This is a genomic window from Rheinheimera sp. UJ63 (genome assembly GCF_021568285.1).
In the GTDB taxonomy this organism is placed as follows: Bacteria; Pseudomonadota; Gammaproteobacteria; order Enterobacterales; family Alteromonadaceae; genus Alishewanella; species Alishewanella maricola.
The window spans coordinates 922,747-1,038,089 of sequence record NZ_JAKGTQ010000001.1; the positions used below are offsets into that span (position 1 = coordinate 922,747).

General features: G+C 47.7%; 103 protein-coding genes, 1 tRNA gene and 2 pseudogenes (2 of these 106 only partly in view). 61 read left to right on the plus strand and 45 right to left on the minus strand.

Annotation, left to right across the window (positions count from 1 at the left end):
• The 4 genes in view from L1N97_RS04335 to L1N97_RS04350 are tightly spaced (at most 10 nt apart) and all read left to right on the plus strand, a layout consistent with a single transcriptional unit that may run on beyond the window.
• Positions 1-1,115, plus strand: partial view of a tyrosine-type recombinase/integrase gene (locus L1N97_RS04335; RefSeq protein WP_236128927.1) — the 3' portion only. The gene continues 97 nt to the left of window position 1, outside the view; 1,115 of the gene's 1,212 nt are visible here — the last part of the coding sequence; its start codon lies beyond the left edge, outside the window; it ends in the stop codon at positions 1,113-1,115.
• Positions 1,108-2,811, plus strand: a complete 1,704-nt coding sequence (locus L1N97_RS04340; protein WP_236128928.1) for a hypothetical protein — start codon at positions 1,108-1,110, stop codon at positions 2,809-2,811. Before L1N97_RS04335 ends, L1N97_RS04340 begins: the two co-directional genes overlap by 8 nt.
• 10 nt (positions 2,812-2,821) lie before the next feature.
• The gene (locus L1N97_RS04345) at positions 2,822-4,912 is read left to right on the plus strand and encodes a hypothetical protein (protein ID WP_236128929.1); all 2,091 of its coding nucleotides are present in this window, start codon (positions 2,822-2,824) and stop codon (positions 4,910-4,912) included.
• The gene (locus L1N97_RS04350; protein WP_065956653.1) at positions 4,899-5,348 is read left to right on the plus strand and encodes a hypothetical protein; all 450 of its coding nucleotides are present in this window, start codon (positions 4,899-4,901) and stop codon (positions 5,346-5,348) included. Before L1N97_RS04345 ends, L1N97_RS04350 begins: the two co-directional genes overlap by 14 nt.
• Before the next feature lie 316 nt (positions 5,349-5,664).
• Here the strand turns inward: L1N97_RS04350 and L1N97_RS04355 are convergent, their stop codons facing one another.
• From L1N97_RS04355 to L1N97_RS04375, 5 genes are read right to left on the minus strand one after another with little or no spacing between them, the layout of a single operon-like run.
• Positions 5,665-6,036 carry a hypothetical protein gene (locus L1N97_RS04355; RefSeq protein WP_236128930.1) on the minus strand — a complete coding sequence of 124 codons (372 nt, stop codon included), beginning with the start codon at positions 6,034-6,036 and terminating at the stop codon, positions 5,665-5,667.
• Between the two features lie 12 nt (positions 6,037-6,048).
• Positions 6,049-7,305, minus strand: coding sequence for a restriction endonuclease subunit S (locus tag L1N97_RS04360; RefSeq protein ID WP_236128931.1), 1,257 nt, complete (start codon positions 7,303-7,305; stop codon positions 6,049-6,051).
• A complete protein-coding gene (locus L1N97_RS04365) occupies positions 7,298-8,932 on the minus strand; it encodes an HsdM family class I SAM-dependent methyltransferase (RefSeq protein ID WP_236128932.1) in 1,635 nt (544 codons plus the stop codon). The genes L1N97_RS04360 and L1N97_RS04365 overlap by 8 nt, the downstream gene beginning before the upstream one ends.
• Before the next feature lie 24 nt (positions 8,933-8,956).
• On the minus strand, positions 8,957-12,085 hold the full coding sequence (locus L1N97_RS04370) for a type I restriction endonuclease subunit R (protein WP_236128933.1): 3,129 nt from the start codon (positions 12,083-12,085) through the stop codon (positions 8,957-8,959).
• A gap of 12 nt (positions 12,086-12,097) precedes the next feature.
• On the minus strand, positions 12,098-12,661 hold the full coding sequence (locus tag L1N97_RS04375; protein WP_236128934.1) for a recombinase family protein: 564 nt from the start codon (positions 12,659-12,661) through the stop codon (positions 12,098-12,100).
• Between the two features lie 214 nt (positions 12,662-12,875).
• Here L1N97_RS04375 and L1N97_RS04380 point away from each other — a divergent pair, with 214 nt between their 5' ends.
• From L1N97_RS04380 to L1N97_RS04395, 4 genes are all read left to right on the plus strand, one after another.
• Complete coding sequence (locus L1N97_RS04380; RefSeq protein ID WP_065955930.1) at positions 12,876-13,259, plus strand: hypothetical protein; 384 nt, start codon at positions 12,876-12,878, stop codon at positions 13,257-13,259.
• Between the two features lie 632 nt (positions 13,260-13,891).
• On the plus strand, positions 13,892-14,269 hold the full coding sequence (locus L1N97_RS04385; protein ID WP_008950466.1) for a MerR family transcriptional regulator: 378 nt from the start codon (positions 13,892-13,894) through the stop codon (positions 14,267-14,269).
• A gap of 65 nt (positions 14,270-14,334) precedes the next feature.
• Positions 14,335-14,724, plus strand: coding sequence for an organomercurial transporter MerC (gene merC, locus L1N97_RS04390; RefSeq protein WP_034823179.1), 390 nt, complete (start codon positions 14,335-14,337; stop codon positions 14,722-14,724).
• Entirely contained in the window at positions 14,712-14,927 is a 216-nt protein-coding gene (locus L1N97_RS04395) for a GDCCVxC domain-containing (seleno)protein (RefSeq protein ID WP_072243337.1), read from the plus strand. Before merC ends, L1N97_RS04395 begins: the two co-directional genes overlap by 13 nt.
• A 144-nt stretch (positions 14,928-15,071) precedes the next feature.
• Here L1N97_RS04395 and L1N97_RS04400 read toward each other — a convergent pair whose 3' ends face one another.
• Positions 15,072-15,284, minus strand: coding sequence for a tyrosine-type recombinase/integrase (locus L1N97_RS04400; protein WP_442967209.1), 213 nt, complete (start codon positions 15,282-15,284; stop codon positions 15,072-15,074).
• A 52-nt stretch (positions 15,285-15,336) separates the two neighbouring features.
• Between L1N97_RS04400 and L1N97_RS04405 the strand changes: the two genes are divergently transcribed.
• The 3 genes from L1N97_RS04405 (at position 15,337) to L1N97_RS04415 (ending at position 16,949) form a co-directional block, all read left to right on the plus strand.
• Positions 15,337-15,822: an endonuclease I family protein gene (locus tag L1N97_RS04405; RefSeq protein WP_218141421.1), complete on the plus strand. Its 486-nt coding sequence runs from the start codon at positions 15,337-15,339 to the stop codon at positions 15,820-15,822.
• Between the two features lie 163 nt (positions 15,823-15,985).
• Positions 15,986-16,150, plus strand: coding sequence for a hypothetical protein (locus L1N97_RS04410; protein ID WP_157999935.1), 165 nt, complete (start codon positions 15,986-15,988; stop codon positions 16,148-16,150).
• Between the two features lie 175 nt (positions 16,151-16,325).
• Entirely contained in the window at positions 16,326-16,949 is a 624-nt protein-coding gene (locus L1N97_RS04415; RefSeq protein ID WP_236128935.1) for a LysE family translocator, read from the plus strand.
• Between the two features lie 33 nt (positions 16,950-16,982).
• Here L1N97_RS04415 and L1N97_RS04420 read toward each other — a convergent pair whose 3' ends face one another.
• The gene (locus tag L1N97_RS04420) at positions 16,983-18,386 is read right to left on the minus strand and encodes a Cu(+)/Ag(+) sensor histidine kinase (RefSeq protein WP_236128936.1); all 1,404 of its coding nucleotides are present in this window, start codon (positions 18,384-18,386) and stop codon (positions 16,983-16,985) included.
• Positions 18,367-19,053 (minus strand): heavy metal response regulator transcription factor, encoded by a 687-nt coding sequence (locus L1N97_RS04425; protein ID WP_236128937.1) that lies wholly within the window; start codon positions 19,051-19,053, stop codon positions 18,367-18,369. Before L1N97_RS04425 ends, L1N97_RS04420 begins: the two co-directional genes overlap by 20 nt.
• 155 nt (positions 19,054-19,208) lie before the next feature.
• On the opposite strand from L1N97_RS04425, the gene L1N97_RS04430 reads away from it, so the two are divergent.
• The 7 genes from L1N97_RS04430 (at position 19,209) to L1N97_RS04460 (ending at position 25,524) form a co-directional block, all read left to right on the plus strand.
• A complete protein-coding gene (locus L1N97_RS04430; RefSeq protein ID WP_329605536.1) occupies positions 19,209-21,020 on the plus strand; it encodes a copper resistance system multicopper oxidase in 1,812 nt (603 codons plus the stop codon).
• Complete coding sequence (locus L1N97_RS04435) at positions 21,017-22,192, plus strand: copper resistance protein B (RefSeq protein ID WP_215768307.1); 1,176 nt, start codon at positions 21,017-21,019, stop codon at positions 22,190-22,192. The genes L1N97_RS04430 and L1N97_RS04435 overlap by 4 nt, the downstream gene beginning before the upstream one ends.
• A 33-nt stretch (positions 22,193-22,225) precedes the next feature.
• Positions 22,226-22,621, plus strand: coding sequence for a copper resistance CopC family protein (locus tag L1N97_RS04440; protein ID WP_008224208.1), 396 nt, complete (start codon positions 22,226-22,228; stop codon positions 22,619-22,621).
• 17 nt (positions 22,622-22,638) lie between these two features.
• Positions 22,639-23,532 (plus strand): CopD family protein, encoded by an 894-nt coding sequence (locus L1N97_RS04445; RefSeq protein ID WP_236128938.1) that lies wholly within the window; start codon positions 22,639-22,641, stop codon positions 23,530-23,532.
• A gap of 38 nt (positions 23,533-23,570) precedes the next feature.
• The gene (locus L1N97_RS04450) at positions 23,571-24,056 is read left to right on the plus strand and encodes a YybH family protein (protein ID WP_008985535.1); all 486 of its coding nucleotides are present in this window, start codon (positions 23,571-23,573) and stop codon (positions 24,054-24,056) included.
• A gap of 20 nt (positions 24,057-24,076) precedes the next feature.
• Complete coding sequence (locus tag L1N97_RS04455; protein WP_008985536.1) at positions 24,077-24,583, plus strand: DUF411 domain-containing protein; 507 nt, start codon at positions 24,077-24,079, stop codon at positions 24,581-24,583.
• Positions 24,584-25,113: 530 nt separating this feature from the next.
• Positions 25,114-25,524, plus strand: a complete 411-nt coding sequence (locus tag L1N97_RS04460; protein ID WP_008985542.1) for a DUF3703 domain-containing protein — start codon at positions 25,114-25,116, stop codon at positions 25,522-25,524.
• A gap of 65 nt (positions 25,525-25,589) precedes the next feature.
• On the opposite strand, the gene L1N97_RS04465 is transcribed toward L1N97_RS04460, so the two are convergent.
• The 8 genes and pseudogenes from L1N97_RS04465 to L1N97_RS04500 form a co-directional block, all read right to left on the minus strand.
• On the minus strand, positions 25,590-28,712 hold the full coding sequence (locus L1N97_RS04465; protein ID WP_236128939.1) for an efflux RND transporter permease subunit: 3,123 nt from the start codon (positions 28,710-28,712) through the stop codon (positions 25,590-25,592).
• A gap of 9 nt (positions 28,713-28,721) precedes the next feature.
• The gene (locus L1N97_RS04470) at positions 28,722-29,741 is read right to left on the minus strand and encodes an efflux RND transporter periplasmic adaptor subunit (RefSeq protein WP_008985544.1); all 1,020 of its coding nucleotides are present in this window, start codon (positions 29,739-29,741) and stop codon (positions 28,722-28,724) included.
• Between the two features lie 78 nt (positions 29,742-29,819).
• Positions 29,820-31,064, minus strand: coding sequence for a TolC family protein (locus L1N97_RS04475; RefSeq protein ID WP_008985545.1), 1,245 nt, complete (start codon positions 31,062-31,064; stop codon positions 29,820-29,822).
• Positions 31,065-31,115: 51 nt separating this feature from the next.
• Positions 31,116-31,481 carry a hypothetical protein gene (locus L1N97_RS04480; RefSeq protein ID WP_008985546.1) on the minus strand — a complete coding sequence of 122 codons (366 nt, stop codon included), beginning with the start codon at positions 31,479-31,481 and terminating at the stop codon, positions 31,116-31,118.
• Positions 31,482-31,523: 42 nt separating this feature from the next.
• Positions 31,524-31,712: pseudogene (locus L1N97_RS04485) on the minus strand (cation transporter); the annotation flags it as partial.
• Positions 31,701-31,829 (minus strand): annotated as a pseudogene (locus L1N97_RS04490) (ISL3 family transposase); the annotation flags it as partial. The pseudogenes L1N97_RS04490 and L1N97_RS04485, both read right to left, overlap by 12 nt.
• Before the next feature lie 21 nt (positions 31,830-31,850).
• Positions 31,851-32,363 (minus strand): signal peptidase II, encoded by a 513-nt coding sequence (lspA, locus tag L1N97_RS04495; protein ID WP_004813174.1) that lies wholly within the window; start codon positions 32,361-32,363, stop codon positions 31,851-31,853.
• Positions 32,364-32,366: 3 nt separating this feature from the next.
• Complete coding sequence (locus L1N97_RS04500; protein ID WP_236128940.1) at positions 32,367-33,263, minus strand: cation transporter; 897 nt, start codon at positions 33,261-33,263, stop codon at positions 32,367-32,369.
• A 95-nt stretch (positions 33,264-33,358) separates the two neighbouring features.
• On the opposite strand from L1N97_RS04500, the gene cadR reads away from it, so the two are divergent.
• Positions 33,359-33,766, plus strand: a complete 408-nt coding sequence (gene cadR / locus L1N97_RS04505) for a Cd(II)/Pb(II)-responsive transcriptional regulator (RefSeq protein WP_001219642.1) — start codon at positions 33,359-33,361, stop codon at positions 33,764-33,766.
• Between the two features lie 154 nt (positions 33,767-33,920).
• Here cadR and L1N97_RS04510 read toward each other — a convergent pair whose 3' ends face one another.
• The gene (locus L1N97_RS04510; protein WP_433915374.1) at positions 33,921-36,326 is read right to left on the minus strand and encodes a heavy metal translocating P-type ATPase; all 2,406 of its coding nucleotides are present in this window, start codon (positions 36,324-36,326) and stop codon (positions 33,921-33,923) included.
• 235 nt (positions 36,327-36,561) lie between these two features.
• Here L1N97_RS04510 and L1N97_RS04515 point away from each other — a divergent pair, with 235 nt between their 5' ends.
• Positions 36,562-36,966, plus strand: coding sequence for a response regulator (locus L1N97_RS04515; RefSeq protein WP_442967210.1), 405 nt, complete (start codon positions 36,562-36,564; stop codon positions 36,964-36,966).
• 107 nt (positions 36,967-37,073) lie between these two features.
• On the opposite strand, the gene L1N97_RS04520 is transcribed toward L1N97_RS04515, so the two are convergent.
• Positions 37,074-37,241 carry a hypothetical protein gene (locus tag L1N97_RS04520; RefSeq protein WP_176714621.1) on the minus strand — a complete coding sequence of 56 codons (168 nt, stop codon included), beginning with the start codon at positions 37,239-37,241 and terminating at the stop codon, positions 37,074-37,076.
• 448 nt (positions 37,242-37,689) lie between these two features.
• Positions 37,690-38,016 (minus strand): helix-turn-helix domain-containing protein, encoded by a 327-nt coding sequence (locus L1N97_RS04525; RefSeq protein ID WP_065955940.1) that lies wholly within the window; start codon positions 38,014-38,016, stop codon positions 37,690-37,692.
• A 75-nt stretch (positions 38,017-38,091) separates the two neighbouring features.
• Here L1N97_RS04525 and L1N97_RS04530 point away from each other — a divergent pair, with 75 nt between their 5' ends.
• From L1N97_RS04530 to L1N97_RS04540, 3 genes are all read left to right on the plus strand, one after another.
• The gene (locus tag L1N97_RS04530; protein ID WP_141686156.1) at positions 38,092-38,646 is read left to right on the plus strand and encodes a hypothetical protein; all 555 of its coding nucleotides are present in this window, start codon (positions 38,092-38,094) and stop codon (positions 38,644-38,646) included.
• Positions 38,643-40,007: a DEAD/DEAH box helicase gene (locus tag L1N97_RS04535; protein WP_236128941.1), complete on the plus strand. Its 1,365-nt coding sequence runs from the start codon at positions 38,643-38,645 to the stop codon at positions 40,005-40,007. The genes L1N97_RS04530 and L1N97_RS04535 overlap by 4 nt, the downstream gene beginning before the upstream one ends.
• Before the next feature lie 417 nt (positions 40,008-40,424).
• A complete protein-coding gene (locus L1N97_RS04540) occupies positions 40,425-42,386 on the plus strand; it encodes an alkaline phosphatase D family protein (protein ID WP_236128942.1) in 1,962 nt (653 codons plus the stop codon).
• 83 nt (positions 42,387-42,469) lie between these two features.
• Here the strand turns inward: L1N97_RS04540 and L1N97_RS04545 are convergent, their stop codons facing one another.
• From L1N97_RS04545 to bfr (L1N97_RS04560), 4 genes are all read right to left on the minus strand, one after another.
• A complete protein-coding gene (locus tag L1N97_RS04545) occupies positions 42,470-45,340 on the minus strand; it encodes an insulinase family protein (protein ID WP_236128943.1) in 2,871 nt (956 codons plus the stop codon).
• A gap of 265 nt (positions 45,341-45,605) precedes the next feature.
• Entirely contained in the window at positions 45,606-48,014 is a 2,409-nt protein-coding gene (locus L1N97_RS04550) for a TonB-dependent receptor (protein ID WP_236128944.1), read from the minus strand.
• A 320-nt stretch (positions 48,015-48,334) separates the two neighbouring features.
• The gene (gene bfr / locus L1N97_RS04555) at positions 48,335-48,802 is read right to left on the minus strand and encodes a bacterioferritin (RefSeq protein WP_226750401.1); all 468 of its coding nucleotides are present in this window, start codon (positions 48,800-48,802) and stop codon (positions 48,335-48,337) included.
• Positions 48,802-49,275: a bacterioferritin gene (bfr, locus tag L1N97_RS04560; RefSeq protein WP_226750402.1), complete on the minus strand. Its 474-nt coding sequence runs from the start codon at positions 49,273-49,275 to the stop codon at positions 48,802-48,804. The genes bfr (L1N97_RS04555) and bfr (L1N97_RS04560) overlap by 1 nt, the downstream gene beginning before the upstream one ends.
• Before the next feature lie 243 nt (positions 49,276-49,518).
• Between bfr (L1N97_RS04560) and L1N97_RS04565 the strand changes: the two genes are divergently transcribed.
• The gene (locus L1N97_RS04565; protein ID WP_236128945.1) at positions 49,519-51,033 is read left to right on the plus strand and encodes a S10 family peptidase; all 1,515 of its coding nucleotides are present in this window, start codon (positions 49,519-49,521) and stop codon (positions 51,031-51,033) included.
• Between the two features lie 93 nt (positions 51,034-51,126).
• On the opposite strand, the gene L1N97_RS04570 is transcribed toward L1N97_RS04565, so the two are convergent.
• Positions 51,127-52,497 (minus strand): peptidoglycan DD-metalloendopeptidase family protein, encoded by a 1,371-nt coding sequence (locus L1N97_RS04570; RefSeq protein ID WP_236128946.1) that lies wholly within the window; start codon positions 52,495-52,497, stop codon positions 51,127-51,129.
• 254 nt (positions 52,498-52,751) lie between these two features.
• Here L1N97_RS04570 and L1N97_RS04575 point away from each other — a divergent pair, with 254 nt between their 5' ends.
• The gene (locus L1N97_RS04575) at positions 52,752-54,404 is read left to right on the plus strand and encodes an amidohydrolase (protein ID WP_236128947.1); all 1,653 of its coding nucleotides are present in this window, start codon (positions 52,752-52,754) and stop codon (positions 54,402-54,404) included.
• A 78-nt stretch (positions 54,405-54,482) separates the two neighbouring features.
• Here the strand turns inward: L1N97_RS04575 and L1N97_RS04580 are convergent, their stop codons facing one another.
• Positions 54,483-54,854 (minus strand): HPF/RaiA family ribosome-associated protein, encoded by a 372-nt coding sequence (locus tag L1N97_RS04580; protein ID WP_226750406.1) that lies wholly within the window; start codon positions 54,852-54,854, stop codon positions 54,483-54,485.
• A gap of 190 nt (positions 54,855-55,044) precedes the next feature.
• Between L1N97_RS04580 and L1N97_RS04585 the strand changes: the two genes are divergently transcribed.
• The 4 genes from L1N97_RS04585 (at position 55,045) to L1N97_RS04600 (ending at position 58,171) form a co-directional block, all read left to right on the plus strand.
• Entirely contained in the window at positions 55,045-55,812 is a 768-nt protein-coding gene (locus L1N97_RS04585; protein ID WP_236128948.1) for a TrmH family RNA methyltransferase, read from the plus strand.
• On the plus strand, positions 55,809-56,693 hold the full coding sequence (gene cysM, locus L1N97_RS04590) for a cysteine synthase CysM (protein ID WP_236128949.1): 885 nt from the start codon (positions 55,809-55,811) through the stop codon (positions 56,691-56,693). Before L1N97_RS04585 ends, cysM begins: the two co-directional genes overlap by 4 nt.
• Before the next feature lie 12 nt (positions 56,694-56,705).
• Positions 56,706-57,596, plus strand: a complete 891-nt coding sequence (locus tag L1N97_RS04595; protein WP_229584709.1) for a DMT family transporter — start codon at positions 56,706-56,708, stop codon at positions 57,594-57,596.
• 119 nt (positions 57,597-57,715) lie between these two features.
• A complete protein-coding gene (locus tag L1N97_RS04600) occupies positions 57,716-58,171 on the plus strand; it encodes a GNAT family N-acetyltransferase (protein ID WP_226750410.1) in 456 nt (151 codons plus the stop codon).
• A gap of 139 nt (positions 58,172-58,310) precedes the next feature.
• On the opposite strand, the gene L1N97_RS04605 is transcribed toward L1N97_RS04600, so the two are convergent.
• Both L1N97_RS04605 and L1N97_RS04610 read right to left on the minus strand, forming a co-directional pair.
• Positions 58,311-60,389, minus strand: a complete 2,079-nt coding sequence (locus tag L1N97_RS04605; protein WP_229584708.1) for a TonB-dependent receptor family protein — start codon at positions 60,387-60,389, stop codon at positions 58,311-58,313.
• Between the two features lie 111 nt (positions 60,390-60,500).
• Positions 60,501-61,205 (minus strand): 2OG-Fe(II) oxygenase, encoded by a 705-nt coding sequence (locus L1N97_RS04610; protein ID WP_236128950.1) that lies wholly within the window; start codon positions 61,203-61,205, stop codon positions 60,501-60,503.
• A 16-nt stretch (positions 61,206-61,221) separates the two neighbouring features.
• Here L1N97_RS04610 and L1N97_RS04615 point away from each other — a divergent pair, with 16 nt between their 5' ends.
• Together L1N97_RS04615 and ggt are read left to right on the plus strand one after the other, a co-directional pair.
• A complete protein-coding gene (locus tag L1N97_RS04615; RefSeq protein ID WP_226750413.1) occupies positions 61,222-61,620 on the plus strand; it encodes an acyl-CoA thioesterase in 399 nt (132 codons plus the stop codon).
• Between the two features lie 92 nt (positions 61,621-61,712).
• Entirely contained in the window at positions 61,713-63,431 is a 1,719-nt protein-coding gene (gene ggt, locus L1N97_RS04620) for a gamma-glutamyltransferase (protein WP_236128951.1), read from the plus strand.
• A gap of 4 nt (positions 63,432-63,435) precedes the next feature.
• Here ggt and L1N97_RS04625 read toward each other — a convergent pair whose 3' ends face one another.
• The 9 genes from L1N97_RS04625 to L1N97_RS04665 form a co-directional block, all read right to left on the minus strand.
• Positions 63,436-64,008 carry an acyl-CoA thioesterase gene (locus L1N97_RS04625; RefSeq protein ID WP_229584705.1) on the minus strand — a complete coding sequence of 191 codons (573 nt, stop codon included), beginning with the start codon at positions 64,006-64,008 and terminating at the stop codon, positions 63,436-63,438.
• Positions 64,009-64,039: 31 nt separating this feature from the next.
• Complete coding sequence (locus L1N97_RS04630; protein ID WP_229584704.1) at positions 64,040-64,396, minus strand: DUF2288 domain-containing protein; 357 nt, start codon at positions 64,394-64,396, stop codon at positions 64,040-64,042.
• Between the two features lie 25 nt (positions 64,397-64,421).
• Positions 64,422-65,771 carry a sigma 54-interacting transcriptional regulator gene (locus L1N97_RS04635; protein ID WP_229584703.1) on the minus strand — a complete coding sequence of 450 codons (1,350 nt, stop codon included), beginning with the start codon at positions 65,769-65,771 and terminating at the stop codon, positions 64,422-64,424.
• Entirely contained in the window at positions 65,764-66,372 is a 609-nt protein-coding gene (locus L1N97_RS04640; protein WP_236128952.1) for a hypothetical protein, read from the minus strand. The genes L1N97_RS04635 and L1N97_RS04640 overlap by 8 nt, the downstream gene beginning before the upstream one ends.
• Complete coding sequence (locus L1N97_RS04645) at positions 66,369-67,790, minus strand: sensor histidine kinase (RefSeq protein WP_229584701.1); 1,422 nt, start codon at positions 67,788-67,790, stop codon at positions 66,369-66,371. The genes L1N97_RS04640 and L1N97_RS04645 overlap by 4 nt, the downstream gene beginning before the upstream one ends.
• A 133-nt stretch (positions 67,791-67,923) precedes the next feature.
• Positions 67,924-68,112, minus strand: a complete 189-nt coding sequence (locus L1N97_RS04650) for a hypothetical protein (RefSeq protein WP_229584700.1) — start codon at positions 68,110-68,112, stop codon at positions 67,924-67,926.
• Between the two features lie 313 nt (positions 68,113-68,425).
• Positions 68,426-69,652: an adenosine deaminase family protein gene (locus L1N97_RS04655; RefSeq protein WP_226750420.1), complete on the minus strand. Its 1,227-nt coding sequence runs from the start codon at positions 69,650-69,652 to the stop codon at positions 68,426-68,428.
• 260 nt (positions 69,653-69,912) lie between these two features.
• On the minus strand, positions 69,913-71,532 hold the full coding sequence (locus L1N97_RS04660; protein WP_236128953.1) for a methyl-accepting chemotaxis protein: 1,620 nt from the start codon (positions 71,530-71,532) through the stop codon (positions 69,913-69,915).
• 450 nt (positions 71,533-71,982) lie between these two features.
• Positions 71,983-72,069, minus strand: a tRNA-Leu gene (locus L1N97_RS04665).
• A 285-nt stretch (positions 72,070-72,354) separates the two neighbouring features.
• Here L1N97_RS04665 and L1N97_RS04670 point away from each other — a divergent pair.
• From L1N97_RS04670 to L1N97_RS04680, 3 genes are read left to right on the plus strand one after another with little or no spacing between them, the layout of a single operon-like run.
• Complete coding sequence (locus L1N97_RS04670) at positions 72,355-72,909, plus strand: GbsR/MarR family transcriptional regulator (RefSeq protein ID WP_229584697.1); 555 nt, start codon at positions 72,355-72,357, stop codon at positions 72,907-72,909.
• An 18-nt stretch (positions 72,910-72,927) separates the two neighbouring features.
• A complete protein-coding gene (locus L1N97_RS04675) occupies positions 72,928-74,304 on the plus strand; it encodes a cytochrome ubiquinol oxidase subunit I (RefSeq protein WP_229584696.1) in 1,377 nt (458 codons plus the stop codon).
• The gene (locus L1N97_RS04680) at positions 74,301-75,308 is read left to right on the plus strand and encodes a cytochrome d ubiquinol oxidase subunit II (RefSeq protein ID WP_236128954.1); all 1,008 of its coding nucleotides are present in this window, start codon (positions 74,301-74,303) and stop codon (positions 75,306-75,308) included. Before L1N97_RS04675 ends, L1N97_RS04680 begins: the two co-directional genes overlap by 4 nt.
• A gap of 44 nt (positions 75,309-75,352) precedes the next feature.
• Here L1N97_RS04680 and L1N97_RS04685 read toward each other — a convergent pair whose 3' ends face one another.
• Both L1N97_RS04685 and L1N97_RS04690 read right to left on the minus strand, forming a co-directional pair.
• Complete coding sequence (locus tag L1N97_RS04685; RefSeq protein ID WP_236128955.1) at positions 75,353-75,880, minus strand: TIGR00645 family protein; 528 nt, start codon at positions 75,878-75,880, stop codon at positions 75,353-75,355.
• Between the two features lie 72 nt (positions 75,881-75,952).
• A complete protein-coding gene (locus tag L1N97_RS04690; protein ID WP_236129174.1) occupies positions 75,953-77,248 on the minus strand; it encodes a hypothetical protein in 1,296 nt (431 codons plus the stop codon).
• Positions 77,249-77,650: 402 nt separating this feature from the next.
• On the opposite strand from L1N97_RS04690, the gene leuA reads away from it, so the two are divergent.
• Genes leuA through leuD form a run of 4 tightly spaced genes read left to right on the plus strand, consistent with a single transcriptional unit; the run spans position 77,651 to position 82,315 of the window.
• Positions 77,651-79,234 (plus strand): 2-isopropylmalate synthase, encoded by a 1,584-nt coding sequence (gene leuA / locus L1N97_RS04695; RefSeq protein ID WP_236128956.1) that lies wholly within the window; start codon positions 77,651-77,653, stop codon positions 79,232-79,234.
• Positions 79,234-80,310: a 3-isopropylmalate dehydrogenase gene (gene leuB / locus L1N97_RS04700; RefSeq protein ID WP_229584690.1), complete on the plus strand. Its 1,077-nt coding sequence runs from the start codon at positions 79,234-79,236 to the stop codon at positions 80,308-80,310. The genes leuA and leuB overlap by 1 nt, the downstream gene beginning before the upstream one ends.
• Positions 80,307-81,716: a 3-isopropylmalate dehydratase large subunit gene (gene leuC / locus L1N97_RS04705; protein ID WP_236129175.1), complete on the plus strand. Its 1,410-nt coding sequence runs from the start codon at positions 80,307-80,309 to the stop codon at positions 81,714-81,716. Before leuB ends, leuC begins: the two co-directional genes overlap by 4 nt.
• A complete protein-coding gene (gene leuD, locus L1N97_RS04710) occupies positions 81,713-82,315 on the plus strand; it encodes a 3-isopropylmalate dehydratase small subunit (RefSeq protein WP_236128957.1) in 603 nt (200 codons plus the stop codon). Before leuC ends, leuD begins: the two co-directional genes overlap by 4 nt.
• A gap of 45 nt (positions 82,316-82,360) precedes the next feature.
• Here the strand turns inward: leuD and L1N97_RS04715 are convergent, their stop codons facing one another.
• Entirely contained in the window at positions 82,361-83,326 is a 966-nt protein-coding gene (locus L1N97_RS04715; RefSeq protein ID WP_236128958.1) for a hypothetical protein, read from the minus strand.
• A 196-nt stretch (positions 83,327-83,522) separates the two neighbouring features.
• Between L1N97_RS04715 and L1N97_RS04720 the strand changes: the two genes are divergently transcribed.
• The 18 genes from L1N97_RS04720 to L1N97_RS04805 all read left to right on the plus strand — a co-directional run bounded on the left by L1N97_RS04720 (position 83,523) and on the right by L1N97_RS04805 (position 103,281).
• On the plus strand, positions 83,523-84,155 hold the full coding sequence (locus tag L1N97_RS04720; protein WP_229584687.1) for a trimeric intracellular cation channel family protein: 633 nt from the start codon (positions 83,523-83,525) through the stop codon (positions 84,153-84,155).
• 170 nt (positions 84,156-84,325) lie between these two features.
• Complete coding sequence (gene atpD, locus L1N97_RS04725) at positions 84,326-85,732, plus strand: F0F1 ATP synthase subunit beta (RefSeq protein WP_236128959.1); 1,407 nt, start codon at positions 84,326-84,328, stop codon at positions 85,730-85,732.
• Positions 85,722-86,120 carry a F0F1 ATP synthase subunit epsilon gene (locus L1N97_RS04730; RefSeq protein WP_236128960.1) on the plus strand — a complete coding sequence of 133 codons (399 nt, stop codon included), beginning with the start codon at positions 85,722-85,724 and terminating at the stop codon, positions 86,118-86,120. Before atpD ends, L1N97_RS04730 begins: the two co-directional genes overlap by 11 nt.
• The gene (locus L1N97_RS04735; RefSeq protein WP_236128961.1) at positions 86,117-86,452 is read left to right on the plus strand and encodes an AtpZ/AtpI family protein; all 336 of its coding nucleotides are present in this window, start codon (positions 86,117-86,119) and stop codon (positions 86,450-86,452) included. The genes L1N97_RS04730 and L1N97_RS04735 overlap by 4 nt, the downstream gene beginning before the upstream one ends.
• Entirely contained in the window at positions 86,442-86,783 is a 342-nt protein-coding gene (locus L1N97_RS04740; protein WP_236128962.1) for an N-ATPase subunit AtpR, read from the plus strand. The genes L1N97_RS04735 and L1N97_RS04740 overlap by 11 nt, the downstream gene beginning before the upstream one ends.
• Entirely contained in the window at positions 86,774-87,463 is a 690-nt protein-coding gene (locus L1N97_RS04745) for a F0F1 ATP synthase subunit A (protein WP_236128963.1), read from the plus strand. The genes L1N97_RS04740 and L1N97_RS04745 overlap by 10 nt, the downstream gene beginning before the upstream one ends.
• 9 nt (positions 87,464-87,472) lie before the next feature.
• On the plus strand, positions 87,473-87,754 hold the full coding sequence (locus L1N97_RS04750) for a F0F1 ATP synthase subunit C (RefSeq protein ID WP_236128964.1): 282 nt from the start codon (positions 87,473-87,475) through the stop codon (positions 87,752-87,754).
• A gap of 1 nt (position 87,755) precedes the next feature.
• On the plus strand, positions 87,756-88,622 hold the full coding sequence (locus L1N97_RS04755) for a F0F1 ATP synthase subunit B family protein (RefSeq protein WP_236128965.1): 867 nt from the start codon (positions 87,756-87,758) through the stop codon (positions 88,620-88,622).
• Positions 88,609-90,144 carry an alternate F1F0 ATPase, F1 subunit alpha gene (locus L1N97_RS04760; protein WP_329605537.1) on the plus strand — a complete coding sequence of 512 codons (1,536 nt, stop codon included), beginning with the start codon at positions 88,609-88,611 and terminating at the stop codon, positions 90,142-90,144. Before L1N97_RS04755 ends, L1N97_RS04760 begins: the two co-directional genes overlap by 14 nt.
• Complete coding sequence (locus tag L1N97_RS04765) at positions 90,144-91,031, plus strand: F0F1 ATP synthase subunit gamma (protein ID WP_236128966.1); 888 nt, start codon at positions 90,144-90,146, stop codon at positions 91,029-91,031. The genes L1N97_RS04760 and L1N97_RS04765 overlap by 1 nt, the downstream gene beginning before the upstream one ends.
• Positions 91,032-91,086: 55 nt before the next feature.
• Positions 91,087-92,457 (plus strand): class II fumarate hydratase, encoded by a 1,371-nt coding sequence (locus tag L1N97_RS04770; protein WP_236128967.1) that lies wholly within the window; start codon positions 91,087-91,089, stop codon positions 92,455-92,457.
• Positions 92,458-92,513: 56 nt separating this feature from the next.
• Positions 92,514-93,134 (plus strand): YigZ family protein, encoded by a 621-nt coding sequence (locus L1N97_RS04775; RefSeq protein ID WP_236128968.1) that lies wholly within the window; start codon positions 92,514-92,516, stop codon positions 93,132-93,134.
• Positions 93,135-93,363: 229 nt separating this feature from the next.
• On the plus strand, positions 93,364-95,550 hold the full coding sequence (locus tag L1N97_RS04780) for a S41 family peptidase (RefSeq protein WP_236128969.1): 2,187 nt from the start codon (positions 93,364-93,366) through the stop codon (positions 95,548-95,550).
• A 136-nt stretch (positions 95,551-95,686) separates the two neighbouring features.
• Positions 95,687-96,850, plus strand: coding sequence for a DUF418 domain-containing protein (locus tag L1N97_RS04785; RefSeq protein WP_236128970.1), 1,164 nt, complete (start codon positions 95,687-95,689; stop codon positions 96,848-96,850).
• Between the two features lie 44 nt (positions 96,851-96,894).
• The gene (locus L1N97_RS04790) at positions 96,895-100,560 is read left to right on the plus strand and encodes an ATP-binding protein (RefSeq protein ID WP_236128971.1); all 3,666 of its coding nucleotides are present in this window, start codon (positions 96,895-96,897) and stop codon (positions 100,558-100,560) included.
• Complete coding sequence (locus L1N97_RS04795) at positions 100,560-101,180, plus strand: hypothetical protein (protein WP_226750435.1); 621 nt, start codon at positions 100,560-100,562, stop codon at positions 101,178-101,180. The genes L1N97_RS04790 and L1N97_RS04795 overlap by 1 nt, the downstream gene beginning before the upstream one ends.
• Positions 101,180-102,421, plus strand: coding sequence for a hypothetical protein (locus tag L1N97_RS04800; RefSeq protein ID WP_236128972.1), 1,242 nt, complete (start codon positions 101,180-101,182; stop codon positions 102,419-102,421). Before L1N97_RS04795 ends, L1N97_RS04800 begins: the two co-directional genes overlap by 1 nt.
• Positions 102,421-103,281: a DUF7281 domain-containing protein gene (locus L1N97_RS04805; protein WP_236128973.1), complete on the plus strand. Its 861-nt coding sequence runs from the start codon at positions 102,421-102,423 to the stop codon at positions 103,279-103,281. Before L1N97_RS04800 ends, L1N97_RS04805 begins: the two co-directional genes overlap by 1 nt.
• Before the next feature lie 35 nt (positions 103,282-103,316).
• Here the strand turns inward: L1N97_RS04805 and L1N97_RS04810 are convergent, their stop codons facing one another.
• Complete coding sequence (locus L1N97_RS04810; RefSeq protein WP_229584680.1) at positions 103,317-103,595, minus strand: superinfection immunity protein; 279 nt, start codon at positions 103,593-103,595, stop codon at positions 103,317-103,319.
• Between the two features lie 11 nt (positions 103,596-103,606).
• Positions 103,607-105,058, minus strand: coding sequence for an amidohydrolase family protein (locus tag L1N97_RS04815; RefSeq protein ID WP_236128974.1), 1,452 nt, complete (start codon positions 105,056-105,058; stop codon positions 103,607-103,609).
• Between the two features lie 204 nt (positions 105,059-105,262).
• Between L1N97_RS04815 and L1N97_RS04820 the strand changes: the two genes are divergently transcribed.
• From L1N97_RS04820 to glpD, 4 genes are all read left to right on the plus strand, one after another.
• Positions 105,263-105,766, plus strand: coding sequence for an RNA polymerase sigma factor (locus L1N97_RS04820; RefSeq protein ID WP_236128975.1), 504 nt, complete (start codon positions 105,263-105,265; stop codon positions 105,764-105,766).
• The gene (locus tag L1N97_RS04825) at positions 105,750-106,331 is read left to right on the plus strand and encodes a hypothetical protein (protein ID WP_236128976.1); all 582 of its coding nucleotides are present in this window, start codon (positions 105,750-105,752) and stop codon (positions 106,329-106,331) included. Before L1N97_RS04820 ends, L1N97_RS04825 begins: the two co-directional genes overlap by 17 nt.
• A gap of 328 nt (positions 106,332-106,659) precedes the next feature.
• Positions 106,660-108,159, plus strand: coding sequence for a glycerol kinase GlpK (gene glpK / locus L1N97_RS04830; protein ID WP_236128977.1), 1,500 nt, complete (start codon positions 106,660-106,662; stop codon positions 108,157-108,159).
• A gap of 75 nt (positions 108,160-108,234) precedes the next feature.
• A complete protein-coding gene (gene glpD, locus L1N97_RS04835; RefSeq protein ID WP_236129177.1) occupies positions 108,235-109,725 on the plus strand; it encodes a glycerol-3-phosphate dehydrogenase in 1,491 nt (496 codons plus the stop codon).
• Positions 109,726-109,739: 14 nt separating this feature from the next.
• On the opposite strand, the gene L1N97_RS04840 is transcribed toward glpD, so the two are convergent.
• Positions 109,740-110,291 carry a histidine phosphatase family protein gene (locus L1N97_RS04840; protein ID WP_236128978.1) on the minus strand — a complete coding sequence of 184 codons (552 nt, stop codon included), beginning with the start codon at positions 110,289-110,291 and terminating at the stop codon, positions 109,740-109,742.
• 236 nt (positions 110,292-110,527) lie between these two features.
• Between L1N97_RS04840 and L1N97_RS04845 the strand changes: the two genes are divergently transcribed.
• The gene (locus L1N97_RS04845) at positions 110,528-113,191 is read left to right on the plus strand and encodes a M14 family zinc carboxypeptidase (protein ID WP_236128979.1); all 2,664 of its coding nucleotides are present in this window, start codon (positions 110,528-110,530) and stop codon (positions 113,189-113,191) included.
• Between the two features lie 67 nt (positions 113,192-113,258).
• Here L1N97_RS04845 and L1N97_RS04850 read toward each other — a convergent pair whose 3' ends face one another.
• From L1N97_RS04850 to L1N97_RS04860, 3 genes are all read right to left on the minus strand, one after another.
• Positions 113,259-113,954: a hypothetical protein gene (locus L1N97_RS04850; RefSeq protein ID WP_236128980.1), complete on the minus strand. Its 696-nt coding sequence runs from the start codon at positions 113,952-113,954 to the stop codon at positions 113,259-113,261.
• A 358-nt stretch (positions 113,955-114,312) separates the two neighbouring features.
• Entirely contained in the window at positions 114,313-114,903 is a 591-nt protein-coding gene (locus tag L1N97_RS04855; RefSeq protein ID WP_236128981.1) for a hypothetical protein, read from the minus strand.
• A gap of 348 nt (positions 114,904-115,251) precedes the next feature.
• Positions 115,252-115,343, minus strand: the final stretch of a protein-coding gene (locus L1N97_RS04860; protein ID WP_236128982.1) for a helix-turn-helix domain-containing protein. It continues 355 nt past the right edge of the window; 92 of the gene's 447 nt are visible here — the last part of the coding sequence; its start codon lies off the right edge, out of view; its stop codon occupies positions 115,252-115,254.

Here is a 115,343-nt window from a genome sequence, read left to right on the forward strand (position 1 = left end):
TTTATTCAGCTTCTGGCGAATATCTGCAACCAGTAAATCTTTGGCTCAACTTCTTGGTAAACGTAAGGAAAGCCAAAAACATCAATTCAAACGTAAGAGCACTAAAGCGATATTGGAACTTTCTAGAGAATTACGGCTTACCTTGGGATCACTTCCCTAAACAAAAAAGTTTGAAACCAACTTACAGGTTTAAAAATGATGATTTGTTGTTATCCGCAAGGAGTGGTGCGATTCAGCTGTCAACAGCTGCTACGTATATCAGCCATGTAGTTGGTTTTTATAAATGGGCTGGTCATGAAGGACTGATTCAGTTCTCGGAAGAAAACAAACCATTTGAAATGGAGTTGGTGCGAATTTCTAATTCCGGTCCCCTCAGATTCATTAATAGAAGTTTTGTCGTTAATTCCACAGATCTAAGAATACGTAATCCCCGCAAAAACCTTGAACAACAGCTATGCCCATTTACAGAAGATGAAGTCAGAACCTTTTTTAAAATCATTAGATCTTTCACTACCGAGTTTTTGTTACATCAATTATTGCAGTTCCAATGCGGTTTAAGAATGGAAGAGGCATGTTTTTTTCATCTGGATTTGGTCTTCAACCCATCGTCATCTGATACTCGTTTCGACATTGAAATAGGTCCACACGTCGGTGTTCCAACGAAGTACGGAAAAATAAGAACAATAGAAGTGCCTGCATCTTTGATGAGAGAGCTGTATCTATACTCCATTAGTTCTCGCAGGGCTGCTCGTCAAAAAAAACAGCCTAACTCAAAAACGCTCTTACTCAATCAAAACGGTTTACCGATGACTTCGGTAAATGTGGCTCAGCATTATTTCAAAGCCAAGAAAGCATATAAAGCAGTAACCGGAAGACCTTTAAATCATCGGCCTCATGATGCTCGTGCAACCTATGGAACTTATCGATTGGCGTCCCTACTTGAGCATCTTCCCCCATTGGATGCAATGACTCTAGTAATGGGTTGGATGGGACACCGACATGAATCAACAACCTGGCGTTATTTAAGATATCTAAACAAAGAAAAGCTTAATAGAAATGCAATTTCGATGATGGACATATTCCTTCATGAAGCACTAGGGGAAGACAATGACTAATCAGAATGGTGCGTTTAGGCCTTTACGGTTGAGCTTAAAAATCGGGATCACCAAATACGCCTTTTTTGATTTTGAGAGATTCCGTTACTATGGTGTTCCGAAACTGCAAGATATCCCACTAGCCCAATTTGCAAACAGAGACTGTTTAGCTGAGAAATGGTTTCAGGCTTTCAGTGATAACAACGAATATTCAGACCAAACCAAGAATGGATACATTCAGGATTTTGCAAAATATGTTAGATTTTGCGACTTGAATAATGTCGCTCCAGAATCTGCTATAGCGATAGAAATCTGGGAGCGGTACCTCATAAAGCAGGTTCAATCCCATTCAATAGCGGTGAACTCTGCGAGAAAACTTATAAGTGCAACGAAATGCATCTTAGAATTATTTGACTGCCCTGTGTTCGATTGGTTTTCGAAATACCCTATTTTCAGATCTGAAGCGAACCCCTCGAATTCCTATTCCGACACTGAGCTAATAAAGCTTGTCCGATGTTTAAAAATATTACACCAACAGCTTGGGAGACAGATAAGACAAAACCCACCATTACACGTTAACGCAGCACCAAGCACATACACAGCCAACTATTCAGATTCAAACCGTAGACTCGATGTATGTGGCGTAATTACAAAGTACTTTTGCGCCAGTTTCTTTTTGATGGCCTATTACACTTGGGCAAATACGACTTCTTTGTTGAGCATGAAAAAACCTAAACGACGCGAAGGCTCAGCTGGTATTTGGTATGAGCAATCAGTTTTAAAAAATAGAGCAAATAAATTTGTAACTATCGCAATAGGTGAAAATCACGCAACCCATATTCCTAAGCATGCATTAAGATTCATGGAAGATTTACTTGAAATCAGTAGTCTGATCAGGCCTGACGACGAGCATCTGTTATATCAATCAAGACAAGGTGTTATATCAACGTTAGAAACGGCCCACCTCCGAACTTTTAATAACTGGTTATTTAAATCATTTGGTTTAAAGGATGACTTTGGAAATCAATTAAGGCCTGAAGCAAAAAGATTTAGGGCAACCGGTAGCAGTAAGTACATTGCCTTAACAAACAATGTCACAGAGGCATCTTTAATCTTAGGAAATACTCCAAACACTGTCCACCGTCATTACACCAAGGGTAATGAGCCAGAAAACAATATGCAACTGCAGGCCGTAGCTCACACTTTGGAGAGCGCAATTCGCTGCGGCGAAATTCAGAACGCTAAAGAGCAAGCTAGAAGTATTTTAAAAGTTGAAGTACTTCCCTATGAAGCATTTATTCAAAAATATTCGATCGCACACCAAAAGCCTGATCGAGCACCCATTGGAACTGGATGCACAGACCCATTTGGAAGCAAAGCAGACAAGTATCGTCGGAAAGTCAACTTCAGCCCTAAGGCCTTGGATGTATCAAATCTCGCATGCGCAGACATACTTAACTGTTTCTTTTGTACAAATCAGGTTGTTATCGAGGAAGTTGACGACATTTGGTGCTTACTAAGTTTCAAATGTTCTCTCGAGGAATCTAGAGGGGATCATTTAAACCAATCACAGTTTAAGAACAACTTTGAAGAAATACTTCATCGGATAAATCAAATAATATTCCGAATCGACCCGAAAATTCGTCGTTTAGCCGAGCGAAAGCTAAAAGATGGTCGTCATCCATTATGGCCAGAAGAACTTAACTTGTTTATATAAGGGGCTACTAGTGAGAGCTTTACTTCATATACCTGAGAGCGTTCTCCAAGAGAACAAATTGGGCGTTCAGCATGTGATGGAACTATTCAAAACTGAAAACTGGAAAGAACTTAATGAAATTGTTGTCAGCCGAGACCATTTCGGAGCTCCTGCCAGTAGGTTCGGAGACGAATACTGGGATTTATCTTCCTACGTCGATACAAAAATCACCAACAAAAAGGGCATTTTTTTCTCTGAGATCGCATCAGAATATCTCGCTATGGAGATGAAACTTATCTGTTTTTACTGGATGTATGTAGCTGGCAAGCCCCGGACAGGCCCTGTGATTAAAACAACTACGTTAATAAGTCGACACAGTAAACTAAATCAAATATTTAAGTTTTTAGATAGTTACTCATTCAAATCGGTAGAGACGCTCTCACACCCCTTGGTATTTAGTGAATTTTGCTCATATATTCAAACCCAACAATACAGCATCGCAAACTGCCAACATATTTTTATTATTGTTGCAAACTTGAGGAGAACAACCGGCGTACTGCCTTTTGCGTTTTCATCTCCAACAGATCAAACACCAAAAGAATTAGCTAAAGAATATGCTGCATTGGACAAAGTAAAGACGGACCAGTTTTACGCAATACCGACTAGATTGATGGAGCTCATTTACGCAGAAGCACTAAGCATCGTTGAGTCATTGCATCCACACCGTGATTTAATTCACAACTTACTTACCGATCTTCATGATAACTACCTAATTGGCAAGAAAGAAATTGACCAAAAGATAGAATCTGGTCAGTGGCAATGGTTAAAGAAAAGCGAGCCTGCCTACCGAATTGAAGTGAGTAAATCTAAGCCTTCTAAAGACTTTGAAATAATTGAGTCTTACATTCAAGAAACGCCATTGGCCAAATTGGTGCCAACAAATGGCAGTAAATTTAAGGGATGGATTACAAATGTGCAGACAGCTTGCTACATTGTCTGTGCGGCATTTACAGGCATGAGAAGAAGCGAGTTATATGGCCTGACCGCGGACAGCTTTAAAACACGAGTGTTCAATAACCAAAAATATTATTTCCTGCAGTCCCAACACCACAAAATGGTTCAAGGCCGACCTCAGACATGTGAATGGCTCACTGTTCCGGTCGCATTAAAAGCGATTGAACTCGCAGAAGCATTGTCTCGTAATATGAGAAGTCAACTGCTTACAGATGGGGATCCAATCCGTGTTCACATATCGGACTGTTTGTGGCTCAACCAATCCAGCAAAGCAACATTCCCAAAGGTCCGCTTTGAAGGAAGTATGCGAACACATTTCAATGAGATTGCGAAAGCTGCAAATGCTTACATCACAGAAGCAGACCTTGAAGAGTTCAAATTAATTAACCCGAATTGTAACCCGCAACACGCCGATGCAAAAATTCAATTGGGCAAGCTATGGCCTCTGACATCTCATCAATTCAGACGCTCTTTTGCTGTGTTCGCAAAACGGCATGACCTTTGCTCTAGTGTTGCAATAAAACAACAATTCAAACACTTGGATGTCCCTACGTCAGACTGGTATGGCGAGGGCGGATTAGACAGTAAGTTGTCCTATTTTCAGTTAGACGTTGAACTAAAAGCCTTATTGCGCGAAGTTCAGCACGAAATGGTTACTGAAAAAATACATGGTTGGCTCAATTCGAAAGATGAACTCTATGGAAAAATGGGCAAGTCGATCATGAAAGAGCGCAAAACAACCGCCCAGATTTTCTCTTCCTGGGATCATGTGTATAGCTTGGTTAAGGCCGGCAAACTAAACTTGGTTGGTACACTTCACTCCTACTGCTTGGCAGGATACGATTGTCAGATGCAGAAGGTATCATCTCCAGCGGCCTGTTTTACTTGCGAAAATCAGCTCATCGATAAAGAAAAAGCAAAAAACTGGTTTCAACGGCATAAATGGGCATCGGAAAAGCTGCTTTATCTAGATAGCATAGGAGAACTAACAGCATCCGGTTATAGTCACTTCGTAACACAAATCAAAGCAGCTGAGAAAGTGATGCATCATTTTAGAATTCCATTTTCAAAGCTTAAAATGGATGGGGCAAAATATGAGCAAATCTGATTACACTCGTGTTCAGCTTATAAAAGCACTAGAGCGCATTCTTAGCCATAACACTGAACGTATCTCGCCTGAACAAAAGCTATCAGTGAGAGCGGTTGAGCAAGAAGCCGGATTAGGTAATGGTTCAGCTCATTACTATAAAGATATAGTTGCAAAGATTCATGACGAAGCGAACCAGCTACGTCTTAAAAGTCAATCTCAGCATTCGACTCAGGACGCGGCATTGGTTGCAAAGCTCAGAGATTCTTTGAAAACAGAAAAAAGATTGAAGGAAAAATACCGGATCGAAATCATCAACCTAAGAAAACAAATGAGCCAGCTGGCAGCTCAACATAATTCCATGACGTTACAAATTCAGAACTACGCTACAAAAGTTAATGAGCTAGAAAACAAAATACCCCAAATAACAACAAGCATAGAGCTAAAACAATCTTAGTCAGTTCTACCCAAGAATCTAGAATTCATCCTAATGCGTCATCTAAGCTCTTGAATACAGTTATCCAATATCCATTGGGATATGACGGCTGCACTTCCATTTTGATGGTTCACCTTGTCGATTATGGCTTGAACTGCTGTCTGAATGCGAACCTGAGTGAATTTTGATAAATCGACGTCCTGAATCGCATCCAAAAGTCTTGAGTCTTTTAATAGATCAGAGATGTTGGTCAGAATCTTTCCGTTTTGACCAAATTGGGCTTTAGCGTCAGCAGGTCTATATGAAAAGTCAGATCTAGGTGGAATTTTGCAGATCGTTATAGGTTTAACTTCAATAGTAGAAGACACCGCCCGCTGAAGTGTTTTTTTGCATTCGGGGTAAGGCCGCTATTGATAACTAACACATCAAACTGTTGTCGAATCTCGTTTTTGGTTTTGTCTGCGATTAACTTCTGTCCGTTAACCGTGATGCTAAGCTCAGGTGCCAGTTTATCGTTCTCTTTATGATGATCCTTTTCAGCGAGATCGATTCGCTTGGTGTTCATCGACGAAAATGCTATGGCGACCGAGCTCTTGCCAAAGCCATTGGGCGCAACTAAAAGATTGGGTTTGCAGGCTTTTAATTGCACGTTAAAGCATTCATGCGAAATGCCTTTGATGTTCCTTATCGCGATTTGGCTTATAGACATCGCCCAATTTCCTTATTTTACCGTTACCTGACCGTTCATTAGCATAGGGAGGAGCCAATCACGGAGCTTTGCCAGCTTTGTATTTTGTTGATTGTTAATAATTATCTTACTGAGCATCGGTGAGAGCTTTGCATCTATGGCTTGAATTAGCTCCTTCGGTGGTAGGCTAATTCGGCTTGCAATAAGATGATCTTTGGTTATATGCCCCATTGTAGTTTTTCGAAGTTCTGCGACCATTTTGAAATATTCCAAATATTTCAAAACTTCGAAGTAATAAAACGTTTTTGGATAACTATCCGATGTAACTTTGAAAATGTGTTGATTTAACGCTCCTTTCCCACCTGTCCATAGTTTCACATCTAAAGTTGCTGACCACGAGAAAAGAATATCACCATCATTTACCACAACCTTTTCAGGTACACCTTGATGAACGGATTCCGAACTATCATCGAAGCCAGAGCTAAATTCTCTTATTTTGATTACTTTGTAAGTCGGTTCAGAGCCAGTAGGATAATATTTCTGACAAGCGATACCGTTAGTAAATATAGCAATATCAACTAACGAACTATCATTCCATCCCTCAGGTATCTCTCGCTTTAGCGCCGTGTTGTAGACCAATTTGCCACCGGAAGTTTTGTAGGGCTTTCCGTTGGCATCTGGGAAGTCGAACTGTACAAACCAATAGTCGTACAAGGTTTTGGCCATAGCTTCCAGCTCGGCGTTGATGCGGTTGTTGAGTTCGATTTTCTCCTCAATGGCAGAAAGCACATTAGCAATTCTTTCCTGTTCTGCCTTCTCTGGGCCATGAAAAGGTATGCTAGACAATATTCCTGTATTTAAGTTTGGCATTGTCGCGCCAACGGCTTGGCTGACAATCCAATTTTGAATCTTCTGAGTACTGAGGTAGTGGGTTAAAAATCTAGCATCGAATTTTTTGCCAGGCCGAAGCAACAAGCAACCAGTACCACAAAAGTATCCTTCTTCGTGCTTGCGAATTAAGGCCTTTTGTGTGACGTCTCCTCTTCGACTGTAAACAATGTCATTTTCCTTAACGATATATTTAGAGAGGCGTTTAGCATCAAGCTCTGTTATAAATGCAATATTTGAAAGATCAACTCTGTTGTTCTTCATGTTCGCGGGCATTATGCAGGGTATGCCTTTCGGTACGTAGTCCGAGGCGTGAAGCTGGCTCCCAAACGGCCCCGTATGAATCTTCCCTCCACCTGCAGAAACTAAGTTGCCGAGTTTTCCATTGAGCGAATTACTCATACTTCAACCCCGCCAACTGCTTTTTGATCTCAGTTTCCAACTCGCGAGATTGAATAAACAGGCTATCAAGGTTGCTAGTAAACCCGTGCATTTTTTTTGCAAACTGCTCAGGGGTGATATCTACATACTCGATTTTGACATCGAAGTACTGGCCAGCACTTAGGGAGTAGTTCTTAGCCTCAATCTCGTCATAGCTAACAGCAACGGAAAAATCCTCCACTGCCTGTTTGGCATTAAAGGTGTCGATAACGCGCTGCTCTTCTTCAGCGCTAAGTACTGTTTTCTGGTTTTTGCCATCTTTGATCTTCTCGCCTAAGTTGGAAGCATCAATCAGCACAACTTTGCCTTTATTGCTGCCATCCATAAACAGGATAGATACATTGGTGCCTGTGGTGGCAAAGATATTCGACGGCATGGATATTACGCCTGCCAGCATTTTGTGTTTTACCAGGTATTCGCGAATGCCTTTGTCGATACCTGACTGCGCGGTGATAAAACCGGTAGGCACGACCACTGCAGCTTTGCCGCCAGGTTTGAGTGAGTGAATGATGTGCTGCAAGAACAACTGGTAAATTTCCATTTTGTCCTTGGCTTTGGGTTTGATTTTGGGAATGCCTGCAAAGAAGCGTTCTTTGTTTTCTTTGCTGTCCAGATCGTTCCTGAAGTCAGAGAAATCCATCTTGAACGGTGGATTGCTGACGATGTAGTCAAACTTCTTAAGATCTTTGCCATCTTTGTGATAGGGATGTAATACGGTATTACCCTGAATCACATTAGGGATGGAGTGCACAAGATTGTTCAGAATAAGGTTAAGGCGCAGCAAATTGGAGGACTTCTGCGAGATGTCCTGGGTGTAAATACTGCATCGATTTTCACCAATAGCATGGGCCACGTTCATTAACAAGGTGCCTGAGCCCGCTGAAGGGTCGTAGCAGCTAACGTTTTTCACTTTACCTTGTTGATCTGCAGGCACCAGAATGGCCGCCATAATGCGTGCCACCGCATGGGGAGTGTAGTACTCGGCGTATTTACCACCGGAGTTACTGTTGTAGTCTTTGATCAGGTATTCAAAGATGGTGGCGTAAAAGTCGAATTTTTGTGTGAAGATACGCTCGAAACTGAACTCTACCAGCTTGTTGATGATTGCTCTGCAGAAGGCATCGCGCTTGGACTCATCAGAAATATATTCGCTGACGCGATCAAACAGCACCACCTTGGTGCCGCCATCGGTCTTAACGGCGAACACATCGTTATTTGTCAAGGCAATGTCGCGCAGGGTGTCATCAAACAGCTTTGCGAAGTCAGGCGCGTTCTGTTGACCGAATAGGTAGCTGATAAAGTGATGAGGCTTTAAACGAGCCGTATCGCCACCCATTTGTAGTTGTAGCATTTCCAGTTCGTCTTCGCTCATGGCGACCAGGGCTTCTTCCCATTTTTCCGAGCTGGCGACCTTTTCATCGATTTGCTTCGCCTCATAGGCGAACTTGTCGTTGAGGAACTTGTAGAGGAAAGTCTGGGTAATGATTTTGAATTCATTACCATCGTTGCCCAAGCCATAGTGGGCACAAATGTTCTTAAGGCTGTCGATCAGTGCTTTAGTTTTTTGTTGAAACTCGAGTTCTACCATTTTACCGCTCTTTATGGTTTACGTTTACCAGGCTCTACTGCCGGTATGAAATTCTTTCAGATACTCTGCAACCACCAAGTGATTAATAAATTTTGAAGCGTTGGCGTTGAGTTGAATTTTTTGTTCATCTTTGAATCGCCTTATAACTAAAGGCATCATCTGGCGCTCAAAGTAGCCTTCGTTATCCAGTATTTGATTGTTGTTCAGTACCTGTTCGTCGGCGTCTTGTTTTACGCCGGTTAGGGCTTCAAAAATTTTACGCTCGCTCTCTGATATATCGCTGCGCTCTTGCAGACGCTTGTGAATACGGGTGTATTTAGCATCGCCAAGGTATTTCTGACGCAGCTGATTGTTTTGCCGGTTAAGCTCTTTAACACGGTCGTGAATTTTAGTGAGGGCGTCGATATTTGCCACCATTTCGTCCTGCGTGACCTCGCTGAGGTTCTTTTTCTTGAACAGCCTTTCCAATTCTTCTTTCAGGCTGACAAATATTGGGTCTTGCTGATCAAAGTTGCTGGCCAAGGCTTCGCGGGTTTGGCGCAAGGTATTCTTTAACTGATCCGCTAATACCAATTCCTCTTCGCCCACTTTTATAAAACGGAAGATCACGTCTTCAAGGGCGACATTGAGTAGGTTGGTTGTATCTGAGCCTTGTTCTATGCTCTCTTTCAGGTTAAGCATATCAAGGTGACTGCAGGTTTCCCTGTAGAGGATATTAAGCTTTGCAAAATCCAACTGGTCCAGTAACTCGTAGTCGCCTTGCAAGCGAATTAAGTTGTATAAGCTCTTTGCGTTTTCCAGCGCATTTTTCAGCGCCAGTACGGTTTCGCGGTCCTGAATCAGGCTGATTTGATCGGTAAAGATTTCGGCGTTGTCGGTATCAAAGCGGAACAGCACGTCTTTGATGTGCTCTATCTCTGCCGCGATCTCTTCCTGTGATTTGAACAGGTTGGAGTAGTGCTCCATTTCATCGCCTAGCTCCGACTGAAGCTCATCGAAGTAGGCTTTGTTGGTGGCGTCAAACTCTTTGCGAATGTCTGCAAAATCAACCACATAGCCGTAGCGGAAATCTTTATAAGTGCGGTTGACCCTTGTGAGTGCCTGGAGCAGGTTGTGCTTACGAATTACCCGGCCCAGATAGAGCTTTTTCAGGCGCTTGGCATCAAAGCCGGTGAGCAGCATGTTATAGACAAACAGGAAGTCGATCTTGCCTGCTTTGAAGTCCTCTACCCAATCTTTGCGTTCTTCTTTGGTGCCAACGTCGTGCAGGATCAACGCCGCGCTCTTGACCTTGTTATCCTGCTTCGCTTTTGCGGCATAACTGTCTGGTTTGGCTGCTGCAATCAAGGTTTGCGCGGAATCATTGATCTCATTAGGTGAGCTGGCTGCCTTTACGTAGACGCTATTGAAGATGTCGTACATCTGCTTGGCTTGATCCGAACTGTCACATATCACCATACCACCTATGCTGGAATCGTTAAGGGCACCGCGACTTTTCTCGAAATCGGTCACGATATAATCCAGCATAGGTTCTACAAAGCTCTGATGGGCGTATATCAGCTTACGATCGACATCGCCCATTTGGACTTCTACATCCTCTAAGGCTTGTTGCAACACCATCTTGTAGTTGGTGGCGATCTCTTCTCTGATTAAGCGAAGGGTGTAACCATCGGCGATGGAGGCGTTGTAGTAATACTTGTGGATATAGTCGCCAAAGATTTGTTTCGAGCTGATAGCTTTGGAGTCTGTTTTTTTGGCTTTTCCTTCGTCAACAATCAATGGCGTGCCGGTTAGCGCGATCTTAATGGCGTTGGGGTCGGACTGATACAGATTGGCCAGAAAGCTGCCTTTGGGATTGTAGCTTCGGTGAGCTTCGTCCAGAACGAAGATGCGCTGGATGTTGATGTCGTAGTCTTTGGTAGACAATACATCCGGGTCATCCTGAAATTTCTGGATATTTACCACAGTGATTTCCGGCTTGCCGGAATGGTTGTGAATCACCTGTGTGGCTTTAATGTCCTTGGCAAAGGCATCACGGGAGTTAATGGTGTGCACCGTTAACCCACGCGCTGTAAATTCTCGCTGGGATTGCTGTAGTAGATCTAGCCTGTCAACAATGAAGTAGAATTTGGGAATAACTTGCTGCTTTTGGAAATAATCTGTCAGAAAGCGCACGTTGTAATAGGTTAGCGCCGTTTTGCCGCTCCCCTGAGTGTGCCAGATAATACCTTTCTTTACGCCTTCACCAAGCTTGCGCTCAATGGCTTTGGTGGCAAACATCTGCGGGTAGCGCATGATGTGCTTTTGCAGGCCATCGGTTTCAGCGACATAGGCCAGTGCATAACGCAGGATGAACGCCAGACGGTCACGGCTAACCAAGGATGTGCAGATGCGATTGGTTGGACGTTCTGGCTGCTTATTGGTCTGAAACTCCGGGTTGCTGCGAATGACTTCCAGATTGTTATCTTTCAGTACCTTTAACTCTTGTTCATCCGATACTGGCTTCAGAAGCGCAGTCAGGTTCAGTATCTCTTCTTCTCGGAAGTAGTTGAATACTGGCTTGTGATAGGAACTGCTGGCGTAGAAAGCCCCTTGCACTGGTTCTGGGTCACCGTCGTCATACTCCATGTTGTTGGAGAAGATCATGAACTGGGTGATATTCGCGAAGCGCTTGAATTTCGGGTTCTGGAAACGTTTGTTGATGCGATCACGCTCGGCCAAAATGCCTTCGCGGTTATTGGGCTTTTTCACCTCAATAAAGACCAGCGGCATACCATTGATCAACAGGGTAATGTCTGGGCGGAATTCCTCATCACCGTTCTGGCAGGTCAGCTCGGTGACGACATGAAAGCTGTTGTTGTTGAAGTTTTCAAAGTCGAGCAGCTTGGTGTTCGAGCGATCTGTCAGGCGCTCGAAAAAGGCTCGGCCGAGGTCTTCGTTATCGATCTCGAGCTTAATATCTTCGAGCAGGCGGCTTACATCATCTGGCTCGATGCCTGGATTGATTTTGTGAATTGCTGCGTTGAAAAGCTCGGGGAAAATATTGGTATCCAGATCCCAGCTTTGTTCTTTTAATGACAGGTACTTATAGCCCAGCTTCATTAAATGAAGAATGGTGGGAATTTTTACGCGAGTATCTTCATTAAACTTCATAACATTCCCTGTTTATTGATTTTTACCGTATTCATTTAGCGCTTTGTTCAAAGTCGGTCGGCTAACGTTAAAATGTCTTGCAACTTCGGCTTTTGTTACATCCGGAGCAAGCAACATAGCGTGAGCTTTTTTTATATCTGAGCTACTCATTTTTGCTTTGCGCCCTCCCTTGCGTCCTCGAGCCCTCGCAGCCGCAAGGCCTGCCTTGGTTCGTTCAGATATCAGTTTCCGTTCAAACTGTGCTATGGCCCCGATTAGATGAAAAACAAGCTCCCCTGTAGCTGTGGTCGTATTTATCTGCTCATTTAAGCTAATGAAATGAACATTTCGTTGCTTGAAGGACTCCAGCAATTCGATTAGATCTACTAAAGAGCGGCCTAACCGATCAAGTCGCTGAACAACAACTATATCGCCCTCTCTCAACACATCCATCAATTTCAACAATTCAGGTCGCTGGATGCTTTTGCCGGAAATTCGTTCTTTATATATGCGATCACAACCATATGACTCTAATGCATCCAACTGAGCATCCTCCAACTGCTCCTCAGTACTAACTCGTGCATAGCCAATTTTCATGTATGCGCCTAAATATAATGTGGGTTTTATTTACATAGATTACTTTACGTATTGTTTTACGTGTTAACAAGCAAAACTCGTAACTATTTCAGGAAATTTCATGGTGTAAAATAAACGAGTGTTTTCTAATCGCCTATTTTAGGCCTAACCTTGCATGATTAAATTTCATACGCTACGTTAATCGTTATTAAAATAACGCTTAAAAGAGGCGTGTATGAGTCGAACACTTACAACAAAAATTAGCGTTGCTGACTTAGACTTCGTAATTCAGTATTTGATCTTACTTTCACAGTCCAAGCGTGCATTTCAGTTAGATATTCCACTCTATAAGAGTCGTAACAGGATAAAGCTCTATGAATCAGCCATCCTGTTAGAAACAGCATTAATGGAAAAAAAGGATCAGGATTTTATTGATGCCATAGACCGTATATGTGTCGATATTGAAGGTATAGTTAAAAGCACTATACCAACAGAGGAGATACAAAAACTTAAAACCGCAATCAGACAAAAGCGTTATAAAAATAACGATTTTAATAGGCTATTGAATGAGTACAATAGTACTCAGTCGTTTTTAGCTGAGAGGCGTTTAAACTCGTAGTGCTGGTAGAGAGGCAGTGCAGGATAAATGCAATGACGAATTTTTAATAACTGCGGTGGTGTTTCAAAATCACTACATTAATTTTTCAGATATACCATTTATTTACTACGCAATTTCAAGTTAAAGTAGTCAGGTCGCTTCTGACCGGGACCAGGCAACTGGGAAGTGATGCCGGAGCTTAGGTTCCCTTAGCCCGTGAGCAAGATAAAAAGGCGCCCCTGAAACCAATTGTTACATGATCAAGCTAAAAGTGCGTCGGATCTTAAACGTTCCGGCAAAAATCCGCCCTCAATCATAGATATTTAAGTGTGACATGTCACAGTAAACCAATGCCTTCCTGACCAACCTCTTGATAAATGTAACTCTTGGTGAAATGAGTTTGTTCTTTCACGTACTTTTGTAGCTAAATATCGTCAACTCTAGTTAGTTTTTTGGCGAAGTTTTAGCGTTCAGGATCAAGCTGGAGATCTTTGATGATCGTAAAAAAATTCACCAAAATAATATTTCAAAGAAGCGTCACAAGTAACACATCTCGACTGCAATGAGCGAGAAGCGGTCATTATTAGTTCGAGAAATTTTACATCGTATTGATATACTAATGTCATGAAGTAGGCTGATTTTGTGGTTATACGATGAAAACAATAGGAAAGTTGGCTAAAGAACTTGGTTTAGGCGTAGAAACTATACGCTTTTATGAGCGAGAAGGCTTGATAAAACAACCTCAAAAGCCTCAAAATGGTTATCGTGTGTATGACGACTCAATCACCAAGCAATTACAATTCATTTGTAAGGCTAAAGCACTTGGCTTTACTCTAAAGGAAGTAGCGTCTTTGATGTCAATGGATGGCGATTGTGCCAAAGTTGAATCTCTAGGTTTGCAGAAACTGAGCTTAATTCAAAGTAAGATAGCTGACCTTCAACGCTTAGAAGTCGTCATAAAAGAAATGACTAATTCATGCCGCAACAATAACGACCAATCTCACTGCCCAATAATCGATTCGCTAAAATAGCATTGACTCCGTACCTATCTACGGAGTTTACACTCAAGTCATTCAAATAATGTTAGACGTTAAAAATGATTAATAAGATTTTAGATAAAGTTGGCTCAGGTGGTGTTTGGCTTGCAGCCCTCAGTTGTACGGGGTGTTTCCCTGCTCTCGGTTCATTAGCATCAGCATTGGGATTAGGCTTTCTCTCTCACTTTGAGGGGATTGCTGTAAATACCTTGTTACCTATATTTGCAACTTTGGCGTTGTTGGTAAATTTGTATAACTGGTATAAAAACCAAAATCATACGAGAGGTACTCTTGGAGTTATTGGGCCTATAGCTGTTTTGTTAACCCTCTATCCACTATGGCAATATGACTGGAGCACTTATTTGTTCTATGTGGGTATTTGTTTGATGATTGTAATGTCCGTATTGGACATTGTTAAACCTTTGAAGGAGCAAACATGCGAGGTATAGAGTTAAATTCTACCATTACTTGCCCTGAGTGCGGTTTCAGTAAAACCGAAGAAATGTCAACCAACGCTTGCCAGTGGTATTATGAATGTGAATCTTGCAAAGTTCTCCTAAAGCCTTTGAAGGGCGATTGTTGTGTATACTGCTCTTATGGAACAGTGAAATGCCCACCAATTCAAGAAGGCCAAAGTTGTTGTAAGAGCTAAGTGAATGTCTCTTAATGGCACAAACACGATCTTCACTATGAGCGAAAAGCAGAGATTCAGCACCTCAACACAATCCGCATGCGAATGACCGCTTTTACCGCAAAACCGGACATGAAGCCCGGTTTATTTAAATTTAAAACGAAATTATCGGTCTATAGGGCTAATTGTCCCTGATGAATGTTGACCGATGACATGTGTATATATTTGAGTTGTCTTCAAATCCGTATGCCCTAACAGCTCTTGAACTGTACGAATGTCTGTTCCCGCTTTTAAAAGCTGCGTTGCTGCGCGAAAGAGTGCCTGAATGTGTGTGCGGTAACGTGTTTCTGAACACCTGACCGTATAATACCATTCCATCTTAAAGTTTGTTCAGTACAGCCCACTCTCTAGAGCACATCTTGATCACTCGATGGGTATCGCTGATAAAGCTGTTCCAGTCAATGCCGACCGCTCCAATTTCAACTTCACCATGCTTTCTAATGCCAAGCCGCAGCATGGTCAATGTCCGGTTAAAATCGATTTTAGTGCAAGAGCCGCAGAGCCGCGCGATGCGATTAAAGGGCAAATCGCTCGGATTTACTTTTACATGCACGACCGTTATGACCTCAACATGTCTCGCCAACAACAGCAGCTTTTAATGGCTTGGGATAAGCAGTTTCCCGTTACCGAGTGGGAGCGCGAGCGAGATAGACGCATTGCAAAACGTATGGGGCATTCAAATCCCTTTGTAACCGGAGAGCGCACCTGGTCTCTTGGGCATAAAAACCGCGCTGAGGGTGTGGTAACCCAGCTGCTATCAAGGCAAACACAGCAAACCCATGCACCCATTGAGATAAAAACATCTTTTAAAACAGATTGTTGCTCCATAGCACCGATTCCTTTTTGTGCAACGTAATTAAAAAGTTAAATTATAGTGATTAATTTATGCATTAAAAGAGGCGAAAGCAAGAAATGGTGTCAGGGTAACTATCTAATAACAAATGCGGGAAGGTAATGCTTACTAGATTCTGCAACCAGCAACGTTATACTTACTCTCAAATAAGGGCTTGGAGCTAGCTATGACTGAACCAACTACTTATCCCGGTAACGAGCAAGACTACAAAGGCTATCACGCCGACTGGCCGCAAACCGTACGTGAGTTGGCAGGATGCTGGCAGGAGTTACCGCAGCAGGAAGAACTGCGTGCAGGGCAAGGCAAAGATATACCGCGAGAGTCGCTTTGATTTTTGGGCTAAATCCTTTAAATAGCGTTCCTACTTTGCCTGCTTACCATTGCAATAAAACCTCTTTGTGAATAATTTTGCTACTGCGCCGGGTTGACTAAAAACCCCCGCTTAACGCCCTTGCTGGCGCTGCTGCAACCGGCCAGAATAGCGCCATCTTGCAGTTGAGGTGGTTATGGTTAATCTGGCGTTGCTGGGCGCGTTTATTCCGACGTTTTTGTTTGTTTCGGTTACCCCGGGCATGTGCATGACACTGGCGATGACGTTGGGCATGAGCCAGGGCGTGCGCCGTACGCTGTGGATGATGTGGGGCGAAATGCTCGGCGTGGCGTTGGTGGCAATACTGGCGGTGTGCGGTGTGGCGGCGATAATGCTGCAGTTTCCGGCTTTTTTTCAGGGTTTTAAAGTTGCCGGTGCGGTATATCTCACTTACATAGGCCTGCAAATGTGGCGTGCTAAAGGCAAACTGGCGTTGCCGCAACCAGGCGAGCTGCCTGCCAGGCTGGCGCGGCGTACTTTATTTAGCCAGGGTTTTATTACGGCAGTGTCTAACCCCAAAGGCTGGGCGTTTCATATGGCGCTGCTGCCGCCCTTTATCGATAGCCAGCTGGCATTCTGGCCGCAGTTGCTGGTGTTAGTGGCAATTATTCTGTTGCTGGAATTTGACTCTATGTTGCTGTACGCCAGTGGCGGCAAAGCTTTGGCGCTGTTTTTTAGTAAAACTAACCGGGTGCAGTATTTAAACCGCATCGGCGCCAGCCTGATGTTTGGCGTGGCGCTGTGGATGTTACTTGGCTAATACCGCATAGCACCGCGGTGAGTTTAACCGACGTCACGCCAGTTTAAGCCTGATGCTAAAGCGGGTAGAGCGCGCATCTGATTCGACGCTTAACTGGCCCTGATGAGCATCGACTATGGCTTTGGTAATGGCTAGGCCCAAACCCGAGCCTTCTATCTGGCGTTGGCGCGAGGCGTCAGCACGATAGAAGCGATCGAATAAAAACGGCAAATGCTGTGGCGGGATCGGCTGGCCCGGGTTTTCTACCGTGATGGTGGTGCTGTCGGCTGCTGCGGTGGTGCTGACGGTAATGGTTTCGCCGGGCGGGGTATACCTAAGCGCATTGGATAATAAATTGGTCAGGGCGTGGCGCAGCAAGGTGCGATCTGCCTGCACAATAATATTGGCACCGTGATAGCTAAGGCCAACCTGACTTTCTGCCGCCCAGGCTTCGAAAAAGTTGAAAATTGCGGCCACTTCCTGCTTTAGCTCCAGCGGCTGCTTTTGCAGTGTTAACAGGCCATTGTCACTTTTGGCCAGCCACAGCATATCGCTAATCATTTTATTCAGCCGCTCCAGCTCTTCCAGATTGGAGAACAGCAGATTCTGGTACTCGTCGGCGCTGCGCGCGCGCGATAAGCTGACCTGCGTTTGCGTGATCATATTGGTCAGCGGCGTGCGCAGCTCGTGGGCGATGTCGGCACTAAAGTGCGACAGCTTGGTAAACCCCTGCTCCAGCCGATCTAACATCAGATTAAAAGACTGCACCATGTGGCGCAGTTCGGTCGGGACCTCGCCCGGGGACAAGCGAATATCCAGTTTACTGGTTTGAATATCACGCATTTGTTCGCTAAGGCCTCTGAGTGGATTCAACCCCTGATGCACCGCCAGCCAGGCCGCCAGCAAGGTGAGCAGTGCAGAGCCGAGTAAAATCAGCCCCAGGCTGCGCTGTAACTGCGCCAAGAAATGGGTATGAAAACTGATATCAATAGCAGCAATTACCTTATAGTCCTGATCTGCCGTGGTCAGGCGGCTGAACACACCGCGATAGGCTTTGCCGTCCAGCTGCCAGTGGTGGATGGTTTTGGCATTGTAGTCGGCGCTGGCCGGGGTGTTGGCAGCCAGCAGGCTTAAGTCAACGTCGGCATTGCGGTACAGTAAGCGGTTTTGGCTATCCATCACCTGATAGTAAACACCGTGATGGCCCGATACCGCTTTGGCCAGCGTCTGTGCCGGCTGTTGCTGGCCGTCCTGAGCGGTAGTCAGCGTGTGCTCAACCGCGTGCAGGATCACGGCTAATTCGTCGGCGTCCTGCTCGATAAAGTGATGTTCGACTGAACTGAGCAGTAATTGCTGCACGAAGAACAGGCAAATCGAAATGGTTAGCGCGACAAAAAGTACCACGCGAACGGTGATCGAGAGAGGGCGTTTGCCAGCTTTATGCATCAGTTTGCTCATCGTCCAGTTTATAGCCCATACCGCGCACGGTGTGGATCAGTTTTGCCGCAAAGCCATCATCAATTTTGGCGCGCAAGCGGCGGATAGCTACATCGATAACATTGGTGTCGCTGTCAAAATTCATATCCCACACCTGCGAGGCGATAAGCGAGCGTGGCAGTACTTCGCCGCGGCGGCGCATCAGCAGCTCAAGCAAGCTAAATTCCTGATTACTCAATATTATTTTGACGCCGCTGCGGCTGGCTTTACGCTTGGCGATATCCAGTTGTAAATCGGCGACCTGCAATAATTCTGACTGCGGTACGGCCTGACCACGCCGTAGCAGGGTTCTGACCCGGGCCAGCACTTCAGAGAAAGCAAAGGGTTTGATCAGGTAGTCGTCGGCGCCAAGCTCCAGGCCTTTTACCCGGTCGTCGACACTGTCGCGGGCCGACAGAAACAGTACCGGCGTGTGGTTATGGTTTTCTCTTAGCGCCTGCACAATGCGTAAGCCGCTGACGTCCGGCAGCATCACATCCAGCATGATTAAATCGAAATCTTCTGTCATCGCCAGATGATGGCCATCCAGGCCATTTCTGACCAGTGACACCTGAAAACCGGCTTCGCTCAGGCCTTGCTTCAGATAGTCGCCGGTTTTTTGTTCATCTTCCACAATCAGCAAACGCATCTTGTCATCTCCAAACATAGCTTTGGCAGTATTAGGCCATAAACCGCCAAACAGCAACATGACAGCAAGATTACAACTTTGTCATGTTCATGTCATGCTGCTGACAGTTTCGTCCTCTACACTGCTACGCATATAGAGAGTATTGGAGGTTGCAGATGATAAAGGCTAACACCATGATGCCGGTATCGATTTCACGGCGCCGGTTTGTGCAGGGGCTGGCGGTGGGCGGCGTGCTGGCCACTTTTCCGCATATCGTCAGGGCGGGTAGCGCCTTTAAAGATAATGCCTTTACCGGCTATGCCACTGAGCTCAGCGGTAACGTGATTGATTTAACCATCGGCGAAGCGCTGGTAAATTTTACCGGCGTGGTCCGTAAAGCCACCACCATCAACGGTTCGATACCGGCACCGACCTTACGCTTGCGAGAAGGCGATGAGGTCACCATACGGGTAACCAATACCTTGTCGGTGCCCAGCTCAATTCACTGGCACGGTATTATTTTACCCTACCAGATGGACGGCGTACCCGGCATGAGCTTCAGAGGCATTATGCCCGGCGAAACCTTTGTCTATCGTTTTACGTTAAAGCAAAGCGGCACGTACTGGTATCACTCGCACAGTGGCTTTCAGGAAATGACCGGCATGTATGGCGCGCTGATCATTGAACCCAAAGCGCAGGATGTAATTGCCGCCGATCGCGAATATGTGGTGCAGCTGTCAGACTGGACCGATGAAGATCCACATACGGTGTTTCGCAAATTAAAAGTGCAAAGTGATTTGTACAATTTTAATCAGCCAACAGTGCAGGACATGCTGCGCGATATCACTGACAGAGGGCTGGACGCGGCGCTGGCAAAACGGCAGATGTGGCAGCAAATGCGCATGAACCCCACCGATCTGGCGGATATCTCCGCGGCCACTTTTACGTATTTAATGAATGGCAGTTCGCCGCTGGCAAACTGGCGCGGCCTATTTAAGCGCGGTGAGCGTGTGCGGCTGCGTTTTATCAATGGCTCCAGCAACAGCTTTTTTGATGTGCGTATTCCCGAGCTGAAAATGACTGTGGTGCAGGCTGACGGCCAGAATGTACACCCGGTAACGGTAGATGAGTTCCGCTTTGGCCCGGGCGAAACCTATGATGTTGTCGTCTCGCCGCAAAATGATGCCTACACCATTTTTGCCCAGAGCATGGACCGCAGTGGCTATGCCCGCGGTACCCTGGCCGTGGCCGAGAGCTTAAATGCACCGGTGCCGGCACTGGATCCGGTGGAGTGGCTGACGATGGCTGACATGATGGGTAATATGAACCATGGCGCAAGCGACAGCCACAGCCACGGCCACAGCGCGATGGCGCACGGCAATGGCGCGGAAGATCATAGCCAGCATGGTGCTATGGCTATCGATCACAGTCAGCATGGCCCGGCGGTGCCTTATGCCAAAGCCAGTTCAACTGTGCGTCATGCCAGCACCGAGTATGGCCCGTCGGTGGATATGCGGGTGGATATGCCAAGAACCAACCTGGACGATCCGGGCATTGGTTTGCGCAATACCGGGCGGCGCGCGCTGACCCTGGCCGATTTACATTCGCTGGACGGTATTATTGAGCCGGGCGGCCCGGAGGCGGAAATTGAGCTGCATCTGACCGGCAATATGGAGCGCTACACCTGGTCATTCGATGGCTTAGAGTTCAGTAAAAGCACACCGGTGCATATGAAGCACAATCAGCGTATCCGGGTGATCTTGCAAAACGACACCATGATGACCCACCCGATGCATTTGCACGGTATGTGGAGTGATCTGGAAAGTGACAACGGTGCCGTACAGGTACGCCGCCATACCATTCCGGTGCAACCGGCGCAGCGCATCAGCTTTTTAACCACACCGCATGATGTCGGGCGCTGGGCCTGGCATTGTCATTTATTGTTCCATATGGATGCGGGTATGTTCAGAGAAGTGGTGGTGTCATGAAAACAGCCAACGTAACGCTAACCTTGTCGCTGCTGGCGCTGGCCTGTACTGTGGCGCTCAGCCCTGGCGTGGCAGCGCAGAACGCCACTGAGAAACCGCCGGTACCAACGCACAGTGGCATGGACCACAGCAAAATGGACCACGGCAAAATGGATCATAGCAAGATGAACCACGCTGAGCAGGCGGTTGACCATAGCCAGACGAACCCTAGTGACATGGATCACAGTCAGATGGATCATAGCGGCATGGACCACAATAAAATGGGCCACGCTGAGCAGGCCGTAGACCATAGCCAGATGGACCACAGCGAAGTGGACCATAGCAAAATGGATCATACCGAGATGAACCATAATGAAATGACCCATGCTGAGCAGGCCGTGGATCACAGCAGTATGGATCACAGCACGATGAACCATGCCGATATGCAGATGCAAGGCGGTAAGGCGCCGGCTAATGCCCGCGATCCACATGCCTACTCCAACGGCTACACCCTGACTGACGGGCCCTATGGCATGGCCGATTCACGCCATTTAAAGCACGGCGTTGAACATCCACAGTGGTCCGTGCTGGGCGATCGGCTGGAATACAATGCCGACAGTGAAGCTGGCGAACTGGAGCTGCAAGCCTGGTATGGTACGACCTATGATCGGTTGGTGCTGAAAACCGAAGCTGAAGTCAGTGACGGCAAGCTGGAAGAGAGCAGCACCGAGCTGTTATGGAGCCACGCGATAGCAGCCTATTGGGATGGTCAGCTTGGGCTGCGCCTGGATCAGGTTGCCGATGGCACCAACCGGCAGTGGTTAGCATTGGGTGTGCAGGGTTTGGCGCCGTACTGGTTTGAAGTGGATGTCACGGCTTATCTGGGCACTGGTGGTCGCACCGCGTTAAGTGCCGAAGCGGAATATGAGCTGCTGTTAACGCAGCGCCTGATCCTGCAGGCCCGGGCGGAGCTGACAGCCTATGGCAAAGACGATGAGGTCAATCAGCTGGGTAAAGGCCTGTCTTCACTGGGGGCAGGGCTTCGGCTGCGCTATGAATTCTCCCGCCAGTTCGCACCCTATGTCGGGGTAGAGTGGCATAACAAATATGGTAACACGGCAGATTTTGCCCGCCTGCAGGATGCATCGACAGCAGAAACATCCTGGGTTGCCGGTGTGCGTTTCTGGTTTTAATAGATCAGGGTTTTAATAAATAAGGTGATCAACATGAAAAAATTAATCCCGCTACTTACTCTGCTCTGTTTGGCGTTTGCCGGGCCTGTGCTGGCGCATGTTAAACAAAGCGGCTCGGTGCCGGCGGATAACGCCATGCTAATGCAGGCACCGGATGTACTCAGTATCAGCTTTAGTGGCCCGATCCGGCTGACGAAAGTCACGCTGTTGCACGATAACGGTAACACTGTCGATTTTGGCTTTACGCCCACCGCTGTCGCCACGCAGTTTAGCTGGCCGTTGCCAGTGCTGGAGATCGGTAGTTATCAGGTTAACTGGGTAGGTTTGGGCGAAGACGGTCATAAAATGAAAGGTGATTTCAGTTTTATGCTCCACGCCGGCGCTGACGCCGGGGTGAAAGCTGATAGCGCGCACGCGCATCAGCACTAGATGGCTTGAGATTGGCGATGTTTAGCGATACCTGGGTATTAGCCTTATTCGCCCACAAGCTGCTGAGTTATTTAGCGGTTAGCGGCAGTATTGGTGCGGCGTTTTTGCTGCAGTTGCCGGCGCTGGCTCAGCCACCGTCTGATAGCCTTGCCTTTCGGCTGTGGTTAAAACGCCTTGTACTGGGGTGGTCGGCCGCAGGTATGGTGCTGGCGTTACTGTATCTGCCGCTGCAGGCTGGTGCGCTGGCCGAAACAGGCGTAGCTGGCATGGCCGACAGGCTGATGCTACAGATGGTTTGGCAATCGGCAATGCGCACCCAGCTGCTTTTATGGTTATGCGGTTATGCAGCGCTGTGGCTTTGGGCCTGGCGCGTTAAACACAGCGGCAAAGCGGTAGTGAGCATTGCGGTAGTTAGCCTGGCCGCGTTATTGCTGGCCGCCAGTTTCAGCCAAACCGGCCATGTGGCCAGTTTGGCAGGCCTGTGGCCACTGTTACTGACGCTGCATGTGCTGGCAATTTCGGCCTGGGTAGGTTCGTTGCTGCCGCTGTGGCAAAGCTGTTACCGCTTAGCCCCGGATAGGTTACTGGCACTGATGCAGCAGTTTGGCCGCGTAGCGGTAATTGTGGTGTTAGTGCTTATCAGCTGTGGCGTGCTGATCTTACTGCAGCTACTCGATTCGCCTGCAGCGCTGTTTGTCACCGACTATGGCCGCTTAATGTTGTTTAAGTTGATGTTGGTAGCGGCCATGTTACTGCTGGCTGCCTGGCACAAATTTAGTCTGGTCAAAGCGCTGGCGCAACATCAGAACAGCCGGTTGCTGGCACGGTCTATTTTTATCGAAATGCTGTTAGCGCTATTGGTACTGGCAACCAGTAGCAGCTTTACCACTGTGGTGGGCTTAGCCCATTAAGCCCGCTTTATTCTAATAATTACAACAGGATACCTAATATGTTTCGCAATAAAATTCAAACGCTGTCTGCCATCAGCCTGGGCCTGGCGTTACTCTCTCCCGTTAGTGCGCTGGCGCACGGCAATGAAAAACCTGCCGCCCCGGCCTTGTTCGTCGGCGAAAGCACCGCTGCCGCTCAGGCGGTAAAAGCGTTTCATCAGGCGTTACGCGCTGGCGATGCCAAAGCGGTGCGCGCCATGCTGGCAGATGACGTGCTGATTGTCGAAGGTAATGGCGTAGAGCGCTCGGCTGACGAGTATGCCAGCCACCATATGCTGGCTGATATGAAATTTATGGCGGCGGTACAGGTAGAAGCGCTGGAGCATCAGACCAAGGTGCTGGGCAAGGTGGCCTATTCGGTTAGCCGTAGCCAACTGACTGGCGACTATAAAGGCAAGCCGGTTGACGTTATCAGTAAAGAAACGCTGGTGCTGGTAGATACAGGCGCCGGTTGGAAGATCGTGCATGTGCACTGGTCGCACTAAGACAACAGCAGGAGATCACTATGAAGCTAACTCTGGCAGCGGTTGTGTTGGTAGCTACTGCGTTACTGGCCGGCTGTAAAGACGCCGGCCCGGCTAAACCGGAAACTACAGCTGTGCCCGACAGTGCAGCAGCACTAACCCTCACGGTATACAAAACGCCAAGCTGCGGTTGCTGTAAAAAGTGGGTATCGCACCTTGAACAGCAGGGAGTGGTTGCACAGACGAAAGACTATGATGATCTAAGCGGCATAAAAGAGCGCTATGGCATCACGCCACAGTATTATTCCTGTCACACCGCCGTATCGGAGCAGGGATATGCCTTTGAAGGCCATATCCCTGCTAAATACATCCGGAAATTTCTTGCTGAGTCGCACCCGGATGCAATTGGCCTGAGTGTACCGGCGATGCCGCTTGGATCACCGGGTATGGAAGTGGAAGGCCGCTTTATGCCGTACGACATTCTGCTGCTGCATAAAGATGGCAGCGCCAGCGTTTACGCTCACATCAGTGATGCTGCCATGCAGTAAGTAGTGTAGTGTCAATCCTTGCTGCTACGCGGTGCTGTAATGACAACTAAATCACTGTTTTAGCTAAATTAGTACTATGAGCAGTGCGGTCAGGCTTGCAACCTGCCGCACGGCTTACCGAGCCGAGCTGGGCACCTGTTCTCCTGAGATACCCTGAAATTCCCTCCTGAAAATACACTGCTATGTGCTTGAACTTACTTTAGTCACTATCTGCTGTTCAGCAGCGCTCAGAGCTTATCTGTGTTGCAGAAGTGTAAAGTTTAGCTAAAGTAGTGACAGTAGTATCGAAATTAACTATGTTAGTGACAAGGTATGCACTTTGTCGCAGATCCAGCTAAAAATCTGCACTTTAATGCACATTAAAGTGCAGAATAGAATCTATGTCTTATCATTATCTAATGTATGTAGTCTCTAAAGAGTACACTTAAGTTAAGCTTTAATTTAATAATCAGTGATATGCTTCGCGTCTCTTATTTAGCGATCGAGGATTGCTCTTTTCTTTCGCAGACTCATTATCTTAGTGATAGTAAATGAATAAAAAAATTAAACATGAGTACCAAATCAGTATGCGCTCAGCCATGGAGGCTGAACAAGTCAATGATTTAGACAATGCGTTTAAGTCTCTTGAAAGAGCGCATATTTTAGGGCAGAGATATTTTATACCGCACATAGCGACGCACTGGCAGATGTTACGAATTGGGCTTAAACGCAATGATAATCGCGAGGTTATTGGTCAGATCGTCCGTTTGATAGCAACGGTTCCGGGTTTTATATTTGGTTGGGTTCCAAGGGGAAATCCTGGAGGCGCGAATATCTCTGCTTTAAAGCCAGTGCCCTTGCCAGCTGACTTGCAACCCTTGCTAGCTGACAGCCCCATTTGGCGGGACGTCTTAATACGCCTGACTATTTACGCGGTTATCGTTTTAATCGTATTAGCATAAACACCCATACTATTGCCAAAACGTTCTTCGCTGCAGCCCAATGCTGCAGCGAAGCAGGTTAATGATTATTCCGTTTGCTGTTTGCGGTTATCGTTTTTGTGCACCCAATGATATAACACGGGCAATACCAACAATGTCAGCAAGGTTGACGAAATAATACCGCCAATCACCACTGTCGCCAGCGGGCGCTGCACTTCAGCACCGGTGCCAATATTAATCGCCATCGGCACAAAACCGAGGCTCGCGACCAAAGCGGTCATTAGCACAGGGCGCAACCGGGTAAGCGCGCCTTCCGTTATCGCTAACAGCAAGTCACCTTTCTCACGCCATAGATCGCGAATAAAGCTCAGCATCACCAGACCGTTCAACACCGCTACGCCTGATAAGGCGATAAAGCCAATGCCAGCAGAGATTGATAAAGGCATACCCCTCAAATACAAGGCCAACACACCACCGGTGAGCGCCAACGGCACACCGCTGAAGATAATCAACGCATCTTTAAATGACGCAAAAGCCATCACCAGAATACCTAAAATCAGCAGCAACGTAACAGGCACCACAATGCTAAGGCGCTGACTGGCGGACTCCAGCTGCTCAAAAGTACCACCATAGTCCAGCCAGTAACCGGCTGGTAATGTAACGTCACGGTTGATTTGGGCCTTTACCTCTTCTACAAAACTACCAAGGTCTCGCCCGCGCACATTCGCGGTTACCACTACCCGGCGTTTGCCATTTTCACGACTAATTTGCGCCGGCGCAGGCGACACATCTAAGGTAGCCACTTCCTGTAACGGTACAAAGTCCCCATTTGGTAATGACACCGGCAACACCGCCAGTTTGTCCAGATCGCGACGCAGGGTTTCCGGCAAGCGCACAATCAGCTCAAAGCGTCTGTCACCTTCATACAGAATACCGGCCGACGTACCTCCAATTGCCGCTGATACCCAGTCCTGTAGTTCAACCACATTTAAGCCGTAACGGGCAAGCGCAGTTCGGTTGGGGATCACCGACAAGGTTGGCAAACCAGTGACTTGTTCCACTTTAGTATCCGCAGCACCTTGCACCTTGTTGACGGCTTGCAGAATTTGATTAGCGCTTGTAACCAGCTGATCTAAATCATCACCAAATACCTTAATACCCAGATCTGCTCGTACACCGGAAATCAGTTCATTAAAACGCATCTGAATAGGTTGGGTAAATTCATAGTTATTGCCCGGCAATGTCGCCAAAGCAGCTTCCATTTCAGTGACCAATTGGGCTTTGGTTTTATCCGGATTGGGCCATTCACTGCGCGGTTTTAATATCACAAAGTTGTCAGCCACATTGGGTGGCATCGGATCGGTCGCCACTTCTGCGGTACCAATTCTGGCAAACACTTTATCAACCTCAGCAAAGGTTTTGATCTTCTGCTCCAGAATTTCCTGCATTGCAACGGCTTGTTCTAAGCCGGTGCCCGGAATACGCATGGCATGTAAAGCGATATCGCCCTCATCAAGCTGAGGCACAAACTCTGCCCCCAACGTGGTCGCCAACCACAGACACACACCAACCAGAGCACTGGCCAAACCAATCACCAGCCAGCGAAATTTGAGTGCCAGCGCTAATAGCGGTGCGTACAGGGTTTTAGCGCCTCTTATGACCGCACTTTCTTTTTCACTGATTTTACCATTTAAGAACACCGCCACAGCGGCAGGCACAATGGTCAGCGACAACACCATAGCGGATAACAGGGCCATCACCACAGTCGCTGCCATAGGATGAAACATTTTTCCTTCGACACCGGTCAGCGAAAAAATAGGAATATACACGATAGTAATAATGGCCACACCGAACAAACTGGGCCGGATAACCTCTGCAGTTGCCAGATACACCGTATTTAAGCGCTCTTTTAGCGGTTGGATACGGCCGTTGTGCTGTGCCTGCGCCAGGCGGCGAACCGCATTCTCGACAATAATCACCGTACCATCAACAATTAAGCCAAAATCCAGCGCACCCAGGCTCATCAGGTTGGCAGAAACGCCGGCTTGTACCATGCCGGTAATGGTCATCAGCATTGATAGCGGGATCACCGCCGCAGTGATTAACGCCGCCCGCAGGTTGCCCAGCAGGATAAACAACACTACGATCACCAGTAATGCGCCTTCCAGCAGGTTTTTACTGACGGTTGCAATGGCTTTATCCACTAAGGTGGTGCGATCATATACGGCTTCAGCAATAATACCCTCTGGCAGAGAGCTTTTGATCTGCTCCAGCTTTTGCGCGACATCGCGTGCCACTGTGCGTGAGTTTTCACCAATTAACATCATGGCTGTACCCAGCACAGCTTCTTTACCATCCTGGGTTGCCGCACCGGTTCGCAGCTCTTTGCCAATGGCAACATCGGCAACGTCACTCAGCTTTACCGGTATGGTGTCGTATTGCGTAATAATGACATTAGCAATGTCATCCAGAGAGGTTAACTGACCGGGCGAGCGTACCAGCAGTTGCATGCCCTCACGTTCAATATAACCGGCACCCCGGTTGTCATTGTTGGCTTGCAGGGCCAGTTCAACATCCTTAATACTCAGGCCATAATTAAGCAGTTTCAGTGGGTCGGGTAACACATGGTATTGCTTGTTGTAGCCACCAATGCTGTTTACTTCCACCACACCTTTAACCTGTGCCAGCTGAGGTTTTATTATCCAGTCCTGGATTTCCCGCAGTGCCATGGCATCGTAAGGTGAACCATTTTGTTGCAGCGCGCCCGGCTTGGCCTGCACCGTATACATAAAGATTTCACCAAGACCGGTTGAAATAGGGCCCATTTCAGGCTCTATGCCCTCGGGCAACATATCCTTGATAGCGCTTAACCGGGTGTTGATTAAATTGCGGGCAAAGTAGATGTCCGTGCCTTCTTCAAACACCACCGTTACCTGTGACAAGCCATAGCGTGACAATGAGCGGGTATAACTTAAATTGGGTAAGCCATACAGGGCAGTTTCTACCGGATAGGTAATACGCTGCTCTGCTTCAAGTGGCGAATAACCTGGCGCCGCCGTGTTTATTTGCACCTGAACGTTAGTAATATCCGGCACTGCATCAATCGGTAACTGTTGGTAGCTCCAGCTACCAATGGCAATAATCAACAGTGTCAGCGTTAAAAATAGATACCGCCTCGCAATAGCCAGGCGCAACATGGATTCAATCATAGTGCCCCCTTAATGATCATGCTCGGCTTCAGATTTTTCAATATCCGCTTTTAACAGATAGCTATTTGTCGTGACATACCACTGGCCGGGCTTTAAACCGGCAATCACTTCGACATAATCCATGTCGCTACGGCCAAGCTGCAATGGGGTAAAGACATATTCGCTATTGTTTTTTACGAAGACTCCGCTTTTATTGTCCAGTATTTGAATGGCCGATTTTTTAACGGCAAGCTCAACGTTGAATTCACCGCTTATCACAGCACCTTCGATCAATTGCCCGGACGACAGTTTACCGTCACGGTTATCCAGCTTAACTCTGGCCAGTTGATAGGGCTGGGTTAATGATGGGATGATATGCGCAATTACGCCGTTAATCTCAGTGTCAGCGGCCATAATGACCACTTTTTGTCCTGTCGCGACAGCATCTTGTTGTGACGGGTACAGGCGAAAATCTGCCCACAGGCCGCCAAAATCAGCAATGCTAAACAGCGTCTGCTGCTGTGCGACTTCACCAACATTGGCGCTGCGCTGAATAATAACGCCGTCAATTGGCGCTTTAATGGTATAGGTATTTAAGCTCTCATTTGACTCGACAACGGCCAGTACATCGCCTGCTTTTACGCTGTCACCCAGCGAGAATTTCACCGAGGTAAGAATACCGGGAAAACGGGCATTAACATGGCTGATGCGGTTTGGATCAGCGCTAAGCTTGCCATAAACAACCTGATGTTGGCGTAATCGCTGGCTGTCAGCACGGTCTGTGACAATATTAACTGCCGTAGCCATATCATCACTAATGCGGCTGCTTAGGGTTTCGTTGTGTTCATGCTCGTCGTTTTCGTCGTGCCCTTCATGCTCATTGTGTTCTTCATGTTTTTTGTGCTCTTCATTTTTCTTAGTGTCAGATTGCGGCTTTACCGCTTGTTCTTTGGCATGGACGTGAGCTTGTTCTTGCTCATTGGCGGCCATTACATGCATCGGCATCAGCCAGGCTGCAATAAACATTGCCAGTGTTACATGTGGTTTCATAATGCTATCTTCCTGTATGTTCTGTTTGCCACGTCGCACAGTTAATGAAGTGCGGCAGCGGGGCAATAATCTTGTCAGTTACTGCGTTACCGGCTCGGCGGTAAGCTGTTCAATCGTCGCCTGGCTCAATAGCACCGCAGTGGCGGTTTCCAGTAAGTGTCTTTTTGCCTGCAACAATTCTTGCTGGGCATTAAGCCAATCCTGATAATTTGAGCGCCCGCGCTGGTATGCATCACGCGTAAGATCCAGCGCTTGTTCCAGGTTGGGGATCACGTACTGCGCCAACTGTTGGTGACTGGTAATAAATTGCTGTCGTTGCGAGTACGCATCAAACAAGCGTTCATGCAGGATCAGTAAGCTATCCTGCTGTCGATACTCGACATTGTTTCGCTCTGCCAGCGCAGCTTCGATGGCTGCACTATTGCGACGTTCAGCAAATAACGGCACTGAGATACCAAAGGTAAGGCCTGTATCATCACTGGCCTGATAGCGTCTTACCCCTACCTGCCAACTCAGATCGGCGCGATTCTGGCTTTGTGCCAGTCGCACTTCAGCGTCTTTTAACCGACGTTCAGAGGCAAAAATGGTTAACGCCGGCGATTGTTGCAGCCGCTGATACAGCTCAGCAAAAGGGCGGCTTTGGCCAAAAGCAAACAAGTTACCTGCCACAACGTTAAAGTTGGCGCTGGTATCACCCCAAAAACGTGCTATGGCTATTTTTTGCCGCTCAATGCGCTGCAACAGGGCGTCCCGCCCGATCTGAACCTGCGCCAGTTGCGCCTTTGCCCGCATGATTTCAGCATCTGACAAGGCACCGCTGGCAGCACGTTTTTCAGCGCTTTGCAGCAGGGCTTCTGAGAGCGCTACGGCCTCTTCTGTCAGTGTCAATTCCTGCTGGCTGGCCAATAGATTAATATAATTGCGGGTAAGCTCTGCCAGCACATCCAGGGTTTGCGCCTGTTGCTGCCATTCAAGAGTATTGAGCCTGGCGTCTACTACCGCAGCGCGCCATTGAGCTTTATTATCCAGCTCTATCACGGAAGATAAGGCGATTGTCAGCTCAGCACCGGCCAGCCCTCTGGCCTCTCCGGTGCCCGCAACATTCTCAAGCTCTACACCGAGTTGATAACCGGGTTTAAGGCTTTGCAAATCACGCTCTGCAAACAGACGCTGTTGCGTAAATTTAAACTGATGCAGCTGAGGGTTGTGTTGCAGCGTTTTATCTATTGCCTGTTGTAATGTCAGTGCTTGCGGCTCTGCACGTAGCGGAAGCGCGCAAAATACCGCCGCCAGTATTGCTGGCAGCATTAGTGTCATACGCATGGGTATGCTCCTGAAAGTTAATCGTTAATAAAAAAAGATAAACAAGCAGGATCAGATATTTGGCGGCGGCACCGGTGGGCGATAGCTAATGAGGTTTAACCCTGGTTGGGTAGCGGCTATAACACTGTCACGGAAGTTAAGCAGTTCCATGCCCTGAAAAAAAGCGATATAGCAGGTCACATGAGCATGATTACTGTGTTCGTCGGCATCATGCTCAGAGTTATGTGCAACGTTATGTGCAGTGACTTGCTCACTGCTTACGTCGAAAAGGGTATCTGAGTGGCAGTGTTCATGTTGCAGGTCAGTGTAGGCATGGGCATGATCAGGCAAATGCATAACTAACGCATCACAGGCCATCACGGCATGATTCAGCATAATCAGCAACAGTAATAATAAGCCTGATGTACGACCTAACATAAATCCCTCAGTAAGTTAGCGCTATGGTAGCGCTATTGCGACTTACGCTTTTAGCTGTAAAATCCTGCGCGCACCATTGAGTACAACTAATCCAATGATGAACCCTATTACCAGATCCGGATAGCGTGACCCGGTCCAGGTGACTAATAATCCGGCCAAAATCACCCCAGCATTTACGATAACGTCATTTGCAGAGAAAATCCAACTGGCTTTCATATGCACGCCGCATTCCTCGCAGGCGATGGGATCGGGCACGTCCACCTGGAAGTGCATTTCGTCGTCGGTTGATTTGCAGCCCAGTACTTGGTATTGCGGCAGGTGAAGGATGTTGTCGGGAAGTTCGGTCATGGTGTTGTATAGGCGTAGGTGTCAGTCAGATCCATCCGACTCGGCATTGGTGTTTGCTTTTTTACCCAACAAGCTGCTGGAAACTAAAAGTAAGGCACCGAGGACAATTGCAATATCAGCCAGGTTGAAGGCCGGCCAATGCCAGTCTCGCCAATAGAAATCAAAGGAATCCACAACATAGCCGCGAAAGACCCGGTCAATCAGGTTGCCCATGGCGCCACCGAGGATAAGACTGTAAGCGATGGCTTCTCCTTTATGACGATTTTCAAGGATCAGCTTGATCAGAAAAATCGAGACCACTACCGCGATTCCGATAAAAAAGTAGCGCTGCCAGCCTCCACCATTCGCAAAAAGACTGAATGCGGCACCGGTATTCCATACGTGTACCCAGTTAAAGAATGAGGTCACTGAAATAGACTCGCCATATGCCATTGATTGTTGCACCAGCCATTTTACGGCCTGATCAGACGCTGCCAGCAGGCCGGAGATGGACAACAGAGCGTACGGTGACAGATGTTTGCCAAAAATGGACATTGCTTAATCCTTGAGCGCCAGAATGCGTCTAGCACCGTTAAGTACAATTACCCCCGCGATGGTGCCGATAATCAGATCCGGATAATTGGACCCGGTCCACGCGACCAGAGCGCCGGCGGTGATGACCCCCAGGTTGATCACCACGTCGTTGGCCGAGAATATCCAGCTTGCCTTCATGTGCGCCCCGCCCTCCCGATGTTTGGATATGAGCAGCAGACAACTGGTATTGGCAATCAATGCGACGAATGCGATAGCCATCATCACCAGCGATTCAGGCTCACTACCGAATACAAAGCGTCTCACCACCTCTATGAGTACGCCCACAGCCAAGATCAGTTGCAGTACACCAGCAAGATGCGCGGCACGTACCTGCATTTTCACGCTATGTCCAACCGCATAAAGGGCAAGCCCGTACACCGCCGCATCGGCAAAATTGTCCAGGGATTCTCCAATCAGGCCGGTGGACCGGGCGATCAGACCGGCAGTCATTTCCACCACGAACAGAAGTGCATTGATGCCGAGCAACCAGCGCAGGGTCCCGGATTCTTGCTTAGCAGAAGCTGCCGAAAACTCGGCGGCCTTGATGGTCTCCGGATTTGCAGCGACGGTTTCCTGAAGCGAGGCGCCTAGCCCCAAGGTCTTCAGTTTCGAGGTGACGGGCTCGACCTCACCGTCATGCACGACCTTCAGCCGGCGGTTCGACAAGTCGAAGGACAGCGCCCGAACCTCCTCAAAGCCGTTCAGGGCTAGGCGAATCATTCGCTCTTCTGATGGACAGTCCATCTTCGGCACGGCATAAACACTGACCCATTCCCCCGACGCATCGGAGGAGGCCTGCATATCGGTATCCGCCGCAGGCCTTGCATGGTCGCCACAGGGGCCTCCGCAGTTTTTACTCATGATATGACTCCACTTGAATGTGATCGGGTTTTCATTTAAAACTATATAGTAGCTATAATGTCAATAGCGTAGAGAATCCGTTGCGGAGGAACCCGATGCGTATTGGCCAGTTGGCACAGTCAGTAGGGGTAGATACACAGACGATCCGCTTCTACGAACGGCAGGGCTTGTTGCCGCCGCCTGGTCGGCAGGAGAACGGTTACCGTGTCTATACCGAGAAACACGTTGAGCGGCTGGCCTTTATTCGTCGCTGCCGCATCCTGGATCTGTCACTGGCAGAAATTCACGAACTAAAGCGCTATCAGGACGACCCTCATCAGTCCTGTACCGCTGTCAATGCCTTGCTCGATGATCACATCTCTCATGTGCGCTCGCAGATAACCGCTCTACAGGCGCTTGAGAAACAACTCGTTTCACTAAGAGCGCGTTGCAACGATGACCGGGAAGTTAAGGCGTGTGGGGTTCTTGCTGGAATTAGCGAGGGAAGCATGCATCAGCAGTAGGTTGGAGTGCCAACCAGATAATCCGATGAGATGCCGGTTTGCCTCACTCTCATGCAAAGGTAAGATCAACCATTTAATCCCCTTACCCGAAAAACCGAAGAAAAATGGCGAGTAGAGACTCGCCATTTTCCGCTACCCCCTCGACGTATCCAGCTTAAACCGAACCACGAAGCCGCAGCGAGTTGAATACAACGGACGCTGAACTCAGACTCATCGCCAGGGCTGCAAACATGGGTGATAGAAGCAACCCGGCAAACGGGTACAGGACGCCAGCAGCCAGTGGAACGCCTAACGCATTATAAATGAACGCAAAACCAAGGTTCTGCTTCATATTGAGAACAGTCTTGTTTGACAGGTCCCGGGCAATCGAGATACCCCGCAGGTCTCCTTTTACCAAGGTGATTTGCGCACTGTTCATCGCTACGTCCGTCCCGGTTCCCATAGCGATACCGACATTCGCCTTGGCCAGTGCCGGGGCATCGTTGATGCCGTCGCCCGCCATCGCAACGATGCAACCTTCTGATTGAAGCTTATCAACCAGATTCAGCTTGTCGGCCGGTTTCACTTCGCCATGAACTTCGTCTATGCCTAGTTGTTCGGCGACCGCTTTTGCCGTTGAAATACCGTCACCAGTAGCCATGATGACCCTGATTCCCGCGGCCTTGAGCGCCTGTACCGCTTCAGGGGTGCTCTGTTTGATGGGGTCGGAAACGGCGAGTAGGCCGACCAGTGTGCCGTCAACCGCCAGGTACATCACACTCGCACCCTTTATCCTCCATCCCTCAGCGGTGGCAGCCAGGCCATCAACATTGACGTTATCCTGCTGCATGAACGCAGTGTTGCCCAACAGCAGTATTTTGCCTTCAACCTTGCCCCGTACGCCTATGCCGCTACCCGAGTCAAAGTCGTCCACTGGGCTGAGCACCAAATTACGTTCGCGCGCAGCGCTGACAATAGCGTCAGCCAAAGGATGCTCGCTGCCTTGATCGAGGCTGGCAGCCAGGCGCAAGATTTCATCGGCGTCCAACTCGCCAGCGGAAACAGCCTGATCGAATGCGGGTCGGCCTTCTGTCAAGGTGCCGGTCTTGTCTACGATGAGCGTATCGACTTTGCGCAGATTTTCTATTGCTGCTGCATCACGAAACAGAACACCCTGGGTTGCGCCTCGTCCGGTAGCAACCATGACTGACATGGGCGTTGCGAGCCCCAACGCACAAGGGCAAGCGATGATCAGAACAGCGACCGCATTGATCAGGCCATAGACCCAGCTTGGCTGCGGGCCGAACATGCCCCACACGACCAAGGTGAGGATGGCGATGGCTACCACCGCCATGACAAAGTAACCCGCCACCAAATCAGCCATCCGTTGCATCGGCGCCCGAGAGCGTTGGGCCTGAGCCACCAACTGGACAATTTGTGACAACACAGTGGCCGAGCCGACTTTCTCCGCCCGGATCACAAGTGCACCAGAGGTGTTCATCGTTGCCCCTATGACCTTGTCACCCGGGCGCTTGCTGATGGGTAACGATTCACCAGTCAACATGGATTCATCGAGAGAACTTGCACCCTCTTCAACAATGCCATCGACAGGAACTTTCTCACCGGGACGTACGCGTAAACGATCACCTTCATGCACATGCGTCAGCGGTACATCTTCTTCTGTTCCGTCTGCATTGATACGGCGGGCCGTCTTGGGCGCCAGACCGAGCAATGACCGGACGGCAGCGGATGTCTGGGAACGCGCGCGAAGCTCCAGCACCTGACCAAACAGCGTAAGGGAAATGATCACCACTGCGGCTTCGAAATAAACCGCCACACGCCCCATGGACATGAATGTTTCCGGAAATATACCGGGAGCTACGGTTGCCAGCGAGCTGTAGACGAAGGCGGCACCGGTACCCAAGCCGATGAGCGTCCACATGTTGGGACTGCGGTTGACCACTGATTGCCAACCCCGTACGAAGAACGGCTGTCCGGCCCACAGCACCACGGGAAGCGACAGTACAAGCTCTATCCACGTTTGCGTCGCCATCTCGAACCAGCCAAGCTGTGGCCCAAACATGGCAAGCACCGTGACAATGACGGTAAAAGGCAATGTCCACCAGAATCGCCTGGAAAAATCGTCCAGCTCGGGATTGTCATCTTCCAGACTGGGCATCAGGGGTTCAAGTGCCATGCCGCATTTAGGGCAGGTTCCGGGGTTGTCCTGACGTATTTCCGGATGCATCGGGCACGTATAAATTGTGCCTTTGACCGCTTCCGAGGGAGGTGGCGGGGTTGGTGAAAGAAACTTCTCAGGGTCATGCTGGAATCTATTCATGCATTTGGTGCTGCAGAAGTAGTAAGTTTTACCCGCATGCTCAACATGCTGGGCAGAGTCTGCCGTTACACCCATGCCGCAGACCGGGTCTGTAAGCCCTGAGCCCGTGTGGGAGGGTGTATGGTGATGACAATGAGACTCAGAATTATCGTGACCCATGGATAAGCACCTTTTCAAATAAGCAGGCAGTTTGCGCCGCGTTTTTTGCGGCTTCTTAAAGGAGGAGATTACATGAATCATGATACCATAAACTTATTAGTTAAAGATGACCAGGCTGCTCCCGCAAGCATTACATTTTAGTCATGTTATGCGAACAACGCTTTTCTCACCGATATAACCTAGCTTCCGGCCACCAACATTACATATTTGTCATTTTCTGGTCATGTTGTGGGCAGATTTCAGACTATAAAATTGATATTGACGACAATGAAATGGACTGGCTTCCTTGGCCTGAACTGTAGAGCGGAGTGGAACGATGAAGATTCTCATCGTAGAAGATGAAGTAAAAACTGGGGATTATATCCGGCAGGGCTTCATGGAATCCGGCTTTGTGGTAGATCTCGCCCGGACCGGGCTCGATGGTCACCACCTGGCGATTACCGGCTCGTATAACTTGATTGTCCTTGATGTAATGCTGCCTGATGTGGATGGCTGGCGAATTATGCAGTCATTGAGAGAGGCCAGATCCATCACGCCTGTGTTATTTCTCATCGCAAGGGACAGTGTAGAAGACCGGGTCAAGGGTCTGGAATTGGGAGCGGACGACTATCTGGTCAAGCCTTGGCAATCTATGGGTACAAATATTTGTGCTTTGTGCCTGAGGGTAGTTAACCTGCAAATTCGACTTAACTTTAAATGCTCCAAAGTTCGTCTCGCTTAACTCGTGCCGAATGTCCGCTTTCAGTGAAAAGCTCCGATTTAATCGAATCTCAGTGAATTTCTGCTATTGGCACTTAGTGACGATTCAAAGAGCAACTTGGTACTGAATTACTCGTTTAGCTTGTGATGAATATCGTCATATTCTGCGATCATCTTTGCCAAGCTATCAAACTTATCACCTTCAGGCGTGCCAGGCACAGCCTCAAGAATTTGCTCAATGGCTTCTAATGCAGCTTCATATTCTTGGTCGTTTTTTATAGCTGTGTTGATTGTCATCTTGTTACCTAATAATGCTCTGAGGGAGCGTATTGCATCCGCAATCACTCGGCAGCTTCAATGCTTACCACACGAGTTAAATTTCCTGCAGCAGAAATCTGCTCGTCAGTTAATGTCTGGTCACTATGCTTTGCCATGCTGATTTCAGGGCGATCTTTATATACCCTGGCTCGCAATCTAGACTTTGCCGCCTGTTTTGGTATTGATGGTATCAATGACTGTCATCAGTGCTTTGCTCTGGTAAGTGGGAGGCTCAGGTTCGAACAAATCAACCTGGTGAATCACGCTACCTCGGATAAATCACACCTCAAAAGGCATTCATATCAGCGTCATCAGCATCGATAAGACAGCTGAGTACATATGAGTAGTCATTTCGCTGCTATCTTGACGTTCTTGATTGGCTGGTAGGTAAATCGAGGAAACTATTCAAGCGACTACCTACAGGATTTTAACCCTCTTGGGTTGTTCCCTGCAGTTCTAAAAAGTCAAGTAATAGGCGCTTTCGCTGCTCAGATGCCAACTTATGAAAAGCTAAAATCAGCTCAGCCATCTCATCGCATTCACAATATAAGTAAGCGACCGGAACGTCTAGTTGCTCGGCGATGTTTTTAGCCATATTAAAATCAGGCTGATGACGCCCTTTTTCATAGTTATTCATCCTTGCGCTGGCCGACTGTGAATCAAGACCAATACGACGTCCAAGCTCTGTCTGGCTGATAGCCTTTTTCTTCCTCGCAGCCTTAAGCCTAGAAGGAAAGCACGATTCGTATGCCAAGTGTGAAAATTCATATCAAAATTCGAATCCAAAGATTGTCTTAGGTTTTCATCCTCCCTTATACTAAGGAATCCTTTGGATTTATCTATTCCTCGATATCCAAAAAAAACCGGAGCAAGCGGTATGTCAGTTAAAAGCTTTATTATCGATACCATCAAAGCAAATGAGCTACATTCATTTACTTTGGACGAACTACGAAAACTCTATGCTACTCAAGGAGTAACAGAAACTTCAGTGAATATTGCTAAGGGGCTTTATAAAAATATTTGGAATCTGAAGAAGAGCGGCATGCTTGAGCTGGTGAAAGCAAAAGATCCAAAAGAAAATGTTTACGTCGTCACCCCATTAATGCAAAAACAGTATCTTCAAATGCCAGAGGAAAGTCATACAAGCTCCCTGCATCCCGAACCCATTGCTTTTCTTGAGTCATTAAATAAACGGCTAAACGCTTACAGCTCAGAATTGGCCACAACCAGCGCAGAAATCCAAGAGTATCAAGAACTATTAAATGCATTCCCAGAGCAAGGCGCAAAGTTAAATCGGAATTTTCAGGCAGCCAAAGAACGTGCATTTCAATTACGTGGTCGACTCCTTGCGGTTGAAAATATCATGAAGAGTCAGCATCAATGAGATTAAGACACTGGCAAGAAGAGTGCTCAACTCAGGCGTTTAAAGCCTTTAAAACCGGTCAAAAACATTTCATGGCATTAGCAACTCCTGCGGCCGGTAAAACGATTATGGCTGCTACACTTGCTAAATATCTGTTTTCTGAAAATATGATTGACTACGTAGTCTGCTTTGCCCCCTCCGTAGCCGTTCAAAAAAGCATAGAATCTACTTTTGCCAAAATCTTGGGCAGGCCAATGCATGGAAAGTTAGGCGCAGCCGGTGGCGTATTCACCTATCAATTTTTGACCACCAGTAAAAGTGCGGATTGGTCATTTTTACAAAGCAGCCGTGTGTTTGCCGTTTTCGATGAAATTCACCATTGTGGTGGTCATGATACCGAGTTATCAAATTCCTGGGGAAGGGAAATATTGACTAATATTAGCGATAACGTTAATTACATATTAGCTATGACAGGCACCCCATGGCGCACAGATCAAGCACCAATATCATTAGCGCGTTACATAAAGCCAGATTTCGCCATCCAGCTGGATTATGTCTATGGTTTGACTGAGGCGATTCAAGATAATGTCTGTCGTCTGCCTGAAATTACATTAATTGATAACGATAACCTGTCCGTAAATCAAAAAAACTACAGCTCACTTTGCATGGCGATGACTGAAGCGGATCTGCAATATAGCCGCATCCTTAACGACACGGAGGCGTTGCGTTATACGTTGTCCATCGCCGTAAAGAAATTGGCTGACGTCAGGCAGGAACACCCAGAAGCAGGTGGACTGGTGGTGGCGAGCTCTGTTGATGCAGCGATCCGTATCCAAGCACTATTAATCAGTGAGTTTGGTCAATCATCAGTATTAGTCTCTTATAAAGAAACTAACCCTCAAGAAATTATTGATAATTTTAGAACATCCAATACGCAGTGGATTGTCAGTGTTGCCATGGTGAGTGAAGGTACAGATATTCCCAGGCTGAGAGTATGCGCTCATTTAAGCACTGTTCGGACTGAGTTGTTCTATCGTCAAGTGCTTGGTCGCATTTTGAGGTTGATGGCCAATATCAAAAATCAGCAAGCCTATCTTATTACTTTTGCGGAGCCCGCCTTGACCGAGTTCACCAAACGATTGAAGGAAGATGTGCCTCAAATGATTGTAAAGTTTGATAAATTTGAGAGAAAATCTGCATCCGAAACACCATCAGCAGGAACGAAATCAGAAACTAAAGGCGATGCCAAAGCAGACAGTACAATCTCAGAAACGAACTGGCATTTTACAAAAACTGAACAAAATGAAAAAAGTCCTCCTGCGTCCTGGGTTCCATTTCAGTTAATTGGTCAATACCGGCAACAGGTCTTTTCTATATTCTGAGGTGCTCCTCTGAGTTTTAATTTCCCAGAATTTTGGGGTATTTGGTTAATTGCTCTTAATCACAAGATGTTATTCCACTGTTATAAAGTTTACGCCCTTCTTCGGTTAGACCCCAGCTAGGGCTTCTTAGTTTTCCTGCCTGAACAACCAGTCCCTTCATTACAAGCCATTTTAATGCCCTTTTAACTGAAACAGAACTTTGACCACTTTCTTGACCAAGCAACTGCATCAGACGCACTAGCGCCGCTTAAAATAAACTCTGGAAAATAATTTTTCCAGACAATGTATTTTTGTCGTTTTTCCACAATTTTTTTCTTTTTCTGAAAAAGCTCTGTTAGTCTTAATTACAAAGGCTTTCCAGAGTTTTTCCAGATATGATTCTAAATAGTAAAGCTTTACCCTGCGATAACACAAACCATGACCCGCGCAGCAGAGCCCAACGAACCGCCAACACTGCCATTAGTGTTGGCAGGGCCTATGCTACGCGCCTTAACACCAACAACGGTGACGTTCTGGCTCGCCACTCGTGAGCCGGTTCAGCTGCAACTCACACTGACCCCCACCGGCCAACAGCCGCTTAGCTTTGACGCTGCGGCCTTAAGTCAGTATTGCCGCAGTATTCGCTGCGCGGAAAAACTGCACTTACAATTATTGCAACTGCCGCTAACGGCAGCGTTACCGCAAGCGGTGTGGATCAGCTACGATTTACAAGTCGCGCCCCGTGCATCAGAGCCAGCCAAATGGCAAGGCTGGCAACAATGGGCGCCGGATCTTGTTTATGCTGGGCGCGATAACCCGGGCTTTATCATACAACCGAAACTACAACGCTTGTTACATGGCTCTTGCCGCAAACCGCATGCCGACTGTGAAGATGGTTTACTTGCCGCCGATTTGCTATTGCAGCAACAAGAGGTGACTGAGTGGCCGGCATTATTGTTGCTCAGTGGCGATCAAATTTATGCCGATGATGTGGCGGCACCGATGTTACAGGCGATACATCAGTTAATTAATCAATTAGGTTTTCACAATGAAAACCTGCCCTGTTCTCGGGTTAGCGATGCCGATACTCTGCACCAGCAAACACCGCATTATTATCAGCGACATACCTTACTCCCCAAAACCAAAGCCAGCGAAGCGATGCTCAGCCAGGTTTTTCGCGGTGTGAAAAAACCGGTGTTTACCACTGATACGGCGCGTAACCATTTAATTAGCGCCGCAGAAATGCTCGGCATGTATTTACTCGTTTGGTCGCCCGCCGGCTGGCAACCTGATTCACTGGCGTTATGCTCAACCTTAAAGTCGCAATTATCTCACGATGAACTTGAACGTTATCAGCAACAACAGCAGTTGATTGAAACTTTCGCAGCAGGGTTAGCCAAGGTAAGACGTGTACTGGCGCATTTACCAACAGCGATGATCTTTGATGATCACGATGTGAGCGATGACTGGAACCTCACGGCAGAGTGGGAAAAAATTGCTTATGAGCATGATTTTTCTAGGCGCATTATCGGTAATGCCCTACTGAGCTACTTGCTTTGTCAAGGTTGGGGCAACAAGCCGACCGATTTCTCCAGCGCATTACTCGATCGCGTTGAGCAAGCCTTAAGCCACAGCGGCGGCCCTGAACATGAAGCACTGATCAGTGAATTATTACAGTTTCAGCAGTGGCATTACCAATGGCCAACCGAGCCGCCGTTATTGGTGTTAGATACCCGTACTCGCCGTTGGCGTTCTGAAGTGAATATTAACCGCCCTTCGGGTTTATTGGATTGGGAAGCCATTACCGAGTTGCAGCAAAACCTGCTTGGGCACGATGCTGTGGTGCTGGTAGCGCCAGCGCCGATTTTTGGGGTAAAGCTGATTGAGAATATTCAAAAAATCTTTACTTTTTTTGGTCGGCCGCTGCTCGTTGATGCGGAGAACTGGATGGCCCATCGTGGAACTGCGCATGCCATGCTCAATTTATTTCGACACCCCAAAACGCCCAAACACTTTGTGATTTTATCAGGCGATGTGCATTATTCTTTTGTGTATGAAGTGCATTTACGCAGCAAAGCCGCTGGGCCGGATATTTGGCAAATTACCAGCAGTGGCTTAAAAAACCAGTTCCCTAGCCGTTTACTGGATATTTTAGACCGGTTAAATCGTTGGTTATATTCCCCCCGCTCGCCTTTAAACTGGCTGACAAAACGTCGGCGCATGCGCATAGTGCCGCATAAACCCGATAATGCGCAGCGCGGTGAGCGCTTATTAAATCAGGCGGGTATCGGCTTAGTCGACCTGCATGAAGATGGCTCACCAAAACGTATCGCGCAGTTAACCTGTGCCGGAAAAGCGATCGATTTTATTATCAAAAAAGAGGAAGCGCGCTGGGAGTAAGCCTTAGCTAGCACTGTGCAGATCCCGCATGATCAAAAAGGCAGCCTTAGCAGGCTGCCCTCTCTTTTTGTTGCTAAATAAGCTTATTGCTTCGGCATGGTTTTTTGGAACTCGGCTAAATCTTTCACCACTTGCTGATTAGGCAAGGTAGCAAAAGGTTGATCTTTAAAGCTGGTACCACGCATTTGCACCGAAATACGTGCGGCATCAGGGTTTAATAGCGTTTGCTGATAAAAGGCTTTGACGTCATCCAAATTCACCTGCTCTACTGCGGCAATCAGTTTCGCTTTGCTATCAAACTCAAAACGCTCACGATACCAATCACTGACAAGTGGCTGCATTTCTTCAAACAGATTCTTCGGCGGTTCATTCAAACTTAACAATAAGCTTTGCTTTAATTGCGCAAATTGCTCGGGCGTTACCTGTTGTAAGCTAAGCCAGTATTGCTGTTTAAACTCGTCAAAACGTTGCTGCATATCGGCCGGACCTTTTACCGGTGTTTGAATATACAAACCAAAACCGGTGTATTCATCTAGGTCAATTGCCGTGCCGCCCACCGCATAAGCCAGTTGCTCTTCGGTACGCAGCTTATCAAAGGCTTGATTACTAAAGTGCGATGCTAACACGCTGGCTGCAGCACGCTGTGCCATGCCTTTAGTGGGATGCACATGCATATCGATAAGCGCTACGTCGGTTACATCAATATCGCGCTGCAACACGATGCTTTTACCCGGCGTTGGCTGCCAAAATGGGCTTTGTGTGTAAGCGGTGGTTTGCCGTACTGCAGGTAAAGCCGCTTGCAACTTACTGACTAAAGCGACTACCTCTTGTTTATCATAGTTACCAAAGGCAAACACCCGTACTTCGTTGTTCAGCAGTGTGTTGCTGATCACCTGTTGTAAATCTGCTAACGTCATTTGCTTAGCGGCGGCTATCAGTTGCTCAGGGTTATAGTTACCGCCACGATAGAGACTGTTAAAAGCCCAAAACGCTTGGCGAAACGGCACTTGCCGAGTTTGGTTAGCAATACCTCGCACATAGCGATCAACCGCTTGGTCAAACCCTTCTTCGGTTATCGCCGGTGTTAACCCCGCTAACACTTGCTCTAATAACTCGGGTTGCTTATCGGTAAAACCATCTAAATTCAGTGTTAAGCCATTACCATCATTCAGCCACATGCTAATACCCGCAGCCTGCGCCTCAGTCGCTAAGGCACTTTGCGCTAAATTGTAGAGATCGCGCCATAAAGCAAAGGCGACTTTTGCCTGCACACTGTTTTGCGCCGCCGGGCTATTTAGCACAATATCTAAACGGCCTTTAGGTTGGTCGGCAAAGACTTTACTGGGGTATAACCACGCTTTAATGCCAGCTTGCTCGTGTACTAAGGTGGGTTTTTGCTGCTCGATGGGCGTTTTAATGGCAAAGCTTTCTGGCAACAAGCGGTTCACTTGCGGTAAGTTCAGCGCCACTATTGGTTGCTGCCACGCCGCTTGCTCTTCTGCACTAATATCAACAATTTTATATTTACCGACATGGCGCACCAGCTCGCTATCGTGTGGCTCTTGCTTACTGATATACCACAAACGCAAGTTTTCTGGGGTGAGTTGCGCTAATACCTCTTCTATCGCTGCGGCATCAAAGCGTTCATATAAATAGGGTGCGGCGACCACATCTTTGACTGGCAGTTTCAACATCGAGGCGGTTAACTGTGAAGCATAACCAAAACCATCGGTTTTTTCTAAAAATTGAAATTGGTTACTCAGGCTGGTTTTAATTTCATTAAAGTATTTACTATCAACTCCTTGCTCTTTAATTAAGGCTAAGTACTGCATCACTACCGCGGTAATCGCCTCGCGCTGCTGCATACCGGCATCGGTCAGGCTCAGATCAATCGTTAGGCTGCCGTAATTACCATAAAAATCTGGGTTCGCTGACACGTTCATGCTGGAAATAAGCCCAGCGGCTTTCAACTGTGCCGCTGCCGTACCCGGCATTTCTGAACCCAGCAAGTAACTGATATATTCATTGGGTTTTACCGCGTATTTTTCTAAATTGGCCCGAATGGTAAAGTCGAGGCGTAGCTGTTTAATATCCTGATTTGGCACATAATGAATGCGCTTAGCACCAAATAAACGGTTATCTATGGGTGTTGTCACGCTGGGAATGGCAATGTCTTTATTTTCAATGGCGGCAAAATGCTTTAACGCCAGCAGCTCCATTTCAGCTAACGGTAAATTGCTGATCATGGCTAACTTCATATTATTGGCCGAATAATAGCGCTGATAATATTGCAACATCTCATCATGCAATTTACTGTCCGGTTTATCGCTTAAACTCTCTAAGCTACCGGCCAAAAAACGATTTGAAGGGTGATCACCAAACATCCGGCGCATCAATTCAAATTGACCAAGGAAATCCATTTCACGACGCATCGACTGCTCCGCATTCACGGCATTGCGTTCTTTGTCTGAGTACTCAGGGTAAAACTTCGGAGATTTGAAGAAATCTGAAAAACGGTCTAAGGCTTCGTCATACACATTGTTATTAATTTCAAACATGTAGTTGGTAATATCTAACCAAGTATAAGCATTGTAAGCGCCGTTATGCAGGCTCATAAAACCGGCGTACTCGGCAGGATCAGGATAACGCTCGGTTCCCATAAACAGCATATGCTCTAAATAATGCGCTAAACCTTGCTGCGACATCGGATCTTGTAACATACCCGCACCGACACTGAGCGACACGGCAGATTTTTCGGACGCAGGATCAGAAACTAACACTACTGCCAACTTATTGGGCAAGGTCAGCGTTTTGTATTGCCGCTGATCGTTCGGACTCACCACTATTGCTGCTGCCGCTTGTTGCATGGTTGTCACATCTAAAGAGGTGCTTTGTTGGGCACAGCCTGTCATCACCGCCAGTGCTACCGCGCTAATTACTAAAAGTTTTTTCATCATTAATTCCCTCAGTGAAAAATGTAAAAATAATGTAGACCAACCATAACCAAATAGCAAACAAATAAACCAAACGTCTCTGAGTATGGTCTGACCTGTACCGGAGTGTGGTCAAACCTGTCTCAGAGACTGGTCTTACCGGTGTCTGAGTGTGGTCGGATCTGTCTCAGAGTGTGGTCGGAGGAGTGTGTGAGTGATGGGCGCTTACCCAATAAAAAATGGCAGCGCGATGCTGCCATTTTTTCTTAAAAGCCCTGCTGATGCTCTAGAAGCTGCCACGAAGGCCTAGAGCGAAATTACGACCGGGTAGCGGTGTAACATCTCTTAGAAACGAGGTGTGCACCAGTGCTAATTCGTCAGTGATATTTTGTGCTTTCACATAAGCTACTAAAGCTTGTTGCCCCCAGTTAAAGCGATAGCTAACACTGGCATCGACCATAGTGTATCCCGGTGTCGCCTCTTCTAAAGTGGCCGTGTTATCTTGCTTAAAATAACGGCTAATGCTGAAGTCGGCATCGAACTGTTCACCTTGATAAGCCAGTTCAGTCATTAAACGCAGCGGCGGCGTACGCGGTAATTCACCGCCACTACGTAAACGAGCGCGAATATAATCGGCTTGCACAGTTAAATGATAAAACTCATCTAACTGCCAATTTACCTGCCCTTCAAAACCATGCAATGTAACGGAATCGGTTGTATACAGATAAACCGGCAATTCATCGGCGTGATCATGCTCCGCCTCTGCCTCTTCACCTTCATGCGCAAACTCGGCATATAAACCCGTGTTGCCAGCATAGTAGTAATTATTAACGCGGTTATAAAAGGCGTTAAGCACCCACCCGACATTGCCATGGAACTTACGTAGCGTTAAATCTAAATTGCGCGAACGCTCTAGCCCTTGCGTGGCTTCATTTAATTCAAAGCCATCGCGATCTTCATTTAATTGGAACAAAGCGCCGACTTCGTAACTACGTGTGCCAAGGTGTGGCCCAAACGAAAGTAATTCTGCAGCGCTTGGTGCGCGCTCAGCATGCGAGAACGACAGGCCAACATTATAACCTTCTTGGAAATCCCACACTAAACCGGCCGACACGCTAAATGGATTATAGCGCTCAGCAAAAGCAAAATCGGCAATCTCAGCGCCATGCTCTTCACCTGCATGCTCGGCTTCATCGCCATGTAATTCTAAATCAACTAATTTAACTTCAGCGGCATCCAGTCTTACTTGTTCAACACGTGCACCCAACTGCAATAATACCGGGCCGAAATGCCGCTCAGTCATCCAACCTAAACCTAAGGTGCGGGTTTCTGATGGAGGAGAAAAAGCTTCTTCGCCGACCGCGCCGAAATCACTAAATTTATAATGCAGACTTAAGCCACCCTTCCAGTCAAACCATGGGCGGTGCAGTAACTCGAAACGGGCTTCTTGGCTTTTATTAGTAAAAACCGTGCCCACCTCACCGTCTTCAATTTCGGCATGCTGATAGTCGGTAAAGGCCAAACGACTATTAAACTGTCTTATCCAATGATCATTAAAATACAGCTCGCTTTGCAACTGAACGCGATCTTGGGTTTTCTCGGCTTGAGTTAACTCTTCTTCATCACCATGGCTGTGGCCTGGCATGCCAAAATCGCGCTCTAAGCGACCGTAAGCTATACCTACAAAACCATTTTCCAGCAATTTGCTGCCGCCTAAGGTAAAGCCTTTACTGGTACTAAAGGTATTGGCGATACGCTTAGTGCTATGCTCATCATGCTCTGCCTCATCGTGTTCGGCTTCATCATGGTCATGGTCAGAATGATCGTCTAATTCACCTTGCCAATCGCCTGGGGTACGGTAATTAATGCTATCACGCCAAAAACCATCCAAATACACGGCATAATCACTGTTGCCAGTAACCATATTACCCGCCACCAGCTTCGCAGAATCCACGCTTTGTAACTCGGTTATCCACTCTGCACGCGGCGTGCTGTTGCTTGGCACGCGTTCATCTACCACGTTAACCACACCACCAATAGCACCGCTGCCGTAAAATAAGGTTGCAGGCCCACGCAATACTTCAATTTGCTTAGCGGTACTCGCTTCAGTGGCGACACTGTGATCTGGGCCAACGCGAGAGGCATCACCCGCATCTAAACCGTTTTGCATAATTAAAACACGTGGACCATCTAAACCGCGAATAATCGGGCTACTGGCCACGCCACCTTGAAAAGTTGAATGCACACCCACTTGCTTACTGAGCGTATCGCCCAAGGTAGTGGCTTGCTGCATTTTTAATTTGTCACCTGCTAACACACTGATGGGTAATGAAGATTCAATAATAGAAGCGTGTAAAGGGCTGATGGTGACGTCGATAATTTCAATCGAGCTCGCTTGTAGCACTAAGGTCACATCGGTTAAACCGCTAGCAGGCACAGTAAATTGGGCATTACTGTGGCCATAACGGCGCGCTGAAAAGTGCACTTCAACTTGATTAACCGGCACATCTGTGAGCAAAAACTGTCCATTTTCATCTGACACCGTTTTACTGGCACTGCCAGCCACATTTAAGCTGGCATTCGCTAAGGGCTTACCCTTGCTGTCGACGATTTTCCCACTGATCGTGTTAGCGAAGGCGGAAGTGGAGGTTAAACTGGCGGCAATTAATAGCGCCAAAGCACTTTTCTGGTTCATTGGGTCCTCTCAGAGCAACGCGATAGATCAAATGTTATATCGTAACAATATACTGCAATAGTGATATTATCACAATATGCGATTTCGCTAAGCGCGATGTGTGGTCGAGGTTTTACGATAAAGCGCGGTTAATGTTCGAACTACCAGGCCAAGGCTCAGCGCAAAGTCTCCACGTTAAAACGCACAAGAAATCAAAAAAGGTACGTTAACTAACACAAAAAGGGCGGCGCAGCCGGCTATAGAAGAGGTAATAACAAGAAAGGCATAAAAACTGAAGAAAGGCTGCGCGGATCGCGATGACTCGCGCAGTAATATAAAACTTAGAGTTGAGCTTGTAGATAATTAGGTAAGCCCAGCATTTTGATTAAGCGCAATTGTTGCTCTAACCAATGCGCGTGATCGGTCTCAGTATCATCTAGCAGCTGTTGTAACATATCGCGGCTGACGTAATCTTGCTCTTGCTCACACAACGCCATGGTTTGTTTTAATAACTTCTGCACGGTGTATTCAACGTTTAAATCGTTTTGCAGCATGCTCGGCACATCTTGCCCGACATGAATAGCATCACGCTTCGTCATATCCGGCACACCGCCCAAGAATAAAATACGTTCAATCAGCGCGGCAGCATGGCCTTTTTCATCGTCAAACTCGTGATCGATGCGAGCAAACAGCTTACTCAGGCCCCAATCATCATACATCCGAGAATGAATAAAATATTGATCCATAGCGGCTAATTCATTGGCCAGTAAAGTGTTTAACGCACTGATGACTTTTGGACTACCTTGCATTACTCACCTCCTAGTTGCGCTTGTAGATAATTCGGTAAACCCAGCGCGCTAATTTGGTGCTGCTGCGTTTCTAACCAATCTAAATGACTTTCTTCGTATTCTAAGATGTCAGTTAACAAGTCGCGGCTGACATAATCTTGTAAACTTTCACACAGGGCGATGCTTTGCTTTAACAGTGGCAGTTGCTCTAACTGAAAAGCCTCGTCGCATTGCAGCATTTCTGGCGTGTCTTCACCGATCCGCAATTTGCCCAGCGCTTGTAAATTAGGCAAGCCCTCTAGCATTAAGATCCGCTCAATCAATTTATCGGCCTGCTTCATATCTTTAATCGATTTTTTGTAGCAAACCTCGTCTAAGGCCTTTAAGCCCCAATTTTTATAGATGCGGGCATGTAAAAAATATTGATTGATTGAGGTCAGTTCTGCCGTCAGTACTTCATTCAATTTGCTCAGTACCTGAGAATCACCTTGCATAACTCACTCCTGCTAAATGCATTTAGTGGTACAGCATAGTACAAAGCCATCAAACAGGCAAAAAAATCATGTATATCATTGATATACAATTAAGAATGCTTTGCATTAGCAATGTGTATTTCGTTCACGGTGCACCACCTATCCTGAAAATCCGTAACCAATCGCAACTCACTTCGTTTTCAGCAAAATTAGCGCTATGGTGAACCGAAGCTGTCCGTTTTTAACGCAACACGAGAAATCACTATGCAAGCAATACGTTATATCAGCCTGCTGTGTTTAACACTGGGGTTATCACTGAGTGTTTCACTGCAAGCTGAGCAAATTAGCATTGATATAGACAACGCCATTGTTACCGAGCATCGCACGGAAATTAATGGCCAACGCGTAAACTATAAAGCCCATACCGGCACCCAACCGGTTTGGGACGATAATGGCCATCCTACGGCCACGCTGTTTTATACGTATTATCAACGCACCGATATTAAAGATAATACTAAACGGCCGTTACTGATTTCCTTTAATGGCGGGCCTGGCTCGGCATCGGTTTGGATGCATATCGCTTACACCGGCCCAAAATCGTTAGTGATTGACGATGAAGGCTTCCCGATCCAGCCTTACGGCGTCAAAGCCAACCCCCACTCAGTGCTAGATGTGGCCGACATCGTGTTTGTTAACCCGGTAAACACCGGCTTCTCACGTGTGCTACCTGGCCCTGACGGTAAAATGCCATCGCGCGAGCAACAACAAAAAATGTTCTTTGGCGTCAATGCCGACATTCGTTATTTAGCGGCTTGGGTGAATACCTTTGTTAATCGCTATGAGCGCTGGCCCTCGCCGAAATTTTTAATTGGTGAAAGCTATGGCACAACGCGGGTTTCGGGCTTGGCGTTAGCCTTACAAAATAACGAGTGGATGTATTTAAACGGCGTGGTTTTGGTTTCGCCTACCGATATCGGTATTGAACGCCAAGGCCCGGTTAAAGCAGCCAACCGCCTACCCTATTTCGCTGCGGCAGCGTGGTATCATCAAGCACTGGCCAGCGATTTACAGCAAAAAGATTTGTACGATATTTTGCCTGAAGTGGAAAACTTCACCTTAAATGAGTATCTACCGGCTTTGGCGCGCGGTAATTCCTTAGCCGATGCGGAAAAACAGCGTATTGCTGGTTTAGTCAGCCGCTACTCGGGTATTAGTGTACAAAATGTGCTGCGGGCCAATTTGGATATCAGCACAGCGTATTTTTGGAAAGAGCTATTACGTGATCGCGGTCAAACGGTCGGACGCTTAGACTCACGCTATCTTGGCCTTGATAAAAGCGATATTGGCGAGCGCCCTGACTATTGGGCAGAGCTAACCTCATGGTTACATTCATTTACCCCAGCGATTAATCATTACCTGCGTACCGAGTTAAATTACAAAACCGACATTAAATACAATATGTTCGGTGATGTGCGGCCTTGGGATAGCAGTAATGACAATACCGGCGAAAATCTTCGTCAAGCCATGGCGCAAAACCCCTACCTACGGGTCTTAACGCAATCGGGTTACTATGATGGCGCCACCAACTACTTTGACGCTAAATATAATATGTGGCAGCTGGATCCCAGCGGCAAAATGAAAGACCGTTTAAGCTTCAAAGGCTATCGTAGTGGCCATATGATGTATCTGCGCAGTGAAGACTTAAAGAAATCAAACGATGATTTACGCGAGTTTATTCTGCAATCATTACCCGCGACTGGCAAAGCTGCGAAATATTAATCTGGCGATAGCGCCTTAGGCTTAACGCCATTAAAAAAGCCGGTGAAGCAAACTTCACCGGCTTTTTTTATGCTGCTTAACAACGCGTTAAACTTATTCTGCGTTATTCGCAAGCGTACTACTGGCTGAGTTTTTCGCCAGTAAGCTTTGCTGTTCCATTTGTGCTGTCAGTTGCTTCACACGTTTAGCAAAGCTGGCTCTGGATTCTGCAGATACCGGCTTCGCTAATGGAATATGCGCCGTCATCGGATTCACGGGCCGGTTATTGATATGCAGTTCGTAATGTAAATGCGGCCCTGTAGAGCGGCCAGTATTGCCCGATAAGGCAATACGTTGACCACGGGTAACCCGCTGCCCGCGCTGCACATGAAAGCGGCTTAAATGTAAGTAACGGGTTTTGTAATGACCAAAATGCTGGATCTCAATATATTTACCCGCATAAGGATGGTTTTCAATGCGAGTGACCACGCCATCTGCAGGGGCTAACACTGGCGAACCCACGGGTAACGGGAAGTCTGTACCGTTGTGCGGTGACACCCGTTGCGTGATCGGATGTAAGCGGCGCGGGTTAAAATGCGAGCTGATGCGCTGTTGCTTTTGCAGCGGGTAGCGCGAGAACGCACGCTCTAAACTGTCGCCATTTGCATCATAATATTGGCCATCTTCATGCATAAAGGCGCTGAGGGTTTGCCGACGATTCAAAATACGGATGCCTTCAATGCGACTTTGCCCGGTACTTTCTTCACCCACGAAGTTTTCACTGCGCAGCACTTGAAACTGGGCGCCGGCTTGGATATCACGCGAAAAATTCAAGCGCTCTTTAAACAGTTGATTAATGTTATAGATATCCGCATCGCTTAAACCCGCACGCTGCGCGGAAACATAAAAGCTGCCGTACACTTCACCCACCAGAATATCGCTTTGCCACACGCCTTCATCCACGATTTCTTGATAAGCAAACTCATCTGCTGCGACCCGCTGATACACCACTTTTTTACCGGCATGAATATACAGTTCCATGCTTTGTAATTCACCAACATCATCTAACTGCAAGGTCAGTCGATTACCCGGGTGCAGCACGTCAAGCGCCAGCAAGGATTCATCAGAGGCCATCACCTGCTGGACCGTTTGGTAACTGAGGTTATAACGCGCAAAAATACGGCTTAAACTATCGCCACGCGATATCTGGTAAACTTTGACAAAGGGATCTTCAACCGGCTCGGTTTGCAGTTGTTGATGTACCCAACTTAACGCTTGCTCTAACGGCAGTAATTCGAAATTTTGCGGGGCATATTGTAAGCCCATCCCCAGCATCAGCGGTAATACGCCCATGCCACTTGGCTGTGTTTGCTGTGGTTTTGGTAACACCAGCAAGACACTCAAGCCCAGCAAACAACCCAACATAAGGCGTTGATGCAAGGCCGGCACACGACGCCGAAAATCATTGATGAAGTTATTAACCATTTTGCATTCTTTCTTATCGGTTGATGAAGGTGAATGTGGTTGCGGCATTCACTTAGCAAGGCATCACCGCGAAGGCTCGCAGCGGCACTGAAAAAAAATCATTCTATGCCATCAGCCAACGTTTTGCATCCCCACTTTAGCGCTGTTTAACAGATATAATAGCGAGTTTGTTGCATGTTATCGCAAGCACCTGCCCGAATCGACAGAGAGCTGATATAGTCTGACGGAATTTTCCTCAACTTACAGGTATCGTTATGCTGCGTAAAACCGTCGCACTTCTCAGCTGCCTTTGCAGTTTGTCGCTCAGTGCCGCCCCGGTGGTACTTCATAATATCCAAGGCTATGGCTTTGATGAACAACGACAATTAGTCAAATTCCAAACCTTAGTGTTTGATAACGAAACGGGGCAAGTGTTAGCGCGGGGCGATAGCACCTTACGCCAACAGTATGCCCAAGCGACGCAATGGGATGGCCAAGGTAAAACGGTACTCCCAGGCCTGATTGATGGTCATGGCCATGTCCTCGGCTTAGGCGATTACCTTAATCAAGCCGATTTACGTGGCATTAGCAGTGAAAAACAGTCGGCTGCCAGTGTCGCGGCATTTGCGCAAAGTAACCCAAAACAACAATGGGTAATGGGCCGCGGTTGGAATCAGGTGCTTTGGGATAGCAAAGCCTTCCCAAGCAAAACCAGTTTAGATGAAATGGTCGCTGACAGACCGGTTTATTTGGTTCGTGTTGATGCGCATGCGGCTTGGGTAAACAGTAAGGCACTGGCTTTGGCGGGGATCACGAAAGATACGATCGACCCTCCTGGCGGTGAAATTATTCGCGATGCCAATGGCGAACCCACCGGCGTGCTAATTGATAATGCCATGGGCTTAGTACAAAGTAAGATCCCTGCGCCAACCAACGAAGATAAAGAAGCGGCGCTAGACAAAGCTTTCGCCCACCTATTAGCCTTAGGCATTACCTCAGTACATGATGCTGGCGTAAGCTCAGAGCTGGCCGCCTTGTATCAGCAGTTGCAACAACAGCAACAACTCGGTGTGCGTATCTATCCGATGCTGTCGGCCAAAGATCCGCAACTCGCCGATTGGTTTAAAAAAGGTATAGTGGATGACCAAACTGACTGGTTAGATATTCGGTCGGTAAAAATTTATGGTGACGGTGCCCTGGGTAGCCGTGGTGCAGCGTTACTTAGCGACTACAGTGACCGTGCAGGCCAACAAGGGTTGTTAGTAACACAGCCCGATGCCCTCACCGAAATTATGCGTTTAACCATTGGCGCCGGCTTTCAGGCTAATGTGCATGCCATTGGCGATCGCGCCAATCGTTTAGCTTTAGATCGCTTTGAACAACTCAGCCCGCTGGCTGATTTAGCTAAAGCGCGGCATCGGATTGAACATGCGCAAATTGTTTCACCCAAAGATATTCCGCGCTTTAAAGCCTTACATGTGTTACCGGCAATGCAAGCAGTGCACGCCACGTCAGATATGAATATGGCCGGTGATCGCTTAGGTGTGGCGCGTTTACGTGGGGCTTATGCATGGCGAACCTTTATCGACCAAGGCAGTATCATTGTGGGTGGTTCAGATTTCCCTGTGGAATTGGCCAACCCGTTTCATGGTTTACATGCCTCAGTGACACGGCAAGACCAACAAAATCAGCCCGAAGGCGGTTGGATGCCAGAGCAACGCCTCACCTTGGTGGAGGCATTACGCTCCTTTACCGTTGATGCAGCCTATGGTGCGTTTCAAGAAGATAAAATGGGGCATTTACAACCGGGCAGCTGGGCCGATTTTATCTTAGTTGATCGGGATATTTTTAACGTACCGGCGACGGAACTGTGGCAAACCACTACTTTAGAAACGTGGATCCACGGCAAACAACGTTATAAAAAATAACCCAGTAAAAAGCCGCGATTAACGCGGCTATGGATGGCGCTGCTGGCGAAAGCCGCAGCGCAAATAGCTTAAGGCAGTTTACTCTTCGATAACTTCTTCGAGTTCAGAGAAATCTGGGCTCGCTTTGCGGTTATGTTTATCACGTAATTTACCGACAATCGAAGCTAACTTACGTTGTAGCTTATCGGCAGCGCCCGTTACGGCTTGGCCAACCGTTGCAGCATGTTCGGTTACGGCAACAGGTTCAACACCTTCTAATCGAGCCTCTAACAAGCAGCGTTTATCATGGCCATCACGCTTAATGCTGCTGTTCTCATCACTTAAATGCACTTCAACCCGAGTAATATGATCGGCAAAACGGCTTAATTTGCTGTTTAACGTATCACGGGTAAACTCGGCCAAACGTTCATCGGCCTGGATATGCCGGTCACTGTTTATCTGTACTTGCATAGGCTACTCCTTTTGAAAACGGTGTGTTGTCACTACCAGTGCAGCTCACAATCACACCGCATGCACTTTATAATTGGAGACAATCAACCTAACAGTCAAGGGTAAAAGCAGAAAATAACCGACATATTTTCAGACAGCACCGCAAAGTCTGGTTAAAATAGCCCAATGTTGGATCACGAAAGTCAGCAATATGATAAGCATTAAATGGGCTAAGCTGATTAAATCGCTTCAGCTGAAAAAACACCGTAAAGCCGAGCAACTGTTTTTTGTTGAAGGTGAAAAAGCCGTATTAGAAGTACTCGAATCGGGTTGGACAGTACGCGCCCTCTTTGCCACCGAACGCTTTATTACCGCACAGCCACAGGCCATTAAAGCAGCACAACTCCTGCAAGCCTGCAGTAGTGATGAGCTGGTAAAATGTGGCACTTTTAGTAGTAATGACGCGGCCTTGGCAGTGGTGGCAATGCCGCAATGGCCTGCTTTTAGCCCGACAGCCACTAGCTGGACCTTGGTGCTCGATAACATTAATGATCCAGGTAATCTGGGCAGTATTATTCGCATTGCCGACTGGTATGGTATTCGTCATATTGTCTGTTCACCTGACACGGCCGACTGCTTTAACCCCAAAGTGATTGCGGCAGCTAAAGGCTCTTTTTTAAGGGTACAACTGCACTATTTGCCGTTAACAGAAGTATTAAGCCACGCCCAGCAACCCATTTATGGCGCCTATTTGGGTGGCGAGTCCATCCATCAATTAAGCTTAAACAGCTTAGGGGGCTATATCGTACTGGGCAATGAAGCGAACGGTATTAGCCAAGACGTTGGCCGCTGGGTCAATCGTCAAATCACTATTCCGGCCTTTGGTAACGCAGAATCATTAAATGTTGGCATCGCCGCTGCCGTGATTTGTGATAATTTAATGCGCTTAACCGCGCAATCTCAAGAGAGCAACTTATGACCTTTCCTACCATCGAAGCCTATGTTGGCAATACGCCATTGGTGCGCTTGCAACGTATGGCCAGTCACACGCAAAGCGTGGTGTTATGTAAGCTCGAAGGCAATAACCCTGCCGGTTCAGTGAAAGATCGCCCGGCAATGAATATGATTGCAGAGGCCGAGCGCCGTGGCACTATTCAGCCAGGGCAGCGTATTATTGAAGCGACCAGTGGCAATACCGGTATTGCTTTGGCCATGGCAGCTGCCATCAAAGGCTATCCAATGACCCTTATTATGCCCGCCAATGCCACTGAAGAGCGTAAAGCCTCTATGCGAGCCTATGGCGCAGAATTGATTTTAGTCAGCAAAGAACAAGGCATGGAAGGTGCGCGTGATTTGGCCATGCAAATGCAAGCTGATGGCAAAGGTATCGTTTTAGATCAATTTAACAATACGGATAACCCTGCTGCGCATTACCACAGCACGGGGCCTGAGCTTTGGCAGCAAACCGAGGGCAAAATAACCCATTTCGTTTCCAGCATGGGCACTACCGGTACCATCATGGGCACTTCGCGTTATTTAAAAGAACAAAACCCGGCGATTCAAATCATTGGTTTGCAGCCCGCCGAAGGCGCCAGTATTCCGGGGATCCGTCGTTGGCCGGCTGAATACCTGCCGGGCTTTTTTCAAGCCGAACGTGTTGATCAAGTGATCGATATTGAACAAGACGCCGCACTGGATACTATGCGGCGCCTGGCCAAAGAAGAAGGCATTTTCGCCGGTGTCAGCTCAGGAGGCTCGGTGTTCGCGGCTTTGCAAATCGCTGAACAAAATCCAGGCTCAATAGTGGTTGCGATAATTTGCGATCGCGGAGATCGCTACCTATCATCCAATATTTTTTAAGCGCAGCGCAGCGTGAGTTTTGAATATCTGGCGCTGCTTGCCGCGGCTTGCTGGGCCTTTGGCAGTTTATTATCGGCGCAAGCCGCGACGCATCTGGGTGCCTTTGCCTTTAATCGCTATCGCATGCTGGTGGCGATGCTGTTGCTTTGGGGCATTTCGCTCCTTACCGAGGGTTGGCGCACATTAGACAGTGCTAGCATCTTGCTGTTAACGGTTTCCGGTGTCATTGGTATTGTGATTGGCGATACCGCACTGTTTGCCGCGATGAATCGCTTAGGCCCGCGCCGTGCCGGTGTATTGTTCGCTACCCATGCGTTATTTTCCGTGGTTCTGGCTTACTTTTGGCTTGGTGAAACCCTCTGGGGGTTAACCTTGGTTGGCAGCAGTATGCTAATGGGTGGCGTGATGATTGCGATTTTATTTGGTAAACGTCGCGCAGAACAACACATCTGGGAAACCAATCAATATGGCTTAGCCAGTGGCGTAGCCTTAGGCTTGCTGGCGGCATTTTGCCAAGCGGTTTCTACCTTAATGCTAAAACCACTGATGCTAACCGCTATTGATGCGATTGCCGCTTCAGCGGTGCGCATGAGCAGCGGTTTTCTATTACATCTGCTGATTTTTTTACTCGGTTTTCAGGTGGCGCGTAGCCATTTGCCGATTACAGCACGCATTTTATGGTTAGTGATTATCAATGCCAGCTTATCGATGGTGCTGGGCATGACCTTGATTTTGCAGGCCCTAAAATACGGTGATGCCGGCATGGTGGCGATGCTGTCATCGATTAGCCCGGTGTTAGTGCTGCCGATGTTATGGTTAGTGTATAAACGCACACCGGCTTGGGGCGCATGGTTAGGCGCTTTATGCACCGTTGTGGGCACCATGTTGATTTTATGGCATTAAATGCAGGCATTTCTGCCATGCCCGTCAGTAAAATTGCAGCATTCCCTGTCGTTCGGCCGTAGCAACCCACTAGCTTGCTCTGATATAGTGCAGTTTCGATAGAAAAAGAGGTTTACAGCATGCAATGGCAGGTCCTTACCTTCGCTGAATTAGACACCCTGACACTTTATTCATTACTGCAACTGCGAGTAGATGTCTTTGTCGTGGAGCAGAACTGTCCTTATCCGGAATTGGACGATAAAGATTTACACCCGCAAACACGCCATGTGATGTTGAAAAAAGGCGACAAAGTGATCGCTTATTCACGTATTTTAGCGCCAGATGTCAGCTTTAAAGGCTTTCCAGGTATTGGTCGCGTGTGCATTTCTCAAACCGCACGCCGATTGGGTTTAGGTAAAATCTTAGTCGAAAGAACATTAGCGGAAGTCGCCAACTTATGGCCTGATACCGATGTGCATATTTCAGCGCAGTGTTATTTACAACGCTTTTATCAAGATCTCGGTTTTGCTGCTGCCAGTGAGCCTTATCTAGAAGATGATATTCCACATTTAAAAATGATCCGTGCTGCGCACTAAGTTGCTGCTACCGATGTCAAAGCGGGTGAGCATTAAGCAATAAAAAACCCGCCATATCTCAGTAATACCGATCAGTTTAGTGTTTAACTGATCGGCATCACCGAATCACGGCGGGTTTTTCTAATAAGCAGCGGCCTGCTTAGAACCGATAACGGAAGCCCGCTTCGACAGAGCGTTCAGTGCCGACATAAATACCTTGGCGTAAACCCGTAATGTAGTCTTTATCTGTCAGGTTTTTCACAGAACCAAAAACGGTAAAGCCTTCAAATACCTGATACTGTGCAAACAAATCATACACCGTGTAAGCCGGTAACAAGCCTCCCCAAATGCCGCCTGCCGCGGTTGTTGGAATCGCCACTTGGTTACTGGCATCACCATATTGTTCACCACGGTGATGTGCCGATAAACTCAAGCTTACGGCTTCGATGTTGTAGCTTAGTGCCATATTAGCGAGTAACTTAGGCGCATAAGGTAAGCGATTACCTGCAAAATCCCCGGTTTCAAACTCAGACGTCGGCACCCAGGTTGCATTACTGTCTATCCGAAACCCCGCACCGAGGTTGTAGCCGAGTACCAATTCCATCCCTGCATGCTTAGTGGCACCGGCGTTCGACTGGGATAAATTCGGGTTACTGTTACCGGTTACTACTTGATTAGTGAAGTCCATATAAAACGCGGCGGCTTCATAATTCAACTCGCCCGCATTACCACGTATGCCAAACTCGTAATTCGTCGATTGCTCACCTTCTAACAACTGATCAGCCAAACCATCTAACGCCACACCATTAGATGCCGGCGAAAACGCACGGTACACACCACCATATAACTGGCTGGCTGGGGTTAACTCATAAGTAGCACCGACACCTGGCAAAAACTCCGTATTGCTGGTTTTGGCCGTTGCACCGTTATCGGTTAACACCACACGTTTTTGCTCGTAGGACTCTACACGTAAGCCTGGGGTCACGGCTAAAGCGCCGGTTAACTGGATACGGCTTTGCGCATAAGCAGCAATACTGGTGGCAGAATCAATAATATGCCGGTCGTTAACACCTGAGCGATCCGACAAACGCGTTGCACGAATGCGGTTATCATCGGCCTCTTCTTTCATTAAACGTAAGCCAAGCTCCGTCGCAGCAGCGGCGCCCATGAAGTCTTGATCAAAGCTTAAACGGCTTTCAATACCAACACGTTCGAAGCTGCGGTTATTGCCGGTTAAGGTATCAGCATACACCCAACGACCAGCAGCATTAGACGCCGCCGTATCAACATCATAACGCCAGTAATCGCGTGTAATATCACTCCAATACACGAGGGTATTGAGTTTAGTGGTGTCGCTTAACAGCAATTCATGGTTTAAATCAAATGCCGTACGATCAGTTAAATACCAATCATCGGGTGCAGCGTTATAACGCTCGCCATTTTCAAAAGCGTCTAAGAAAATACCACGATAGGAAATATTGGCATCGTTTTCATGATAAGCAAACTTCAGCCCGACTTTTTGCGTGTCACTTAAAGCAATACCGGCTTTGACCATCACATCTGACATGTCATAGCCTTTATCCATAAAGCCGTCGCTGCTTGCTTGCGTGGCAACAATACCCGCAAAAGCGTCTTCAGCGGCGTTAGTGGCGCCCGCCTCTACATTCACTTCTTGCATATTGAACGAGCCAACACGCGCAGATAACTGTACGCCATCATCCGGATTTTTTGTGATGTAGTTCACTACGCCACCAATGGTAGAAGGGCCATAACGTAATGAAGCCGAACCTTTTAACACTTCGACCGACTCCACACGCTGAATACGGGTATTAAAATAGCGATCGTTACCAATAAATAAACCCGGTGCCACTGGCACACCGTCTTCTAATAATAACGATTTTGACTCACTGGCCGATAAACCGCGCATACCAAAGTTGGCGACAATGGCGGTTTCTTCTTCGCTTTTAATGTTAATGCCTGGCACGCGACGCAGTACGTCTTCGGTAGATAAGGGTTGTACTTGCTCTATTTGCTTGCGGTCAATCAAGATAACTGAGCCGGTTTCATCAAACACATGGCTCTGCTGTTGGCCTTTGACTTTCAGCACTTCGATAGCCGGCATAATTTTACTGGCTTGTTGATCAGGGCTGGTCACTTCAGCGGTTTCGGCTTGAGTACTCGCAGCAGCGAATGAGCATAAAATGGCAGCAGCAATTGGATGATAATTCAGATATTTCATAGCAACCTATCTAATTTAATAATGGTTCAACAAGTAAAGTGGGCGCAAGAATAGCACCCATCAATACCAATGACAATTATTATCATTTAGATTTGCGTAAGCATTGCTAAATTATCGAGTGGGCGCGGCGTATAATTGCTCTGCCCGATTAAACAAAATCCAGCTGGTGAGGATATATTTGTCGTTCGATACCGGCGTACAACCGCGGTGCGTGTGCGTGAAGTAAGCCGGTGCAATCACCATGCGGCCCTGTTGCGGTTGAATGGATTTCTGTTGATAAAAAAACTCGGTTTGACCGCCTTCTGCCACATCATTTAAATAAAACATAAATAATAAAGTGCGATGCAACGGCTCGTTATCTGGCAGTTGTGGGTACACCTCACAATGCCAATAGTTATAGTTGCCTTTTGCCTGTTGATATTTTTGCGCTTGGATCGGCCCTAACCGATACAAGGTACGCATAAAACCAAAGGTTTGCTCTTGGCTAAACTGGCCAAAATTATCATGGTTCACCGGCTGCGGTTGCTGAGTGATGGGATCTTGCGTAGTAATCCCAACCGGGGCAATCAAGGCAAAATGGTATTTTTTAAAATACTCATGCGCATAATGCGAGGTGATCTGTATCACTTGCTGCAGTAGTTGTTGATACTCAGGATATTGATTTAAATATAAGTCAGTACTGATTTTTTTACTGGTATCTACCCCAGAGCCGGTACGACCCGCTTGTTTATGTGGGCTTTTGTCAAAAGCACGGATCAACTGTTGGCAAAGAGCCGGGCTTAGCGCATTATCGTATACTTCGATAAAATCGGTCATTTAGGCAATCCTGACTATGTTTACTGAAACTTTGCAGCCCCGCTTCTCAGAAACCGATGCGCTGGGCCATATAAATAACACGGTATTTGCAACCTGGTTTGAAAGCGGCCGCCAAGGCGTTTTTCGCATTTTCACTCCAGATTTAGACGTCAAACGTTGGACGCTGATTATCGCCAGCATTCACATTAATTACCATGCCCAAACGCACTATAACGCCCCTGTAGAGCTACGGACTTGGATCAGCCGTATCGGCGGTAGTTCCTTTGATATTTATCAAGAGGCTTGGCAAAACGGCCAAAAATGCGCATCCGGCACTGCCGTTATGGTGAAATTCGATTATACACAACAACGCGCCAGTAAGCTGACAACAATAGAGCAAGCCGCGTTAAACTCGCATTTACTGCCCACGCCTTAGCGTTAACGGGGGGCAATTGGTCGAAAGCCACTAGCCAGAGGCGACAATCCCCCGTAAGTTAGCTTGGTACTAGCCACCAACGGAGCCATTAAATGAACTATAAAATCCCCCTGTTGTGTTTCAGCGTGTTAATTAGCATGCCGCTGCAAGCCTTTGATCGGATCACAGGCAAAGACTTTGCCAGCCGCTCAGAAGTGATCGCAACCGAAGCAATGGCCGCAACCAGCCATCCTTTAGCCACACAAATCGCTCTGGATATCATGAAACAAGGCGGTAATGCCATTGATGCAGCCATTGCCGCTAACGCCGCACTGGGTTTAATGGAGCCAACCGGCAATGGTATTGGTGGTGACTTATACGCCATTATCTGGGATGCGAAAACTGGCCGTTTGCACGGTTTAAACGCCTCTGGCCGTTCACCGATGGGGCTGAGTTACGATACCTTAAAAGCCGAGCTGGATAAGCTAGGCCGCCACGATTTACCACCACATGGCATGTTGCCGATCAGTGTGCCAGGTGCGGTTGATGGCTGGTTCGAGATGCATCAAAAATTTGGCAAATTACCTATGCCGAAAATTCTGCAGCCTACCATTCATTATGCCGAAAAAGGCTTCCCCGTTACCGAACTCATTGCTTATTACTGGGATCGTAGCGTGCCGATTTTAAGTAAACAACCGGGCGATTTTAGCGGCACTTATACCATTAATGGTCGTGCGCCGGTTAAAGGCGAGATTTTTAAAAACCCCGCGCTCGCCAATACCTTAAAAGCCATTGCTAAACATGGCCGCGATGCTTTTTATCGTGGTGAGATCACCCGTAAAATTGACAGCTTTATGCAACAAAACGGCGGCTACTTACGCTATGACGATTTTGCCAAACATCGTTCAGATTGGGTTGAGCCGGTAGGTGTTGATTACAAAGGCTATACGCTGTGGGAATTACCGCCCAATGGCCAAGGGATTGCGGCCTTACAAATGCTGCAAATTCTAAAAAACTTTGATTTAGCCAAGCTGGGTTTTAACAGCGCCGAAAGTATTCACTTAATGGTGGAAGCGAAAAAGTTGGCGTTTGAAGATCGCGCGAAGTTTTATGCCGATATGGATTTTAATCAATCACCGATTGCCGGCCTGATCTCAGAAGCCTACGGCAAAGAGCGAGCAAAACTGATTGGTGAGCGCGCCGCACAACGGGTTGATGCGGGTAACCCGAATCTGTACGAAGGCGATACTATCTATATGACCACGGCAGACAAAGACGGCAATATGGTGTCGCTTATTCAAAGTAATTATCGCGGTATGGGTTCAGGCGTTACCGTACCGGGCCTGGGCTTTATCTTTCAAGATCGCGGCCAATTATTCTCGATGGATAAACAACACGCCAACGCTTATCAACCTGGCAAAAGACCTTTTAATACCATTATCCCGGCCTTTATTACCAAAGATAACAAACCATTAATGAGCTACGGTGTCATGGGAGGAGCGATGCAACCGCAAGGTCATGTGCAAATCTTAGTGAATATGGTCGACTATGGCATGAACCTGCAAGAAGCGGGGGATGCCGCCCGCTGGCAGCATTTAGGGAGCACTGAGCCAACAGATGGCCAAGACGCTTACCTGCAAAATGGCGGTTATATAGAGGTAGAACGCGGTGTGCCCTTTGAAACCGTGCGCGAGTTACAGCAACGCGGCCATGACATCCGCTGGGGCTTAGGTGGCTATGGCGGCTATCAAGCTATTATGCGCGATCATGCCAACGGCGTTTGGATTGGCGCCTCTGAATCACGCAAAGATGGGCAAGCTGCAGGTTACTAACGCGTTATAAGCTGACGGCATCCGCCGTCAGCGACACCTTGGCATCATGGTGTTGCTCGATATGCCGAATGGCTTGTGTTACATCACCATCAAAAGGCACCGCCGACGCAGTACGTTGTTTACGCAAGCTAATTCGCTCCGCGGCTTTTAAATAACGCATAATCTCTTCTTCACTTTTTAATTGCAGCCGTGGCACCCGCACCGGTTTACCCGTTTCGCTGTCTTTGGCAATCATCGTGAAGTACGACGAATTACAATGCTTAACCAGCCCCGTTTGAATATTTTGGGCATCAACTCGGATCCCCACCACCATCGAACTCGCGCCCACATAATTGACAGAGGCGTTCAGTGTGACTAACTCACCCACTTCAATAGGGTTAAGAAAGTCGACGCGGTCTACCGATGCGGTGACGCAATATTTACCGCTAAACTTAGAGCCACAAGCAAAGGCAATTTGGTCCATTAACGACAACAAGTAACCGCCGTGGATTTTACCACTGAAGTTAGAATGGGAAGGCAACATCAGCTGCGACAAGGTGATTTGTGAACATTTCACTGTTTTGTATGCGTTATCCATGGCAAGCACTCCAATATATGTGTGTCACAACTTAGTTTAGTTGCTCTGTTAAGGGTTTGTCTTGCACTAAGATCCATGGCGAAATCACCACTGCCCAAAGCTCCGTTTTTGCCTGATACCATTGCTGCGCTTGTTGCTCTGTGGTGCGACGAATACTGCCCTGACTTAACCAATCGGCAACTTGTGCTTTATTATCCTGACTAAAAGCAAACGCCACTTCAATTAAATCGGCCACCGGCTCCACGCTGATCACATTGCCCGCAGCATAAAACTTTTGCAACTCAAGCCAACTGATACGCGCCGTTTCGGCAATAATTTTGGCACGGATTAAGGTAGGATCTTCAGCCTCCTCAATCAAATGGGCGTCAGGTGGGGTAATCGCAGTCATAACATCCTCAACGTCGTTTAAGCTCTCATTCTTGCTCGTCTTGCTGCTCAGTGATCTGTTGTGCACTGAGCTCGTGTTTTTTCAATAATTTATAAAAATCGGTTCTGTTGCGCCCGGCTAAATCGGCGGCACGGGTTACATTCCCTTCGGTCATTTGCAGCACCCGCGTCAAATATTGCCGCTCAAATTGATCACGCGCTTCGGTCAGCGTCGGCCAGTAACTGGTGTTTTGTGATAACGCTTGCTCAACTAACGCCGCGCTAATAATCGGGCTTTGCGTTAAAGCAACGCATTGCTCCACCACGTTAACTAACTGCCTGACATTTCCCGGCCATTTGGCGGTGGCGAGAATTTGCAGCGCATCGTCTGAAAAGCGTGTTACTTTCACGTGATGCCGATCGGCGCTTTGCTGCAGTACATGCCGAGCTAATAACGGAATATCTTCTGCGCGCTGCTCTAAGCCCGGTAATTGTAGGTTTACCACATTTAAACGATAGTATAAATCTTCCCGGAATTGACCTTCAGCCATCGCTTGTTGTAAATCGCGATGCGTGGCCGATAACACCCGTACATTAATGGGGATCGTTTTAGCACTGCCAACCGGGCGAATTTGTCGCTCTTGCAACGCGCGAAGCAGTTTCACTTGCAGCGCCACCGGCATATCACCAATTTCATCTAAAAATAAAGTACCGCCATCCGCTTCACGAAATAAGCCTAAGTGCTCTGTCACCGCCCCAGTAAAAGCCCCTTTACTGTGACCAAATAACTCTGACTCTAACAAATGCTCGGGTAAGGCCCCGCAGTTAATCGCGACAAAGGGTTTACTGCCACGTGGGCTGGCCTGATGAATAGCATTGGCTAACAACTCTTTACCGGTTCCGCTGGCACCGGTAATTAACACGCTAACATCACGCTGAGCGACACGATAGGCTTGCTCCAGCAAGTCTTGCATCAGCTTGCTGCGAGTAATAATGGCGGCACGCCACTGCGCTTGCTCGGGTAACGACTGATTTAAAGCCCGCTGTAACACCTCCCGTAACTCAACCGGATTAAGCGGTTTAGTGAGGAAGCCAAAAACGCCGCGCTGCGTAGCCGCTACCGCTTCTGGAATAGACCCATGTGCGGTCATTAACACCACAGGCAAACCTTTATAACGCTTGGCAATTTCATCAAATAAACTCATACCATCTAAACCGGGCATGCGCAAATCGCTTAGCACCACATCAACCGTTTGCTTGGTTAACATGCTTAACGCCATTTCAGCACAATCGGCATTTAAAACCTGATAGCCTTCACCTTCTAAACGTAAGGTTAATAAGCGCAGTAAACTCGGATCATCATCGACCAATAATAAACGTGGATTATCTTTAGCCATGGTTTGCTCCATTGCCATTCTCAGGCAGCGGTTGCTGATTCAACTCTGCCTCGATTTGCGTTAAAGCATCGATTTTCTTTTGCAGTTCACGATTGGTTTTTTGGGCCCTATCGATCATATCTTGTTGTTGTGCATTTAAACGGGTCACTGCACTAACGGCAGACTCGGCCTCTAATAACTTTTGATTAAACGTCAGCTCCCAGCTAAACAACGCGACAAGGCGAGGTGGCAATGACGATAATAATTCTGCTAAGTGCGTTTGTACTCGAAAGCGCGTGACATAAGGCATATCAGGATGCAAATTAAGCAAAGCTTGCTGAAATTGAGCCAATTTATCCAGCTCTGGTAGGCTGCGTAACCGTGCCCGCTCGGGCATCGGATCGATTAAAATTTGCTGCTTGTAATCCAACCACGCTTGTAAACTGGTGGCAGAATCATTTAAGGCCAATTCAAAAACGACTTCAGGCTCAGGTTCAACTTCGGCTGGCACAGCTTCAGGTTCGGGCTCTACCGATGTGGTGGTGCTGGGTAACTCTGGTAAGGTTGTTAATTGACACCCAGCCAGTGTCAGCAACATCAGCAGTAGCACTGCATTCTTCATAGCGGTTTTTCTCCTAAAAACGGCAAGTGAACACGGATACACACATCCGCATACACGACATCGACGATATCCGCGTGGCCCCCTAACAAACGAGCACAATCGGCCACAATAGACAGGCCTAAGCCAGAGCCTTGTACCGAGTCGAAACGTGGCGTGGTGCCACGCTGAAAGGGTTCAAACAACTTTTCGCGCAGTGCCACCGGAATGGGTGCGCCATTGTTCGCCACTTCTAACAAGATCATATCGTCTTGCCGATACAATTTTACCCAAACGGGACTACTTTCAGCGCCGTAAGCTTGAGCGTTATTGATCAAATTATCCAAAATGCGTCGGAACAAGGTGGCATCGGTATAAAGCGTATTCAGCTGGCAATCGAGTTTCACTTGTTGCTGACGCTGCTGCAGCGATAACGCATGATCATTAAAACAGGCTTGCAATAATTGTTGTGGTGTTTGCCAAGCCCATTCTGGCTGGGCTTGTTGCAATAATCGATTGTAATCGAGCAATTGTTCCGTCAACACGCTGAGTCGATCGGCACTGCCATTTAGCAGGGTCACCACTTCTAATTGTTGCGGTGTTAATGGGCCAACCAATTGCTCGGTTAGCAAGGCGCAACCTTCACGAATACTCGACAGGGGCGTTTTTAATTCATGAGAGGCGTGGCGCAGTAAAATCAATCGCAGCGCTTCTAACTGTTGTAAACGTGAACTTAGCCAGCGTAATTGTTCGCCCAGTTCGGTTAATTCACGAGGGCCGCGCAGTTTTTCATCGGGAAATTGATGCTTCGGTTGGCCAATCGCACGGATCATCCGATCAAGCTTTTTCACCGGCGCCGTAATACGGTTAGAACTCCACAGCACCAGCAGTAAGGTCAGCAGCACCAAAGCAAAGGTTTGCCAAGCAAGTTGTTGCTGGGTGTGCGTGACAAATTGCTGCTGTTCAGACAATTGCCGTTCTAGCAGATCCCAAATTTGCTGAGTGATCCGCTGCTGCTGTTGGCGAATTTGCTGCATTAAACCTTCAGGCGTATTGGTGAGTTCTTCACTTAGGCGTTGGCGCAGCGTTTCTAAAGCCGCTTCTTGCTCGGCGCATAAATTCAGTTGTGGTAAATCCTGACAGACCTGTTGCAGTAATTGCTGCTGATTCTCGATATGCGTTAAAGCCACTCTGCGGATCGCCTCGGTGCGCACCACACCGTATTGCCGCACGGCTCGTTCGATATCAATCACCACGCTTTGCATGCTTTCCGATTGTCGAACGTAAGATACTGAACGTTCTGCCGAAGTAATAGCAAATGAGCTGACGCCACTGAGCGATTTATTACTTTGCCACAGCAGCACACCCACCGGGATCAGTGCTAAAAAGAAACTGAGCAAGACCAGCTGGCGTAACGAGGCAGTTTGGATTGAAAAACGCATAACGACCGAACTCAGACTAAAAGACAGTGCTGGCTAGTTTACTGAAAAAACGCGCCTTTGTATTGCAGATATAAAAAAGGCCAGCAATGCTGGCCAAGGCAGATTCAGCATAACGCTGCAGATCAGATAAAGCTTACTGCGCCAACTCGGTGGTTAACGCGGCAGTAAAGGTGGTTTGTGGAGCCGGTGCCAGGTGCACAGCTTGTTCTTGCTCCCACGCTTGCACACTGCTGTTATTTAAATCGATACGACGCAGCATAGTGAACACAATAGCCATGTTAGCAACCAGAAACAGGGTAACAAAACTTAAAAACATATCCATGATACTTCTCCGCAAATGGCGCCTTGTTGCAGGCGGTTAGAACTGTCTCAGGAGAATCGCGTAAAGGTAAAACTGCTTTGCCTTTACGCTATTCCCCTGCAGTCGTACCATAGATAATGCACGGCGCGTGCCAACATTAAAAACAACTTTAATATCATGCACTTGAGTGAGTTTCGCGAGATTTCAGTGTGGTGAGTTCGGTGGGGGTGTTGCCAAATGGCGACACTAAAAACAACATAAAAACAATAATGTTTAAAATCAATAACTTAGGCTGTATGCTTTTTGCGACACACAACCTAAGCCGCTGTTCTAACTAAATAAAACCATAGCGCTGCGCTACGCGATCGAAATATTCTAAGCAGTGTTTGGCGTATTGACGCTTTTCCACGTAGCTTCCTGGGAAAAAGCTCTTCTTAAAACCATAAGCCACCATATCTTTCAGCCGCTTTAATGGCACATCAAAGTTATCTAGCGCCAGCTGATATTCTTTACTGACCGTGGTATTCGACACTAAGCGGTTGTCAGTACAAATGACCGTGGCAATACGGTGCTCTAACATGTCTTTAAATTTATGCTGGCGAATATCGGTAATAGCCGGATTGGTTTGTAAGTTACTGGTTAAGCACACTTCAATTGCAATACGCTTATCGGCAATGTAAGAAGCCAAATTCTGAATATAACTGGCTTTATCTAGAATAGCGGGGTCTTTAATCATATCGGGCATAAACATCGAATAACCGTGGCCAATACGATCGGCATAACATTCTGTAATGGCTTCAAACACACTTTCTGCGCCATAAGCCTCACCCGCATGTAAGGTTTTTAATAAAAAGTGTTGATGCGCGTATTCATAAACTTCTTTAAACTTGCCAGCAGGATAGCCTGCTTCTTGCCCGGCCAAATCTAACCCAACAATCGGGATGCCTTCTTCGTCACGCAACCGCACACTGGCGCGCACTAATTCCATCGCCGCTAGCTTAATCACATCCATCGGCGCAAAATCACGCATCAACTGAAATAAATTGGTGTAATAAGGTGAAAACCCTTTATTGCCAAACATGCGCATCGCGCAATTGATAATGCCGTAATGAAACGGTGGCCGCTCGCCACGCAACACCCGCTCTGTGGCATTGTACTCTTGCATAGCGCGTTTTAAGCCATTGTTCACCGCGTGCATGATTTGGTCAAAGTCGATGCCCCGCGTTAAATCGATTAATAGCTGAGGGGCAAAACGTACCTCGATATAATTGACGCCCTCGGCTTGGTTATCTAACGCCAGTTCATAAGCCGCTTGCTCTAAGTTTTCCGGATCGCGCAGCACCGCACAGGTATATTGAAAGCAGTGTAGATACTCACCTAAATTTTGGTAACGGTCTTTAAACACCAACTCTTTGAGGCCACTGATACTTTGTGACGGCAATGCCACCTGACTGCGCTGCGCCATCTCAATTAAACTGTCTAAACGCAGGCTACCATCCAGATGCAAGTGCAAGTCGGATTTCGGCATATCTTTAATAAAATCGGCAGAGTATCTGGGCATAATGATTCCTTCTAATAATCCATGCAGAATAGCATAGAAGCGCCGGCCTGATCACGTTGCAAGCTTATCCGCTAGCCGGCCCCACGATGCAGAAACCGCGCTAATTTATATTTAAGGTAGTGACGTAATGGGGATAAGCTATTGCTGGGTGCAGGCAGGTATCAGTTTCAGTCGGTAACAATTGAAGATATCAAGATGTGTAGCGGTAGTGATGTTTTGCGTTAAAAACAGCGCCAGCATAACTGGCGCTATCTAACACCTTACACTTTAAAGCGGCTAACCAACTCGTTTAGTTGCGTCGCTAAACGGGAAAGCTCTGAAGCACTGGCCGTGGTTTGATGCGAGCCAGTTGCCGTTTGATTGGCGAGATCGCTAATGGTAATAATATTTCGATCAATTTCCCGCGCCACTTTCGATTGCTCTTCGGCTGCGCTGGCGATAACGTGGTTTTGATCACTAATACTGGTAATGTTTTCCGCAATACGCGTTAACGCCGTGGCGGCTTCAACTGCCACGTTTTGTGCATTATCCACATTGCTGCTAATTAAGCCCATTGCACTAACGGCTTCTTTTACCGAGGCTTGCACCTGATTAATCATTAACTCAATTTCACCGGTCGAGGTTTGAGTGCGATGCGCTAAACTACGCACTTCATCGGCAACCACGGCAAAACCACGGCCGGCATCCCCCGCCCGCGCGGCTTCAATGGCAGCATTCAGGGCCAGTAAGTTCGTTTGCTCTGCTACGCTACGGATCACCTCTAATACCTGGTTAATCGAAGACACTTTTTCAGCTAAGACATTAATCACACTGGTACTTTGCCGGACATCGGCATTCATCTTGTCGATAACAGTGCGGGTTTGCAGTACTTTTTTACTGCCATCTTCTGCTAAGGCAGCGGATTGAATAGACGCTTCCGAGGTTTGCATGGCCGTTGCCGCCACTTCATCCACCGCAGAGCTCATTTCGGTTATCGCAGTAGCGGCTTGTTGCACTTCATCATTTTGAAGTTGAATAGCACGAGCGGATTCATCCGTCACCGCATTTAACTCTTCCGCTGCAGAAGCCAGCTGACTGGCTGAGCTAGAGATATGACCAATCGCTTCACGCAAATTAGTTTGCATTTGCGCTATGGCTTGCGCCAATGTCGTCAGTTCATCATTACCATCACGACAAACATCCCGCGTTAAATCACTGTCGGCAATAAACTGGGCTGACTCAATAACCTGCGATAAGGGCTGATTAATGCTTTTGGAAATCACCAGCGCTATCGCGACAGCAATAATGACGGCTAACACAATTAAAGCGATGACAATCCACTTAGCGCTTTCATAAGCCGCAATCGAAGCGGTTCGAGCATCAGCGACCGACTGCTGATTTATGCTGGTTAACTTTAACAAATCTTGGGTAATGGTATTCGCTAAGCCATTCATCTGTGGCAACAGATCTAAGGCTGCACCCGTTTCATCTTGCTTTAGTAAATCAATCACTTGCTGTTGAATATCTAAATAACGTTCTTCTGCTTTTTTAAAGTCAGTAAACACTTGTCTTTCTTCTGCAAGCGTAATTGCACTTTCATAAGCTGATACGTTATTCTTAACTTCTGCCCGGACATTTTCAACTAATTGTAAGGTTTCGCCTTCACGTCGAATATCGGTTGTTAACATCAGTCTTAAGGTAAATACCCGCAAGCGGGTCACATTTAGATTTAAGTCTGCCAAGTTCATCAACGAAGGTAGAATATTGGTTTCGACTTGACTCGCTCGGGCGCGAATATCAGACATCGTGTTCAGGTTATATACGCCTAAACCCGCTAACATCAAGACGAGCGCCCCAAATGCGCTGAGCAATCGTTTTTGAATACTTAATGACCTGAACATAAGGTTCCTCATTGATTTATTTAGAGATAGTTTACGCCAATAAAAACTACCCCATAAAATAAAGGGTCTGTTTATGACTTTACTCTAGCAGTAAATACGCGGTATGGCAGCTTTTAATCGGCAATGTTGTTATAAATCCAATACTAACAACCACTGCCCCGTCTCTTCGCAATGTTATCGAGTAAACCAATTTGACCAGCCTGCCGCTTGCCACATCGCTATTATGCCTTGAAATGTTGAGTCACATTTTGCCGTACGAAACGAACCGTATGCATAGGGATTGGACTGATAAAAGCAAACTTGCATAAACTTCAGCTTTTTTAAGGCCGTGTGATTTAACAACGAGAGAAAGACAAGCAGGACGAAAAATATGGCGATACATAATGACATTACAGAGAATAAACAAACAGAAGTGAGTGTGGCAAAGGAGGATATAGCGCAGAAATAAAATGGTGCCCGGGGCCGGACTTGAACCGGCACGAGGTTTCCCTCGAGGGATTTTAAATCCCTTGTGTCTACCGATTTCACCACCCGGGCAACGAGTACTGATTAGTACCGACAGAACGGCGCGAATATTATGCAAGCTCAGCCACTTTTGCAAGTGATTTCTGAAATTATCTGCTAATCAGCGCGCAACTGATGCTTTATCGAACAAAATCAACTGTGTCAGCCCTTCACGACAACGATTTCACGCCAGCTTCAGCTAACGCTCAGCCTCTTTACAGGGCTTATTATAAATTTTCCAGAAACACATTGATCAGGATCAAAATCTGAGCGTACAATAGTTTCAGAAATTTCTGAAAGTTCAGTAAGGACTGATTTATGCAAATGACACCAATGATTGAATCCTTTGTTTACCACTTCGGTGAGATGGGAAGTCGCTGGGGATTTAACCGCACCGTTGGGCAAATTTATGCCTTGCTGGTGGTGAGTGAAGAGCCGATCTGCGCTAATGACATTGCCGAGTTATTGGGTATTTCTCGTGGCAACGTCAGCATGGGTTTAAAAGAGCTGGGCAGCTGGCAGCTAGTGCAAGTGCAACATAAAGCCGGTGATCGCAAAGAATACTATTGTTGTCGTGGCAGTATTTGGGACATGGCCAATAAGGTGTTTGAAGAGCGCCGTAAGCGTGAAATGGACCCAACGCTGTCACTGCTGCGCGACATTATGATGGATGAAGCGGCAAATAAAGAAGAGCGCTTCGCACAACAACGCATTACCGAAATCCATGATTTGCTCGAAAACATTACCGACTGGACACAAAGCTTGCAGTCGTTATCGCCTGAAAAGTTAAACACCTTAATGAAGCTCGGCTCTGGTGTTGGCAAGGTGTTGGAATTTACCGAAAAGTTTCGCTCGAAAAAAGACGCTCAATAGCGTATTGCTGAGGTGGTTATGTTAGACACGTTAATTCTGTCGCGTATTCAATTTGCGGCCAATATTAGTTTTCATATCCTGTTCCCAACCATTACCATTGCCTTAGGTTGGTTGTTATTTTACTTCAAGTTACGCTTCGACTTTTCAAAGCATCCGGTTTGGATGCGCGCTTATCGCTTTTGGGTAAAAGTGTTTGCGCTAACCTTTGCACTGGGTGTCGTTAGCGGCATTACCATGTCGTTTCAGTTTGGCACTAACTGGCCTGGTTTTATGGAAACCATCGGTAATATTGCTGGGCCCTTACTGGCCTATGAAATCTTAACGGCGTTTTTTCTTGAAGCTACCATGCTCGGCATTATGCTATTTGGTTTTCATAAAGTGCCGCGCTGGGCGCATACCCTTGCCACTTTTTTAGTCGCCTTAGGCACCACCTTCTCGGCATTTTGGATCTTAGTGCTGAATTCATGGATGCAAACGCCTGCCGGTTTTGAAATGCGCGATGGCGTAGTGCATGCCACCGACTGGTTAGCGATTATTTTTAACCCGTCTTTTCCCTATCGTTTTATGCATATGTTGCTGGCCTCGGCCCTCACCGTTTGTTTCCTCGTGGCGGGTATTTCTGCCTATCGCTTATTGCGTGGCGATAATAAAAAAGCGCCGAAACTAACGCTGAAAACGGCCCTATTTACGGCCGCAATTTTAGCGCCCACCCAAGCTTTGGTCGGTGATTTTCATGGCTTAAACACCTTAGAACATCAACCGCAAAAGATCGCGGCGATGGAAGGGATTTGGCATACCGAAAAGGGCGCACCACTGGTGTTATTTGCCATTCCCGATGCTGAAACCCAGCAAAACCGCTTCGCGATTCAGATCCCCAAACTCGCCAGTTTAATTTTAACGCACGATGCGGATGGCGAACTGAAAGGCTTAAATGAGTTTGTCGGCGAGCATCCGCCCGTTGCGCCGGTGTTTTATAGTTTCCGCGTTATGGTGGGTATCGGCATGTTAATGCTGTTAGTGGCGTGGTGGAGCAGTATCAAACTGGTGCGGCATAAAACGCTGACACCGCTGCATTTAAAAGTATTGATCGGTATGACGTTCTCGGGCTGGATAGCCACCCTAGCCGGCTGGTATGTCACCGAAATTGGTCGGCAGCCCTACTTAGTATATGGCTTATTAAAAACACGTGACGCGGTAACTACCGTGCCGAGTGAGCATGTCGCGCTAACCCTAGGCTTATATTTAGTGCTGTATGCCGTGTTGCTGGTGCTCTATATCAAAACGCTGTTCTGGTTAGCCAAGCGTGCGGTAGAAGTAGAAGAGTATGATCTGACGATGCCAGGTTTACCTGAAAACGCGCCAGCCACTGACAAAGCCACAGGAGCTTCAGCATGATGAATTGGTTAACGGCAGAACATTTGGCCCTGGTTTTTGGTGGCCTAACGGCCCTGTCGATTTTACTTTATGCCATTTTAGATGGTTATGATTTAGGTGTCGGCATCACCCTACCGATGGGCAACGAAGCTTGGCGCGATACGGCCATTGCCTCGATTGGCCCGTTTTGGGATGCCAATGAAACCTGGCTCGTATTGGCGGTAGGTTTGTTACTGGTTGCCTTTCCCGCCGCGCACAGCGCTATCTTACATGCATTATATTTGCCCACGGCCATGTTACTCATCGGCTTAATTTTACGCGGTGTTGCCTTTGACTTTCGGGCTAAGGTAAAAACTCAGCGTAAAGTGTACTGGGATTACACCTTTAAAGTCGGATCGCTGTTGGCAACCTTCAGTCAGGGCTTTATGTTGGGCATTTATGTGATGGGTTTACAGTATCATACGGGCAGTATTATTTTCGCTTGCTTCAGCGGTCTGTGTGTTACCGCCGCCTATGCGATGATTGGTAATGCCTGGTTGATTGGCAAAACCAGCGGTGAACTGCAACTGCATGCCATTAAGCACTGTAAAATAGCGGGGGTGTTAACGCTAAGCGGGATCTTGGCGGTGAGCCTGATTAACCCTATGGTCAACGCTAACGTGTTACAAGTATGGACTGAACCGCCATTAGCCTATTTCTTTGCTGCGATCCCGCTGCTGTGCTTTGCCATGTTTGTGATTGGTTATTTGGCCTTAAAACGTTTGCCACTGCCAAAAGATGCCGGTGCTTGGTTGCCTTTTGCCATTTGTAACGTGATTTTTATCAGCAGCTTTATCGGTTTAGCCCTAAGTTTCTATCCGTTTGTCGTGCCAAACCAAATGACGCTTTATCAAGCAGCCAGCTCGCGGGAATCGCTACTGATTATTTTCTTTGGCGCAGTAGTGGTCATTCCGGTGATTGCGGCCTATACCGCAGTAGCCTATTACGCGTTTAGAGGTAAGGCTGACGGCTTGAAGTATTATTAATGTCTTGTTGGCAGGCATGTGCTAAACACATGCCTGCCACAATTTTATTTCTGTAGTTCTTTAATAATCTCTTTATCGCTAGGTTTATCGCGCAAAATTTTATCTAAGTAACCCATCGCAAAAGCCGACAACACAAAAGTAATGTGGATCAATAAGTACCATTTAATCTTATCGTTATCGATAGATTCGGTATTCATAAACACTTTTAGCAAATGAATGGACGAGATTGCAACAATAGACGCCGCTACCTTGTTTTTCAGTGAGTTAGAGTCTAACTTACCCAACCAACCTAACTTGTCATCATGGCCGTGTAAGTCGAGCCGCGAGACAAAGTTTTCATAACCGGAGAACATCACCATCACCAACAAACCACCGACCAAAGCAATATCAATTAAGCTTAGGGTGATCAGGATCAGTTCTACTTCTTTCATGCTAAAAATCATTGGGATAACATGAAATATTTCCTGAAAAAACTTAATGGCTAATGCCATTAAACATAAACTCAAACCCAGATATATCGGCGCCATGATCCAGCGCGTGCCATACATCAGTCTTTCAAAGTAACGTTCCATGCAATTTCCTGTTTATCGGTTTAAGTAAGCTGTCGCGCATGTAAACACGAGCGACGGGCAACTGCGAGCATTTTATTCCCAAGCAATAGAAGACGGCAACTTCGGCGTTGACAACAAACTCATAAAACGTTGCCAGCGCTCATCTTCAGAGCCGCCTTGCTCGATATAATTTTTCACTAAATCTTTGCCCCAATTGTAGTTGATCACATAAGCGCCATAGGTATCAACAAACCGGATGCCTTGCTTGGCTTCTGCTTCACTTTGCAACAAGTAACGTTGGCGTAAGCTTTGTGCCGTTGCCGCATCAATTTCACCATTGAGGTATAACCGCGCAATTTCATTACCGGCATAGCTTAGTTGAGCCATTAACTTTAAAAATTGCTCATACTCTGCAGCCAACGCAGCATCTAAGCCCGCTAACGGATAGAGCACATCGCGCTCGAACTGCATCTTTTGCTCACCAGGGAACGCCATACTAATACCATAGTTTGCCGTACCTTCCGCGATTAACGACTGCGGGCTAAACAAGGGGTAAACGCTAAATTCGACCCACTGTAACTCGTTTTTTAATTTCTGCTCTAACAATGCATTATAGGTGTGATGCCCTGGATACCCTTCATGACACCCCAAGTCGACCGCGCGCGAGATATCAATGGGCCGCTCGATATTAATTTGGATCAGACTATAAGCCGCACCTTGATACCAGTTATAGCCACTCCAAGGTTTGTCTTCGACAAACTCCAACGTAAAACGCTCCTGCTGGGGTAAATCTATGCGACTGAGCGTGCGAGACTGACACTCCGCTATCGCCCGCTCAAAGACCTGCTGTTGTTTATCTTGCGGGATCACAAAGCCCGCGCGGTATGCAACCACTCGCTCGGTTAAATCCCCCTCGCCTGGCACTAGCGCATCTAGCTCGGCTAAAACAGTATCAAAACTGGCCAAATCACGTTGCGGCGGCAAGGTGTCATACAATTGTTGTGCTTGTTGCTCAAAACTGGCCCGCTCGCCCGTTGCCAGCGTTTGCGCATGGCTGACTAAGGCCGTTAATTGCGTAATTAAATAGTGCTGGCGTAATCGTAGCTGCGCATCCGTTGTACTTAACGCCCTGATTTCAGCCTGTAAAGCACTGCCCGCAGTGGCAATCTCTTCCGCTGATTGCGCAGCCGTTTTGGCCTGTTCTGCCCATTCTGCAGGGCCATAATAGGCATCGACATAACTTTTATCATGCTCGCCCAGTGCTAAAACTAAACTGACATAACGCTGAGCCAAAGGCGACCACGCATCTGTTGTCACAACGGGTTCTGGCGCTTTTTGACACGCGCCCAGTAATGTGGCCATGGTTAGGGCCGAGAAAATCAGTTTCATCTGCACAAGACGTTCCTTAAAAATCAGCAAGCCTTAATCTAACGTTGTCGCGGCTTGGGTGCAACGTGGTTAAGTAAAGAGCCCATCGAAAATCGAACAGCACACTGAAAATTGCGCAGCCTACAACCAAAGTTTTTATCCATTTAGCCATCTATACTGTTGCACTGCAAAAATAACCATGTTATTAATATGGCGTTCTGTAAATAAGGCAGCAATACAGTAAATGAATTCTTCAGTTGTGACATACATCATTAGCCTACTCCTCGTGCTCCTCTGCGCTGCACGGGGTCGTGCTTATTGGTGAGCGTTCACTACCGATAAACTAAAACCCCGTGCCTTGGCCGGGGTTTTTTTATTACTTCCGGCATGTTGTACGCCTAAGGCCATTAAAAGGAAAGCGTGATGAGTGCTGATAACAAAATTTGGATTTTCGATACCACCTTGCGTGATGGTGAGCAGGCGTTACGCGCCAGCTTAAGCCAAAAGCAAAAAATTCAACTGGCGCATGCTATTGCCCGCTTAAATGTTGATGTGATGGAAGTAGGCTTTCCGGTATCCAGCCCCGGTGACTTTGCCTCAGTGCAGCGTATTGCCCGTGAAGTGAAAGGGCCGGTTATTTGTGGTCTTTCTCGCGCAGTCAGTGCTGATATTGAAGCCTGTGGCGAAGCGTTAAAAGACGCCGAGCGCCGCCGCATTCATACCTTTATTGCCACCTCGCCCTTACACTTGCAGTACAAATTGCGCAAAACCTTAGCCCAAGCCACTGAACAAGCTGTCGCCGCCATTAAGTTAGCCAGCCGCTACACCGACGATATTGAATTTTCTTGTGAAGATGCCGGACGTACACCGATTGACGATTTATGCTGGATAGTTGAGCGCGCCATCGCTGCCGGCGCGACCACCATTAATATCCCCGATACCGTCGGTTACACCATCCCGAACGAGTTTGCTGCCATTATTCATAGCTTAAAAAGCAAGGTGCCGAATATTGATAAAGCGCGCTTAAGCGTGCATTGCCATAACGACTTAGGCTTAGCGGTGGCGAACAGTATCAGTGCCATTCAAGCCGGGGCACGCCAAATCGAATGTACGGTCAATGGTATCGGGGAACGTGCTGGTAATTGCTCACTAGAAGAAGTGGCGATGATCATCAATACCCGCAAAGACGTGTTAGCGCCTTTGTACACCGATATTAAAACCACCGAGATTTATCGTAGCTCTCATTTGGTTAGCCAAATTTGTAATATGCCAATCCAACCGAATAAAGCCATTGTCGGTGAAAATGCCTTTGCCCACAGCTCGGGTATTCATCAAGACGGCGTGTTAAAAGCACAGAACACCTATGAAATTATGTCGCCAGAGCACGTCGGTATTCGACAAAACGAATTAAACCTAACCTCGCGCTCGGGTCGCCATGTAATTCAACATCGTTTAGCCGAGTTGGGTTACACCAAAGAGGATTATCAACTAGAAGAGGTTTATCAAAGCTTCTTGGCCTTAGCCGATCAAAAGGGTCGGGTATTTGATTACGATTTAGAAGCCTTGGTGTTTTTCCAAAACTTACAAGAGCAAGACGAATTCTACAAATTAGCGTTTTTAAGCTCTTCTACGCATACCGGCCATGTGGCAAGCGCCACCGTGGGCTTAAGTTGTGAAGGCAAGGTAGTAACCGAAGCGGCAACGGGCAATGGCCCGGTTGAAGCCGCTTTCTTAGCCGTGCAACGCATTAGCCAGTTGCAGATCAAGATGGTCGATTTTAACTTGTCGGCCAAAGGCAGTGGCGAAGATGCTTTAGGCCAGGTCGATATTACCGCGGAATATGAAGGGCAACGCTTTCATGGTGCAGGTTTAGCCACCGATATCGTCCGTGCCTCGGTGCTGGCCTATGTGCATGTGCTAAATATGATCCAACGCGCTCAAACGATTCATGCCCACAAGCAAGCGAAAAGTCACGAATCACACATTAACAAGACAGCAGGTGAATAATGAGTAAGCATTATAAAGTAGCCGTATTGGCCGGTGATGGCATCGGCCCAGAAGTTATGGCCGAAGCCATTAAAGTGTTAAACGTAGTGGCAGAAAAGTTTCAGTTTAGCTTAAGCCTAACAGAAGCTTTAGTCGGTGGCGCTGCGATTGATGCAACCGGTGAGCCCTTACCTGCGGCAACCTTAGCACTTTGTAAAAACAGTGATGCTATCTTATTTGGCTCGGTCGGCGGCCCTAAGTGGACCGGTTTAGCGCCAGACAGTCAACCAGAGCGTGGCTCATTGTTACCCCTGCGCAAAACCTTTGATTTGTTTTGCAATATGCGCCCTGGGCAAATTTATCCGGCCTTTGCAGAGTTATCACCGCTACACCCTCGCGTAAGCTCGCTGGGCATGGATGTGTTATGTATACGTGAATTGACCGGCGGTATTTATTTCGGCGAGAAAGGCCGTACCGCCGTTGATGCCTTTGATATTCAGCGCTACAGCGTGCCAGAAATCGAACGCATTGCCCGCGTCGCCTTTACTGCAGCCGGTAAGCGTAGCAAAAAAGTGACGTCTATTGATAAAGCCAACGTGCTGCAAACCAGTATTTTATGGCGCGAAACCGTGGAGCGTGTAGCCAAAGAGTTTCCGGACATCACTTTAGAGCATATGTACATCGATAACGCCGCCATGCAGCTTATCCGTAGCCCACAACAATTTGACGTGATGCTGTGCGACAACTTGTTTGGCGATATTTTATCGGACGAAATTGCGGCCATTGCCGGTTCATTGGGTCTATTACCCTCTGCCAGCTTAAACGGTAGTGGTTTCGGTTTATATGAGCCCGCGGGCGGAAGCGCCCCAGATATTGCCGGCAAAGGTATTGCTAACCCTATCGCACAAATTCTCAGTGTCGCTTTAATGCTGCGTTACAGCTTTGCGGAAGAAGCCGCGGCGCAAGCTATTGAGAAAGCAGTACAGTCTTGCTTAGAGCAACACATTGTTACCCGCGATATTAACCCGAAATCGACTTATGGAACGGCCGCCGTTGGCGCTGCCATTGTTGCCACTTTACGCCAGGAGAACAACTGATGGGCCAAACGCTATATCAGAAGATTTATCAAAGCCATGTTGTGGGTAAAATTAATGCCAGCACCGATTTATTATATGTAGACCGGCATCTGATCCACGAAGTGACCTCGCCTCAGGCTTTCTCAGGTTTAAAATTGGCTGGGCGTCATGTTCGTCGTATCGATCTGACTTTTGCCACCATGGATCACAACGTATCCACGCAAAAGCGCAGTTTAGATGCCGCCGGTGAAACCTCGCGCAAACAACTTGAAGCGCTGGCCGAAAACTGTGCCGAAAACCAGATCCCGATTTTGGATTTAACCCATCCCGATCAAGGCATTGTGCATGTTATTGGCCCTGAGCAAGGCTTAACGCAGCCGGGTATGATCATCGTGTGTGGCGACTCGCACACCTCAACGCATGGCGCTTTTGGTGCCTTAGCTTTTGGCATCGGTACTTCAGAAGTGGAACATGTGTTAGCCACACAAACACTGCCACAACAACAAGCTAAAACCCTGAAAGTCGTGATCAATGGTCAATTATCTGCACATGTCACCGCAAAAGACGTCGCCTTAGCGGTAATTGGTAAGCTCGGCACTGCTGGGGGTAATGGTTATGTTGCCGAATTTACTGGCGATACCATCAGCGCCATGAGCATGGAAAGCCGCATGACACTATGCAATATGAGCATTGAGATGGGCGCAAAAGCCGGCTTGATCGCGCCAGATGACGTTACTTTTGCTTATTTAAAAGATAAAGCCAATGCGCCTCAAGGTGAACATTGGCCTGCCGCAGTCAGTTATTGGCAAAGCCTGCATTCAGATAGCGATGCGGTATTTGATCAAACCGTGCAGATTAATGCCGCCGATATCGCACCGCAAGTGACTTGGGGCACCAGCCCTGAGCAAGTCATTTCGGTCGATACGCCGGTGCCTGCCCCAGAAAGTTTTGCGGACGAAACGAAACGCGATGCCGCAGCACGAGCGCTGCAGTATATGGGTTTAAGTGCCGGTCAAAAATTAACAGATTGCCAAGTAGATGTAGTGTTTATTGGTAGCTGTACCAACAGCCGCATTGAAGATTTACGTGCCGCCGCCAGTGTGATTAATGGCAAAACCGTCGCGGCGGGCGTACGCGCGTTAGTCGTACCCGGCTCAGGTATTGTGAAACGCCAAGCCGAAGCTGAAGGCTTAGCCGATATCTTTAAAGCTGCCGGTTTTGAATGGCGTGAACCCGGTTGTTCAATGTGCCTAGGCATGAATGACGATCGCGTAGAAGCCGGTCAACGTTGTGCCTCTACGAGCAACCGTAATTTTGAAGGCCGCCAAGGTCGTGGCGCACGCACCCATTTAGTTAGCCCTGCTATGGCAGCGGCCGCGGCAATTGCCGGTAAATTTGTTAATATCACGCAAGGAGACTGGGCATGAGTCAGATTTTTAAAGCCGGGTTAGTCTGCCCATTAGATAAAAACAATGTGGATACGGATCAGATCATCCCAAAACAGTTTTTAACCTCAGTCAGCCGTGATGGTTTTGCCGAAGCGCTATTTTATGATTGGCGCTATGTGGCAGACGGCGTCCCGAATACCGACTTTGTGCTGAACTTCCCGCAATACCAAGGCGCGTCTATTTTGTTAACGCGGGCAAACTTTGGCTGTGGTTCAAGCCGCGAACATGCGCCGTGGGCACTGCAACAGTATGGTTTTCAAGTGATTATCGCCGAGAGCTTTGCCGATATTTTCTTTAATAACAGCGTGAATAACGGCATGTTATTAATTCAGCTAAGCAAAACCAATATTGAACTGCTGTTTAAACGCTGTGCCCAAGGGCCGCAACAATGGCAGATCGATTTAGCTAGCCAAGAAATTCTGTTTGGTAATAACGCCGCAATGGGATTTAGCATTGACCCAGATATTAAACAACGCTTATTAAGTGGCTTAGACTTTATCGGCTCCAGCGAGCAACTAGGTGCAGAAATTTCCGCCTTTGAAGCACAGCGCAAAGCCCGTTTACCCTGGTTAGGCTAAAACGGTATTCGTCACAAGCAGCCAATCATTTCGCTGCTTGTGACACTATTCTGGATTGACTAGCAATAGCATATTGCCAAACTCTAACATCTGCTCAGCGCTTTGCACCTGCTCTGGCCACTCACCTTGCTGTAACTGCACAAAACTTAACGGTTGCTCTAATTTAAATTGAAAGGTTAACGCGCGCGGATCGGCCAAAAAAACCAATAACGGCTGGCTAATGGCACTCGGTAAGCTGGGATGCTGCGTTAAAAACTGCTCTAACTGCCCTTTTAACGCTTCCACTTGTGCGGTTTGCTCGGTTTGCCGGAGCGCCTGATACAAGGCTTGTAAAAATCCCCCATTAACGATATTCAACTGCCCTTCTGCTACTAAACCTTCGGTTAAGGCTTGTGTTAACTGCTGACTATAAGCATCCGACTGACTGAATACTTGCTGCGCTTCAGCGTCCATCGCCGTCCACTGTTTGGCAAACTGCCAAAACCGCTGCATCTTTTGCATCTGCAATTGAAAATTTACCGAGAAGCCCTCGCCAATATACAATTGCTGCGTTAAACGCAAGTTGCCGCTTTTCCCCGAGTAATGATATTGATAATCCGTATTGATGAATAAGCCTTTGGCGAGTTTGGCCAACTCGGGCGGCAAAAACACCTGCATCCCGTCAGAGAGTTTTAACCCCACAATCGATACCTGACCATTATCGGCTAACGTACCCGGCTCAAAGCCACGTACTTGCAGCTGCGCTACTTCTGCCAAAACACCGACGGCCGCCACATCAACTTGAACACCTTCAATCCGGTAATCATCTTGCCAATAATTGGCTTTAATCCGCTGATAGCTCAAACTTAGCCCAGGCATCAAGCCAGCAGACGCCATTTCAGCATAAGATTGGTTAATATAGTCAATTTGCTGGCCAATGATCTTAGCCGCTTGGTAATTAACATACTGATAGATAGCCACGCAAACCACTGCGGCTAAGCCAATGCCTAATAACAGTTTATTCTTTCGCATACTCAAACCAACCCCAAAAAAATCTTGCCTACCATAGGCGATGTGCCGCGAAAAGTCATGCGCTTTGTCGACACAGGTTCGACCTTTATGTATTTGTTAGATTAACCTGCTGCGATTTACAGCAAAGGATGTTGCCACAGCACCATCAATGTTAAAATGCATGCCGCTCGCCATACCAGACAGGACGGATAACGCAGTGACAGACTATTTCCATTGGTTCGATTTATTAGGCATCGCTGTATTTGCTGTGTCGGGTACTTTGGCAGCATGGCGTAATCACATGGATGGCTTCGGCGTGATTGTATTAGCCACCGTTACCGCCATTGGCGGCGGAACACTGCGCGATCTCATTTTAGATGTGCCGGTGATCTGGATGAACAATAATAGCTATTTTTTTGCCATCTTTGCCGCAGCCGGTGCCACCATCTTACTGGTACGTAATCGTCTGACCATTCCCAATAATACGTTACAAATTGCCGATGCCATTGGGCTGGCCTTTTTTGTGATTATGGGTACGCAAAAAGCGCTGGATCACGGCACCTCGACCATGGTGGCCATTATGCTCGGCACCATGAGCGGCGTGTGTGGTGGCATGATCCGTGATGTACTGTGCCGGGAGATCCCCATGGTGTTTCGCGGCGAGCTGTATGCTTTTACCTGTATTTTTGGTGGTGCGGTGTATACCAGCCTATTGGCGCTGCATATCGCCCCTATTTATGCCATGCTCGCCGGTATGACAAGCCTGCTATTACTGCGCTTAGCCGCCATTAAATGGCAACTGACCATTCCGGTATTTGGCCGCAACTCTCAGGAGTTGAACGAGCCTTAATCGTTAAACAATAGCGCCCCTGATCGCTAAACTTTTTTAACTTACCTTGCGGTTGCTGCATATCTTTTAGCAGCAACATTGCTTTATCCCACTTAGTGCGCATACTTAGATTAGGCAATGTTGCTCTATCTCAGTAATCCTTCCTCAGGTGAATTGTGCAAAACACTACTATGTCAAAGAACTGCGGCTATGTCAGTTCAGTGCGCGGCAGTGTTGTTGAAGTGAAGTTCACCACACAGCTGCCACCTATCCATAACATTTTACTGGCTGATAACGAACGCATTGTGTTGGAAGTACAAGCGCATACCACTGCTTTATCTGTAAAGACCATCGCTCTTACGCCAACCCAAGGTTTGGCCAGAAACATGGTGGTAGTCGATACAGGCGGCCCTTTGTGTGCACCGGTGGGCCCGGACATTCTCTCTCGAATGTTTGATGTGTTTGGCGCCACCATTGATGGACGACCCGCACCTACTGATCTGCAATGGCGCAGTGTGCATCATGCCCCGCCCAGCTTATTACAACGCTTAGATAAAACCGAAATATTTACCACCGGCATTAAAATTGTCGATGTGTTAACCCCCCTAGAACGAGGCGGCAAAGCCGGGCTTTTTGGTGGTGCCGGTGTCGGTAAAACGGTTTTGCTCACAGAGATGATCCACAACATGCTTGGCCATCAACAAGGCGTCAGTATTTTTTGCGGTATAGGTGAACGCTGTCGTGAAGGCGAAGAACTTTATCGAGAAATGCAGCAAGCTGGCGTGCTGGATAGCATGGTGATGCTATTTGGCCAAATGAATGCACCGCCAGGTAATCGCTTTCGTATCGGGCATGCGGCCTTAACGATGGCAGAATACTTCCGCGATGATCAGCATAAAGATGTGTTGCTATTAATTGATAACATTTTTCGTTTTATTCAAGCAGGTGCTGAAGTTTCCGGTTTAATGGGACAAATGCCATCGCGTATGGGCTATCAACCCACTATGGGTACTGAACTCGCCACCTTAGAAGAACGCATTGCCAGTACGACAAACGGGGCTATTACCTCTATTCAAGCAGTGTATGTCCCTGCAGATGACTTTACCGATCCCTCAGCAGTGCATACCTTTGCCCACTTATCGGCCTCCTTGGTCTTATCACGCAAACGCGCCAGCGAAGGGCTGTATCCGGCTATCGATCCATTGCAATCCAGCTCCAAAATGGCCACGCCGGGTATCGTCGGTCAACGACATTACAACATCGCGCAGAATGTGCGTCAGGTACTGGCACAATACGACGAATTAAAAGACATCATTGCCATGCTCGGGCTAGAACAGTTATCCGTTAAGGATCGTGACACCGTAAATCGCGCTAGGCGCTTAGAACGGTTCTTCACCCAGCCCTTTTTTACTACTGAACAATTCAGTGATATTGCCGGCACCCAAGTCAGCTTAGAGGATGCACTTGAGGGCTGTGAACGGATCCTTAACGGAGAATTTAATGAGTATCCAGAAAGTGCGCTCTACATGATTGGTAGCGTGAATGAGGTTAAACCCTTAACCAAACGTTCAGACGGTAAGCAAAGCCATGAAGCTTAAAATATGCCTACCCTTTGCTGTATTTACCGAACAAAACCAAATACATAACCTGATAGTTGATACTACTGATGGTGCCTTTGGTTTGTTAGAACATCGTCAGGATTGTGTCGCCCTCGTGGTACCAGGCATTCTCAGTTACCGCATGCCAGATGGCGAAGACATCTATGTCGCAGTTGATCAAGGTGTGCTGGTAAAAGTGGGTGAGCAAATAACCATGTCAGTGCGCAGGGCTTATTCCGGTGTACCGTTAACCCAATTGCATCAGATGGTGAGTGACGAGTTTCTGAAACTCGACGCACAACAACAATTAATGCGCAACGTGATGGCGAAGTTAGAAAGTGGTTTCGTGCGCCGTTCTATCAACATAAACCGGCACGATGAATCATGACCAAACACGAGAGCTCGGAAGAACAAAAACAGCAGCAAGCATTGTTGCAGCAGGTTCACCATAAAGCCAAACGTAAACTGAAGGCGCAGCGAAGTCAGTCCGGGGTGTGGTTTGGTCTTGGCATGATGGGGTTAATTGGTTGGTCCATCGCGGTCCCCACTCTATTGGGCACCGCCCTGGGTATGTATTTAGATGACAAATTACAGGATCAACGTTCCTGGACTCTGGCGTTATTGCTTGCAGGCTTGGTAATAGGCTGTTTTACCGCGTGGCAATGGCTAAACAAAGAGGGCCTGGCCATGCACCAAGAAAAGGAAAACGATGATGAATGATCTGTTACTGGCGCAGGGTGTCACAATGATGTCGGTGCTCAGTGCCATGCTAAGTGGCCTATTGATTGGGCTGGTATTTTTTTATGTGCTTTGGCTTACCACACAGCAAGGGCTGCTTTCTGCAAGGCCTTTGTTGTGGTTTTTGGGTGGCTTTATAGTGCGACTTACTCTAGCCGGTTGCGGTTTTTATCTGGTCGGGCAGCAACATTGGCCACTTTGGTTGGCCTGTCTGGTTGGCTTTTTAGTCGGTAGAACACTGTGTTATCGCTGGCGCGTAAAGTCCAGTGTGTCTGCCACGATTAGCACAACGGGAGATGAAGGATGCAATTAACGCCCGATGAACTGATTTACTGGCAGTTTGGCTTTATTAAGCTCAATGCGACGCTAGTGTATACGTGGTTAGTCATGGCGATTTTAGTCATTGGCTCAAAATTAATTACCCGAAAGCTGGCAACCGGCTTAGCCCGATCGCGCTGGCAAAACTTGCTGGAAATGGTCGTTACCACGCTGGTAACACAAATCGCGCATATAGGTTTGGAAAAGCCCAAACATTATTTAGGCTTTTTAGGTAGCCTGTTTTTGTTTGTTGCCACGGCTAATTTATTGACCGTATTTCCGGGCTTTGAAGCACCAACCGGCTCCTTATCCACCACCATAGCGCTAGCTTGCGCTGTATTTATTGCCGTGCCTTTTTATGGGATCCATGAAAAAGGACTGCAAGCCTATTTAGCGTCTTATACCGAACCGACTTGGATTATGTTGCCCTTTAATATTATTGGCGAGTTGTCTCGCACCTTGGCGCTAGCGGTCAGACTTTTTGGTAATGTGATGAGCGGTTCGATGATTATTGCCATTTTACTGGTCATCGCCCCACTGATTTTCCCATTATTAATGACCGCGCTGGGGCTACTGACCGGCATAGTACAGGCCTATATCTTTTTTGTGCTGGCGGCCGTTTATATTGCTGCCGCAACCCAGCGCATCGAGCAAAAATCCACTACATCACACTGAGGTCGCTTTATGGATAGTCTTACATTAATCGCACTGGCATCAATTATTACCGCCGGCTTAACCATTTCAATAGGGTGTATTGGACCGGCTCTGGCGGAGGGCAAAGCCGTCAGTACCGCGTTAAGTGCCCTAGCGCAACAACCTGATGCATCGGCAACCATCACCCGCACGTTATTTGTGGGCTTGGCCATGATTGAATCCACCGCCATTTATTCTTTTGTTGTCTCCATGATTTTGCTGTTTGCTAACCCCTTTTGGAATCACTTTAGCACTATCGTGATTGGAAATTGACATGATCATTGACTGGTTTACCGTTGGCGCTCAAGCACTGAACTTTTTAATCTTGGTGTATTTGCTAAAACGCTTTTTATACCATCCTATTTTGCAGGCTATTGATGCTAGAGAAAAAGTGATTGCCGACAAAATAGCCGCAGCAGAGCAATTAAAAACCGCAGCCGAAAAACAGCAACACGCGTTGCAACAACAGCAACAAGCATTTGCTGCAGAAAAACAAACACAGCTGCAGCAGGCCATCGCAGAGGCTGAAAAGCAACACGCTGTGTTACTCACCGACGCCAAGCAACAAGTTGCTTTACTACGCCAACAAGCCATCGCGGATCTTGATCAAGAAATACACACGTTACACACGCTAATTGCTGAGGAAAGTTTGCAGCAGATTTATGCGAATAGCGCAAAAGTCCTGCAAGACCTCGCCGGAATTGAATTACAGCAACGTATGTTTGAGGTGTTTATTGTACGCTTAAAGCATGTTCTAGCAGAGCCGCCCGCAGCTGATGTCGCTGAGCAGCAAACCGCCCTACTCAATCACTTAAAGCAGCCTGCGGTTGCCGTGACACTGCGAAGTGCAGAGCCCCTGTCACCCGAGCAGCAAAATAGCATCACGACATGTTTAACTGCCCTGATACCTGATACTAACCAACAGCGTTCGCCAATAAAGTTTGTCGTTGCAACCGACTTAATTTGTGGTATTGAGCTGGTGATGGAGGGTTGGAAATTGTCCTGGAGCAGTGAAGATTATTTAGCGTCGCTGCAAGCATCTGGCCAAGCGTTATCCGCTTTATTGCCTGAAAAAGCCGCCCAGCCAGCAACTAAACGCGCCTTGCCGATGCCTACCGAGCCCAATAATGATGGCAACTAAATCGCAAAGCTTACAACAACAGGTTAATCACCTGTTCAAACAACTCGACCAACGCCGAGAAGCCTTAAAACCAACCTTACAACTGCAAGAAATTGGCACGATCAAGCAGGTTAGTGCCGGCGTCGCAGTCGTCAGCGGCTTACCGACGGTAGGTTATGATGAGTTATTACGCTTCCCGGGTGATATTTACGGTATCGCCTTTAATATTGATGAAGACGAAATTGGTGTCGTACTGTTAGGCGAGTATGCCGCATTAAAGGCTGGTGATCTTGTTTATCCTACCCGACGGGTGATGGATGTGGCAGTGGGCGATGCCTTACTGGGCCGGGTTATAGATCCCCTGGGCAGGCCGTTAGATGGTCTAAAATCACCAAAACTAACACAGCGGCTGCCAATAGAGCGGCAGGCGCCAGCCATCATTCAACGTCTCCCCGTTACTCAGACTTTGCAAACCGGCTTAAAAGTCATCGATGCACTGATCCCAATTGGTCGCGGGCAGCGTGAGTTGATCATGGGTGATCGCCAAACCGGTAAAACCGCTATTGCCATCGACACTATTTTAAATCAACAAGGCAAGGATGTATTGTGTGTGTATTGCGCCATAGGACAACGTAGCGCGTCAGTCGCGAAAACCTTGGCCACTTTGCGCAGTAAAGAGGCGATGGCTTATACGGTGGTTATGGTTACAGAGGGTAATAGTGCGCCAGGTCTTGATTATATCGCGCCCTATGCGGCGACCAGTGTAGGCGAATTCTTTATGCAGCAGGGCCATGATGTGCTGATTGTCTATGACGACTTGACGCAACATGCCCGCTCTTATCGGGAACTGTCGCTGCTGCTGCGCCGACCACCAGGACGAGAAGCCTTCCCTGGGGATATTTTTTATTTACATTCCCGCCTACTCGAACGATCAACCCACCTTAATGCAAAGCAAGGTGGTGGCTCGATGACAGCCTTACCCATCATCGAAACCGAAGCCCAAAATATGTCTGCTTATATCCCCACCAACCTCATTTCCATTACCGATGGTCAAATTTATTTGTCGCCAACCTTATTTGAACTAGGCGTGTTACCTGCAGTAGACGTGGGGAAATCCGTGTCGCGAGTAGGCGGTAAAGCACAAAGTGACAGTTATCGTAGTATCGCCGGTGATCTGAAGTTGGCCTATGCCCAATTTGAAGAATTAGAAAGCTTTGCGCGCTTTGGCGCCCGTTTAGATGAAGGGAACTTACAACTGATTCAACATGGCCTGCGGATCCGTGCCTGTTTAAAACAAAACGAAGCGACGCCATTATCACAAATTGCCCAAATGCTGGTGCTATTGTCGTTAAAAGCCGGTTTGTTTGACACTATCGCCCTAGATGAGATGGATCAGGCACAACTTACCCTGATTGCTATGCAAGAACAGTTACCCACAGCCTTGCTGCAAGCATTGGCCAGCGGCGACAAACTCAGCGCTGCCGACAACCAGCAATTGCTGGATTTGTGCCAACAAGCACTCGATCAGGCAAGCCACAACTAATGGCAGAATCGATACCCGTCATCCAGCGAAAAATCGACAGTGCAACCGATCTAAAATCGGTCGTACGCACCATGAAAGCGATGGCGGCTGCCAATATCAGTCAATACGAACAGGCCGTTTTGGCGCTTGATGATTACTATATGACGCTGGAGCTGGCCTTAACGGCAACACTGAAACAGCAAACAACACAGCAACACCGTTATCAACGGCAAAAAACGCCGCAGTTTATTGGCGTTATCGTCTTGGGGTCTGATCAAGGCTTGGTAGGTCAGTTTAATGATCAACTAGCAGAGTTTACCAATTCAGCACTCGCCAAAATAAACGGCAAAAAACGGATCTGGGCAGTCGGGGAGCGGATACGACCGTTGCTTACTGGCGACAGCCTGCAGTTCGGCCAAACTTTTGCGTTACCAGACAGTATCCATGCCATTAGCCCTTTTATCTCGGCTATGCTGTCGGAAATCCAAACATTGCAGGAAACTGGGGCGCTGGAACATGTTTATTTGTTTAACAACACCCCCATCGCTAACGCTCGCTATCGTTGTCAAATGCAGCCACTGTTACCGCTGGACAAACAGTGGCAACAACAACTCGCCACCAAACCCTGGCCAGGCCGCTGTTTGCCACAATTATTGAATGATCCCTCTCTCACTGTTGCTAAACTGCAAAGTGAGTTCCTGTTTATTTCCTTGTTTCGGGCATGTGCCCACTCTTTAGCCAGTGAAAATGCCAGTCGTTTACTGGGGATGCAGCGAGCAGAAAAGAACATTGATGAGCTGCAAACCGAGTTGAAACAACACTTTCACCACCTCCGGCAAAGTGGTATCGACAACGAACTCTTTGATTTGATTGGTGGCTTTGAAGCCTTGCATACCGAGCGCAACTAGCAAATTCAGTTTACTGCAACTAGGCTTAAGGGACCCTTTAGCCACAGGAGTGACTATGTCTACCCGCACCGAACGCGATTCAATGGGCGAGTTACAAGTGCCAAGTAGCGCGCTTTACCAAGCACAAACGCAACGCGCCGTGCAAAACTTTCAAATCAGTCCAAAAACGCTGCCGCTGAGCTTTATTCAGGCTTTGCTGCAAATTAAACAAGCCGCAGCCCACAGCAATGCCCAATTGGGATTGCTAAACACCGCTCAGGCCAATGCCATTGTCAAGGCGGCTGAAAAGCTACTCAGTAACACTGATTTAAGCCAGTTCCCCGTCAGTGTTTATCAAACCGGCTCGGGCACCAGCAGCAATATGAACGTGAATGAAGTGCTGGCGACCGTGGCGAGTCAATTGTCTGGCGAGCGCATTCATCCCAATGATCAGGTCAATTTAGGCCAAAGCAGTAACGACACTATCCCCACGGCGATACAATTGAGTAGCTTATTGGCGTTAGAGCAGCAATTATTTCCAGCAATACAGACCTTAGAACAGGCAATTAACACAAAATCTGCAGAGATAGGTCATATTGTCAAAACCGGCCGCACCCATTTAATGGATGCCATGCCGGTGACCTTTGCGCAAGTGCTCGGCGGCTGGCACCGTCAGCTGAGTCATGCGCAAACCCAGTTACAGCAGCAAGTGCCGCTGCTAAGCCAATTAGCGCAAGGCGGCACGGCGGTAGGTTCTGGTATTAATGCGCATAAAGATTTCGCCGCCCTGTTTGCCAAGCAACTAAGCCAACAAACCGGCTTAAGCTTAACGCCCAGCTCTAACTTCTTTTTTAATTTAAGCTCGCAAGATGGTGCGCTCGCGCTCTCCGGCGCGTTAAAAACCTTAGCCGCAGCAATGTTAAAAATCGCTAACGATTTACGCTGGATGAACTCTGGGCCGTTAGCAGGCCTAAGCGAAATTAGCTTAGCGGCTTTACAACCGGGTTCGTCGATTATGCCGGGTAAAGTCAACCCGGTGATCCCCGAAGCGGTGGCGATGGCTTCTGTGCAAGTGTTTGCCTGTGATACCGCCATTAGCATGGCGGCGCAATCGGGTAATTTTGAGTTAAACGTGATGCTGCCACTGGTGGCCGATAATCTATTAGAAGCGATCAGTTTACTCAGTGGCAGTTGCCAAGCATTGGCCACACAAGCCATAGCGGATTTTACGGTTAATGAGCAGCATATTGCGCAAACGGTGGCGAAAAACCCGATCTTGGTGACCGCACTCAACAGTAAAATTGGCTATGACCAAGCCGCTGCGATTGCCAAACAGGCTTATCAGCAGCAACGTCCCATTATTGATGTGGCGGCGGAACTGACCGAATTAAGCAGAGATGAGCTAAAGGAGCTATTAGATCCAAAGCAATTAACGGGAGAATCGTAGCAACAAGATCCGATATAATCTTTTCACCTGAGCACAAGAAGTTAGCTTAAGCAAACATGACCACCTACACTACCCTGGCCGCGCCGGTTGAGCATCGGCTCACTGAAAAGAACAGTGATTTTCTGACCTTTTTGCAGCCGATCACTGATCGTGAGATCGCCTTGCAGTGGCTACAGCATTATCGTGAACGCTACAAAGATGCTAATCACGTATGCTGGGCCTATATTATTGGCAATACTCGCCAGCCTTTAACCCAAGCCTTTAGTGATGATGGCGAGCCCAGCGGCACCGCCGGTAAACCGATGTTGCATGTACTAACTGAGCGCGAATTAGGTAATACCTTGGCCGTAGTCGTGCGCTATTTTGGTGGGGTGAAACTGGGTGCGGGTGGCCTGGTGCGCGCTTACTCGGCTGCGGTGTCGCAAGCCGCTAATTTAGCTGAGTTAACCACTGTTAGCCCGCAAAGCGAGTTAACCGTTCGGGTTAGTTTCGCCGCTGAAGCCCGCTTGCGACAAATGCTACAGCAATACGGCGGTGAAGTCTTAGCGATTCGGTATCAACAACAAGTGGAGATCAGTATTCGCCTACCCGAGCAGGCCGAGGATGAGTTTATGCAACAACTGAATAATCTGACCGCCGGCCAAGCGCAGATCATCACCCCCTCTTGCAGCAAGTAACCTTTGTGGATTCCACACTCGCCCCTGGCGCGCATTCATGCTGCATTGCTCAGATCGGTTAAAACGCTAACTAAAAAGATAACACCCGTTATAGCGCCAGCAACCTAGCTAACCTTTCAAATAAAAATAAATTGTTTACACTATTTAATTAATTGTGTATCAATATGACTAAACATCACCTACCTCGTTAAAAATTCAAACTGCTTCGGCTGTTTTTAAAGGATTATTTATGAAGAAGTTTTTGATAAGCCTGCTACTTTACTCACTGAGTTTTTTAATGCTGGCACAAGCTCCTAACCTGGAGTTTTCAGCAACCAACATTAATACACCAAATGGCTGGTTCGTTAATGGTAGTGAGCCAAACCTCTTAAGTGACCAACATCCCACGCAAACCGCGCAAAGTTTACGCCTGAGCCGAGCCAAACCCACCACCAAGGATGACTATGCGTTTGCAATGATGCAAATACCCTTTAGTTATATTGGCAAGACGCTGACCTTAAAGGGGTGGATTAAAACGGAACCTGCTACTGAAAATGGCAGCCCTGCACTTTGGATCAGGCTAAACGGCAATGGCAACGCACTGGCTTTTGCAAATACGGCAGAGAGCCCCGTTAAGGTGAGCCAAAACTGGCAGCAGGTTGAACTATCAATAGATGTGGTAGCAGAGGCAGAAAGTCTTAGCTTTGGTGTTTTTTTAAGTGATGTAGGTGAAGCTTATTTTGCCGATCTGCAGTTAACGCTTGATGGCATCCCCATAGCACAAGCTAAGCAGCGTGTTTTTGTAGCAAACGCATCGCACGAATTTGAACAGGAATCTGGCATTCGCATCACTAATCTAACCAGCACACAGCAGCATAACTTAGCGGCATTAGGGAAAGTCTGGGGCTTTATAAAATATTTTCATCCAGAATCGGCAAAAGGCAATGTCAGTATGGATGCTGAGTTATTTCGCTTGTTGCCCCAAGTACTCTCTGTATCTGCTCAAGGTAAGGATCAAATATTGCTTGATTGGATCAAGGCACTTGGCGAAATAACACCTTGTCAGCAATGCAAAAATCATCAAGATGCCGCATTAATTCATCCTGCACAGTTCTGGCAAAGTTGGGGCTTATCCGCTGAACTGAACCAGCAACTCGCCACAATTTATGCCACCGATATTCCACAGCCACATTACTGGGTAAAAAAAGCAGCTGGTGTTGGCAATCCCACTTTTAATGAAAAAGTATACCCTGATATCAACTACCAAGATTCCGGCTTTAGGTTACTCACCTTATACCGACTATGGAATATCATTCAATACTACTCACCCTACCGTGATTTAACAGAACAGCCTTGGGAAAAGGTTTTACAGGATGCGATACCGGCAATGCTGCTGGCAAAAACAGAACTAGAGTATCAGCTGGCATTATCCCAAGTAATTTATGCCATACATGATACGCATACCCAGTTAAAGCTTAATAATGCGAACCTGATAACGAACTATGTTGGTGGCAAAAGGCCGCCTGTAGACGTGCGCTTTGTTGAGCAGCAAGCGGTTGTCTACAAAGTTTATCAGAACGCACCAGACATTAAGGTAGGCGATATCATTACTCAAATTAATGGTCAGCCGGTTAGTGAGCGCTTAGCCTATTTACAACCGTTGGCGGCAGCTTCAAATGAACCTACCCGCCTAATGAAAATGTCTAGTTTGTTGCTTAATAGCAACGAGGAGCAATTAACCGTAAAGGTGTTACGAGGGACAAAAGAACTAACAATACCATTACCATTGTTGGCGAGAAATGCGATTAAGCGCCAATACTATTATAACGAGCATGGTGACACAGCCTATCAGCGACTGAGCCCTGAGATTGGCTATATCCGCTTAGATAAAATGGCTGATGTAGATGTCGATACCATGATACAAGAACTTGCTGACACCAAAGGGCTGGTGATCGATATTCGTAACTATCCATCACAGTTTGTGGTTTTTAATCTTGGCCGCCATCTTTATCCAAAGCCTTTCGAGTTTGTACGCTTTACTAATATGCAAGCGGATCATCCAGGCAAGTTTACTTGGACACCAGCATTAAGTGTTGGCGAAACTAACCCAAACTATTACCAAGGTAAAATAGCGATCTTAATTAACGAGCATAGCCAAAGCCAATCTGAATATACCTCGATGGCTTTACGTGGTGCGCCTAAAGCCAAGGTGTTTGGCAGCACCACCGCAGGGGCAGATGGGAATATATCGCATATTCCTCTGCCAGGTGGTCATTCAACATGGTTAAGCGGTATTGGCGTATTTTATCCAGATAAAACCCCAACACAGCGGATTGGCATTGTGTCTGATGTTGAAGTGAAACCCACTATTGCAGGGATAGCCGCAGGCCGCGATGAAGTACTGGAACAAGCGCTGCTGTACTTAAAAGCGAATTAACACCGCCAGTACAGGCAAAGTCCAGAGCAAATCGGCAGTAAATAGCGCGCTGCTGTTTTGCTTTTGCACCCAAAGCCCTATGCCGCTTGCTGCCGTGCTGCGGTTTAAATAACCATTCCACACCATGGATGCACGAATGAGTAGACTACCCCAGCTTGATATGATCCGCGGCTTTGCTGTGCTTGGCCTGATTTTGATGAATATCTATGCCTTTGCGCTGCCGCCGCTTTACTCCCATAGCCTGCATTGGTCCGAAGGTGTCAGCTCGCTGGATACGCTGCTGTTTAGTGTGCAAACGCTGCTGTTGCAAGGTCGTTTTTTAACGCTATTTAATTTGTTGTTTGGTGTCAGTTTATGGCTTATTTACCAACGCTATGGCATCGCCTATGTAAAACGCCGATTATACTGGCTGGCGCTGTTTGGTTTACTGCATGGCTGGCTATTGTGGTTTGGCGACATTTTACTGTGGTATGCGTTAGCCGGGCTTTTTATGCTTTACCGCGGCTACCTAGCGTTAGATAGTGCAGCGCTCTGGCGTAAAGCACGCCAGTTTTTTGTGCTTGGCTTGTTGCTACCGGTATTCTATGCCGGTTATCTCTGGTTTGACCCGACCGTAATCACCCCGATGGACAGCGATGAACTGCTAAGACAACAGCAATTATGGACCGGGCCTTATCTTGCACAAGTTATCGAAAACATCAGCTTCAGCGGCTATTACGCCATATCTTATCTACTGTCGATGTTCTGGTATAGCCTGGCTTTAATGTTATCGGGGATCGCGCTATTTAAGACACAATGGTTTCAGCGAGGCTTTAGCCCTGTGGTCACTGCTGGATTATTTGCCGTTGGTTTGTTATTGAGTGCCAGCATTGTTTATTTGGATTATCGGACTGATTATTTTTACGATCTGAATACCGCCCTGCCCTGGAGTTACTTAGCCGAAGTATTGATGGCACTGAGCTTTGCAAGTGCGCTGATCCATCTAAAACAGCAGCCCCTGTTACAGCGTTGGTTAATTCCCTGTGGCCGCTTGGCCTTTAGCCTATATCTTACCCAAACCGTTTTAATGGTGCTGCTATTTCGCGTGCTGCGCCCCGACTGGTTCGCCAGCTTAGACAGGTTAGCCTTAACCGCGATTGCCTTGGGCATGATAGCCTTGCAATTGCTGCTCAGCCGCTGGTATCTGCAACGTTTTCAACAAGGGCCGCTTGAATTACTGTGGCGGCATTTAAGCAAACAACCCGCCGCGGTGGCGAGTGCTGGTAATTATCATCATTCCATGGATAATAACGGCCAATAATTGAAAACGACAGCGCCTGCAGTAGGCGCTGACAGGAAATGCTTATGTCACAATTACTTCGTATTGTGCTGATCCATACCCACCTGCCCGGTGTGGTCGAATTACAGTTGGATCAACACACCAATATTTGTGGTACCAATGCCTCAGGCAAAACCACCTTACAACGCTTAGTGCCGGTATTTTATGGTGAGCAGCCCAACCGCGTAGTACCGAAAACCCGTAAAAAATTCGATGAATTTTACCTGCCGTTTTCTAACAGCTACTTAATTTATGAATATCAGCGCGAGAGCGGTGATATTTGCCAAGTGGTACTGACCCGGAAAAGCGAAGGCGGTGTTGACTATCGCTTAGTGGCCGCGGCTTATCAAAGCGACTTTTACCTGACGCAAAGCGATGAAGGCGTAAAAGCACTCAGTTACAGCGATTGGGCCAGTGCCATGCGCGCTCGGCCGGATGTGCAAGTGTCAGCCAAAATCAGTGCCACCAGCGAGTACCGCAGTATTATTCAAAATGATGCGGCGGCATTGCGTGGTAACAACGCCGATAGCGTAAAGCTAAGGCGTTTAGCCGCAACCTTTAGCTTGGTTAGCAGTGGCCATAAATTACGCCACATTGAAAAGCTGGTGAGCGCCGTGCATGCCAAAGAAGGCAAAATGGACACGCTAAAAGCCATGCTGGCCGCTATTTTTGAGGAAGATGGCGTTACCTTACCTACCACTAAGGTTAAAAACACCAAGGCGCGCGAGTGGATCCAGCAAATGCGTCAGTCGATGCGGTTGGACAAGCTACAACAAGATTTTGAGCGCTTAAAGCAATTAGCACTGCAGTTAGATGGCGCCGAAGGGCAGCTCAGTGCATTGTTACCGTTGTTACAACAAGATGAGCAACAGCAGAAACTGCGTAAGGCCGATGCCGAACAGCAGGTTAATCAGTTACGGGGTGAACTGCTGGTGTTAAAAGAACACTTTAATGCACAGCAACTTGAACACAATGGCAAACTGAGTAAAACCGAAGCCGATTTGCATGAAACCAGTGCGCGTTTAGATCAGTTACAACAGCGTTTCGATGATTATGACGCCAAAGATATGCCTAAGCTGCAACGCGATACTGATGCTCTGCCCCTGTGGCGCGACACCTTGCAAGAAGTGGTCGAGCAGTATCAATTAATGGTGGAACAGCATGGTGATTTAGAACGGCAGTTAGAACAGCGCAAAGCCAAACTGGCCGAAGCGTTTAATCGCTTAAGTGAGCAGCATCGTGCCAAAGCGCGGCAATTACAGCAGCAAAAAGACCAGACGCGGGAGCAGCAAGAAAACAAACTGGCGCTACTCGAACAAAGCTTTCAAAGCCGCTTACAACAAGCCCAACAACAATTTGCGGACCAACTGACGCAACTGAGCAGTGCCATTGCCGTACTTCAAAGCCAGTTGAATACTTCCCCCCTCACCGAAGCTGAACACGATGAATTGCGTGCGGCCGAACTGCGTTTAGAGCAAGCCCAGCAGCAAGCCCAACAGCAAGCTCGGCAACTCCAGCAGTTGCAACAACAGCATCAAAAGGCTCGGCAAGAGCGTGAACAGGCTAATCAGCAGTTAGAGCAAAGCCGCAAGGGGCTGCATAGCGCCGAGCAACAATTACAGCAACTCAACCGACAACTGACACCGGAACAAGGAAGTTTGCGCCACTACTTGCGCTTGCACTATAACGGCTGGGAGCAAAAGCTAGGCAAGGTGATCGATGAGCGCTTATTAGAACGCCAAGACTTACAGCCGCATTTGGCGGAATTGAGCGACAGCCTCTATGGTTTAAAGGTAGATCTCAGCGCCATTGATACCCCCGATTATGCACAAGATGAAGCGGCCATTCGCCATCGTATTCAAACGGCAGAGCAACAGCTACAACAAGCCCAGGCCAACAAGCTGCAAGCCGAAAAGCTATTAAAAGAGCGTTTCGAACAGGCCGAGCTGTGTCGTGCTCAAGTGGAGCAAGCCGAGTGGCAACTCACTCAATCTGAACAAAACATTGACTATGCCCGTGACGCTCGCAATCGTTTACAAGCACAGCAACGCGAATTAACCAAACAACGGCAAAGCAGTGTGCGCGATACGTTGCAAAGCCAGCAGCAACAACTGGAAAAATTAAAGCAGCAGCAACAAGCTGATTTAGGCGCGCTAAAAGAAGATCATCAAAGCCAAAAGCTTGAATTAAAAACCGACTGGCAAGCAGAGTTATACGTTTTTGATGAACAAATTGACGAATTAGAGCGTCAACTTGAGCACAAACGCGACGATAACAAAAATCAAATTAAAGACCTGCAACAAGCCTTTAATGAAGAGTTATCGGCAAAAGGCATTGATCCGCGTCGTTTAACTGAGCTGAAGCAAAAACAAGATCAGCTAAAAACTGACATCAAAGCCACAGAGAATCGTCATGATGAACTGAATAATTGGCAAAAATTTATGGCGCTGGATTGGCAACAATTGCGGCCCCAGTTGCTCGCTCAAGAAACCGAATTAAAACAACAACAACGCAGCGGTAAACAAGCTTTAGAGCAGTTAAAAGCAGAATACAGTGCTCGCCAAAAGCAGCTAGAAGAACAAAAACGCCAGCAACAAGAGTTGATGAGCCAAGCAGAACAGTTACTTAACCAATTAAAACCGGTACTCACTAAACTGCAAGAACTGCATTTAGCCAGTATTACCCCTGCAACCATGGCACCGTCTGCCGACAGTGTTGAGCGCTTAGCTCGCGCCAATGAAGCCTTAGAGCAGCGTAGCAAATTGGATAGCGCTTTAAAATTTGCCTTCGAGCAGTTTGAAACCGTGCTGAGCAAAGATGCTGGCCCAGAGTTTTTAGACCGGCTCGAGCATGAAAAACGCAAATTGCCGGATTACGCCGGTAAACGCCAACAACTGCCTATTTTGCAAAACCTGCTAGAAATCTTAAAAGGTGCGCAGCAGCAATTACTTGAAATGGGCGAGAACATTGGCGGCGATTTAAAGAAATTCTTCACGGTGTTTAGTGATATTAACCGCCGTATTGCGCTGCAAAGCCGCCGGTTAAGTGAAGCGGTGGCGGATGATCTGGTACTAGAAGGCATTAGCCGCTCTGAAGTACGTATTTTATCAACCATTGACGAGTTGGGCTTTTGGCAACCATTGAAACAGTTCGCCAAATTGTATGATGATTGGGCGGCGTCAGGTAAGGCATTGCCATCAGAACATTATTTGAATGCCCTAGCTGATGTGGTCGATTTACTGCGCGCTGACGAGCAATACAGCATCGAATCGCTGCTCAGGTTAGAGCTACATTTAAGCGAAGGGGGCTCGGAATTAGTCATTAAAAACGATCGGCAACTGCTGGAATCGTCTAGTCATGGTATGGCTTACCTGATTTTATGTAAGTACTTATTGGCGTTCACCCGTCTCTTACGTGGCGAAGCTAAAGTGATGATCCATTGGCCGATTGATGAAATTGGCACCTTGGCCTACCACAACGTCGAAAAACTGTTTGCGGCCTGTAGCAGCAACGATATTGTCATTGTGGGAGCTTTCCCTAATCCAGAATCCGACGTGTTAATGCTGTTTCAACATCGCTATTTAATTGAGCCGAGCCAACAAGATCCAAGCCAGCGCCAGCTTAAACGCATTCAGCCGAAAGTCAGTCGTTTAGCCGAGCGATTAGCCCAGAAACAGCAGGAGGTAAGCTAATGTTACAACATGGACCTTTATTAGAGCGCCTGCTGGCCGGTGATTTTATTTGTCAGATCACTGATGAAGATGCTTATCGGCATTTAAGCCAAGAACAAACGCAGCAAGAGATTAACCATTATTTACGCCCACTGAATCGCCGCTTAGTCAGTAACGATGATCACAGTGTGTATTTCTTAGGGTTTCATGAGCTAACTAAAGAGGCACGTGAACACTTAAGCAGCCAATTTTCTTTAACCGTACAATCTTTGCTGCCGTTATTAGAGTGGCTACAACTGGTGCAAGAAACCTTAGGCCGCGACAGTGCGCTGACCGCTGGTGATACGATTAAATTGCAAGAGTTTGTGCTGCGCACCGAAGATAACCAAAGCTTGCGCCAGCGTTTAAATACGCTTGCCAGCGATCGCTTTTTTAATAGCCAAAGCGAGCAGTTAGATAACCAGGTTAAACTGATTTTCCGCCGCTTAAAAGAGCACGGTTACTTATTACAACCTCATGCTGAACGCCAGTACTATGTGGTTACCGGTAAAATTGATTACCTTATTGATCTCATTCGTTTTATCCGCGATGAAGAGCATTTGCCGGTTGATGACACCCCCACTCAAGAGGCGCTGATCTAATGGCGCCTTTAGAACCGGCTATCGCTTCAAACCTATTTAGCATCGGCGCTGAACGTTTAGCGTTATTGGGCAAGCATCATAAAGCCTTGATGCAAGGTTATGTCGATGGCTTTATTGACGAAAGTGCTTTTAGCGAAGGGGCGTTAAAAAAACTGATTGCTGCGCGCATCTTATGGCGCCCAGATGAACAGCAACCGTTGGCGCTACGGCCATTAGTTAGTGAATTAATTGCCAGTATGGTGGCTGATGAAAACCGCCGTCAGATCAATGCCGACGTTGCTGAAAAGCTAGAGCAGATCCGCAACCGAGTACAAGCCTATCGTGATGCCCAGTTTAAAGGCGATTACAGCGTGGCCGAGCTACAACTGCAACGCTTAACCGAACATGTGCATGACTTAAGTGGCCAGTTTGAAGAAGCCATCGACAGCTTATGGCATCGGCTTAACAGCGACTTTGGCTTTGTCAGTAGCCTCGATGATAAAATTCGTGAAAACGAACGCGCGCAAAAACAATTACGCCGCTTACTCGATGGTTTAGATTTACTCGACTTTCACGAACTGATTGAGTTGTCGGAAGGAAATAATCACCTGCGAAAACTGCTGGTCAGTCAATTGCAAAACCAATTAAGCTCGCATCACAGCAGCTTATTAGAAGTACAAAAACGCTTGGTCGAACTGCTGGCAAAATTCCGCCAACAACAAGCCCGCTCGTTGTTAATTGCTAATATGGCCGCGTTTTTACGGCAGCACCCTAAATATCAGCCTGCCGATTATCCTCATCGCAGCGACGTGCCTAGCTTGTTTAACCAAGCTGCCAGTATTAAACCGCAAGCCGCCATTGCGCTAGATAAGGCCACAGAGCGACAAGTGCTGGCAGAATTAGTTAGAGCACTACCACGCCCAAGCAGCGTGACCATAACCGATACACAAAGCGCCAGCTTTAGCTTGCTGCTGCAAGACGAAGAAATTGCTGCGCGTCAGCAAGCGCTGAAAACGGATGTTGAAAACTTTTATCTGCGGGTGATTGATCAAGGCGGCAAGATCAGTGCCTTAGATTATCTGAGCACTCAGCAATTAAGCTGGGATAGCGAGATCTGGCTGTATCAGATCATAGCCGAATATCAGGCGTTACCGCTGGATGAAAAACAGATGTTTAGCATCACACGCGAAGAAGCCCCAGCCAGTGCCTTTAACGGCCTGTTGCTGATCCGCGATATTAATATTGGTTTAAAGGCAGCCTAATGCAGGCGGCACTCGGCTTACAGGCGCTGAACTGGCTGGCACAGCTAGAGCAGCGCCTTAAGCGCGATGGTCAGGTTGCCATTAGCAGCAAGGGCAAAGTCGCTCGACAAGTTATTGCTTGGTGTATCGAGCAACAGTTACTGCCAAGCCACAGCGCCAACTTACCCGTTGTGCAGTTTAATCTGGCACTATTAGCACACATTGCCGAAGCACAACTGCAATTACAGCAAGTTTGTTTTCGCGCTAAGGTCAGTGAGCAAGATCGGCTGCAGCAAGCAGAGTACGCTAACCAAGAGCTGAAAAGTGCCGGGGCTAGCCCGCGACAAACCAGAGTATTGCTGAGGCTGAATACTGCCATCTCGCAAGCGGGGTTAACCATAGCAACCGTTGATCTTGATTGGCGTGAGCTGCAGCTAGGCGATTATGACGCCTTAGTCATCGTCGAAAACCTCGATTGTTTTTATCAGCTCACGCGCTTTCGCTTACACCACCGCTACCCAAACCCGCTGGTGATCTATCGGGGCGATAGCCACTATAGTAGCGGTGGAAAAGCCCTGAACGACGCATGGCAACACACCGGCAAACCTAGCCTGTATTTTGGTGATGCCGATTTAGCGGGGTTAGCTATTGCCTTTAGCCTGCACTGCCAAAGCATCCTGTTACCTGAGTTTGCACAGTTTAAGCAATGTGCTAGCGTCGACATGCAGGCTGATCAGCAATTAAAGTATCAAGATCAGCTGTTACGCGCAGAGGTTCATCCCGCATTTAAACCCTATCAACAGCTTATTTGTCAGCAATTAAAGGGCTTGCGCCAGCAGCAAATGCAAGGCTTGGCGCTTTATGCCATTAACTTGCGCTAACACAGCGGCTTGAAAGTAAGCCGCTGCCAAAGCCGTTATGACTCTACTTTGTCGACAGGGGCTAACTTCGCTTTCGCGGCGAGCTTATGACTCAGTTTGCCCGTTACCGCCCAAGCGAGCAGAGCAAACCACGCTATCCAAGACATGCCTGCCGGAATGTTTAACAGCGCGATTTTACCCAAATGCTGCCGATTAAAAATTGCGGCTAACACGCTGGGTAAAAACCAGACGGCCAGAAACAACACACCAAAACCGACTAACCCAAGGGTGTTCATTTGTTGTAGTTCAGCGATGAAGGCATTAATGGTATCCATGGTATAACTCCTTATTTTGTGGAAGTCGCCGCGATGTCGGCGGTAGGTAAAAATTGGTTAGCCGCGTCTTGTAACGAGGCCACAGTGTGCAATTTGCCGCCTTGCACCACGCTCTGAATACGTTGTAATGCGCTTAAATCCTGCAAGGGGTTATCTGCTAACACGATAAAGTCTGCCGCATAGCCTGCACTCAACTGGCCAATCTCTTGGCCCAAACCCAAGTGGCGTGCTGCATCACTGGTGGTTAATTGCAGTACCTGCCAAGAGGTTAGGCCTGCTTGTAGATGTAATTGCATTTCACGCAATAAAAATGGGCCACTACTAACCGCATCAGTACCCAGTAATAAAGGTACACCGGCTTCATATAGGCGGCGGATCAACTCCAGTACTTTGGGTAGTTGCTGCTGTGCAGCCGCGAAATCTTGCTCGGTCCAGTTGTATACCAACATGCCCATATTGGCGCGCCAGCTTTGCCGCACATCAGGATGCAATACGCTTAGCGCATGCTCTGGATATATTTGGTTTGAATCAGCAAAGTGATAGAGCAATTCATTGAAGGTCGCAGTCAGATCCACCCGAATCTGTTTCTCAGCCAAAGTACGAAACAACCTTTGTAAGGCTGGGCTGTCAAAATCGACATACTCAAACCACTGATAAACATAGCGGGTGTCGTAGGGGTTCTTGCGCAGCGCTAAATACTCGGTACGCGCCGGTTCCGCTAACAACTCGGCACTGGTCGGTAAAGCATGCGTTAAGGCATCAATACCCAAATCGGCCGCATATTGCCAGCTAACGCCATCTAAATGCGCGATGGTTTTTAAGCCCGCCGCTTTTGCTAACTTAATACCTTGTGCCAACTCGGCTTGCGTTAAGCCCTGATATAACTTTATAACGTTAACACCGAGTGCTTGCTGCCGTGCGATCTCGGCTTGCCAACTGGCTTCAGTACTTGGATAAACTGAACCGCCAATAATGGGGGTTGGCTCAAACACTTCACCGGCGTATAGCATTCTAGGCCCTAGCCAAGCCCCCTGTTGCTGCTTGGCAACATAATGCGCATTGGCGGCCGCTTCACCAGCTGGATTAAAAATGGTGGTCACACCCGCCGCTAAGGTGGTTAAAGCATGGTACTGCGTAAGCTCTGGCGTGCCCGTCACCGCTAACACCGGTTGGCCGTTGCGCATTTCTAACCGATGCGGCCCTGCGGTCATATGCAAATGAGCATCCACCAGCCCCGGCAACACATACTGCTGCTGTAAATCGATCTGCGTGGTCGCTGCAGGTAACGCTCCTTGACCGCTTTGCACAATACGCCCGGCTTTAACTAACAACCAAGCATCACGGGTTTGTTGCTGTGTGGCCGGCTCGATGACCGTTGCATTGTGGTAAAGCACCGTATCAGCCAGCACACTTTGGCTCAGTAGTGCCGAAAAAAATAACGGCTTGATAACACCCTTTCTCATTACGCGCTCCTGTTGTTGCGTGAATCTTTTGTCGGTTATCTAATAAGTCGTGCGAGTTGAAAAAACTGTTACAAAAAAAATTATTTTTATTTTTGTAACAGTTAGCACGTTGCGGCAGACTAGAACTAAAAAATGGCTCACGCGCGATCAGGCGATGCAGCCGAATCACTTAAGGATAAGTCGCTATGGTTTTAGTAAAGCATTATGACTGTTGATCTCGCGCTGCAACTTTGGCTGCAGTATCAAGCCGCGATTAGCCGCACGTTAATGAGCTATGAAGCCGATCCGTCTTTACGCCAAGATTTGGCACAAGAAGCCTATCTGGCCTTGCATCGTTCAGCAGAGAAATTAAGCCAAGTAGAGAATAAACGCGCCTATTTGTTTCGAATTGTGCATAACGTAGTGGTCGACCATATCGCCGGATCGACCCGCATGGCGTGGCAACCGTTAGAAGAGCAGCATCTAAACGAATTACAAAGCGATTGCCCCTCAGTGGCATTTTCCTCACAGCAACAAAACAATGTGTTGTTACAAGCCGTGCGGCAATTGGCACTATCCCATCGGCAAGTACTTACCTTGGCGATGGAAGATATTGATGAAAAAGAGATCGCCGATATTCTCGGCATCAGTTACGGTGCCGTGCGAGTAAGAATGAATCGCGCCAAAACGGCTTTACAGGAGATCTTGCAACATGCAACCGCCCTTTGATTTTAAGCAGCTCAGCAAAGCGTGGCAGCAACAACCAACGCAGCCACTGGCCACGGATTTACGCGCAGCCAAACGCCAGCAAAATTATCAACGTTGGCAATACTGGGCCGAACTCGCTGCTGCGGGGCTACTGCTCATATTGGGCTGCAGCCAATTGTTCGGGGAGCGAGCCCTATTAGATATGTTTCTAGCGCTCTTTTTGTTTGCTGGGGCCATAAGCATGGTACTGACCAGCGTGAGCCTGCACCGCCCTTTGCTCAATTATTCTGACTGGAGTAGCCAAGGCTTGCTGCTCTTTCGTTTAGAAAAATGCCGAACCACCGTGCGCTATTTGCGTTACAACCAATACAGTTGCTTGGCGTTGCTGTTGTTTGTGATAACACTGTGGGGCTTAGCCTGGTGGCAACCAGCGCAAGTACCAAACATCTTGCTGCAAGTATACAGCTTCTTAGTGCTTCCAGGCTGCGCTTGGGGTTGGTGGCTATTCGGCAGGAAACGGCAACAAGCCATAGCAAAATTGCATCATTTAGAGAGCTTGTATGAGGAGCTTTATGACGCAGTATAAGGCACGGCGCTGAGGCGCAAACTCGTGCTATAACTGCCAGATAAAATGACAAGGTGTTAAGGCCTATTTTATCTTAGCGGGCAAGGCCAACGTGTCTGCAAGAGCGGTTAACCCTGTTAGCGAACCTTTTACTGATTACCTTTATTGACTGTTTTTCGGCCGCGCTAAGTTTAATATCAGGTTATGCTAACGGTTTTAGCCAATTTGTGCTTATATTAAAGTAACTTAACGCATTATTACTGACTGCCTACGCGCTGGTGATCTCTACCTTTTGTAAATGGTGAGCCAATGCGTTTGCGAAGCACAGGCTTAGATGGCGGGCCCCCCCATGGCAGCGTATTTACTTGCAATCGACCAAGGTACGACGAGCTCTAGAGCCGTCCTGTTCAACTTACAAGGCCAACCGCAGGCCAGTGTCAGTGAGACGTTCGAACAACATTTTCCAAACAATGGCTGGGTAGAACATAACCCCGAAGATCTGTGGGCGTCGGTGCTGCGTTGTTGTCAACAAGTACTCGCTAAGCAACAGATCACGGCAGCCCAGGTAAAAGCCCTGGGCATTACTAATCAACGAGAAACCACGTTGGTTTGGCACAAAAGCACGGGCAAACCCCTTTACCCGGCCATCGTGTGGCAAGATCGACGCACCAGTGACTATTGTCAGCAACTATTGACCCCACGATTAGCTGACAGCATCAGCAATAAAACCGGTTTACTGCTTGACCCTTACTTTTCTGCTAGCAAAATCCGCTGGATCTTAGATAACGTGCCCGGCGCCCAACAACAAGCCGAACGCGGCGAGCTCGCTTTTGGCACGGTAGACAGTTTTTTACTTTGGCATCTCACCGCCGGCCAAGTGCATCGCACCGATGCCACCAATGCTTCCCGCACCCTGCTATTTAATATTCACAACCAGCAGTGGGACCCAGAGTTACTTGAGATCTTTGGCATCCCAGCCAGTATGCTCCCCGAAGTCATGGATAGTGCTGCCGCCTTTGGCGAAACTGACGCAGCATTATTTGGTCAGCCTATTGTGATTGGGGGTATGGCGGGGGATCAGCAAGCAGCACTGATTGGTCAAGCCTGTTTTGAACCTGGCATGGCCAAAAGCACCTATGGCACAGGCTGCTTTTTAATGCTTAACACCGGCGAAAAGCCGCTAAAATCGGCCAATAAGCTGCTGACTACCATCGCTTATCGGCTAGAGGGCAAAGTGACTTATGCTATCGAAGGCAGCATTTTTATGGCCGGAGCCACCATGCAGTGGATTGTGGAGGGCTTAAAATTATTACGCAACGCGGGCGAGAGTGAAGCCATGGTGCAACATGTACCCCATGACCATGGCGTGTTCTTAGTGCCCTCTTTCACCGGTTTAGGCGCTCCGTATTGGGATGCCAACGCCAGAGGCGCTATTCTGGGCTTAACCCGCGATACCGGTATCGATAAAATTGTCGCCGCCGCCCTACAATCTGTGGGTTATCAAACTAAAGATTTACAAAAGGCCATGGAGAAAGATGGTCTGCGCCCCAACGTGCTGCGCGTCGATGGTGGTATGGTTAAAAATAATTGGGTATTAGCTTTTTTAGCCGACATTTTAGGCGCTATTGTCGAGCGCCCAGAGAACACCGAAACCACCGCATTGGGTGCCGCTTATTTAGCAGGACTGCACTGTGGGGTTTTTAGCTCTACGACACAACTGGCCAGTTTATGGCATTGCGAACGCCGCTTTGAGCCAAGTATTAGCGCCGAAGAACGACAACAACTGTATGCCAAATGGCAACATGCGGTGGCACAGGTTCGTTTATCAAACAACGATTTAATCTCGTGAACAACTGATGATTCAGCAAAACCTCAGCCTAGCAATAAAACCCTATTAGCAAACAGAAGGAAGTTTATCTTGGTCATGAAAGTCGATGTGGTGGTGATTGGCGGTGGCGTAAATGGTACCGGTATTGCGCACGACGCCGCGGGGCGCGGCTTAAAGGTTTTGCTGTGCGAACAAGCCGATTTAGCCTCTGCAACCTCGTCTAAAAGCAGTAAGTTGATCCATGGCGGCTTACGTTATTTAGAGCATTTTGAGTTTAGCTTGGTCAGAAAAGCCTTAGCCGAACGAGAAATTTTACTCAAAAATGCGCCGCATATTATGTGGCCACTGACCTTTTGCTTACCGTATCAAGCCCATTTACGCCCGGTTTGGATGATTTGGTTGGGGCTGTTTCTGTACGACCATCTTACCACTCGTCGTAAATTACCGGCATCGCGCAAAGTGCATTTCGATGCCACCAGCCCGCTCGAATCAACCATCAAAGTGGGCTTTGAATATGCCGATGGCTGGGTGGACGATGCCCGCTTAGTGATCTTAAATGCCTGTGCTGCACGCTCCCGAGGCGCCAGTATTTATACCCATACGCGCTGCATTCAAGCACAACGACTAGACGATTATTGGTGTTTAACTTTACGCCATCAAGATAGCGGTGATGTGTTTACCGTGCACAGCAAAGCCGTGGTAAATGCCACCGGACCTTGGGTTAGCCAGCTGTTTAGCGAAGCTTTTGCGCAACCTAGCCCGCAAGCTATTCGTTTGGTCAAAGGCAGTCATATTGTGGTGCCACGCCTTCATTTGCAGCCTCAAGCCTATATTTTGCAAAATGAAGATCAGCGTATTGTCTTTGCTATTCCTTATGAAGATCACTTCACGCTGATTGGCACTACCGATGTTGAATACCAGGGTGATCCTGCTGCTGCTAGCATCAGCGCAGCAGAAACAGCCTATTTATTGGCGGTGATTAATCACTATTTTAAACAAAAAATTACCGAAGCCGACATTGTACATAGTTTTGCTGGCGTACGCCCTTTGCTCGAAGATGCGTCTAGTTCGGCGCAAAGTGTCACTCGTGACTATAAAATTTTACTCGACAGCCCAGATGATACCCTGCCGCTGCTCTCGGTATTCGGTGGCAAGATCACCACCTATCGCACTTTGGCTGAGTCGGTCGTTGATCAACTGGCGCCTTTTTTCCCGCAACAAGGCCCTCGCTGGACTGCCGCCAGTGCCTTGCCAGGTGGTGACTTTACCGATCAAGCCGCACTTAAACAGCATTTGCTGCAACATTACCCTTGGCTTGCGCCAAGCTTTTGCCAACGCTTGGTTCGCACCTATGGCACCTTAAGCTTTCACATACTGGCAGAAGCACAAACCGAAACCGATCTAGGCCAGCATTTCTTTGCTGATCTATGGCAAGCAGAAGTGGATTACCTGCGTAGCGTCGAATGGGCGCGCTGTGCAGAGGATATTTTATGGCGTCGCACAAAACTGGGTTTACAGGCCACACCAGAGCAAGTGCAAGCCTTAACCGATTACTTACAACATCACCCCCATCCCACAGCAACCTAGCGAGTCAAAGTACGCTAAAGGGCCACACGCGCTAACACCTTAGCCGGCTGACTCAGCGGCAGGGCGATTATCGCGGCTTCGGCTGATTGCGGAAAGATACCAGTGAGTTCGGTGAAATTGACTTGATGGGTGACTAAAACGGTCGGTTGCATGACGGTGCTGCTGGCAAAATACGAAATTAACGCTGTGGTTTGCTGTTGACGACTGCCGCGACCAGCGAAAAAAGAATTGAGTATCGGTAATGGCTTAACCTCGCCCACTGCCATGTAGGATGCGGTGTCTAAACAACGACACCACTGACTGCTATAAATGCTAATCGGGGCAGTAGTACGTTGCCGCAAACGTTGCCCCCAAACCACCGCCTGCTGCTGACCTTGGCTATTGAGGTTACGCTGCGTACTGCAATCTGCCAGCTGAAAATTAGCTGGATCGCCAATACCTGGCGCAAGGGCATGGCGCATCACTAATAGCGCCTCACCCTTTTGCCAAGCCTGCCAAGCGGCCTCGGTATCTGCCAACACGTTAGCACTAAACAACAGCAATATAAGCCATTTGACAAGTTTCATTAGAGTATCCTTTTCAGGGCGACACATCTTAGTTGCCAGCCGTGATGTACTGCGCAAAACCGTTGTTTTTATCGCTTGATATAGGCTACGCATTAAAGCGCTAAAACGATTAATCTGAAGCCATTTCGCCATTTACCGAGGCCTATAGCAACTTGAGCGAAACTCTAGCCCGTGCGGCTTGCCTTTACCCTTACGAGCTTCTACAGTAGTTTTTTTCGTTTTTAGGATGCTAATTTATGCGCGCCTTATATCTCGCAAGTTGCCTTGCGTTTCCGACATTAGCCATGGCGGCTTCGCCAACAACAGTGCCGTTTTTTCCCGATAGTCAATATCACAACGATGTTGTCTCAATTGAGCAACGCTTAGGGCATGCGCTGGGCGAACGCATTTCAGCGCCAGCTGAGATTTTAAGTTATTTTGAAACCCTGGCCAGCAGCTACCCAGAGCGCATCAAATTAGTGAAGTATGGCGAAAGTTGGCAAGGTCGGCCGTTATTTTATGCGGTGATTGGTAGTGCTGATAACCTTGCCAAATTAGACCGTTTAGAAAGTGATATGCGCCGTTTGGCCGATCCGCGTAACTTAAACAAAGCCTCTGCAGATGCGCTAATTAATAGCTTACCCGCCAGTGTGTGGCTTGCTGGCGGCGTGCATGGTAACGAAATTAGCCCACCGGAAGCGCTGATGGGCCTAGCTTATCATTTACTCGCAGACCAAAGCGCTCAAACCAAAGCCATCTTAGCCAATACCCTGGTGTATATCGAGCCTATGCAAAACCCGGATGGCCGCAACCGCTTTGTTAGCCGTTATTACGCCACAGTCGGTATCGCGCACTCCGCCGATCGTTTCTCAGCAGAGCAAAACGAACCTTGGCCAAATGGCCGCACCAATCATTATCTGTTTGATATGAACCGCGATTGGATCTCGCTGACCCAACCTGAAATCAAAAATCAGGTACGAGTGTTACAGCAGATGTTTCCGCTGATCTTTGTCGATTCACATGAAATGGGCGGCGATCAAAGTTTTTACTTCAGCCCAGAAGCAGAACCTTACAACCCACTGGTCACCGGTGCACAGCGTGAAAGCTTAGATTGGTTAGGGCAAAACAACGCCAAATGGTTTGATCAGCTTGGCTATGATTATTTTACTCGGGAAATTTTTGATGCCATGTATCCTGGCTACGGTGCCAGCTGGCCACTGTACTATGGCGGCATCGCCACAACCTACGAAATGGGCTCAGCTCGCGGCCATAACTATCGCCGTACCGATGGCAGCATTTTAACGTATGCCGATGGCGTACAACGTAACTTTATCGCTTATATGTCTACGCTTGAAACCGCCAGTAAGCGCGCCAAAGACTTGTTGCAGCGCTTCTACAGCTATCGGCAAACGTCGCTCACTCAGGGTGAGAAAGATGGCATCCGCAGCTATATTTTCCCTGCCACCCGTGATGCCGCTGGCCACCAAAAATTAATGGGCGTGCTCACACAACACGGCATTACCGTTAACCAAGCCACGGCCGATTTTCGGGCTTGTGGTAACAGTTATCAGCAAGGCGCTTACGTGGTGAACACTGCGCAACCGACCTATCAGCTAATTCGTAATCTGCTAGATGACGACGTCAAAATGGCCGAAGCCTTTATTGCTCGCCAGCAAGACCGTCGCTCGAAAAACCTGCCTGATGAAATTTATGATGTCACGGCATGGTCATTACCGTTGATGTATAACCTAGAGGTTAACCGCTGTAACCGCGCGGTCGATGTGGCCAGCATAACCGTTGGGCCAGACACCAAACTCGCCGGTAAAGTCACGGATGCCGATGCCCGCTATGGCTATATTGTGCCATGGGGCGATATGGCCGCGGCGCGTTTGTTAAGCCATGCGCTGCAGCAAGGCTTAACGGTTAAAAGCAGTGACTTGCCATTTACGCACAGCAATGGTGTGCGGTATCCCGCCGGCAGTTTAATTTTAAGCCATGCAGATAACCCGCAGTTAGCCACTAAGATTCAACAACTTGCTCAAAGCAGCGGTGCTCATGTTACCGGTATTAATAGTAGCTGGATTAAAGATGGGCCAAATTTTGGTTCAGGCAACGTGCAAAACATCCCTAATGCCAGAGTAGCCCTGTTATGGGATGAACCCGCGAACCCATTAAGCGCCGGTAGCGCGCGCTTTATCTTAGAGCAAGGCATTGATTACCCAGTAACGGCTATTCGCCCGGCACAACTGTTACGTGCTGAACTGCGCCATTACGATGTACTGATTATGCCAGCAAGCCAAGGCAATTATAAACAGGCTTTGGGAGCGCAAGCTCAGCAAAAAATCCACGACTTTGTTAGCCGCGGTGGTGTATTGGTGGCGTTGGGTAATGCAACCGATTGGTTGATCCAAGGTGAAAAACCGCTACTGAATAGCAAACGTGAATTTAAAGTGAGTGAACAAAAGAAACCCGAAGCTGAAGCGCAAGTTGCAGGTATGCTGCTAGAAAGCCGCGAGTTGTATCAGCAACGCTTAGAAGCTTTTCAAGCGCAGCCTGATAGCGTGTCTGGCTTTTTAGCGCGAGCAGAAGTAGACCAAGATCATTGGCTAACCGCCGGTGTACCCGCGAATGTGAACAGCATCTTTGTGGGTAACTTCATCTATCAGCCACTGACGCTGGCACATGGTCGTAATGTACTGACTTTCGCATCACCGGAAAAGCTTGTTGCCGGGGGTTTTGTTTGGGAAGAAAATCGCCAGCAAATTGCTCATAAACCCTTGTTAATGGTGCAAGCGCAAGGTCGTGGCCAGGTTATTGCGTTTACGCAAGAGCCTAATTTCCGCGCCTATGTCGACGGCATGCACCTGTTGTATATCAACGCGGTATTCCGCGGTGCGGCGCACGCCACGCCACTGCGTTAATGGTTTAAGCGTTTCATGGTTCGCAAAAAAGCGGCAGGCTGGAAAACCTGCCGCTTTTTTTGGCCCGCTACTCGGTGTATTGCTTTACCACGCGTGCTGCCAGTGCGGCATTTTCTAATTTCAAGTTCACCTCTTGTTTTAAGATGATCTGCCCCTGCACGTTTGAATCGGCACTGATGGTTAAGGTTGCCGGTTTATGCTTATCTTTACCAAACCAGCTAAACCAACTTTTGCGGGCAGTGCGCTCGGCATACACCAGATCGCCCTGTACTACTGAGCCTGCCAGCAAACTAACATTACCGTTTAACGTCGTTAGATTTCCGGCGATTTGGCTGCCTTCAATTTTCAAGGTGCCATTCACCGTACTAACATCGCCCGCTACGGTACTGCTGTTGATCACCATGTCGCCATTCACCGTACTCAGTTCGCCCATCACCTTGCTACCTGAGGCCAGTTTAATACTGCCATTTACTGTTGAGGCCTCTCCGGTAACCTGCGCTCGCTCTGCCAAAGTAATGCTGCCATTTACCGTAGACGCCGATTGTACCTGGCTATCTTCCGCTAAATTGATGCTGCCATTCACGGTGCTCACCTCGCCCGCTATGCTGCCAGCGGCAAGTTTAATACTGCCATTCACTTTAGAAATATCTTCGATACTTTGCGGGGCAGTCTCTGCCGCGACCGCAGAAAAAGGCATAACACCACCAACATAACAGGCAGCGAAGGTTAGGCTAACAGCAAGGGTTAAGGTGCTCAGTTTCATAAATAGTACTCGCAAATAATTAAGATAGGTTGAGCATTGCAAAAACACAGCCAACTTAATAAACCTATTAATAACAGCACCTTAAAAATAGACATCAAACTTAAGTTAGTCGTTTTCACTAGAAAATAGTCGAAAACTTTATCAAAACGGCGTTAATTCACTCGCTATGCCAGCACCCGATGTCACATTTTTACGCAGTTAGCTCTAACGGCAGCAACGCTTTCACCTGCGGTGAGATATTTACTTTTGCAGCACAACAAGCACCTAAAGAAAATGCGCGCCAATTCCGCTAGAGAGCTCAGCTCACGCTAAAGGGCAGCCCTAGCCAAGCCACCGAAACCTTGTTGCAAATATCATTTTAATGATTGATTTGCACTGGCGTTTGCCAGCCTTGTGCTACTTTATCCGCACATACCGGATTACCTTCAGCAACCAGTGACTCGGCAAAAAACCATTCTTTAAAGACTTGCCACTCATCATTTATCGGGCTTTGACACTTCCCATTCACCTGCTCAGCAAATACTGCATCATTACATTGCGGCGTATCATCTAACTTACCGTGATAAGCATACGCATAAACGACCTGACAATGGCTACTGACGTAGGTACGAAACACCACTAACCAACCTTGTTGATAACGTACCACACTAAAACTAGGAATATTGTGTTGTACAGCAGTCGCAATAATCTCAGGAGCTTGCACGTCCTTTAACAGCATTAACTCACCGTTTTGGCGCTGGCGAATTTGAATTGTCTCGCCCCGCCGCCAGGCAAAGCCATCATACTCGGTATCTGCTGCAGCCTTAGTGAGCGCGGTTAAACCCTTAACATCGCGCTTCACTTCTTGGCGGATAGTGCGCTCTACTTGCGCCGCTTCAGAAAGGGTTTGCATTTTATCGCAGGCCACTAATAGCCCTAACAGGAATATAACTAACACTATTTTACGCACAATGTTCACCTTAATTTAGCCCTTCGGGGTCAGATACCGAGCCCTCCCGAGCTCTCAGAGCTTAACGTTTTCGCCGTTGGCGAGATACTTTCTTTTGCATCGCCAAAAGAAAGTATCCAAAGAAAATACCCTAATTTCGCTCGAAAGCCCGACTGCTGATGCGTTGCCCAAGGCGAAAACATCACTCGCGCTATGCTTCGTCGCCGCACTCAAACACCCGTTTTCTTAAAACCTTGGCCAACGATGCTCAGCCGGCTCGCTGCAAGGGGGATAAAATATATTACTGATAAGCCTCAGTATTATTCATGACGACCGCTTAGAATCTGGTAGCAAACATTGTTTATTTTACTAAGCTGAAATCGTCCAATGATCGTTCACTTCTTCCAGTTTTAATTGAATACTTTGTGCTGCAGCTTTTGCTTCAGTATCGGCCAGTAAAT

Excerpts from the sequence above, each read along its gene's own strand:
- L1N97_RS04640 (WP_236128952.1), bottom strand. The coding sequence starts at position 66,372 with ATGAAGAATGCAGTGCTACTGCTGATGTTGCTGACACTGGCTGGGTGT.
- cysM (WP_236128949.1), top strand. The coding sequence starts at position 55,809 with ATGACCTTTCCTACCATCGAAGCCTATGTTGGCAATACGCCATTGGTG.
- leuA (WP_236128956.1), top strand. The coding sequence starts at position 77,651 with ATGAGTGCTGATAACAAAATTTGGATTTTCGATACCACCTTGCGTGAT.
- L1N97_RS04740 (WP_236128962.1), top strand. The coding sequence starts at position 86,442 with ATGATGAATGATCTGTTACTGGCGCAGGGTGTCACAATGATGTCGGTG.
- L1N97_RS04765 (WP_236128966.1), top strand. The coding sequence starts at position 90,144 with ATGGCAGAATCGATACCCGTCATCCAGCGAAAAATCGACAGTGCAACC.
- L1N97_RS04465 (WP_236128939.1), bottom strand. The coding sequence starts at position 28,712 with ATGATTGAATCCATGTTGCGCCTGGCTATTGCGAGGCGGTATCTATTT.
- L1N97_RS04610 (WP_236128950.1), bottom strand. The coding sequence starts at position 61,205 with ATGACCGATTTTATCGAAGTATACGATAATGCGCTAAGCCCGGCTCTT.
- L1N97_RS04360 (WP_236128931.1), bottom strand. The coding sequence starts at position 7,305 with ATGAGTAATTCGCTCAATGGAAAACTCGGCAACTTAGTTTCTGCAGGT.
- L1N97_RS04680 (WP_236128954.1), top strand. The coding sequence starts at position 74,301 with ATGATGAATTGGTTAACGGCAGAACATTTGGCCCTGGTTTTTGGTGGC.
- L1N97_RS04385 (WP_008950466.1), top strand. The coding sequence starts at position 13,892 with ATGAAAACAATAGGAAAGTTGGCTAAAGAACTTGGTTTAGGCGTAGAA.
- L1N97_RS04445 (WP_236128938.1), top strand. The coding sequence starts at position 22,639 with ATGTTTAGCGATACCTGGGTATTAGCCTTATTCGCCCACAAGCTGCTG.
- L1N97_RS04660 (WP_236128953.1), bottom strand. The coding sequence starts at position 71,532 with ATGTTCAGGTCATTAAGTATTCAAAAACGATTGCTCAGCGCATTTGGG.
- L1N97_RS04515 (WP_442967210.1), top strand. The coding sequence starts at position 36,562 with ATGAAGATTCTCATCGTAGAAGATGAAGTAAAAACTGGGGATTATATC.
- L1N97_RS04340 (WP_236128928.1), top strand. The coding sequence starts at position 1,108 with ATGACTAATCAGAATGGTGCGTTTAGGCCTTTACGGTTGAGCTTAAAA.
- leuB (WP_229584690.1), top strand. The coding sequence starts at position 79,234 with ATGAGTAAGCATTATAAAGTAGCCGTATTGGCCGGTGATGGCATCGGC.
- L1N97_RS04750 (WP_236128964.1), top strand. The coding sequence starts at position 87,473 with ATGGATAGTCTTACATTAATCGCACTGGCATCAATTATTACCGCCGGC.
- L1N97_RS04400 (WP_442967209.1), bottom strand. The coding sequence starts at position 15,284 with ATGGAATGGTATTATACGGTCAGGTGTTCAGAAACACGTTACCGCACA.
- L1N97_RS04545 (WP_236128943.1), bottom strand. The coding sequence starts at position 45,340 with ATGAAAAAACTTTTAGTAATTAGCGCGGTAGCACTGGCGGTGATGACA.
- L1N97_RS04600 (WP_226750410.1), top strand. The coding sequence starts at position 57,716 with ATGCAATGGCAGGTCCTTACCTTCGCTGAATTAGACACCCTGACACTT.
- L1N97_RS04585 (WP_236128948.1), top strand. The coding sequence starts at position 55,045 with ATGATAAGCATTAAATGGGCTAAGCTGATTAAATCGCTTCAGCTGAAA.
- merC (WP_034823179.1), top strand. The coding sequence starts at position 14,335 with ATGATTAATAAGATTTTAGATAAAGTTGGCTCAGGTGGTGTTTGGCTT.
- L1N97_RS04420 (WP_236128936.1), bottom strand. The coding sequence starts at position 18,386 with ATGAGCAAACTGATGCATAAAGCTGGCAAACGCCCTCTCTCGATCACC.
- L1N97_RS04795 (WP_226750435.1), top strand. The coding sequence starts at position 100,560 with ATGTTACAACATGGACCTTTATTAGAGCGCCTGCTGGCCGGTGATTTT.
- L1N97_RS04650 (WP_229584700.1), bottom strand. The coding sequence starts at position 68,112 with ATGGATATGTTTTTAAGTTTTGTTACCCTGTTTCTGGTTGCTAACATG.
- L1N97_RS04550 (WP_236128944.1), bottom strand. The coding sequence starts at position 48,014 with ATGAACCAGAAAAGTGCTTTGGCGCTATTAATTGCCGCCAGTTTAACC.
- L1N97_RS04425 (WP_236128937.1), bottom strand. The coding sequence starts at position 19,053 with ATGCGTTTGCTGATTGTGGAAGATGAACAAAAAACCGGCGACTATCTG.
- L1N97_RS04430 (WP_329605536.1), top strand. The coding sequence starts at position 19,209 with ATGATAAAGGCTAACACCATGATGCCGGTATCGATTTCACGGCGCCGG.
- L1N97_RS04735 (WP_236128961.1), top strand. The coding sequence starts at position 86,117 with ATGACCAAACACGAGAGCTCGGAAGAACAAAAACAGCAGCAAGCATTG.
- L1N97_RS04370 (WP_236128933.1), bottom strand. The coding sequence starts at position 12,085 with ATGAAGTTTAATGAAGATACTCGCGTAAAAATTCCCACCATTCTTCAT.
- L1N97_RS04755 (WP_236128965.1), top strand. The coding sequence starts at position 87,756 with ATGATCATTGACTGGTTTACCGTTGGCGCTCAAGCACTGAACTTTTTA.
- L1N97_RS04540 (WP_236128942.1), top strand. The coding sequence starts at position 40,425 with ATGACCCGCGCAGCAGAGCCCAACGAACCGCCAACACTGCCATTAGTG.
- L1N97_RS04435 (WP_215768307.1), top strand. The coding sequence starts at position 21,017 with ATGAAAACAGCCAACGTAACGCTAACCTTGTCGCTGCTGGCGCTGGCC.
- L1N97_RS04670 (WP_229584697.1), top strand. The coding sequence starts at position 72,355 with ATGCAAATGACACCAATGATTGAATCCTTTGTTTACCACTTCGGTGAG.
- L1N97_RS04450 (WP_008985535.1), top strand. The coding sequence starts at position 23,571 with ATGTTTCGCAATAAAATTCAAACGCTGTCTGCCATCAGCCTGGGCCTG.
- atpD (WP_236128959.1), top strand. The coding sequence starts at position 84,326 with ATGTCAAAGAACTGCGGCTATGTCAGTTCAGTGCGCGGCAGTGTTGTT.
- L1N97_RS04470 (WP_008985544.1), bottom strand. The coding sequence starts at position 29,741 with ATGAAACCACATGTAACACTGGCAATGTTTATTGCAGCCTGGCTGATG.
- L1N97_RS04365 (WP_236128932.1), bottom strand. The coding sequence starts at position 8,932 with ATGGTAGAACTCGAGTTTCAACAAAAAACTAAAGCACTGATCGACAGC.
- L1N97_RS04520 (WP_176714621.1), bottom strand. The coding sequence starts at position 37,241 with ATGACAATCAACACAGCTATAAAAAACGACCAAGAATATGAAGCTGCA.
- L1N97_RS04775 (WP_236128968.1), top strand. The coding sequence starts at position 92,514 with ATGACCACCTACACTACCCTGGCCGCGCCGGTTGAGCATCGGCTCACT.
- L1N97_RS04675 (WP_229584696.1), top strand. The coding sequence starts at position 72,928 with ATGTTAGACACGTTAATTCTGTCGCGTATTCAATTTGCGGCCAATATT.
- L1N97_RS04715 (WP_236128958.1), bottom strand. The coding sequence starts at position 83,326 with ATGCGAAAGAATAAACTGTTATTAGGCATTGGCTTAGCCGCAGTGGTT.
- L1N97_RS04350 (WP_065956653.1), top strand. The coding sequence starts at position 4,899 with ATGAGCAAATCTGATTACACTCGTGTTCAGCTTATAAAAGCACTAGAG.
- L1N97_RS04820 (WP_236128975.1), top strand. The coding sequence starts at position 105,263 with ATGACTGTTGATCTCGCGCTGCAACTTTGGCTGCAGTATCAAGCCGCG.
- L1N97_RS04845 (WP_236128979.1), top strand. The coding sequence starts at position 110,528 with ATGCGCGCCTTATATCTCGCAAGTTGCCTTGCGTTTCCGACATTAGCC.
- L1N97_RS04380 (WP_065955930.1), top strand. The coding sequence starts at position 12,876 with ATGAGTCGAACACTTACAACAAAAATTAGCGTTGCTGACTTAGACTTC.
- glpK (WP_236128977.1), top strand. The coding sequence starts at position 106,660 with ATGGCAGCGTATTTACTTGCAATCGACCAAGGTACGACGAGCTCTAGA.
- L1N97_RS04840 (WP_236128978.1), bottom strand. The coding sequence starts at position 110,291 with ATGAAACTTGTCAAATGGCTTATATTGCTGTTGTTTAGTGCTAACGTG.
- L1N97_RS04685 (WP_236128955.1), bottom strand. The coding sequence starts at position 75,880 with ATGGAACGTTACTTTGAAAGACTGATGTATGGCACGCGCTGGATCATG.
- L1N97_RS04770 (WP_236128967.1), top strand. The coding sequence starts at position 91,087 with ATGTCTACCCGCACCGAACGCGATTCAATGGGCGAGTTACAAGTGCCA.
- L1N97_RS04815 (WP_236128974.1), bottom strand. The coding sequence starts at position 105,058 with ATGAGAAAGGGTGTTATCAAGCCGTTATTTTTTTCGGCACTACTGAGC.
- L1N97_RS04730 (WP_236128960.1), top strand. The coding sequence starts at position 85,722 with ATGAAGCTTAAAATATGCCTACCCTTTGCTGTATTTACCGAACAAAAC.
- L1N97_RS04475 (WP_008985545.1), bottom strand. The coding sequence starts at position 31,064 with ATGCGTATGACACTAATGCTGCCAGCAATACTGGCGGCGGTATTTTGC.
- L1N97_RS04690 (WP_236129174.1), bottom strand. The coding sequence starts at position 77,248 with ATGAAACTGATTTTCTCGGCCCTAACCATGGCCACATTACTGGGCGCG.
- L1N97_RS04570 (WP_236128946.1), bottom strand. The coding sequence starts at position 52,497 with ATGGTTAATAACTTCATCAATGATTTTCGGCGTCGTGTGCCGGCCTTG.
- L1N97_RS04760 (WP_329605537.1), top strand. The coding sequence starts at position 88,609 with ATGATGGCAACTAAATCGCAAAGCTTACAACAACAGGTTAATCACCTG.
- L1N97_RS04455 (WP_008985536.1), top strand. The coding sequence starts at position 24,077 with ATGAAGCTAACTCTGGCAGCGGTTGTGTTGGTAGCTACTGCGTTACTG.
- L1N97_RS04375 (WP_236128934.1), bottom strand. The coding sequence starts at position 12,661 with ATGAAAATTGGCTATGCACGAGTTAGTACTGAGGAGCAGTTGGAGGAT.
- L1N97_RS04825 (WP_236128976.1), top strand. The coding sequence starts at position 105,750 with ATGCAACCGCCCTTTGATTTTAAGCAGCTCAGCAAAGCGTGGCAGCAA.
- L1N97_RS04800 (WP_236128972.1), top strand. The coding sequence starts at position 101,180 with ATGGCGCCTTTAGAACCGGCTATCGCTTCAAACCTATTTAGCATCGGC.
- L1N97_RS04500 (WP_236128940.1), bottom strand. The coding sequence starts at position 33,263 with ATGAGTAAAAACTGCGGAGGCCCCTGTGGCGACCATGCAAGGCCTGCG.
- L1N97_RS04780 (WP_236128969.1), top strand. The coding sequence starts at position 93,364 with ATGAAGAAGTTTTTGATAAGCCTGCTACTTTACTCACTGAGTTTTTTA.
- L1N97_RS04510 (WP_433915374.1), bottom strand. The coding sequence starts at position 36,326 with ATGATTCATGTAATCTCCTCCTTTAAGAAGCCGCAAAAAACGCGGCGC.
- L1N97_RS04645 (WP_229584701.1), bottom strand. The coding sequence starts at position 67,790 with ATGCGTTTTTCAATCCAAACTGCCTCGTTACGCCAGCTGGTCTTGCTC.
- L1N97_RS04630 (WP_229584704.1), bottom strand. The coding sequence starts at position 64,396 with ATGACTGCGATTACCCCACCTGACGCCCATTTGATTGAGGAGGCTGAA.
- L1N97_RS04580 (WP_226750406.1), bottom strand. The coding sequence starts at position 54,854 with ATGCAAGTACAGATAAACAGTGACCGGCATATCCAGGCCGATGAACGT.
- L1N97_RS04355 (WP_236128930.1), bottom strand. The coding sequence starts at position 6,036 with ATGTCTATAAGCCAAATCGCGATAAGGAACATCAAAGGCATTTCGCAT.
- L1N97_RS04625 (WP_229584705.1), bottom strand. The coding sequence starts at position 64,008 with ATGGATAACGCATACAAAACAGTGAAATGTTCACAAATCACCTTGTCG.
- bfr (WP_226750402.1), bottom strand. The coding sequence starts at position 49,275 with ATGCAAGGTGATTCTCAGGTACTGAGCAAATTGAATGAAGTACTGACG.
- lspA (WP_004813174.1), bottom strand. The coding sequence starts at position 32,363 with ATGTCCATTTTTGGCAAACATCTGTCACCGTACGCTCTGTTGTCCATC.
- L1N97_RS04615 (WP_226750413.1), top strand. The coding sequence starts at position 61,222 with ATGTTTACTGAAACTTTGCAGCCCCGCTTCTCAGAAACCGATGCGCTG.
- L1N97_RS04460 (WP_008985542.1), top strand. The coding sequence starts at position 25,114 with ATGAATAAAAAAATTAAACATGAGTACCAAATCAGTATGCGCTCAGCC.
- glpD (WP_236129177.1), top strand. The coding sequence starts at position 108,235 with ATGAAAGTCGATGTGGTGGTGATTGGCGGTGGCGTAAATGGTACCGGT.
- L1N97_RS04810 (WP_229584680.1), bottom strand. The coding sequence starts at position 103,595 with ATGGATACCATTAATGCCTTCATCGCTGAACTACAACAAATGAACACC.
- ggt (WP_236128951.1), top strand. The coding sequence starts at position 61,713 with ATGAACTATAAAATCCCCCTGTTGTGTTTCAGCGTGTTAATTAGCATG.
- L1N97_RS04395 (WP_072243337.1), top strand. The coding sequence starts at position 14,712 with ATGCGAGGTATAGAGTTAAATTCTACCATTACTTGCCCTGAGTGCGGT.
- L1N97_RS04805 (WP_236128973.1), top strand. The coding sequence starts at position 102,421 with ATGCAGGCGGCACTCGGCTTACAGGCGCTGAACTGGCTGGCACAGCTA.
- L1N97_RS04575 (WP_236128947.1), top strand. The coding sequence starts at position 52,752 with ATGCTGCGTAAAACCGTCGCACTTCTCAGCTGCCTTTGCAGTTTGTCG.
- L1N97_RS04790 (WP_236128971.1), top strand. The coding sequence starts at position 96,895 with ATGTCACAATTACTTCGTATTGTGCTGATCCATACCCACCTGCCCGGT.
- L1N97_RS04850 (WP_236128980.1), bottom strand. The coding sequence starts at position 113,954 with ATGAAACTGAGCACCTTAACCCTTGCTGTTAGCCTAACCTTCGCTGCC.
- L1N97_RS04745 (WP_236128963.1), top strand. The coding sequence starts at position 86,774 with ATGCAATTAACGCCCGATGAACTGATTTACTGGCAGTTTGGCTTTATT.
- bfr (WP_226750401.1), bottom strand. The coding sequence starts at position 48,802 with ATGCAAGGTAGTCCAAAAGTCATCAGTGCGTTAAACACTTTACTGGCC.
- L1N97_RS04480 (WP_008985546.1), bottom strand. The coding sequence starts at position 31,481 with ATGTTAGGTCGTACATCAGGCTTATTATTACTGTTGCTGATTATGCTG.
- L1N97_RS04410 (WP_157999935.1), top strand. The coding sequence starts at position 15,986 with ATGACTGAACCAACTACTTATCCCGGTAACGAGCAAGACTACAAAGGC.
- L1N97_RS04535 (WP_236128941.1), top strand. The coding sequence starts at position 38,643 with ATGAGATTAAGACACTGGCAAGAAGAGTGCTCAACTCAGGCGTTTAAA.
- cadR (WP_001219642.1), top strand. The coding sequence starts at position 33,359 with ATGCGTATTGGCCAGTTGGCACAGTCAGTAGGGGTAGATACACAGACG.
- L1N97_RS04785 (WP_236128970.1), top strand. The coding sequence starts at position 95,687 with ATGAGTAGACTACCCCAGCTTGATATGATCCGCGGCTTTGCTGTGCTT.
- L1N97_RS04605 (WP_229584708.1), bottom strand. The coding sequence starts at position 60,389 with ATGAAATATCTGAATTATCATCCAATTGCTGCTGCCATTTTATGCTCA.
- L1N97_RS04415 (WP_236128935.1), top strand. The coding sequence starts at position 16,326 with ATGGTTAATCTGGCGTTGCTGGGCGCGTTTATTCCGACGTTTTTGTTT.
- L1N97_RS04405 (WP_218141421.1), top strand. The coding sequence starts at position 15,337 with ATGGGTATCGCTGATAAAGCTGTTCCAGTCAATGCCGACCGCTCCAAT.
- L1N97_RS04565 (WP_236128945.1), top strand. The coding sequence starts at position 49,519 with ATGCAAGCAATACGTTATATCAGCCTGCTGTGTTTAACACTGGGGTTA.
- L1N97_RS04655 (WP_226750420.1), bottom strand. The coding sequence starts at position 69,652 with ATGCCCAGATACTCTGCCGATTTTATTAAAGATATGCCGAAATCCGAC.
- leuD (WP_236128957.1), top strand. The coding sequence starts at position 81,713 with ATGAGTCAGATTTTTAAAGCCGGGTTAGTCTGCCCATTAGATAAAAAC.
- L1N97_RS04440 (WP_008224208.1), top strand. The coding sequence starts at position 22,226 with ATGAAAAAATTAATCCCGCTACTTACTCTGCTCTGTTTGGCGTTTGCC.
- L1N97_RS04635 (WP_229584703.1), bottom strand. The coding sequence starts at position 65,771 with ATGGCTAAAGATAATCCACGTTTATTATTGGTCGATGATGATCCGAGT.